Annotated in this window: 88 protein-coding genes, 1 rRNA gene and 2 pseudogenes; 62 read left to right on the forward strand and 29 right to left on the reverse strand. The window is 72.1% G+C overall.

Annotation, left to right across the window (positions count from 1 at the left end):
• From rrf to ABT232_RS27865, 9 genes are all read left to right on the forward strand, one after another.
• Positions 1 to 93, forward strand: a 5S ribosomal RNA gene (gene rrf, locus ABT232_RS27825); the annotation flags it as partial.
• Between the two features lie 63 nt (positions 94 to 156).
• Positions 157 to 801 (forward strand): HAD family hydrolase, encoded by a 645-nt coding sequence (locus ABT232_RS27830; protein ID WP_351844740.1) that lies wholly within the window; start codon positions 157 to 159, stop codon positions 799 to 801.
• A 66-nt stretch (positions 802 to 867) separates the two neighbouring features.
• Positions 868 to 2,112 (forward strand): MFS transporter, encoded by a 1,245-nt coding sequence (locus tag ABT232_RS27835; RefSeq protein ID WP_351844742.1) that lies wholly within the window; start codon positions 868 to 870, stop codon positions 2,110 to 2,112.
• Positions 2,063 to 3,235: an acetoin utilization protein AcuC gene (locus tag ABT232_RS27840; protein WP_351844744.1), complete on the forward strand. Its 1,173-nt coding sequence runs from the start codon at positions 2,063 to 2,065 to the stop codon at positions 3,233 to 3,235. The genes ABT232_RS27835 and ABT232_RS27840 overlap by 50 nt, the downstream gene beginning before the upstream one ends.
• Before the next feature lie 635 nt (positions 3,236 to 3,870).
• Positions 3,871 to 4,686 (forward strand): phosphatase, encoded by an 816-nt coding sequence (locus ABT232_RS27845; protein ID WP_351844746.1) that lies wholly within the window; start codon positions 3,871 to 3,873, stop codon positions 4,684 to 4,686.
• A gap of 129 nt (positions 4,687 to 4,815) precedes the next feature.
• Complete coding sequence (locus ABT232_RS27850) at positions 4,816 to 5,028, forward strand: helix-turn-helix domain-containing protein (protein ID WP_158101684.1); 213 nt, start codon at positions 4,816 to 4,818, stop codon at positions 5,026 to 5,028.
• A gap of 154 nt (positions 5,029 to 5,182) precedes the next feature.
• The gene (locus tag ABT232_RS27855; protein WP_003948845.1) at positions 5,183 to 5,281 is read left to right on the forward strand and encodes a 30S ribosomal protein bS22; all 99 of its coding nucleotides are present in this window, start codon (positions 5,183 to 5,185) and stop codon (positions 5,279 to 5,281) included.
• Between the two features lie 237 nt (positions 5,282 to 5,518).
• Positions 5,519 to 6,595, forward strand: a complete 1,077-nt coding sequence (locus ABT232_RS27860) for an NAD-dependent epimerase/dehydratase family protein (RefSeq protein WP_351844748.1) — start codon at positions 5,519 to 5,521, stop codon at positions 6,593 to 6,595.
• A 14-nt stretch (positions 6,596 to 6,609) separates the two neighbouring features.
• Positions 6,610 to 7,671: a lysophospholipid acyltransferase family protein gene (locus tag ABT232_RS27865; protein ID WP_351844750.1), complete on the forward strand. Its 1,062-nt coding sequence runs from the start codon at positions 6,610 to 6,612 to the stop codon at positions 7,669 to 7,671.
• Between the two features lie 54 nt (positions 7,672 to 7,725).
• Here ABT232_RS27865 and ABT232_RS27870 read toward each other — a convergent pair whose 3' ends face one another.
• The 3 genes from ABT232_RS27870 to ABT232_RS27880 form a co-directional block, all read right to left on the reverse strand.
• Positions 7,726 to 8,964 (reverse strand): DUF5667 domain-containing protein, encoded by a 1,239-nt coding sequence (locus ABT232_RS27870; protein WP_351844752.1) that lies wholly within the window; start codon positions 8,962 to 8,964, stop codon positions 7,726 to 7,728.
• 240 nt (positions 8,965 to 9,204) lie between these two features.
• Positions 9,205 to 9,975, reverse strand: a complete 771-nt coding sequence (locus ABT232_RS27875) for an ECF subfamily RNA polymerase sigma factor, BldN family (protein WP_351844754.1) — start codon at positions 9,973 to 9,975, stop codon at positions 9,205 to 9,207.
• A gap of 332 nt (positions 9,976 to 10,307) precedes the next feature.
• Positions 10,308 to 11,216 (reverse strand): HAD family hydrolase, encoded by a 909-nt coding sequence (locus tag ABT232_RS27880; RefSeq protein WP_351844756.1) that lies wholly within the window; start codon positions 11,214 to 11,216, stop codon positions 10,308 to 10,310.
• Positions 11,217 to 11,321: 105 nt separating this feature from the next.
• Here ABT232_RS27880 and ABT232_RS27885 point away from each other — a divergent pair, with 105 nt between their 5' ends.
• The 5 genes from ABT232_RS27885 to ABT232_RS27905 all read left to right on the forward strand — a co-directional run bounded on the left by ABT232_RS27885 (position 11,322) and on the right by ABT232_RS27905 (position 16,919).
• On the forward strand, positions 11,322 to 11,609 hold the full coding sequence (locus ABT232_RS27885; RefSeq protein WP_351844898.1) for a glutaredoxin family protein: 288 nt from the start codon (positions 11,322 to 11,324) through the stop codon (positions 11,607 to 11,609).
• A gap of 189 nt (positions 11,610 to 11,798) precedes the next feature.
• The gene (locus tag ABT232_RS27890; protein WP_351844758.1) at positions 11,799 to 12,560 is read left to right on the forward strand and encodes a redox-sensing transcriptional repressor Rex; all 762 of its coding nucleotides are present in this window, start codon (positions 11,799 to 11,801) and stop codon (positions 12,558 to 12,560) included.
• On the forward strand, positions 12,557 to 14,263 hold the full coding sequence (locus tag ABT232_RS27895) for a glutamyl-tRNA reductase (RefSeq protein WP_351844760.1): 1,707 nt from the start codon (positions 12,557 to 12,559) through the stop codon (positions 14,261 to 14,263). Before ABT232_RS27890 ends, ABT232_RS27895 begins: the two co-directional genes overlap by 4 nt.
• Complete coding sequence (gene hemC / locus ABT232_RS27900) at positions 14,260 to 15,219, forward strand: hydroxymethylbilane synthase (protein WP_351844762.1); 960 nt, start codon at positions 14,260 to 14,262, stop codon at positions 15,217 to 15,219. The genes ABT232_RS27895 and hemC overlap by 4 nt, the downstream gene beginning before the upstream one ends.
• Complete coding sequence (locus ABT232_RS27905) at positions 15,216 to 16,919, forward strand: bifunctional uroporphyrinogen-III C-methyltransferase/uroporphyrinogen-III synthase (RefSeq protein ID WP_351844764.1); 1,704 nt, start codon at positions 15,216 to 15,218, stop codon at positions 16,917 to 16,919. The genes hemC and ABT232_RS27905 overlap by 4 nt, the downstream gene beginning before the upstream one ends.
• 11 nt (positions 16,920 to 16,930) lie before the next feature.
• Here ABT232_RS27905 and ABT232_RS27910 read toward each other — a convergent pair whose 3' ends face one another.
• Entirely contained in the window at positions 16,931 to 18,328 is a 1,398-nt protein-coding gene (locus ABT232_RS27910) for an FAD-binding oxidoreductase (protein ID WP_351844766.1), read from the reverse strand.
• 270 nt (positions 18,329 to 18,598) lie between these two features.
• Here ABT232_RS27910 and hemB point away from each other — a divergent pair, with 270 nt between their 5' ends.
• Positions 18,599 to 19,591: a porphobilinogen synthase gene (hemB, locus tag ABT232_RS27915; RefSeq protein ID WP_351844768.1), complete on the forward strand. Its 993-nt coding sequence runs from the start codon at positions 18,599 to 18,601 to the stop codon at positions 19,589 to 19,591.
• A 4-nt stretch (positions 19,592 to 19,595) separates the two neighbouring features.
• On the opposite strand, the gene ABT232_RS27920 is transcribed toward hemB, so the two are convergent.
• Positions 19,596 to 20,327 (reverse strand): DUF4232 domain-containing protein, encoded by a 732-nt coding sequence (locus ABT232_RS27920; RefSeq protein WP_351844770.1) that lies wholly within the window; start codon positions 20,325 to 20,327, stop codon positions 19,596 to 19,598.
• A 188-nt stretch (positions 20,328 to 20,515) separates the two neighbouring features.
• On the opposite strand from ABT232_RS27920, the gene ABT232_RS27925 reads away from it, so the two are divergent.
• On the forward strand, positions 20,516 to 21,922 hold the full coding sequence (locus ABT232_RS27925) for a helix-turn-helix domain-containing protein (RefSeq protein ID WP_351844772.1): 1,407 nt from the start codon (positions 20,516 to 20,518) through the stop codon (positions 21,920 to 21,922).
• Between the two features lie 98 nt (positions 21,923 to 22,020).
• Positions 22,021 to 23,262: an aminotransferase-like domain-containing protein gene (locus tag ABT232_RS27930; RefSeq protein ID WP_351844774.1), complete on the forward strand. Its 1,242-nt coding sequence runs from the start codon at positions 22,021 to 22,023 to the stop codon at positions 23,260 to 23,262.
• A 22-nt stretch (positions 23,263 to 23,284) separates the two neighbouring features.
• On the opposite strand, the gene ABT232_RS27935 is transcribed toward ABT232_RS27930, so the two are convergent.
• The gene (locus tag ABT232_RS27935) at positions 23,285 to 24,130 is read right to left on the reverse strand and encodes a DUF4253 domain-containing protein (protein WP_351844776.1); all 846 of its coding nucleotides are present in this window, start codon (positions 24,128 to 24,130) and stop codon (positions 23,285 to 23,287) included.
• Between the two features lie 282 nt (positions 24,131 to 24,412).
• Here ABT232_RS27935 and xynA point away from each other — a divergent pair, with 282 nt between their 5' ends.
• Together xynA and ABT232_RS27945 are read left to right on the forward strand one after the other, a co-directional pair.
• Entirely contained in the window at positions 24,413 to 25,372 is a 960-nt protein-coding gene (gene xynA / locus ABT232_RS27940) for an endo-1,4-beta-xylanase XynA (protein ID WP_351844778.1), read from the forward strand.
• 12 nt (positions 25,373 to 25,384) lie between these two features.
• The gene (locus tag ABT232_RS27945; protein WP_351844780.1) at positions 25,385 to 26,365 is read left to right on the forward strand and encodes a polysaccharide deacetylase family protein; all 981 of its coding nucleotides are present in this window, start codon (positions 25,385 to 25,387) and stop codon (positions 26,363 to 26,365) included.
• Positions 26,366 to 26,434: 69 nt separating this feature from the next.
• Here ABT232_RS27945 and argS read toward each other — a convergent pair whose 3' ends face one another.
• A complete protein-coding gene (argS, locus tag ABT232_RS27950; protein WP_351844782.1) occupies positions 26,435 to 28,198 on the reverse strand; it encodes an arginine--tRNA ligase in 1,764 nt (587 codons plus the stop codon).
• 143 nt (positions 28,199 to 28,341) lie between these two features.
• Between argS and lysS the strand changes: the two genes are divergently transcribed.
• Complete coding sequence (gene lysS, locus ABT232_RS27955) at positions 28,342 to 30,084, forward strand: lysine--tRNA ligase (protein ID WP_351844784.1); 1,743 nt, start codon at positions 28,342 to 28,344, stop codon at positions 30,082 to 30,084.
• Positions 30,085 to 30,154: 70 nt separating this feature from the next.
• Here the strand turns inward: lysS and ABT232_RS27960 are convergent, their stop codons facing one another.
• The 3 genes from ABT232_RS27960 to ABT232_RS27970 all read right to left on the reverse strand — a co-directional run bounded on the left by ABT232_RS27960 (position 30,155) and on the right by ABT232_RS27970 (position 33,370).
• Entirely contained in the window at positions 30,155 to 31,417 is a 1,263-nt protein-coding gene (locus ABT232_RS27960) for a DUF2637 domain-containing protein (protein WP_351844786.1), read from the reverse strand.
• Between the two features lie 104 nt (positions 31,418 to 31,521).
• Complete coding sequence (locus ABT232_RS27965; RefSeq protein ID WP_351844788.1) at positions 31,522 to 32,388, reverse strand: DUF3558 family protein; 867 nt, start codon at positions 32,386 to 32,388, stop codon at positions 31,522 to 31,524.
• Positions 32,389 to 32,506: 118 nt separating this feature from the next.
• Positions 32,507 to 33,370 (reverse strand): DUF3558 domain-containing protein, encoded by an 864-nt coding sequence (locus tag ABT232_RS27970; protein WP_351844790.1) that lies wholly within the window; start codon positions 33,368 to 33,370, stop codon positions 32,507 to 32,509.
• Between the two features lie 171 nt (positions 33,371 to 33,541).
• On the opposite strand from ABT232_RS27970, the gene ABT232_RS27975 reads away from it, so the two are divergent.
• On the forward strand, positions 33,542 to 34,735 hold the full coding sequence (locus ABT232_RS27975) for an RtcB family protein (protein ID WP_351844900.1): 1,194 nt from the start codon (positions 33,542 to 33,544) through the stop codon (positions 34,733 to 34,735).
• On the opposite strand, the gene ABT232_RS27980 is transcribed toward ABT232_RS27975, so the two are convergent.
• Together ABT232_RS27980 and ABT232_RS27985 are read right to left on the reverse strand one after the other, a co-directional pair.
• Positions 34,732 to 36,021, reverse strand: coding sequence for a GNAT family N-acetyltransferase (locus ABT232_RS27980; protein ID WP_351844792.1), 1,290 nt, complete (start codon positions 36,019 to 36,021; stop codon positions 34,732 to 34,734). The two genes, ABT232_RS27975 and ABT232_RS27980, sit on opposite strands and share 4 nt — an antisense overlap.
• 69 nt (positions 36,022 to 36,090) lie before the next feature.
• Positions 36,091 to 36,861, reverse strand: a complete 771-nt coding sequence (locus tag ABT232_RS27985; protein WP_351844794.1) for an SDR family NAD(P)-dependent oxidoreductase — start codon at positions 36,859 to 36,861, stop codon at positions 36,091 to 36,093.
• Positions 36,862 to 36,973: 112 nt separating this feature from the next.
• Here ABT232_RS27985 and ABT232_RS27990 point away from each other — a divergent pair, with 112 nt between their 5' ends.
• On the forward strand, positions 36,974 to 37,402 hold the full coding sequence (locus ABT232_RS27990) for an ester cyclase (RefSeq protein ID WP_351844796.1): 429 nt from the start codon (positions 36,974 to 36,976) through the stop codon (positions 37,400 to 37,402).
• A gap of 37 nt (positions 37,403 to 37,439) precedes the next feature.
• On the opposite strand, the gene ABT232_RS27995 is transcribed toward ABT232_RS27990, so the two are convergent.
• Both ABT232_RS27995 and ABT232_RS28000 read right to left on the reverse strand, forming a co-directional pair.
• On the reverse strand, positions 37,440 to 37,775 hold the full coding sequence (locus tag ABT232_RS27995) for a YnfA family protein (RefSeq protein ID WP_351844798.1): 336 nt from the start codon (positions 37,773 to 37,775) through the stop codon (positions 37,440 to 37,442).
• Between the two features lie 37 nt (positions 37,776 to 37,812).
• Positions 37,813 to 38,244, reverse strand: a complete 432-nt coding sequence (locus ABT232_RS28000) for a winged helix-turn-helix transcriptional regulator (RefSeq protein WP_351844800.1) — start codon at positions 38,242 to 38,244, stop codon at positions 37,813 to 37,815.
• A gap of 127 nt (positions 38,245 to 38,371) precedes the next feature.
• Between ABT232_RS28000 and ABT232_RS28005 the strand changes: the two genes are divergently transcribed.
• From ABT232_RS28005 to ABT232_RS28025, 5 genes are all read left to right on the forward strand, one after another.
• Complete coding sequence (locus tag ABT232_RS28005; protein ID WP_351844802.1) at positions 38,372 to 39,256, forward strand: NADP-dependent oxidoreductase; 885 nt, start codon at positions 38,372 to 38,374, stop codon at positions 39,254 to 39,256.
• Between the two features lie 198 nt (positions 39,257 to 39,454).
• Positions 39,455 to 40,540 carry an LLM class flavin-dependent oxidoreductase gene (locus ABT232_RS28010; RefSeq protein WP_351844804.1) on the forward strand — a complete coding sequence of 362 codons (1,086 nt, stop codon included), beginning with the start codon at positions 39,455 to 39,457 and terminating at the stop codon, positions 40,538 to 40,540.
• Positions 40,537 to 41,172 (forward strand): FMN reductase, encoded by a 636-nt coding sequence (locus ABT232_RS28015; protein WP_351844806.1) that lies wholly within the window; start codon positions 40,537 to 40,539, stop codon positions 41,170 to 41,172. Before ABT232_RS28010 ends, ABT232_RS28015 begins: the two co-directional genes overlap by 4 nt.
• Positions 41,173 to 41,246: 74 nt before the next feature.
• Complete coding sequence (locus tag ABT232_RS28020; RefSeq protein WP_351844808.1) at positions 41,247 to 42,029, forward strand: response regulator transcription factor; 783 nt, start codon at positions 41,247 to 41,249, stop codon at positions 42,027 to 42,029.
• Positions 42,030 to 43,439, forward strand: coding sequence for an ATP-binding protein (locus ABT232_RS28025; RefSeq protein ID WP_351844810.1), 1,410 nt, complete (start codon positions 42,030 to 42,032; stop codon positions 43,437 to 43,439).
• 6 nt (positions 43,440 to 43,445) lie between these two features.
• Here the strand turns inward: ABT232_RS28025 and ABT232_RS28030 are convergent, their stop codons facing one another.
• Complete coding sequence (locus tag ABT232_RS28030; RefSeq protein WP_351844812.1) at positions 43,446 to 43,865, reverse strand: arsenate reductase ArsC; 420 nt, start codon at positions 43,863 to 43,865, stop codon at positions 43,446 to 43,448.
• A 68-nt stretch (positions 43,866 to 43,933) separates the two neighbouring features.
• Here ABT232_RS28030 and ABT232_RS28035 point away from each other — a divergent pair, with 68 nt between their 5' ends.
• Together ABT232_RS28035 and ABT232_RS28040 are read left to right on the forward strand one after the other, a co-directional pair.
• Positions 43,934 to 44,248 (forward strand): ArsR/SmtB family transcription factor, encoded by a 315-nt coding sequence (locus ABT232_RS28035; RefSeq protein WP_351844814.1) that lies wholly within the window; start codon positions 43,934 to 43,936, stop codon positions 44,246 to 44,248.
• Between the two features lie 38 nt (positions 44,249 to 44,286).
• Positions 44,287 to 45,090, forward strand: coding sequence for an aquaporin (locus ABT232_RS28040; RefSeq protein WP_351844816.1), 804 nt, complete (start codon positions 44,287 to 44,289; stop codon positions 45,088 to 45,090).
• Positions 45,091 to 45,114: 24 nt separating this feature from the next.
• Here ABT232_RS28040 and ABT232_RS28045 read toward each other — a convergent pair whose 3' ends face one another.
• Entirely contained in the window at positions 45,115 to 45,498 is a 384-nt protein-coding gene (locus tag ABT232_RS28045) for an ArsR/SmtB family transcription factor (RefSeq protein WP_351844818.1), read from the reverse strand.
• Positions 45,499 to 45,624: 126 nt separating this feature from the next.
• On the opposite strand from ABT232_RS28045, the gene ABT232_RS28050 reads away from it, so the two are divergent.
• Together ABT232_RS28050 and ABT232_RS28055 are read left to right on the forward strand one after the other, a co-directional pair.
• On the forward strand, positions 45,625 to 46,992 hold the full coding sequence (locus ABT232_RS28050; protein ID WP_351844820.1) for an NAD(P)-binding domain-containing protein: 1,368 nt from the start codon (positions 45,625 to 45,627) through the stop codon (positions 46,990 to 46,992).
• Between the two features lie 27 nt (positions 46,993 to 47,019).
• On the forward strand, positions 47,020 to 47,424 hold the full coding sequence (locus ABT232_RS28055; RefSeq protein WP_351844822.1) for an ArsI/CadI family heavy metal resistance metalloenzyme: 405 nt from the start codon (positions 47,020 to 47,022) through the stop codon (positions 47,422 to 47,424).
• Between the two features lie 36 nt (positions 47,425 to 47,460).
• Here the strand turns inward: ABT232_RS28055 and ABT232_RS28060 are convergent, their stop codons facing one another.
• From ABT232_RS28060 to ABT232_RS28070, 3 genes and pseudogenes are all read right to left on the reverse strand, one after another.
• The gene (locus tag ABT232_RS28060; protein ID WP_351844823.1) at positions 47,461 to 48,117 is read right to left on the reverse strand and encodes an alkyl sulfatase C-terminal domain-containing protein; all 657 of its coding nucleotides are present in this window, start codon (positions 48,115 to 48,117) and stop codon (positions 47,461 to 47,463) included.
• Positions 48,111 to 48,176, reverse strand: a pseudogene (locus ABT232_RS28065) (hypothetical protein); the annotation flags it as partial. The gene ABT232_RS28060 and the pseudogene ABT232_RS28065, both read right to left, overlap by 7 nt.
• Positions 48,177 to 48,351: 175 nt before the next feature.
• Positions 48,352 to 48,789 carry a hypothetical protein gene (locus ABT232_RS28070; RefSeq protein WP_003974483.1) on the reverse strand — a complete coding sequence of 146 codons (438 nt, stop codon included), beginning with the start codon at positions 48,787 to 48,789 and terminating at the stop codon, positions 48,352 to 48,354.
• 452 nt (positions 48,790 to 49,241) lie between these two features.
• Here ABT232_RS28070 and hemL point away from each other — a divergent pair, with 452 nt between their 5' ends.
• From hemL to ABT232_RS28110, 8 genes are all read left to right on the forward strand, one after another.
• Positions 49,242 to 50,561, forward strand: a complete 1,320-nt coding sequence (gene hemL / locus ABT232_RS28075; protein ID WP_351844902.1) for a glutamate-1-semialdehyde 2,1-aminomutase — start codon at positions 49,242 to 49,244, stop codon at positions 50,559 to 50,561.
• Positions 50,558 to 51,232 carry a histidine phosphatase family protein gene (locus ABT232_RS28080; RefSeq protein WP_351844825.1) on the forward strand — a complete coding sequence of 225 codons (675 nt, stop codon included), beginning with the start codon at positions 50,558 to 50,560 and terminating at the stop codon, positions 51,230 to 51,232. The genes hemL and ABT232_RS28080 overlap by 4 nt, the downstream gene beginning before the upstream one ends.
• Before the next feature lie 131 nt (positions 51,233 to 51,363).
• Entirely contained in the window at positions 51,364 to 52,605 is a 1,242-nt protein-coding gene (locus tag ABT232_RS28085) for a polysaccharide deacetylase family protein (RefSeq protein WP_351844827.1), read from the forward strand.
• Between the two features lie 66 nt (positions 52,606 to 52,671).
• Positions 52,672 to 53,262: a TlpA family protein disulfide reductase gene (locus ABT232_RS28090; protein WP_351844829.1), complete on the forward strand. Its 591-nt coding sequence runs from the start codon at positions 52,672 to 52,674 to the stop codon at positions 53,260 to 53,262.
• A 46-nt stretch (positions 53,263 to 53,308) separates the two neighbouring features.
• Positions 53,309 to 54,031, forward strand: coding sequence for a cytochrome c biogenesis CcdA family protein (locus ABT232_RS28095; protein WP_351844904.1), 723 nt, complete (start codon positions 53,309 to 53,311; stop codon positions 54,029 to 54,031).
• A 3-nt stretch (positions 54,032 to 54,034) separates the two neighbouring features.
• Positions 54,035 to 55,735, forward strand: coding sequence for a cytochrome c biogenesis protein ResB (gene resB, locus ABT232_RS28100; protein ID WP_351844831.1), 1,701 nt, complete (start codon positions 54,035 to 54,037; stop codon positions 55,733 to 55,735).
• Positions 55,732 to 56,841 carry a c-type cytochrome biogenesis protein CcsB gene (ccsB, locus tag ABT232_RS28105; protein ID WP_351844833.1) on the forward strand — a complete coding sequence of 370 codons (1,110 nt, stop codon included), beginning with the start codon at positions 55,732 to 55,734 and terminating at the stop codon, positions 56,839 to 56,841. The genes resB and ccsB overlap by 4 nt, the downstream gene beginning before the upstream one ends.
• Before the next feature lie 56 nt (positions 56,842 to 56,897).
• Positions 56,898 to 57,299: an SRPBCC family protein gene (locus ABT232_RS28110; protein WP_351844835.1), complete on the forward strand. Its 402-nt coding sequence runs from the start codon at positions 56,898 to 56,900 to the stop codon at positions 57,297 to 57,299.
• A 14-nt stretch (positions 57,300 to 57,313) separates the two neighbouring features.
• Here the strand turns inward: ABT232_RS28110 and ABT232_RS28115 are convergent, their stop codons facing one another.
• Together ABT232_RS28115 and ABT232_RS28120 are read right to left on the reverse strand one after the other, a co-directional pair.
• Complete coding sequence (locus ABT232_RS28115) at positions 57,314 to 58,855, reverse strand: type 1 periplasmic-binding domain-containing protein (RefSeq protein WP_351844837.1); 1,542 nt, start codon at positions 58,853 to 58,855, stop codon at positions 57,314 to 57,316.
• Positions 58,855 to 60,954 carry a hypothetical protein gene (locus ABT232_RS28120; RefSeq protein ID WP_351844839.1) on the reverse strand — a complete coding sequence of 700 codons (2,100 nt, stop codon included), beginning with the start codon at positions 60,952 to 60,954 and terminating at the stop codon, positions 58,855 to 58,857. Before ABT232_RS28120 ends, ABT232_RS28115 begins: the two co-directional genes overlap by 1 nt.
• Before the next feature lie 195 nt (positions 60,955 to 61,149).
• On the opposite strand from ABT232_RS28120, the gene ABT232_RS28125 reads away from it, so the two are divergent.
• On the forward strand, positions 61,150 to 61,917 hold the full coding sequence (locus ABT232_RS28125) for a CDP-alcohol phosphatidyltransferase family protein (protein WP_351844841.1): 768 nt from the start codon (positions 61,150 to 61,152) through the stop codon (positions 61,915 to 61,917).
• A gap of 49 nt (positions 61,918 to 61,966) precedes the next feature.
• On the opposite strand, the gene ABT232_RS28130 is transcribed toward ABT232_RS28125, so the two are convergent.
• On the reverse strand, positions 61,967 to 62,560 hold the full coding sequence (locus tag ABT232_RS28130) for a TetR/AcrR family transcriptional regulator (RefSeq protein WP_351844843.1): 594 nt from the start codon (positions 62,558 to 62,560) through the stop codon (positions 61,967 to 61,969).
• Between the two features lie 86 nt (positions 62,561 to 62,646).
• On the opposite strand from ABT232_RS28130, the gene ABT232_RS28135 reads away from it, so the two are divergent.
• Positions 62,647 to 63,192, forward strand: coding sequence for an LppU/SCO3897 family protein (locus ABT232_RS28135; protein ID WP_351844845.1), 546 nt, complete (start codon positions 62,647 to 62,649; stop codon positions 63,190 to 63,192).
• Positions 63,189 to 65,051: a serine/threonine-protein kinase gene (locus ABT232_RS28140; protein ID WP_351844847.1), complete on the forward strand. Its 1,863-nt coding sequence runs from the start codon at positions 63,189 to 63,191 to the stop codon at positions 65,049 to 65,051. Before ABT232_RS28135 ends, ABT232_RS28140 begins: the two co-directional genes overlap by 4 nt.
• A gap of 90 nt (positions 65,052 to 65,141) precedes the next feature.
• Here the strand turns inward: ABT232_RS28140 and ABT232_RS28145 are convergent, their stop codons facing one another.
• On the reverse strand, positions 65,142 to 66,509 hold the full coding sequence (locus tag ABT232_RS28145; RefSeq protein WP_351844849.1) for a lipase family protein: 1,368 nt from the start codon (positions 66,507 to 66,509) through the stop codon (positions 65,142 to 65,144).
• Between the two features lie 195 nt (positions 66,510 to 66,704).
• Here ABT232_RS28145 and ABT232_RS28150 point away from each other — a divergent pair, with 195 nt between their 5' ends.
• Positions 66,705 to 67,316 carry a TetR/AcrR family transcriptional regulator gene (locus ABT232_RS28150; protein WP_351844851.1) on the forward strand — a complete coding sequence of 204 codons (612 nt, stop codon included), beginning with the start codon at positions 66,705 to 66,707 and terminating at the stop codon, positions 67,314 to 67,316.
• Between the two features lie 127 nt (positions 67,317 to 67,443).
• On the opposite strand, the gene ABT232_RS28155 is transcribed toward ABT232_RS28150, so the two are convergent.
• Positions 67,444 to 67,761: a PLD nuclease N-terminal domain-containing protein gene (locus ABT232_RS28155; protein ID WP_351844853.1), complete on the reverse strand. Its 318-nt coding sequence runs from the start codon at positions 67,759 to 67,761 to the stop codon at positions 67,444 to 67,446.
• Positions 67,762 to 67,850: 89 nt separating this feature from the next.
• Here ABT232_RS28155 and ABT232_RS28160 point away from each other — a divergent pair, with 89 nt between their 5' ends.
• The 14 genes from ABT232_RS28160 to ABT232_RS28230 all read left to right on the forward strand — a co-directional run bounded on the left by ABT232_RS28160 (position 67,851) and on the right by ABT232_RS28230 (position 81,376).
• Complete coding sequence (locus ABT232_RS28160) at positions 67,851 to 69,308, forward strand: menaquinone biosynthesis decarboxylase (protein ID WP_351844855.1); 1,458 nt, start codon at positions 67,851 to 67,853, stop codon at positions 69,306 to 69,308.
• Complete coding sequence (mqnP, locus tag ABT232_RS28165; protein WP_351844858.1) at positions 69,305 to 70,207, forward strand: menaquinone biosynthesis prenyltransferase MqnP; 903 nt, start codon at positions 69,305 to 69,307, stop codon at positions 70,205 to 70,207. The genes ABT232_RS28160 and mqnP overlap by 4 nt, the downstream gene beginning before the upstream one ends.
• A gap of 91 nt (positions 70,208 to 70,298) precedes the next feature.
• Positions 70,299 to 71,210 (forward strand): nucleic acid/nucleotide deaminase domain-containing protein, encoded by a 912-nt coding sequence (locus ABT232_RS28170; RefSeq protein WP_351844860.1) that lies wholly within the window; start codon positions 70,299 to 70,301, stop codon positions 71,208 to 71,210.
• Positions 71,207 to 72,877 (forward strand): hypothetical protein, encoded by a 1,671-nt coding sequence (locus ABT232_RS28175; RefSeq protein WP_351844862.1) that lies wholly within the window; start codon positions 71,207 to 71,209, stop codon positions 72,875 to 72,877. The genes ABT232_RS28170 and ABT232_RS28175 overlap by 4 nt, the downstream gene beginning before the upstream one ends.
• Before the next feature lie 150 nt (positions 72,878 to 73,027).
• Positions 73,028 to 74,593, forward strand: coding sequence for a nucleic acid/nucleotide deaminase domain-containing protein (locus ABT232_RS38490; RefSeq protein WP_450871790.1), 1,566 nt, complete (start codon positions 73,028 to 73,030; stop codon positions 74,591 to 74,593).
• A gap of 21 nt (positions 74,594 to 74,614) precedes the next feature.
• Positions 74,615 to 75,163 carry an SUKH-4 family immunity protein gene (locus ABT232_RS28190; RefSeq protein WP_351844864.1) on the forward strand — a complete coding sequence of 183 codons (549 nt, stop codon included), beginning with the start codon at positions 74,615 to 74,617 and terminating at the stop codon, positions 75,161 to 75,163.
• Between the two features lie 58 nt (positions 75,164 to 75,221).
• The gene (locus tag ABT232_RS28195; protein ID WP_351844866.1) at positions 75,222 to 75,899 is read left to right on the forward strand and encodes a UbiX family flavin prenyltransferase; all 678 of its coding nucleotides are present in this window, start codon (positions 75,222 to 75,224) and stop codon (positions 75,897 to 75,899) included.
• 54 nt (positions 75,900 to 75,953) lie between these two features.
• Positions 75,954 to 76,409 carry an Lrp/AsnC family transcriptional regulator gene (locus ABT232_RS28200; RefSeq protein ID WP_351844867.1) on the forward strand — a complete coding sequence of 152 codons (456 nt, stop codon included), beginning with the start codon at positions 75,954 to 75,956 and terminating at the stop codon, positions 76,407 to 76,409.
• Positions 76,410 to 76,458: 49 nt separating this feature from the next.
• Positions 76,459 to 77,622 carry an aminofutalosine synthase MqnE gene (mqnE, locus tag ABT232_RS28205; protein ID WP_351844869.1) on the forward strand — a complete coding sequence of 388 codons (1,164 nt, stop codon included), beginning with the start codon at positions 76,459 to 76,461 and terminating at the stop codon, positions 77,620 to 77,622.
• Between the two features lie 33 nt (positions 77,623 to 77,655).
• Entirely contained in the window at positions 77,656 to 78,297 is a 642-nt protein-coding gene (locus ABT232_RS28210; RefSeq protein WP_351844871.1) for a UdgX family uracil-DNA binding protein, read from the forward strand.
• A 16-nt stretch (positions 78,298 to 78,313) separates the two neighbouring features.
• Positions 78,314 to 78,838, forward strand: coding sequence for a GNAT family N-acetyltransferase (locus tag ABT232_RS28215; RefSeq protein ID WP_351844873.1), 525 nt, complete (start codon positions 78,314 to 78,316; stop codon positions 78,836 to 78,838).
• Positions 78,839 to 78,923: 85 nt separating this feature from the next.
• Positions 78,924 to 79,223 (forward strand): DUF4229 domain-containing protein, encoded by a 300-nt coding sequence (locus tag ABT232_RS28220; RefSeq protein WP_351844875.1) that lies wholly within the window; start codon positions 78,924 to 78,926, stop codon positions 79,221 to 79,223.
• A 159-nt stretch (positions 79,224 to 79,382) separates the two neighbouring features.
• Positions 79,383 to 80,702 carry a dicarboxylate/amino acid:cation symporter gene (locus ABT232_RS28225; RefSeq protein WP_351844877.1) on the forward strand — a complete coding sequence of 440 codons (1,320 nt, stop codon included), beginning with the start codon at positions 79,383 to 79,385 and terminating at the stop codon, positions 80,700 to 80,702.
• A 44-nt stretch (positions 80,703 to 80,746) separates the two neighbouring features.
• Entirely contained in the window at positions 80,747 to 81,376 is a 630-nt protein-coding gene (locus ABT232_RS28230; protein ID WP_351844879.1) for a TetR/AcrR family transcriptional regulator, read from the forward strand.
• Here the strand turns inward: ABT232_RS28230 and ABT232_RS28235 are convergent.
• The gene (locus ABT232_RS28235; protein WP_351844881.1) at positions 81,359 to 82,192 is read right to left on the reverse strand and encodes a MaoC family dehydratase; all 834 of its coding nucleotides are present in this window, start codon (positions 82,190 to 82,192) and stop codon (positions 81,359 to 81,361) included. The genes ABT232_RS28230 and ABT232_RS28235 overlap by 18 nt on opposite strands.
• Before the next feature lie 224 nt (positions 82,193 to 82,416).
• Between ABT232_RS28235 and ABT232_RS28240 the strand changes: the two genes are divergently transcribed.
• The 3 genes and pseudogenes from ABT232_RS28240 to ABT232_RS28250 all read left to right on the forward strand — a co-directional run bounded on the left by ABT232_RS28240 (position 82,417) and on the right by ABT232_RS28250 (position 85,136).
• Positions 82,417 to 84,372 (forward strand): AMP-dependent synthetase/ligase, encoded by a 1,956-nt coding sequence (locus ABT232_RS28240; RefSeq protein ID WP_351844883.1) that lies wholly within the window; start codon positions 82,417 to 82,419, stop codon positions 84,370 to 84,372.
• Between the two features lie 10 nt (positions 84,373 to 84,382).
• Positions 84,383 to 84,628, forward strand: a pseudogene (locus tag ABT232_RS28245) (DoxX family protein); the annotation flags it as partial.
• Entirely contained in the window at positions 84,573 to 85,136 is a 564-nt protein-coding gene (locus ABT232_RS28250; protein ID WP_351844885.1) for a DUF6817 domain-containing protein, read from the forward strand. The pseudogene ABT232_RS28245 and the gene ABT232_RS28250, both read left to right, overlap by 56 nt.
• A 72-nt stretch (positions 85,137 to 85,208) precedes the next feature.
• Here ABT232_RS28250 and ABT232_RS28255 read toward each other — a convergent pair whose 3' ends face one another.
• From ABT232_RS28255 to ABT232_RS28265, 3 genes are read right to left on the reverse strand one after another with little or no spacing between them, the layout of a single operon-like run.
• Positions 85,209 to 85,868 carry a class I SAM-dependent DNA methyltransferase gene (locus tag ABT232_RS28255; protein ID WP_351844887.1) on the reverse strand — a complete coding sequence of 220 codons (660 nt, stop codon included), beginning with the start codon at positions 85,866 to 85,868 and terminating at the stop codon, positions 85,209 to 85,211.
• Positions 85,869 to 85,920: 52 nt separating this feature from the next.
• Positions 85,921 to 86,217, reverse strand: coding sequence for an AzlD domain-containing protein (locus ABT232_RS28260; protein ID WP_450871792.1), 297 nt, complete (start codon positions 86,215 to 86,217; stop codon positions 85,921 to 85,923).
• Positions 86,218 to 86,231: 14 nt separating this feature from the next.
• On the reverse strand, positions 86,232 to 86,948 hold the full coding sequence (locus ABT232_RS28265; protein WP_351844891.1) for an AzlC family ABC transporter permease: 717 nt from the start codon (positions 86,946 to 86,948) through the stop codon (positions 86,232 to 86,234).
• Between the two features lie 69 nt (positions 86,949 to 87,017).
• Here ABT232_RS28265 and ABT232_RS28270 point away from each other — a divergent pair, with 69 nt between their 5' ends.
• On the forward strand, positions 87,018 to 87,587 hold the full coding sequence (locus tag ABT232_RS28270; protein WP_351844893.1) for a helix-turn-helix domain-containing protein: 570 nt from the start codon (positions 87,018 to 87,020) through the stop codon (positions 87,585 to 87,587).
• A gap of 122 nt (positions 87,588 to 87,709) precedes the next feature.
• Here ABT232_RS28270 and ABT232_RS28275 read toward each other — a convergent pair whose 3' ends face one another.
• Positions 87,710 to 87,913, reverse strand: coding sequence for a cold-shock protein (locus ABT232_RS28275; RefSeq protein ID WP_004984723.1), 204 nt, complete (start codon positions 87,911 to 87,913; stop codon positions 87,710 to 87,712).
• Between the two features lie 288 nt (positions 87,914 to 88,201).
• On the opposite strand from ABT232_RS28275, the gene ABT232_RS28280 reads away from it, so the two are divergent.
• A complete protein-coding gene (locus ABT232_RS28280) occupies positions 88,202 to 89,050 on the forward strand; it encodes a menaquinone biosynthetic enzyme MqnA/MqnD family protein (RefSeq protein WP_351844896.1) in 849 nt (282 codons plus the stop codon).
• Positions 89,051 to 89,157: the final 107 nt, after the last annotated feature.

Here is an 89,157-nt window from a genome sequence, read left to right on the forward strand (position 1 = left end):
ACGCCCGGTTACATTCCGAACCCGGAAGCTAAGCCTCACAGCGCCGATGGTACTGCAGGGGGGACCCTGTGGGAGAGTAGGACGCCGCCGAACAAATTTTAGGGAAAACCCCCGCATCGAAAGATGCGGGGGTTTTCTGCGTTTAGGGTCAGAAGCATGCGCTACGACCTGGTCATCTTTGACAACGACGGTGTGCTCGTCGACAGCGAGCCGATTTCCAACCGGCATCTCGCGGCCTACCTCACCGAACTCGGGCATCCCACGACGTACGAGGACTCCATTCGGGACTACATGGGGTCCGCCATGCATCGGATTCATGAGCTGATCGCAGAGCGTTCCGGGCAGCGGCTGCCCGAGGACTTCGACGACGTCTTCCACGCGCGGGTCTTCGCCGCGTTCGAGCAGGAGTTGAAGGCGGTCAACGGGGCCGGCGAGGTGCTGGAGAAGCTGGCCGCGGAAGGGGTGCCGTACTGCGTGGCCTCCTCCGGGAGCCATGAGCGGATCCGGGTGGGGCACCGGGCGACCGGGCTGGACCGGTGGTTCGACGACGAGCGGATCTTCAGCTCGCAGGATGTCGGACGGGGCAAGCCGGCGCCGGATCTCTTCCTGTACGCGGCGGAGCGGATGGGCGTGGCGCCAAAGCGGTGTGTGGTCGTCGAGGACAGTCCGCTCGGGGTGCAGGCGGCCGTGGCGGCGGGGATGGACGTGTACGGGTTCACTGCGATGACGCCGGCCGAGAAGCTCATGGGGACCACGGGACTGTTCTCCGACATGGACGAGCTGGTCGGGCTGCTCAGCTGAAGCTGAGTTGAATTCATCTTTGGCTGGATATACCCAGCGGTACGGCGGAGCCCTACGCTCGCCGCCATGACTGATGTGCTGCGGCGCGGCAGGGGCTCGTTGGCGTTCGCCTTCTTCGCTCAAGGTGTGGCGTTCGCGCTGCTCGTGACGCGAATACCGGCGATCCAGGATCGGTACGGGGTCTCGGACGCGCTGCTGCCGGCGTTCCTTGCGGCCGTGCCGGTGCTGGCCGGGGCCGGGAGTGTGGCGACCGAGTGGCTGGTGCGGCGGACAGCGCCCAGTGTGGTGCTGCGCTGGTCCCAGCCCGTCGTCCTCCTGGCGCTGCTCTGGGTCGGGGCGGGGGAGCGGATGGCCGAGCTGGCGGTCGCGCTCGGGGTGTTCGGGCTGGCCGTGGGGGCGTTGGACGCCTCGATGAACATGCTCGGGGTGAGCCTGCAACGGTCGTACGGGCGGAGCATCATGCTCGGGTTCCATGCCGTGTACAGCCTGGGCGGGATTCTGGGGGCCTCACTGGCGTGGGCGGGGGCGCACTGGGAGTTGGCGCTCGTGGTGTCGTACCTGCCGGTTGTGGTGGTGCTGGTGCCGCTGTGTCTGGTGGCGAGCCGGTGGTACGTCGACGGTGACGGTGGCGCGCAGGCCGGCGGGGCCGGCGGGGCTGGTGGGGAGAAGGGGGCAGGGGACGGCGGTGGGAGTGGTGTCGGGTTCAAGGTGCTGATGCCGCTGTGTCTCGTGATGACCTTCGCGTACATCGGGGACTCGACGGTCTCCAACTGGAGTGCGAAGTACCTGCAGGACGTGCTGGGGAGTTCGGAGCAGCTGGCGACGGTTCCGTACAACGTCTACATGATCACCACGCTGCTGGGGCGGGCCATCGGGGACCTCGGGGTGCGGCGGTTCGGGGCCGTGGCGGTCGTCCGCGGTGGGGCCCTGGTCGCGGCGGTCGGGTTCGCCGTGGTGGCGGGTGCGCCCGGGGCGTGGGTGGGGATGCTCGGGTTCACGCTGCTGGGGCTCGGGTTGTGTGTGCTGGTGCCGCAGACGTTCGCGGCGGCGGGGCGGCTGTTCCCGGGGGCGTCGGATGCGGCGGTCGCGCGGCTCAACGTCTTCAACTACGTCGGTTTCCTGATCGGTTCGCCGTTGGTGGGGGCGGTGGGAGACCTGTGGAGCTACCGGGGGGCCATGCTCGTACCGATGGTGCTGGTCCTGGTGACGCTGGGGTACGCCCGGTCGTTCGCCGCTCAACCGGACCGATACGGTGGCGGGCATGAGCGGCCGCGCACAGCTGATGTGGGACGAGGCAGTAACGGGCTATGACTTCGGGCCGGGGCATCCGATGGATCCGGTCCGGCTCGACCTGACCCGGCGATTGATCGAGGCGTTCGGGCTCGACCGCGAGGTGGCGGTCGTGTCGGCCAAGCCGGCGGGCGAGTCGACGCTGCGGCTCGTCCACCGCGATGACTACATCCAGGCGGTCAAGGCGGCGTCGGTGGATCCCCGGTCGGCCGACGGGTCGTACGGGATCGGGACCATGGACGATCCGGCGTTCGCCGGGATGCACGAGGTGTCCGCGCTGATCGCCGGGCAGTCGGTGGGGGCCGCGGAGGCCGTGTGGCGCGGTGATGCGCTGCACGCGGTGAACTTCGCGGGCGGGCTGCACCATGCGATGCCCGGCGGTGCGGCGGGGTTCTGCATCTACAACGACGCGTCGCTGGCGATCGCCCGGCTGCTGGAGCTGGGGGCGGAGCGGGTCGCGTACGTGGATGTCGACGTGCATCACGGGGACGGGGTGCAGGCGGCGTTCTGGGAGGATCCGCGGGTCCTGACGATCTCGCTGCACGAGCATCCTCGTACGTTGTTCCCGCAGACCGGGTGGCCCGAGGAGACCGGTGCCGGGGCGGGCGAGGGGGCCGCGGTGAACGTGGCGCTGCCGGCGGGGACCGGCGACGCGGGGTGGCTGCGGGCGTTCCACGCGGTGGTGCCGGAGCTGATCGCCGACTTTCGGCCGCAGGTGCTGGTGACGCAGCACGGGGCGGACACGCACTTCGAGGATCCGCTGGCGCATCTGGCGGTGTCGCTGGACGCGCAGCGGGCCGTGCAGATGGCTTGTCATTCGCTGGCGCACCAGTACGCCGACGGGCGCTGGGTGGCGCTGGGCGGGGGCGGGTACGCGGTGGTGGACGTGGTGCCGCGGTCCTGGACGCATCTGGTGGGGATCGCCGCGGGGCGGGAGATCGCGCCGGAGACGGTGATTCCGGAGAGCTGGCGGCAGCAGGTGTTCGCGCGGACCCGGCAGTTGGGGCCCGCGCGGATGACTGATGGGCGGTGGCCGGTGTCCTACGGGGAGTGGGAGGCGGGGTACGACCCTGCGGATCGGCTGGATCAGGCGGTGCTGGCGGTTCGGCGGGCGGTGTTTCCGCTGCGGGGATTGTTGGCGTAGGGGGTTGTCGCCGCGGGGGGTGGGGCGGCGGCTCTTGGCTTGGCTGGGTTCTTGCTCGGTGGGGCTGATGTGTCGCCCAGGGTTGTGGCTGGGCGGGGGTGGGTCGGGTGGCCCGGGGCTGGCGGGGTGCCGCCGCGCCCACCCGTGCCGCCCTTGGCGGCACGTATGCCCGCGGGTCGGGTGAGGCACGGGCGGAGGGTGTGGCCGTTGCGGTTGGGCCTGTGTGCCGGCCGGGGCTGGAGCTGGGCGGGGGTGGGGCGGGTGGCCCGGGGCGGACGGGGTGTGGCCGTGACGGTCGGTTGATGCCGCGCCCACCCCCACCCGTGCCGCCCTTGGCGGCACGTATGCCCGCGGGTCGGGTGAGGCACGGGCGGAGGGTGTGGCCGTGGCGGATGGGCCTGCGTGCCGGCCGGGGATGGGGCGCGTGGTCCCGTGCTGGTGAGGTGCCGTCGCGCCTACCCGTGGGTCGGGCCGTCCGGGGTCGGTGAGGTGCCGTAGCGCCCATCCGTGCTGTCCCGTGCGGCAAGCGCTCACCGGGTCGAGGCCGTCCCAGGTGGCCCCGCTCTGTTAGGCCAAGTGCGGGGTGTTGGTTGGATTTCGCGGTGGGGGGTGGGTTTGTTCGGGAGCATCGGTGCATGGTGAGCGGTGCGGTTTTGCGGGAGCATCTTCTGGCTGTGGGGTTGGCCGGGAGGGTGGGCACCGGGCGGGAGGAGAGTCTGCGGAGCTACCGGTTGTTCGCCGCTCGGGATCCGCGGGTGCTGATCGGCGTTGATCCGGTAGGTGCCTGGCAGCTGCCGGATTTGGTCGGGTTGATGGCCGAAAGGTGCGGGGTTTCGGGGGATTTGCGCTGCGTTTCCGGGCCGGATCTGATTGATCCGGAGCTGACCGTCGCCGCCCTGGACGCCTTCGCGGAGCGGGTCGGTGCCGCCGCGCGGCGGCGGGCGCCGGTGCTGCTGGGGACCGGGCACCCGCACCGGCTGCTCGGGTTCTACGCCGCCTTGGCGGACGCCCTGTCGGCGGCGGGATGTGCTGTCCTCACCTTTGCGAAGGGTCGCTGTGTCGACATAACGACCCGGTTCGGACTACGTACGCACAACCTCGACTACGTACGAGGCGTCGCGCTGGTGCGGGAACCCGGCGCACCCGGCCGCGGTTGTGCGACCGGCGTGCACACCCACTCCCCGCTCCCGGTTCGTACCGTTCTGGGGGCCGCCGCGGAGGCCGGAGGGCCGCTTCCGGAGCTGGTGATCGGGGACCACGGATGGGTCTGCGGAGCAGGTCAGCTGGGGTTCGAGGCCATTGGGCTGGCTGACACCGACGACCCCGCGCTCTTCGTGGGGGAGGCCGAGGGGTCCGTGTCCGTCGTCGTTCCGGTTGATGACGCTGTGCGGTCTGATTACTACCGGCCGCTTACCCGCTACGTACTCAATCGAGCGTGTCTGTCCCAGTAACGAGCCGATGGGTGCACCTCTTCCCCACTTGCATCACCCGCCCCTACATTGGGGAGTGAGCACGCAGCGACGAAGAGTCACCGGAAGGGGAAGCCGGTGGCCGTCGAGTGCGGAAGGTTCAGGTGTGTCATGGCTGCAGCTGGCGAGAGGCCTCTGAGCGAGGTTCAGTTCCTTACCGTGGCGGAAGTCGCCTCGGTGATGCGAGTGTCGAAGATGACCGTGTACCGCTTGGTGCACAGCGGTCATCTGCCCGCGATCCGGGTCGGAAGGTCCTTCCGGGTTCCGGAGAACGCGGTTCACGAGTACCTCCGCGACAGCTACGTGGGGGTGGAAACCGCCTGACGACGGTCCGGGGAGATCGGCACAGGGCACTTTCGATCACCCCGGATCACCCCGATTACGACCTCAGCGCTCGGGCGGGTAGGCTAGCCCCTCGTAGGTCGTGTGGGCCCATGGCGCCCAAACACCGAGTGATGAGAAGTGAGCGAGGGTAGTCGTGGGCTCTGTTATCAAGAAGCGGCGCAAGCGGATGGCCAAGAAGAAGCACCGCAAGCTGCTCAAGCGCACGCGCGTTCAGCGTCGTAACAAGAAGTAAGGCGACGCGCCGCAACGCCGCGCAGGCGTGATGGTGGCCCCCCATCGGATTCCGGTGGGGGGCCACACGCATGTCCACCACCCGTTTTCCGTCATGGCGCGCCTCAGGTGGTCATCACAGGGCGACACCGAACCGCTAAGTTGGCCCGCAGACGGGAACCCGGCAGGGTACGGGCAGGGACTCAGGAAGACAGACGCAGGTACGGCAGGGACGGCAGTACGAAGGAAGGCGCTGATCTTGGGCAAGGTCGTGCTCGTGACCGGAGTGGCCCGCCGGCTCGGCGGCCGGTTCGTGCGGCGTATCCAGCGGGACCCGGAGGTGGACCGGGTCATCGCGGTGGACGCGGTGCCGCCCGAGCACCATCTGGGCGGGGCCGACTTCGTCCAGGCGGACATCCGGCAGCCCACGATCGCCCGGGTGCTCGCCGAGACGGCCGCGGACACGGTCGTCCACATGGATGTCACCGCGACCGCGCTGGGCAGCGGCAGCCGGACCCTGGTCAAGGAGACCAACGTCATCGGCACCATGCAGCTGCTCGGTGCCTGCCAGAAGTCGCCGACGGTGAAGCGGCTGGTGGTTAAGTCCAGTACGAACGTGTACGGGTCCGCGCCGCGTGATCCGGCCGTGTTCACCGAGACGACCCCGCCGAAGTCGCTGCCGAGCGGCGGCTTCGCGAAGGACATCGTCGAGGTCGAGGGGTACGTGCGCGGGTTCGCCCGGCGACGGCCGGACGTCGCCGTGTGCGTGCTGCGGTTCGCCAACATCCTGGGGCCGAGCGCCGACTCGCCGCTCGCCTCGTACTTCGCGCTGCCGGTGCTGCCGACGGTGTTCGGCTACGACCCGCGGCTGCAGTTCGCCCACGAGGACGATGTGATCGAGGTGCTGCGGCTCGCCTCGCACGAGCCGGCCCGGGGCACCCTCAACAGCGGGACCTTCAACATCGCCGGCGACGGTGTCGTCCTGCTCTCCCAGTGCTCGCGGCGGCTCGGGCGGCCGACCGTGCCGCTGCTGCTGCCGGCGGTCACCTGGGCCGGGTCCCTGGTGCGGACGCTGGGCATGACGGACTTCTCGCCGGAGCAGATCCGGCTGCTCACCCATGGGCGGGTGGTGGACACCACCCAGATGCGCGAGACGCTGGGCTTCAGGCCGCGGTACACCACGGCGGAGACGTTCTGGGACTTCGTTCGCGGCCATGGGCCCGGGCTGCTGCCGCCGCAGGCCCTGGCGGGGGCCGTGGACCGGCTCGCCGCCACGCTGCCCGCCCCGGCCGGCAGCCCCTCTCCGAGCCACCTCCCGACGCAGAGCGCCAACTGAGGAGCGCAGCAACGATGGCGGACGCCAAGGTCATTCCGTTCGACGACGACCGGTCCCGCGGGGGCGCCGCGCAGCGGCAGCCGCGGCGCCGGAGCGCGGGGAGCCGGCGCGGCGGCGGGGAGCCGGCGCGTGTGCACGAGGTCGGTGAGGTGCAGCCGCTGCCCACCCGGGCGGCGGAGCGGGAGGACGAGGCGGTGCCGCCCGAGGAGCGGGCACCGCGGTCCGGGGACGACGCCGGGGGCCTGGAGCGGCGTATCGCGGGCGGTCTCGCCTTCCTGCGGCGCCGGCTCACCGGGGACTACGAGGTCGACGACTTCGGGTACGACGAGGAGCTGACCGACCAGGTCCTGATGTCGCTGCTGCGGCCGGTGTACGAGAAGTACTTCCGGGTCGAGGTGAAGGGCGTGGAGAACATCCCGGCGGAGGGCGGGGCGCTGATCGTCGCCAACCACTCCGGGACGCTGCCGCTGGACGGGCTGATGATGCAGGTCGCCGTGCACGACCACCATCCGGCCGGGCGGCATCTGCGGCTGCTCGCCGCGGACCTGGTGTTCGTGCTTCCGGTGGTGAACGAGCTGGCCCGGAAGCTGGGGCACACGCTCGCCTGCGCCGAGGACGCCGAGCGGCTGCTGACGCAGGGCGAGCTGGTCGGGGTGATGCCGGAGGGCTTCAAGGGCATCGGGAAGCCCTTCAGCGAGCGCTACAAGCTCCAGCGGTTCGGCCGGGGCGGCTTCGTCTCCACGGCGCTGCGGCAGGGCGCTCCGATCATTCCCTGCTCGATCGTCGGGGCGGAGGAGATCTACCCGATGATCGGCAACGCGAAGACCCTGGCGCGGCTGCTGGGCTTCCCGTACTTCCCGATCACGCCGACCTTCCCGTGGCTGGGGCCGCTGGGTGCGGTGCCGCTGCCGACGAAGTGGACGATCCAGTTCGGGGAGCCGATCCCGACGGACGGGTATCCGCCGGAGGCGGCGGAGGACCCGATGCTGATGTTCAACCTGACGGACCAGGTGCGGGAGCAGATCCAGCACACGCTGTACAAGCTGCTGGTGCAGCGGCGGTCGGTGTTCTTCTAGGCAGCACGACGCCGGGGCGCCCCTCTCAGAGGGGCGCCCCGGCGTCGTAGGGCCTTACTCCGCGTCGTCCGCCTCGATGCCCAGGCCGGGCAGGAGGCCGGGGAGCAGGGGCGGGAGCGTGACGTCGGGCTCGGGGGTCGGCGTCCTGCTCTGGGACGGGGAGGCGCTGCCGGTGTCCTCCGGCGGGTCGAGGAGGCCGCCGGTGTTGCCGCCGAGCAGGCCGTCGCTGTCGCTGCCGGAGTCGGCGGACTGGCTGGGGCCGCCGTCGGCGCCGGGGCGGCCGCCGGGGTCGGAGCTGCCGTTGCCGCTGCCGGTGCTGGGGGCCGAGGAGCGGCCGGTGCCGGAGGTGCCGGTGGACTGCTCGGCGCCGGGGCCCCGCGGGGTGCCGTCCGGGCTGCCGCCCTTGGCGGGGGGCTGGGGCAGCAGGGACTGCAGCGGGGCGACCTCTTGGTCTATGGCGTCGAAGACCGACGACACCTGTCGGCTGACGTCTCCGAGCTGGAGCGGCAGCCGGTCGCGCAGCGCGCCCCAGGCCTCGCGGTGCGAGCGGGAGAAGGCGGACAGGGCCTGGATGGGGCCCAGGGAGTCCGGATCACGCTCGTAGGCCGCGCTGAGCAGCCGGTGGCCTTCGGAGGCGTCGTGCTGCATGCCGGACAGCGCGCGGCGGATCTCGCCCAGGGATTCGTGGTCGAGGTGGCCGCCGCGGTCGCGTTCCATCAGTCGCCGGGCTTCGCTCAGGCGGGTGGAGGCCTGGTCGAGGTACATCTCGCCGCGCTCGTCGTCCCCGTCGGCGAGGTTCAGTTTGAAGTCCTCGATGCCGCGTTTGAGGCCGTAGAGCGAGTCACCGGGCAGCGAGTCCGAGCTGGCGGCGGCGACTCCGCCGAAGGCGCCCGCGGCCACCCCGACGCTGAGGCCGCCGGCGGTGAGGCCCTTGGCCAGCCGGGAGCGGGGCCGGAACTTGCCCAGCGGGGTCGCCCGGTGTGCGCCCCGGGCCCGATGGGAGCGTTGCTCGGGTACCGAAGGATCCGCCGCCCCGCCGCCCTCCTGCAGCATCGCCTCCATCGCGGCCACCAACTGGGCGCGCTGGACGACCTTGACCTCGGGGTCCAGCACCGGTCTGGGCAGTTCGCCGAGACCGGTCGCGAGGGCCAGCAGACGGCTCTGTTCGGTCGGTTCCGCGGCTGCCGGGGCGGATGCCTCGGACTGCTCGGCCGCCGTGTCCCGGTCGGACTGCTCCTCCAGAGCCTGGGCGAAGGCGTTCGCCCGCCGGTGCGCCGATACGTTCGCGATCACTGGCGGCACCTCCTCTCGTCATGACGGTCGACTCCCCAGGGGGTCCTGAGGGTTGCACGCCCCGACGAGGTCCACGCGATCGAGCGATCGGAGACGGCCGGGGAGTGACCACAGGGAGCCTGCATCCCGCACAACGAGCGGCGCGGCACTTGGGTTACGGACGGCGGATGATCGGACCGTGGAGTCAACGGACTTTCACCGACGGTGAGTTGGGATGGGCGGAGCGTGCTCGGGGGTTCTTCAGCGCGCGTCGTCCGGGAGCAGCCGGGCGAGGGTGCGTACGGCGCGGTACTGGAGGGTTTTGATGGCGCCCTCGTTCTTGCCCATGACCCGGGCGGTCTCGGCGACCGAGAGGCCCTGGAGGAAGCGGAGCGTGACGCACTCCTGCTGCTGGGGGTTGAGCCGTCGGACGGCATCGAGGAGGGCGGCGTTGGAGAGAGATTCGAGGACGGAGTCCTCAGGGGAGCGCTCGACCTCGTTGGCGTCGAGCATTTCGCCGGTGGTCACTTCGAGTCGGAAACGGCTCGATTTGAAGTGGTCGGCGACCAGGTTGCGGGCGATGGTGACGAGCCAGGCGCCGAAGTCGCGGCCCTGCCAGGTGAAGGTGCCGATGCGGCGCAGGGCACGCAGAAAGGTCTCGCTGGTCAGGTCCTCGGCGGTCGCCTTGCCTCCCACCCGGTAGTAGATGTACCGGTAGACGGTGTCGCTGTACTGGTCGTAGAGGCGGCCGAACGCTTCGGCCTCGCCGGCCTGGGCGCGCTCCACGAGGTCCATCATCCGGGCGCTGTCGCTGTCGGCGGCCGGGCGGCGCGCGGTGGCGGCGCCGGTGTTACGTCCTCGTCTGCCGACCGCGGCGCCGCCGTCGGCCAGTGCGTAGCACGGGCCGACGGGCGCGGCGGTGGCGAAGACGGGGACGGCGTACGCGGTGGGGACGAAGTCGCGCAACAGTTCTTGGACCGTTGCGCGCAGCGTAGCCAGGCCCGAGGCGTCAACCCCGACGTGTGGGTACACGAGACTCCCAGAGGCAGAGCTTCCATCACGTGCAGTGCGGGACCTTTCACCCGTCGTAGCGACGGAGGGGTACCGGATTGCGTCTGAGGAGAATAACGCTTCGTGCAGGCGCTGCTACACCGAGTTGCTCAAATCATCGATTACGTCGCTTCTGTAACCGATTGACGCCCGATCGGGTGCCGCAGAGTGACAGCTTCTTGATCGGAAAGCTTCGGATTCGGGGTGGATCGGAGGCGAGTTGTGGCCGGGTGCGGGCAGGCGCGACTGGCCGGCGGTCCGGCTGGGTACGAGTGGTGATTTGGCCGCCGCGCGGGGCGTGTCGCGGTGGGGCCTCAGCGGCGGCGGCGGTGCATGGCGATCGCCGCGGCCGTGCCGCCGGCCACCGCGCCGACGCCCGCGGCGGCCGGGATGCCGACCTTGGCGGCCTTGCGGCCGGTGCGGTAGTCGCGCAGCCGCCAGTCCATGTCGCGGGCGTGCCTGCGCAGCTTGCTGTCGGGATTGATCGCGTAGGGATGACCGACGAGCGAGAGCATCGGGATGTCGTTGTGCGAGTCGCTGTAGGCGGCGCAGCGGTTCAGGTCCAGGCCCTCGCCGGCGGCCAGTGCGCGCACCGCCTCCGCCTTCGCCGGGCCGTGCAGCGGCTCGCCGACCAGCTTGCCGGTGTAGACGCCGTCGACCGACTCGGCGACCGTGCCGAGCGCGCCGGTCAGGCCGAGGCGGCGGGCGATCACCGTGGCGATCTCCACCGGGGCCGCGGTGACCAGCCAGACCTTCTGACCGGCGTCCAAGTGGGCCTGGGCGAGTGCCCGGGTGCCCGGCCAGATCCGCTCGGCCATGTACTCGTCGTAGATCTCCTCGCCGATCGAGCGCAGCTCGGCGACGCGGTGGCCCTTGACGATGGAGAGCGCCGAGTCGCGGGCGTCCTGCATGTGCTCGGGGTCCTCGACGCCGGCCAGCCGGAACCAGGCCTGCTGCCAGGCGAACCGGGCCAGGTCGCGGGTCTCGAAGAACTTCCGCTTGTACAGGCCCCGGCCGAAGTGGAACAGGGCGGCGCCCTGCATCACGGTGTTGTCCAGGTCGAAGAAGGCGGCGGCCTTGTCGTCGCCCGGCACCGGGAACAGCGGCTCCTCGCCGGAGACCTCGGCTGTCTTGCGAGCGGCCTCGGCCGAGGCCTCGCCTGCCAACACGCTCCGCGCCGTGGCGGAGCGCCTACGGGGGGTGAGCCATCCGAGAGCGGCCATGGCGTGAGCATAGCCAGTCTGTTCGGTGGTTCCGTCGGTGTGAGGTTCGAACGCTGTGAACTCTCGGCGACCGAGCCGTTAAACAAGGGCCTCCGCCGCGCGAGAATGGCCGGTATGACTCCCCTCTTCCGGCGCAGGGCCGCACCCGCTCCCCAGGACCGTCTCGTCACCCTGATCCGCAAGCCCGGCTGCCATCTGTGTGATGACGCACAGGTCGTGATCGAGAAGGTGTGTGCGGAACTGGGGGTGCCGTGGGAGCAGAAGGACATCACTCACGACGCTGACCTGCACGATCGGTACTGGGAGCAGATCCCGGTGGTACTGGTCGACGGGGAGCAGCACACGTTCTGGCGGGTGAACGAGGAGCGGCTCCGCAAGGCGCTGACGGCTTAGGATCGATGGCGGTTCTGGCTTCGGGGGCGTGGATCGTGAGGAGAGGAATCGGTCGTGACCCCCGTCACGTTGGCCGGGCAAATCGGACACCATCTTTGTGCACGCGTTCACAAAGACATAGCCTGCTTTCGACGGGGCGGTCCGGGGACGTACGACCGCCTGCAGCCCCGCTCTACCCGCAGGAGCACCGTGGCAACTGGCCGAACTCACCGACCGGCGACCCGTAGCCGAGGGATTCCCGAGGCCACCGTCGCCCGGCTTCCGCTGTACCTCCGCGCCCTGACCGCTCTCTCCGAGCGCTCGGTGCCGACCGTCTCCTCCGAGGAGCTGGCGGCCGCGGCCGGGGTCAACTCCGCGAAGCTGCGCAAGGACTTCTCGTACCTGGGCTCCTACGGGACGCGTGGCGTGGGCTACGACGTCGAGTATCTCGTGTACCAGATCTCCCGCGAACTCGGCCTGACCCAGGACTGGCCGGTTGTGATCGTCGGTATCGGCAACCTCGGCGCCGCGCTCGCCAACTACGGCGGCTTCGCCTCCCGTGGCTTCCGGGTCGCCGCGCTGATCGACGCCGACCCCGGCATGGCCGGCAAGCCCGTCGCGGGCATCCCGGTGCAGCACACCGACGAGCTGGAGAAGATCATCCAGGACAATGGCGTGTCCATCGGTGTGATCGCCACCCCCGCCGGTGCCGCCCAGCAGGTCTGCGACCGGCTCGTGGCCGCCGGGGTCACCTCCATCCTGAACTTCGCGCCGACCGTGCTGTCCGTCCCGGACGGCGTCGACGTGCGCAAGGTCGACCTCTCCATCGAGCTCCAGATCCTCGCCTTCCACGAGCAGCGCAAGGCCGGTGAGGAGGCCGCGGGCGAGGCCGCCGTGCCCGCCGCCGCGAGCCGCAAGGAGTCCGCCGAGCAGGGACCTGACGGGGACATGCCCGCCGTGATGCCGGCATGAGTCTCCTCGTGGTCGGACTGAGCCACCGCAGCGCTCCGGTCAGCGTGCTGGAGCGGGCGGCGCTGGGCGCGGACGCGCAGATCAAGCTGGCGCAGGACACCGTCGCCGCCGAACCGGCCGCCGAGGCCGCCGTGCTGGCCACCTGCAACCGCATCGAGCTCTACGCCGACGTGGACAAGTTCCACGCCGGTGTCGCCGAGCTGTCCACGCTGCTCGCCCAGCACAGCGGGGTCGGGCTCGACGAGCTCACTCCTTATCTCTATGTGCACTACGAGGACCGGGCCGTCCACCACCTGTTCTCGGTGGCCTGCGGCTTGGACTCCATGGTCGTCGGCGAGGGCCAGATCCTCGGCCAGATCAAGGACTCCCTGGCCCGCGCCCAGGAGCTGCACACCGCCGGCCGGCTGATCAACGACCTGTTCCAGCAGGCCCTGCGGGTCGGCAAGCGCGCCCACTCCGAGACCGGTATCGACCGCGCCGGGCAGTCCCTGGTCACCTTCGGCCTGGAGCAGCTCGCCGTCGCCACGCCGGTCGACACCTGGGCGCGCGGCAGGAAGGCGCTGGTGATCGGCGCCGGATCGATGTCCTCGCTGGCCGCCGCGACGCTCGCGCGGGTCGGGGTCTCGGAGATCGTCGTCGCCAACCGCACCCAGGAGCGCGCCGAGCGCCTGGCCCAGATCCTCAACGAGTCCGCCGACTCGGACGTGTCGGCCCGCGCGGTACCGATGGACGCGGTGCCGGCCGAGCTGACACGTGCCGACATCGCCGTCTCCTGCACCGGCGCGACCGGGCTGGTGCTCGCCGCCGACGTGGTCGCCGCCGCGGTCGAGGGCCGCACCGGCGCCCCCGCCGGACTCGACGAGCGGCGCCGGGACCTCTCCGCCACGGACCAGGCGGACGGTGTGCACACGCCGCTGCCGCCCACCAGCGTCGGCACCGAGGACGGATGTCCGCTGGAGCTGTCCGCGCCCGGGTTCTCCGTGATGGGCGAGTCCGCCGTGGCCGGCATGGACGCCGCGACCCTGGAGCAGCACGCCGCCTGGGTCGCCGGTGCCCCCGCCGACCGCCGGACCGTGCGCCGCAGCCCCGACGCCGAGACCGAGCTGATCACCGCGCTCGCCGCGACCGCCGCCACCGTCGGCCGGGTGCCCGAGCACCGCAAGCCCGAGCCGGTCGCCGAGGCCGCCCGGCCCGAGCCGGTGCTCTTCCTGCTCGACCTCGCCATGCCGCGCGACATCGACGCGGCCGCGCACCGGCTGGCCGGGGTCCGGCTGGTCGACATCGAGTCGCTGGCCGAGGCTTCCGCCGACGCCCCGATGGCCGCCGACGTCGACCAGGTCCGCCGGATCGTCTCCGACGAGGTGGCGGCCTTCGGCGCGGCGCTGCGGGCCGCGCACATCACGCCGACCGTCGTCGCGCTGCGCACCATGGCCGCCGACGTCGTCGCCGGGGAGATCGCCCGGCTGGACGGGCGGCTGCCCGGACTGGACGACAAGCAGCGCAGCGAGATCCGGCAGACCGTGCACCGTGTCGTCGACAAGCTGCTGCACGCGCCGACCGTAAGGGTCAAGCAGCTCGCGGCCGAGCCCGGCGGCGCCGGGTACGCGGACGCGCTGCGCACCCTGTTCGACCTCGACCCCGAGACGGTGGCCTCCGTCTCCCGGGCCGAGGACAGCACCGAGAAGAACCGAGGGCCACGATGAGTGAGAAGGCGCTGAGGCTCGGGACCAGGCGGAGCAAGCTCGCCATGGCCCAGTCCGGCCAGGTGGCGGAGGCCGTGAGCCGGGTGACCGGACGGCCCGTCGAACTGGTCGAGATCACCACCTACGGCGATGTCTCCCGCGAGTCGCTGGCGCAGATCGGCGGCACGGGAGTGTTCGTGACCGCGCTGCGGGACGCGCTGCTGCGGGGCGAGGTGGACTTCGCGGTGCACTCGCTCAAGGACCTGCCGACCGCGCAGCCCGAGGAGCTGGTCATCGCCGCCGTACCGGTGCGCGAGGACCCGCGTGACGTGATCGTCGCCAAGGACGCGCTGAAGTTCACCGACCTGCCGCGCGGTGCGCGCATCGGTACGGGTTCGCCGCGCCGCATGGCGCAGCTGAACGCGTACGCGCGCGCCCACGGACTCGACATCGAGTGCGTGGCGATCCGCGGCAACGTCGACACCCGGATCGGTTTCGTCCGCAGCGGTGAGCTGGATGCCGTGGTGCTGGCCGCCGCCGGACTGAACCGGATCGGCCGCAGCGACGAAGTGACCGACTTCCTGTCGGTCGACACGGTTCTGCCCGCCCCCGGCCAGGGGGCACTGGCGATCGAGTGCACCGCGGACAACGCGGACCTGATCGCCGCGCTCGCGGAGCTCGACGACCCGTTCACCCGGGCCGCCGTGACCGCCGAGCGGTCCCTGCTCGCCGCCCTGGAGGCCGGCTGCTCCGCCCCCGTGGGCGCGCTGGCCGACCTTCTGGCCGACGGGCAGATTGTCAAGGAAATGCGCCTGCGGGGGGTCGTCGGCACCACCGACGGCAGCTCGCTGGTGCAGCTGTCCACCACCGGTCCCGTGCCCGAGTCGCACGACCAGGCAGTGGCACTCGGCCGTGACCTCGCGGCCCGGATGCTCGCCCAGGGCGCGGCCGGTCTGATGGGGGAGCGAGCACAGTGAGCCCCACCACCCTTCCCGCCGGTCCGGAACACGGGCACGTCACCTTCCTGGGTGCCGGACCCGGAGATCCGGGACTTCTGACACTGCGCGCCGTGGAGGCGCTGGCGAGCGCGGACGTCCTCGTCGCCGAGCACGAGGTGCTCGACGTCGTACGCGTCCACGCCAGGCCGGGCGTCGCCGTGGTGAACACGGAGACGGATCCTTCCGCGGACCGGCTTCCGAGCACAGGCACGCCCCAGCTGACGGTTGTTGACGGCACGTCAACACCCGTTCAGGTCCCCGCCGAACGGGATGCCGCACATCTTGTCATGGAGGCCGCGCGGGGCGGCAGGCGGGTCGTGCGAGCGGTGTCCGGCGACCCCGGACTCGACGCGAACGCCGCCGAGGAGATGCTCGCCTGCGCCGCCGCCGGGGTGCCCTTCGAGGTGGTGCCCGGTGTCGCCGCCGCGGTCGGCGTGCCCGCGTACGCCGGTGTGCCGCTGCGCGACGCGCAGGGCGCGGACGTGCGCTTCGTGGACGCCCGCACCGCTTCCGACCGGTGCTGGACGGAGGTGGGCGCCTCCGACGGCACGGTCGTGGTGTCGACGACGCTCGACTCGGTGGCCGTGGCCGCCGGTGAGCTGGTCGCCGCCGGCCGCAAGCCGGACACCCCGCTCACCGTCACCGTCGCCGGTACGACGACCCGGCAGCGGACCTGGAGCGCGACCCTGGGCACCATCGCCCAGACGCTGAAGCAGGCCAAGGTGCTGCCCTCGCCCGAGGGCGGGCGGCCGGTGATAGCCGTGGTCGGTGAGCGTTCCGCCGCCCGGCGCGACCAGCTGTCGTGGTTCGAGTCCAAGCCGCTGTTCGGCTGGAAGGTGCTCGTGCCGCGGACGAAGGAGCAGGCGGCGTCGCTCTCCGACCAGCTGCGGTCCTACGGGGCCGTGCCGCACGAGGTGCCGACCATCGCGGTCGAGCCGCCGCGCACGCCCCAGCAGATGGAGCGCGCGGTGAAGGGTCTCGTCACCGGCCGGTACGAGTGGATCGCCTTCACCAGCGTGAACGCCGTCAAGGCCGTGCGGGAGAAGTTCGAGGAGTACGGGCTCGACGCACGCGCCTTCGCCGGGATCAAGGTCGCGGCCGTCGGCGAGCAGACCGCCAAGGCGCTCATCGCCTTCGGTGTGAAGCCGGACCTGGTGCCGAGCGGTGAGCAGTCGGCCGCCGGGCTCCTGGAGGACTGGCCGCCGTACGACCCGGTGTTCGATCCGATCGACCGGGTGTTCCTGCCGCGCGCCGACATCGCCACCGAGACGCTCGTCGCCGGGCTCATCGAGCTGGGCTGGGAGGTCGACGACGTCACGGCCTACCGGACCGTGCGCGCCTCGCCGCCGCCGGCCGAGACCCGTGAGGCGATCAAGGGCGGCGGGTTCGACGCGGTGCTGTTCACCTCGTCGTCCACCGTGCGGAACCTCGTCGGCATCGCCGGCAAGCCGCACAACGTGACCGTGATCGCCTGTATCGGTCCCGCCACGGCGAAGACCGCCGAGGAGCACGGGCTGCGGGTCGACGTGATGGCGCCGGAGCCGTCCGTGCACAAGCTGGCCGAGGCGCTGGCCGACTTCGGCATGAAGCGGCGGGCCGCGGCGGTCGAGGCCGGCGACCCGGTGACCCGGCCGAGCGAGCGGCGGCCGGGAGCCCGGCGGAGGCGTTCGACGACGTAGGCCGCCCGCCGCTACGGCCGCGTGAGTGCTCCCACCACGTGGCCGAAGCGGAGCAGACCGTGGGGGTCGTACGCCGCCTTCGCCCGGCGGAGGCGGTCGTACACCTCCGGGGTCCAGGCGCGGGCGCGGTCCGTCTCGTCGCCCGGCGTGCCGTGGATGTTCACCATGGTGCGGCCGGTGCCGTACGGGGCCATCGCCGAGTACAGCGCCCTGGTGGCCTTTTCGACGGCCTCGGCGACCGGCGGGGCGGGCAGGACGCCGACCGAGTCCAGGAAGTACCCCGCGTCGCGGGCGCAGACCGCGTCCTCGACCGGGGCCGGGCGGGCCAGCGCGCCGCCCAGGTGGCGCAGCTCCACCATCAGCAGGGGGTAGTCGCGGCCCGCCGTGGGCCCGGCGTGTTCCAGGAGGACGCGCAGGGCGTCGGGCGGCAGGTCGCGCAGCAGCAGGCAGCACTCGCGGGCGGGCAGCGGGTCCTGCGGCTCCAGGTGGATGCGGTCCAGGGCCGTGTGGTCCATCTCCTCCACCGTGTCGACCGACACCGGCGCGGCGCCGCGCAGCGGGGCGATCAGCGCCTCGCCCTCGGCCGGATCCCCCGGCCAGGCGAGCGCGACCCGCGCCCAGAAGCCGCCGCGCAGCGGCTCGGGGATCTGCGGGATGGGCGGCAGCCGCAGGATGGTGAACGCGCTGCACATCTCGTCCGGCACGGTCCGCGTCCAGTCCGCCCAGGCGTGCAGCAGCGGCTCGGCGTACTCGCCGGGGCAGTACACACCGCCGCCGAGCAGCCGGGGCAGCGGCAGCAGCTCCGAGACCAGGGACGTCACGACACCGACGTTGCCCTTGCCGCCGCGCAGCGCCCGGAACAGCTCCGGTTCGTGCGTGGCGTCGGTGTCGTGCAGCCGTCCGTCCGCAGTGGCCACGCGGAAGGAGCGGACGAGGTCGGAGCTGTAGCCGTAGGCCCGTCCCAGCACCGGCAGTCCGCCGCCGACGGTGTAGCCGACCACGCCGGCGTCCGTGGCGGTGCCGCTGAGCCCGGCGAGCCCGTACGGGGCTCCCGCCGCCATCACATGGCTCCACTTGGCGCCCGCCTCGATCTCCGCGGTGCCCTCGGCGGCGTCGACGTGTACGCCGGTCATCCGGGTTGTGCTGATCAGCAGCCCGTGCTCGACGGGGAAGTTGGCGCCGTGGCCGGTGGCCTGCACGGCGGCCGGGGTGCCGGTGGCCGACGCCCACCGCAGCGCGGTCACGACGTCGTCCGCGCCGGCCGCCCCGACGACCACGTCCGGGGTGCGCAGGGCGGCGAGGTTGAAGCCGGTGACCTCCTCGGCGTAGCCGTCGTCGCCGGGGCGCAGCACCGGGCCGCGGATCTCCGACAGGGCGAACAGGTCGGGGGTGTGGTGGGTGGTGGTCATCGCGTCCTCCGTGGCGGGCGTACGGAGGGACGGCGGCGGTCGGGGGCCGTCGGGTCCTGGTGCGTCCTCTGTGCCGGTGCCGGTGCCGGTGCCTTGTTCCTTGTCCGTCTCTTGTCTTCGTCTCGTCAGCTGTCCCTTGTCTCCTGTCTCTTTCAGCATGGCCCCGGCGATCGTGGCGCGCATGCGGGCCTGCGGGCGCGGGCCGGCCCCGCTGTCGCGCCGACGTCGCGTCGGCAAAGGTGCTGCCGGGGCGGGCGTAGCGTAGGCGGCATGACGAAGTACGGATCCTTTCCCGGGACGCGTCCGCGTCGGCTGCGTACGAGCCCCGTCATGCGGCGCATGGTCGCCGAGACCCGGCTGCACCCGGCCGACTTCATCCTTCCCGCGTTCGTGCGGGAGGGTGTGAGCGAGCCGGTGCCGATCACCGCCATGCCCGGCGTCGTCCAGCACACGCGGGACAGCCTCAAGAAGGCCGCCGCCGAGGCGGTGGAGGCAGGGATCTCCGGGATCATGCTGTTCGGCGTGCCGGAGGACGCGAAGAAGGACGCGGTCGGGACGGCCGGCACCGATCCCGACGGGATCCTCCAGGTCGCCCTGCGCGACGTGCGCGCCGAGGTCGGTGACGACCTGCTCGTCATGTCCGACCTGTGCCTCGACGAGACCACCGATCACGGGCACTGCGGGGTGCTCGACGAGCACGGCCGCGTCGACAACGACGCCACCCTGGAGCGGTACGCCGAGATGGCGCAGGTGCAGGCCGACGCGGGCGCCCATGTCGTCGGCCCCAGCGGGATGATGGACGGGCAGATCGGCGTCATCCGCGACGCCCTGGACCAGATCGGGCGGGAGGACGTCGCCATCCTCGCGTACACCGTGAAGTACGCCTCCGCCTTCTACGGCCCCTTCCGGGAGGCCGTCGGATCCTCGCTGCGGGGCGACCGCAAGACCTACCAGCAGGACCCGGCCAATGTGCGCGAGTCGCTGCGCGAGCTGGCGCTGGACCTGGAGGAGGGGGCGGACATGGTGATGGTGAAGCCCGCCGGTCCCTACCTCGACATCCTCGCCCGGGTCGCCGACGCCGTGGACGTGCCGGTCGCCGCCTACCAGATCTCCGGCGAGTACTCGATGATCGAGGCCGCCGCCGAGAAGGGCTGGATCGACCGGGACCGGGCCATCCTGGAGGCGCTGACCGGCATCAAGCGGGCCGGGGCGACCAACATCCTCACCTACTGGGCCACCGAGGTGGCCCGGAAGCTGGACTGAGCCCTCAGTTCAGGGCGTCCTCCATCGAGGACTGCCAGTACGTCACCGACAGCGAACTGTCGTAGTACAGACCGTCGGACGGCAGCGGCGGGGTCGCGGAGGCCCCGCCGCTGCTGTTCGGCGTCCCGCCCTGGAACGCCACGGTCAGCTTGCGGCCGGTCATGCCGCCGTCGCCGCTGCCGTCCGCCGCGGCGAGCAGGACGCCCGCGTAGCCGGACTCGCCGGGGGCCAGGGTCGGCACCGCCTGCGGCTTGGTGTCCTCGTCGGCCTGCGGCACCCACTGCATCTCGTCGAAGCGGAGCACCGGGTGGTACATCAGGCTGCACGGCTTCGAGCCGGTGTTGGTGACCGTGAGCAGCATGTGGTTCAGGGGGCGGGGGACGGGCTGCGCGGTGACCTTGGTGTTGGCGCCGTTGCAGAAGGTGGTCACCGGTTCGCTCTCGTCGGCGTCGGCGTCGGCGTCGGCGTCGGTGTTCGGAGCGTCGGTGCCGGTGCCGGTGCCGGTGTCGGTGTTCGGAGCGTCGGTGTCGGCGCCGTTGTCGTCGGTGGCGGGCGGGGTGGCGGAGGCGTCGGTGCCTTCTCCGGAGGCCGTCGGGGTGGCGGCTGCCGGGGTTGCGGCCGGCGCCGAGGCACCCTCGTCCCGCGTGCCCGTGCCGTCCTCGCAGGCGGTCAGAGCGAGGGCGGCGAGGGCGACGCCGGTGGCGGCGAACAGGCGGGTACGGCGGAACGTGCGCATGGCTGAATCCTTCGGTCACAGATGAGTCGGAGCCGATCGCTCGACCGGGTGCCGGGAGCGGCGTGCTTGGATGACCGAAGCGTGCGCGGTGATCCGTCCCGGCTGCCAGACCCGGCGGACGATCAGGGACGCTGGAACGCCCGCACCGGCATTGACCTGGGGGAACAGTCATTCCCTGGAACGGCGGAATGGGACGCGTGGGGGGCGGAGGAAAGGTGGCGGAGGACTTCGCGGCGCTGCTGGGCGCGTTGAAGGAGCGCTCCGGGCTCAGTTACGGGGCGCTCGCCAAGCGGCTCCACATGAGTACGTCGACACTGCACCGGTACTGCAACGGGGACGCCGTACCGGCCGACTACGCGCCCGTGGAGCGGCTGGCGCGGCTGTGCAGGGCGACGCCGGAGGAACTGGTCGAACTGCACCGGCGGTGGGTGCTGGCGGACGCGGCGCGGGGGCGCAGGGGCTCGGCCGCCGAGGTGCCGGCGGAGGCTTCTCCGGCTCCGGCTCCGGCTCCGGAGGCGGTGGAGGCTTCTCCCGCTCGGGCTCCGGCGCCGGTGGTGCCGCCGGTGCCATTGGTGCAGCCGGAATCCGTGGTGCAGCCGGAATCCGTGGTGCAGCCGGTGCCGGAGGCAGCGCCGGTTCGGCCGTCCCGTTGCCGTCGTACCGCTTTCGTCGCCGGTGCCGCCGGGTCCGCCGTGGCCGTGCTCGGTGCGGTCGTGCTCGCCGTGAGCCTGGCCGGCGGTGGGCCCGGCGACGGGCCGCGCGATCCGGTCGGGGCGGCCTCGCCGGACGGCGGGCAGCGGGTGTCCGGGCAGCCGTCCACGGTCCGCTCGCCGTCCGTCTCGGCCTCTCCCGGCGACGGCGACGGCGACGGGAAGCGGCGCGGCCCCTCGGCCTCGGCGGGCACGGCCTCCGCGTCCGCGTCCGCCGGTGCCGGTGCCGGTGCTGGTGCTGGTGCCGCGCCCGCACCGGAGGGCGAGGCGTCGGACGCGGTCCCGTTCACCGTCACCACCCGCCCGTACGCCTGGGAAGGCCCCTGCTCCCAGCACTATCTGATCGACCGTCCGCCCGCCGAGGTGCCCCCGCCGCCGGTGGAGCAGGAGGCGCCCGCGTGGGTGGCGTCGGTGAAGGCGGTGTCGTCGGGGGAGCAGTATGTGACGCTCACCGTGCAGGGCACCGGTGAGGAGACGGTGGTCCTCGACAGCCTGAAGGTGCGGGTGGTGGGCCGGCGGGCGCCGCTGGCCTGGAACGACTACGTGATGGGCGTCGGCTGCGGTGGCGATGTGCCGACGCGGCCGTTCACCGTCGCGCTGGACGCGGCCCGGCCGGAGGTCCGGGCGGCGGCGGGCGGGCGGGACTTCCCGCTCAAGGTGAGCGAGTCCGACCCGGAGGTCCTCCGGATCACGGCCGACGCCTCGGCGTACGACGTGAGCTGGTATCTGGAGCTGGTCTGGTCCAGCGGTTCGCGCAGCGGCACGCTGCTCATCGGCGACGGCGACGAACCGTTCCGTACCAGCGGCAGCAACGGCCGGCCGCGCTACGACTTCCCGCTGGGCAGCTCCGGTTGGGGCGAGGCGGCGGTGGAAAGCGGCGGGTAGGCGTCCGTATCGCGAAAACACAGGTGTAAACGGCAGCTATTTCTCTAGGGTGCCGCCAGGAGCCGAATCGCCGCCCCGCCGCACCCAAGGAGCCGCACGTGACCCTCGCCGCCGAACCCGCGCCCTCCGCTCACGCCCTCGCGCTCGTCCCGCCGCTCGCGCCCGTCCCGCCGCTCGCGGCGCGGGTGAGCGCGATCGGAGGGTCGCCCGTCCGGGACATCCTCGCCGTCACCGCCCGCCCCGAGGTGATCAACTTCGCGGGCGGGCTGCCGGCGCCGGAGCTGTTCGACGCGGAGGGGATCGCGGCGGCCTACCGGGACGTCCTCGCCGAGACGCCCGCACAGGCGCTCCAGTACTCCACGACCGAGGGCGAGCCGGGGCTGCGGGCCGCGCTCGCCGCGCGGACGACCGTGCGGGGGCTGCCCACCGACGCCGACGACCTGCTGGTCACCACCGGGTCGCAGCAGGCGCTGTCGCTGCTCGCCACCGCGCTCCTGGAACCGGGCGACACCGTCCTGGTCGAGGACCCCTGCTACCTGGCGGCCCTCCAGGCCTTCGGCTTCGCGGGCGCGCGGATCCTGCCCGTGCCGGGCGACGCGGACGGCATGGACCCGCGGGCGCTGGAGGAGCTGGTGGTGCGGGAGCGGCCCAAGATGCTGTACACCGTGCCGACCTTCCAGAACCCGACCGGCCGCACCCTGCCCGCCGCCCGCCGGGCCGCGGTCGCCGCGGTCGCCGCCCGCCGGGGCCTGTGGATCGTCGAGGACGACCCGTACGGCGAACTGCGCTTCGAGGGCGAGCGGGTGCCGTGGATCGCCGCCCACGACGACGCCCGCGACCGGACCGTGCTGCTCGGCTCCTTCTCCAAGGTCATGGCTCCCGGACTGCGGCTCGGCTGGCTGCGGGCGCCCGCGGCGCTGCGGCGGGCCTGCGCGGTCGCCAAGCAGGCCGCCGATCTGCACACGCCGACCGTCAACCAGCTCGCCGCGGCCCGCTACCTGGCCGACCGCGACCTGGACGCTCATGTGGCGCGGGTGGCCCGGGCCTACGGCGAGCGCCGCGACGCCATGCTCGCGGGCCTTCCGGACGCCCTGCCCGAGGGCTCGGTCTGGAACCGGCCGGAGGGCGGCATGTTTCTCTGGGTCCGGCTGCCGGAGTCGTACGACACCACCGCCCTGCTGCCGAAGGTCGTCGAGCACGACGTGGCCTACGTCCCCGGCGCCCCCTTCCACGCCGGCAACCCCGACCGCGCGACCCTGCGGCTCTGCTTCGTGACCCAGACACCGGAGGAGATCACGGAGGGGCTGCGGAGGCTGGCGCGGGGGCTCGGGGCGGCCTGAGCGCGGGTGGCCTGAGCGCGGTTCAGTCCCACCAGAAGAACCAGGTGCGGGCGCCGATCAGCCCTTCGGCGTAGGCGCCCACACTGAGGGAGTCTGCGAGGTTGTCCGGGCAGAAGGCGAAATGCTCGGCGGCCAGGGCCTCGGCGTCCGCCCGGGTGACGGGCGGGGCGGCGACGGACACGACGAGGGTGTCGAAGCCGAGCGCGACGACGCGTATGCCGAAGCGGTCCTCCCAGGAGCGCAGGACCGCGCACAGGCGGGCCACGTCGTTCTCGTGGTTGAGCGGACCCGACCAGCCGACGGCGGCGGGGACGTCGGCCGAACGGCGGGCCCGGACGAGCGCCAGATGTGGCGTGTCGGCCAAGGCCCGCGAGCCGTCGGACAGCGCGTCGGCGAGCTGGGCGGCGCAGGTGCCGGGGTCGACGGTGAGCTGGCCGGCGGGGGCGAGGCCCGGCCATTCCGGGCCGAACGGCGCCAGGAACCCACGCGGTTCGGCGTCCGGCTCCTCGCGCTCCTCGTCCTCGCCGTACCCCTCCTCCTCACGCTCCCAGTACTCCGCGAGCACGTCCTCCGCGTCGTGGTCGCCGGGGTACGACATGTCGGCCGGCGCCAACTGCCACTTCTCGAGGCCGCCCTGACGGTCGCCCAGGTCGACGAGGACCGGCAGCAGTCCGACGCGGGCCGCCGGTCCGCCCAGCGCGGCCCAGTGCCCGGGCGCCGCGGGCGTCTCGGCGTGCCACAGCAGCGGCTCGTGCCACGGCCCGTCGTCCGTCGCGTCGACCAGCCTGCCGGGCGGCAGTTGAAGCCCCAGGGACCGCCCGCTCGGGTCGGTGGCCAGCCGGGGCAGTGGGTTCGGAAGCGTCGCCATGCCGGTGACTCTAGGGGCGGGCACTGACAATGCTTCGAAACTTTCGCCGAGTCGACTCGGGCTGTCACCACGGCTGCGCGACGCCAATTGATTGAATTTGTTGTGATGAACAAGTCAAGCCCGCTGAACTGCCATGACGCCTCTCCAAGTTGATCCAATAGGCTCCGAATCTTTCGAAGCGCGTGCCGAAACTATTGACGGCCCTGTTGTGCGGTCCAACACTGGCGCCGCGCAGCACCCGCAACCCACCCCCGCACGGCCTACACGAGAGGCGGCACGTACATGGACGCGCTTGTCCGTCCGATCAGGAGAGTCTGCGCCGTGGCGCTGGCTGTCGTGATCGCGATGATCCTGCCGGGCACCGCCAGTGCCGACACGGTCATCACCACGAATCAGACCGGCACCGACAACGGCTACTACTACTCGTTCTGGACCGACGCCCCCGGCACGGTCTCCATGAACCTCAGCTCCGGCGGCAACTACAGCACCAGCTGGCAGAACACCGGGAACTTCGTCGCGGGCAAGGGCTGGGCCACCGGTGGCCGGCGGGCGGTGCAGTACTCGGGCACCTTCAACCCGTCCGGCAACGCCTATCTGACGCTCTACGGCTGGTCGACCAACCCGCTCGTGGAGTACTACATCGTCGACAACTGGGGCACCTACCGGCCCACCGGAACCTTCAAGGGAACGGTCACCAGCGACGGCGGCACCTACGACATCTACGAGACGACCCGCTACAACGCGCCCTCGATCGAGGGCACCAAGACCTTCAAGCAGTTCTGGAGCGTCCGGCAGTCGAAGCGGACCGGCGGGACCATCACCACCGGCAACCACTTCGACGCCTGGGCGAGCAAGGGCATGAACCTCGGCACCATGAACTACATGATCATGGCCACCGAGGGCTACCAGAGCAGCGGCAGCTCCAACATCACCGTCGGCGGCACCGGTTCCGGCGGAGGCGGCGGCGGTGGCGGCACGGGCTGCACCGCCACCCTGTCGGCCGGGGAGAAGTGGAGCGACCGGTACAACCTGAACGTGTCGGTGAGCGGCGCGAGCAACTGGACCGTGACGATGAACGTGCCGTCCCCGGCCAAGGTGCTGTCCACCTGGAACATCAGCGCCAGCTACCCCAGCGCCCAGACACTCGTCGCCAAGCCCAACGGCAGCGGCAACAACTGGGGCGCCACCATCCAGGCCAACGGCAACTGGACCTGGCCGTCCGTCTCCTGCACCACGGGCTGAGAGGAGCTCCGGATGAGGAACAGGATCGCCGCCGGGCTGACCGCCGTCGCCCTGGCCGCCGCCGGTGGACTCACCGTCGGCTCCGGGCCCGCGCAGGCCGCGCCGGCCGCCGCCTGCGCCGGCTATGTCGGGCTCACCTTCGACGACGGGCCGTCCGGCAACACCTCCGCCCTGCTCACCGCGCTCAAGCAGAACGGCCTGCGGGCCACCATGTTCAACCAGGGTCAGTACGCCGCCGCCAACCCGTCCCTGGTGAAGGCGCAGGTCGACGCCGGGATGTGGGTGGCCAACCACAGCTACACCCACCCGCATCTGACGCAGCTGAGCCAGGCGCAGATCGACTCCGAGATCGCCCGCACCCAGCAGGCGATCGCGAACGCGGGCGGCGGCACGCCCAAGCTGTTCCGGCCGCCGTACGGCGAGACCAACGCGACGGTGAAGGCCGTCGAGGCCAAGTACGGGCTGACCGAGGTGCTGTGGGACGTCGACTCGCAGGACTGGAACAACGCCTCCACCGACGCGATCGTGCAGGCGGCGGGCCGGCTCACCAACGGGCAGGTCATCCTGATGCACGACTGGCCCGCCAACACGCTCGCCGCGATCCCGCGCATCGCCCAGTCGCTCGCGAGCCGCGGACTGTGCGCCGGGATGATCTCACCGCAGACCGGCAGGGCCGTCGCTCCCGACGGCTCCGGCGGCGGTGGCGGCGGCGGTGGCGGTGGCGGTACCGGGTGTACGGCCACGCTGTCCGCCGGGCAGCAGTGGAGTGACCGGTACAACCTCAATGTGACGGTGAGCGGCGCGAGCAACTGGACCGTGACGGTGAACGTGCCGTCCCCGGCGAAGGTGCTGTCCACCTGGAACGTCAGCGCGAGCTATCCGAGCGGTCAGACCCTGGTCGCCAAGCCCAACGGCAGCGGCAACACCTGGGGCATGACGATCCAGCACAACGGCAACTGGAACTGGCCGTCCGTCTCCTGCGCCACGGGCTGAGCGGCGGCCCGGAAAGCACCGGGCGGCGCGGCGACCTCGGGTCACCGCGCCGCCCGGATCACTTCCCGGTCAGAGACGCTCGGGCGTCCGGATGCCCAGCAGGGCCATGCCCTGGTGGAGGGTGCGGGCGGTGAGGTCGCACAGGAACAGGCGGTTCTCCACCTGCTCCGGCGTCTCGGCCTTCAGCACCGGGCACTTGTCGTAGAACGAGGTGTACAGGGACGCCAGCTGGTACAGGTACCCGGCCAGCTTGTGCGGGGCGTACTCCGCCGCCGCCTCCTCCACGATCTCCGCGAACGAGTCCAGGTGCAGGCCCAGCGCGCGCTCCGCCGCGTGCAGTTCCAGCTCCGGGTGGGCGGCGGGGCGGACCTCACCGGCCTTGCGGAGGATGGACTGGATACGGGCGTACGCGTACTGGAGGTAGACCGAGGTGTCGCCGTTGAGCGAGACCATCTGGTCCAGGTCGAACTTGTAGTCGCGGTTCGCCGACGTCGACAGGTCCGCGTACTTCACCGCGCCGATGCCCACCTGGGTGCCCCGCTCGGCGATCTCCTCCTCGGAGAGGTCCTGCGCCTTCTCCCGGACCACGGCGGAGGCGCGGTCGACCGCCTCGTCGAGGAGGTCCACCAGCTTCACCGTCTCGCCCTCACGGGTCTTGAACGGCTTGCCGTCCTTGCCGAGGACCGTGCCGAAGGCCAGCTGGAACGCCTTGACGTCGTCGTTCAGCCAGCCGGCCCGGCGGGCGGTCTCGAAGACCATCTTGAAGTGCAGGGACTGGCGGGCGTCGACGACGTAGACGAGGGAGTTCGCCTTGAGGTTGAAGACGCGGTCGCGGATCGCCGACAGGTCGGTCGCCGCGTAGCCGTAGCCGCCGTCCGACTTCTGCACGATCAGCGGGACCTGGTTGCCGTCCGGGCCCTTGATGTCCTCGAAGAACACGCACAGCGCGCCCTCGGAGCGGACGGCGACGCCCGACTCCTCCAGCATCCGGCAGGTCTCCGCGAGCATGTCGTTGTAGCCGGACTCGCCGACGATGTCGGGGTCGCGGACCTCCATGTCCAGCTTCTCGAAGACGGAGAAGAAGTAGATCTTCGACTCGTCGACGAACTTCTGCCAGATGGCGAGCGTGTGCGCGTCGCCGGCCTGGAGGTCGACCACCCGCCGCCGGGCACGCGTCTTGAACTCCTCGTCGGAGTCGAACAGCTTGCGCGCGGCCTTGTAGAGGCGGTCGAGGTTCGACATCGCCTCCTCGCCGGAGACCTCGCCGGCCTCGTGGTCCAGCTCGTGCGGGTGCTCGTCCAGGTACTGGATGAGCATGCCGAACTGGGTGCCCCAGTCGCCGATGTGGTGGCGGCGCACCACGTTCTCGCCGGTGAACTCCAGCAGCTGCACCACCGAGTCGCCGATCACCGCGGACCGCAGGTGACCGACGTGCATCTCCTTCGCCACGTTCGGCTGGGCGTAGTCGACGACGGTGGTGCCGGGGTTCTCCGCCCGCGGCACACCGAGGCGGCCCGTCTCGTCCGCGTACCGCGCGGCCAGGTTCTCGGTGATCGCCCTGTCCGCGATCCTGACGTTCAGGAAGCCGGGGCCGGAGACCTCGACGTCCGCGATCACCTCACCGGTGGCGATCCTGGAGACGACCTGCGTCGCCAGCTCCCGCGGGTTGGCCTTCGCCTTCTTGGCCAGCGCCAGGATGCCGTTGGCCTGGAAGTCGGCCCGGTCGCTTCGTCGCAGCAGCGGGTCCGCGCCGGCGGCCTCCGGCAGGGTGGCCGTGAGGGCGGACGCGAGGTGCTGCTGGACGGAGTCGCTGAGGGACGTGACCGAGGCCATAGGTAGGGGTGCCGTTCTCCTCGTCGGGATGGATAGACACGGCCAGTATCCCATGGGGGGTAAAGCCGTTTTCCCGGGCGCGACACGGTCTGGGAGAATGGATCCACCATCAGGCCATCAGTGAACCTTCAGTAAAAGAGGACGTGCCGATCGTGGCTCAGAGCACCGAGACCACCGACTGGGTCTCCCGTTTCGCGGATGAGGTCATCGAGGAGTCGGAGCGTCGGGCCCCGGGCAAACCGGTCGTCGTCGCGTCCGGGCTCTCCCCGTCCGGCCCCATCCACCTCGGGAACCTGCGCGAGGTCATGACCCCGCACCTCGTCGCCGACGAGATCCGGCGCCGCGGCCACCAGGTCCGGCACCTGATCTCCTGGGACGACTACGACCGGTACCGCAAGGTGCCCGCCGGGATCGCCGGCGTCGACGAGTCGTGGGCGGAGCACATCGGCAAGCCGCTGACCTCGGTGCCGGCGCCCAAGGGCTCGCCGTACCCGAACTGGGCCGAGCACTTCAAGGCGGCCATGGTCGAGGCGCTGGGCGAGCTGGGCGTCGAGTTCGACGGGATCAGCCAGACCGAGCAGTACACCTCGGGCGTCTACCGCGAGCAGATCCTGCACGCCATGAAGCACCGCGGTGACATCGACGCGGTCCTCGCGCAGTACCGGACCAAGCCGAAGGCCGGGAAGAAGCAGTCGCAGAAGCCGGTCGACGAGGCCGAGCTGGAGGCCGCCGAGGGCTCCGGCGCCGCGTCCGAGGACGACGGCAGCTCCGGCTCCGCCGGGTACTTCCCGTACAAGCCGTTCTGCGGCAACTGCGAGAAGGACCTCACCACCGTCACCTCCTACGACGACACCACCACCGAGCTGACGTACGCCTGCACCGCCTGCGGCTTCTCCGAGACCGTGCGGCTGAGCGAGTTCAACCGCGGCAAGCTGGTCTGGAAGGTCGACTGGCCGATGCGCTGGGCGTACGAGGGCGTGATTTTCGAGCCCAGCGGTGTCGACCACTCGTCCCCGGGTTCGTCCTTCCAGGTCGGCGGGCAGATCGTCGGCATCTTCGGCGGCAAGCAGCCGATCGGCCCGATGTACGCGTTCGTCGGCATCTCCGGCATGGCGAAGATGTCCTCGTCCAAGGGCGGGGTGCCCACGCCGTCCGACGCGCTGAAGATCATGGAGCCGCAGCTGCTGCGCTGGCTGTACGCCCGCCGCCGGCCCAACCAGTCCTTCAAGATCGCCTTCGACCAGGAGATCCAGCGGCTCTACGACGAGTGGGACAAGCTCGACGCCAAGGTCGCCGACGGCACCGTGCTGCCCGCGGACGCCGCCGCGCACTCCCGCGCGGTGCGCACCGCCGCCGGTGAGCTGCCGAGGACACCGCGGCCGATGCCGTACCGGACGCTCGCGTCCGTCGCCGACATCACCGCCGGTCACGAGGACCAGGCGCTGCGCATCCTCAGCGAGCTGGACCCCGAGCAGCCGCTCGGCTCGCTCGACGAGGTGCGGCCCCGGCTCGACAAGGCCGAGGCGTGGATCAACACGCAGGTGCCCGCCGACCAGCGGACCATCGTGCGCGACGAGCCCGACCTCGACCTGCTGAAGTCCCTCGACGAGCAGGCGCAGGGCTCACTGCGGCTGCTGCTCGACGGGCTGGCCGACCACTGGTCGCTGGACGGCCTGACCCACCTCGTCTACGGCGTGCCGAAGGTGCAGGCCGGGTTCTCCGCCGACGCCACGCCGAAGGAGCTGCCGCCGGAGATCAAGACCGCCCAGCGGACGTTCTTCGCGCTGCTCTACCACCTGCTGGTGGGCCGGGACACCGGTCCGCGGCTGCCCACGCTGCTGCTGGCGGTCGGCCAGGAGCGGGTGCGGCGCCTGCTCGGCGAGTAACCGGCACGCGACGACGCAAGGGGCCCCCGGCGAGTTCGCCGAGGGCCCCTTGCGCGTCCGCGGACATCCGCTAGGCGATGTGGTCCTCTTCCAGCTCCGTGTTGTAACGCTGCTGGAAGCGGTCCGACAGGGCCTTGAGGGCGCTGGTGGTCAGATTGACGCCGTAGGTCGTCTGGATGTTCTCCCCGAGCACGGCCGGCGTCGGGAAGCTGCCGTCGATGGACTGGCGGAACACCTTGTAGTACGCCTCCTCGTCCGGCTCCGGCACGCCGCCGCCCTCGCCCAGCTCACGGGTCCGGTTCGGGCCGACCGGGATCGGGAAGCTGCCGGTGTCCTCCGCAGAGGGCTGCGGCTCCGGCTCCTCCTGGTACTGCTCCTCGTACTCCTCGGCCTGCCGCTGCTCCGCGTACCACTGGGCGTAGGCGGCGTCCGGGTCGTAGTTGGGGTCGTAGCCGCCGTGGTACTCCACCGTGTGCGGGTCGCGGGCCTGGAGCCAGGGGTTCTGCTCGGCCTCGGCCTCGGCGTCCTGGGGCCTGGCCGGTGCCGGTACCGGGGCCGGAGCCCTGCGCTCGGCGGCGGCGGAGGCGGTCGCGGTGGCCGCGGTGAGCTGGGGCTGCTGCGGGGCCGGCGGGATCAGCGCCGGCTCGATGCCGGCCGCCGCCAGGCCCGCCGGAGCGGTCTCGGCGAGCGGGACGCCGTAGCGCGCCAGGCGCAGCGGCATCAGGGACTCCACCGGGGCCTTGCGGCGCCAGGCGCGCCCGTACCGGGAGCGCAGGCGGGCCTGGTAGACGAGGCGCTCCTGCTCCAGCTTGATGACCTGGTCGTAGGAGCGCAGCTCCCACAGCTTCATCCGCCGCCACAGCAGGAACGTGGGCACGGGGGAGAGCAGCCAGCGGGTGAGGCGGACACCCTCCATGTGCTTGTCCGCCGTGATGTCGGCGATCCGGCCGATGGCGTGCCGGGCGGCCTCGACCGCGACGACGAACAGCACCGGGATCACCGCGTGCATGCCCGTGCCCAGCGGGTCCGGCCAGGCGGCGGCGCCGTTGAAGGCGATGGTGGCCGCGGTCAGCAGCCAGGCCGTCTGCCGCAGCAGCGGGAAGGGGATGCGGATCCAGGTGAGCAGCAGGTCCAGGGCGAGCAGGACGCAGATGCCCGCGTCGATGCCGATCGGGAACACATAACTGAAGTCCCCGAAGCCCTTCTTGAGGGCGAGTTCGCGCACGGCGGCGTACGAACCCGCGAAGCCGATGCCCGCGATGATCACGGCACCGGCCACGACCACGCCGATGAGAACGCGGTGCATCCGTGTCAGCTGTATGGGCGCGGCCACCCGTACTCCCCTCCGTGCGTGTTGTTGCGCGCAACAGAGTGGCACACGTGTACGGGGGACGGGTGGCCGGTCCGGTCAGGACTGCGCTTCCGTGACCCGGAGGGTCAGCTCTTCCTCGCCGGGGTCTTCGAGGAAGTGGCCGCCTTCGAGGGCGACTTGGAGGACGTCTTGGAGGGGGCCTTCGACGCCGAGGCGCCCGAGCTCGGGGACTCGGCCTCGTTCGCCTTCGTCACCGCCGCCACCACTTCCTTGGCGGCCTTCTTCGCCAGCTTCATCAGGTCGTCGGCGTCCGGCGTCTTCTCACCGGCCAGGCCGGCGCCGTTGTAGTCGAGGGTGACGACCACGTTCTCGACGCGCGCGACGATCGTCTGCTGCTTGAAGGCGCCTTCCTTCTTCTTCAGGTCGTAGCGCACCGCCGTCGCCTGGTCGCCGGTGCCGGTGAGCGGCTCCGACTTGGTGTTCTTCGCGCCCTCGACCGAGCGGGCGTCCGTGACCTGCTCCTCGTAGTGCTCCTGCGCCAGCTCGTCGGCCGCGCCGCGGGTCACGTCGGACTCGAAGCGGAGCAGGGAGACGTTGAGCCAGCGGAACTGCGAGCCGTCCACGCCGTTGTTGTCGAGGCTGTTCCAGGCGCAGTTGCTCCGCGACGACGTGTCGTCCGAGTTGCCTTCCTTGCCCGACTTCGTGCCCTTCGGGACCAGGTCGCCCAGGGTGTCCTTCGACAGGGTGTCGCACGGCTCCGGCAGCGTGCTGTACGCCGCCGCCCGCACCGTCGGCGACGGGCTCGCCGACGCGCTCGGGCTCTGCGAGGCCTTCGCGTCGTCGTCGGAGCCGGAGTCCGAGGAGCAGCCGGCGGCGAGCAGGATCGCGGGGACGGCGGCGGCGGAGACGAGGACACGGCTTACGCGCCCGGTCCGCCCGGCTCGCTCATCACGCTGGTCACGCTGTTCGGCTCGCTGTGCTCGTCGCTGCATGGTTCCTTCACTCACGCTCGTGTTCCTGCGGTCGGGTCGGGTCCGAGGGGCCACGGTACGCGGTGCGCAAGACGTGCGGCTCCGCTTCGGCGGATGTGCCCGCGGCCGGCCGGTGCCGTCAACCGGCCAGCGAATCGGCCAGTTGGGCCGCCAGTTTCCGGGCCCTGTCCTGCATTTCCTTGCTGTCGGGCACCGCGCCGGCGATGGCCGCCTGCTCCTCGTACTCGATGGTCACGATGACGTTGGACGTGCGGAACGCCACAGTCACCGTGCGCTGCTTGGCCGTCGAACCACCGCTGCTCAGCTCGTCGTCCACGAACGCCTCGTCGCCGAGGTCGTCGAGGACGCGGGGCTGGAGGTCGGTGGGTGTGACGCTCGGCGAGGGCGACGCGGAGGAGGCGGAGGACGGGACGGACGACGGGGTGGAAGGTGCGCCGGAACCGGTGGCCGGGCCCCCGGAGGTGCTCTTCGAGGCGTCGCCCGACGGGCTGCCGGAGACGGTGTCCGCGGAAGCCGTCGAGGTCTCGGACGCCGCCGGCTCCGGGAGGTCGGCGTCCAGCTGCGCGGCCGCGAAGAGCTGCTGCGCCTGGGTGGCGTCGCTGACGGCGGAGTCGTACGACACCACCCGCTCCAGGTCGACGTACAGATGGTCGGTGGCCGTCGCCGACGACACCTTCCAGCGGCAGCCGACCTTGCGGTCGTTGTCGAAGGTGGGCGTGGCCTCGCCCGCGTAGGCCTTCTCCTGCTGGTCCGCGTCGGTGAGCTGGCGGATGCCGGGCAGCAGGGCGTCGAGGGTCTCCTCGCCGACCGCTCCGCACGGTTCGGGCAGCGACCGGTAGCGGCCGGGCTCGGCGGCCACCGTCGCGGTGTCGCCGCCGTCCGGGTTGGCGTCGTCCGTGGTGCCGCCGTCGCCGCCGGTGCAGCCGGCCAGCAGGGCCGCGAGGAGCGCCGCGACGCCCGGTACGTACGCCTTCCGCTGCACGGTCAGGCTCCTCTCGACGGTGGTAATTCGGTTGCCGGGCCGGTGAGTGCCCTGGACACAATGTGTATCGCACGCGCAGCCGTGGACGCCGGTCCGTCGCCCCTTTTGCCGACCTTGGCACCGGTTTTTTCGCTTTGCTAATTCTGTTGTGACCTACGGGGGATGAGCTCTATGTCGTACGTGGAGATGCCGGGCGCCAAGGTGCCGATCCGGATGTGGACCGACCCGGCGACGGTCGAGGAGGGCGCTCTCCAGCAGCTCCGCAACGTGGCCACCCTGCCGTGGATCAAGGGCCTGGCGGTCATGCCGGACGTCCACTACGGCAAGGGCGCGACCGTCGGTTCCGTCATCGCCATGCAGGGCGCGGTGTGCCCGGCGGCGGTGGGGGTGGACATCGGGTGCGGGATGTCGGCGGTGAAGACGTCGCTGACCGAGAACGACCTGCCCGGTGACCTGTCCCGGCTCCGCTCGAAGATCGAGCAGGCGATTCCGGTGGGACGCGGGATGCATGACGACCCGGTCGACCCGGGACGGCTGCACGGCTTCGGGACGGCGGGCTGGGACGACTTCTGGGGACGGTTCGACGGGGTGGCCGACGCCGTCAAATTCCGTCATGACCGTGCCGCGAAGCAAATGGGAACGCTCGGGTCGGGCAATCACTTCTGCGAAGTCTGCGTCGACACGTCCGGTTCGGTGTGGCTGATGCTGCACTCCGGTTCCCGCAACATCGGCAAGGAACTCGCCGAGCACCACATCGGCATCGCCCAGAAGCTTCCGCACAACCAGGGTCTGGTCGACCGCGACCTCGCCGTCATCATCGCCCAGACCCCGCAGATGGCGGCCTACCGCAACGACCTGTTCTGGGCGCAGGAGTACGCGAAGTACAACCGCACGATCATGATGGCGCTCCTGAAGGACGTGGTCCGCCGGGAGTTCAAGAAGGCGAAGCCGACCTTCGAGCCGGAGATCAGCTGCCACCACAACTACGTGGCGGAGGAGCGGTACGAGGGCATGGACCTGCTGGTGACCCGCAAGGGCGCGATCCGGGCCGGCTCCGGCGAGTACGGGATCATCCCGGGCTCCATGGGCACCGGCTCGTACATCGTGAAGGGCCTCGGCAACGACAAGTCCTTCAACTCCGCGTCCCACGGCGCCGGCCGGCGCATGAGCCGCAACGCGGCCAAGCGCCGGTTCACCACGAAGGACCTGGAGGAGCAGACGCGGGGAGTGGAGTGCCGCAAGGACTCCGGCGTCGTCGACGAGATCCCGGGCGCCTACAAGCCGATCGAGCAGGTCATCGACCAGCAGCGGGACCTCGTCGCGGTCGTCGCGAAGCTCAAGCAGGTCGTCTGCGTGAAGGGCTAGCCGACGCCGTCCTCTCCGGCCGGGGTCAGCCGCTTCTCCAGCAGGGTGACCGCGTACGGGCTGCCCGGGCCGTCGGTCTTGGCCCGCTGTTCGCCGGCGACCCTGTAGCCCGCCGACTCGTAGTACGCGCGCAGACGAGGGTTGGTGGACAGGCAGTCCAGGCGGCTGTAGGGGCGGGACGCGGCTCTGATGCGGGACTCGGCGTGGGCGAGGAGTTCGCGGCCGGTGCCTGGCGGGGCGGTGTGGGGGACCGTCATCAGGCGGTGGACGTATCCGGCGTCCGGGGGACGGGGGCCCCAGGCCGCCGGGTCGGTCCACCACAGCTCGTAGGCGCCGGCCAGGTGGCCGCCGGAGTGCGCCAGCCAGACCTCGCCCTCGCGGGCCCGGGTGCGGAAGTGGGTCTCGTCCTTGCCGCCGGGCTTCCACTGGTCGATGCCCCGGGCCAGTTGCCGGAGCGCCGCCGTGTCGTACAGGCGGACCAGGACGGGGGCGTCCTCGTCCGTCGCCCGCCGGTAGGTGAGGGGCGGCGGGTCGGCCGGGGCGGCTTCGAGGAGATGTGCGCGCAGGGTCGCCGCGAGTGCGGTCGCGTCCGCCTTCAGGGCCTGCTCCACATAGCCCTCGACCGAGCCGTAGCGGGCCTTCAGGGCGGTCAGGAACAGGCGCATCACCGCGGCCGGGGCGTGGCCGAAGCCGGGCCAGCCCGGGGTGCGGCCGTCGTTGCGGGCCGTCCACTCCGCGCGCAGGGCGGTGGTCGCGAGCTCCGTGAGGCTGAAGTCCTCGACGACCGTGGGCTCGTCGGCCCCGAGCAGGCTGAGGATCAGTGCCGCCAGTTCGCCGGTGCGGTCCTTGCCCGAGGCGCAGTGGAAGACCAGCGGCGTGGCGGAACGGGCCGCGTCGGCGACGAGTTCCAGGGCCCGGCGGATCTCCTTGACGCCGTCCTCGGCGACTTCCATGAAGCGTTCGGCGAGGTAGGGGCCCGGATCGATGTCAGGGCCCAACGCCGCCTGGTTGTAAGGGCGGTGCTCGATGCTGAGGTTGTGGTAGGCGACGGACGGGTGCTCCGGGATCCGGCCGCGGGCGTCGATCTCCCAGGGATGGCGCAGGTCGATCACCGTGGCGATGCCCAGGGACAGGAACCGGTCCCAGTCCGGGGTGCCCGGTGCGAGCTTGCCGAGGGAGTCCGAGCGGTAGAGGATTCCCGGCCGCACGCGGCGGCCGTCCGTCGTCGGATAGCCGCCCAGGTCACGGAAGTTGTGCAGACCGGCGAAGGGTATGTGTCTGTCCACGCCCGCGAGCCTACGGGCCGGCGGGTTCGCGAACCGGGTGCTCGCGGGGCTACCGCGACGGGGCGTGCGTCACGGGGTCTCGCGGTGCAGCTTGGTGTTGGAGGCCTGGGCGCGCGGGCGGACCACCAGCAGGTCGATGTTGACGTGGCTGGGGCGGGTGACCGCCCAGGTGATGGTGTCGGCGACGTCGTCGGCGGTCAGCGGGTCCGGCACGCCCTCGTACACCTTGGCCGCGCGGTCGGTGTCGCCGCCGAACCGGGTCAGCGCGAACTCGTCGGTCTTCACCAGGCCGGGCGCGACCTCGACGACCCGCACCGGGCGGCCGACGATCTCCAGGCGCAGGGTCTCGGCGAGGACATGGGCGCCGTGCTTGGCGGCGACGTAGCCCGCGCCGCCCTCGTAGGTGCCGTGGCCGGCGGTCGAGGAGACGACGACCACCGTGCCGTCGCCGCTCGCCTCCAGCTTGGGCAGCAGGGCCTGGGTCAGGTTGAGCGTGCCGATGACGTTCGTCTCGTACATCTGCCGCCAGTCGGCGGGGTCACCGGTGGCGACCGGGTCGAGGCCGAGGGCGCCGCCCGCGTTGTTGACCAGGACGCCGATCGTCTGGAACGCGGTGGCGAACTCGTCGACGGCCGCGCGGTCGGTGACGTCCAGCTGGTACGCGGCGGCGGAGTGGCCGGCCGCGTCGATCTCCTCGGCGAGCGCCTCGATGCGGTCCTTGCGGCGGGCGGTCAGGACGACGCGGTAGCCGGCCGCGGCCAGCTGCCGGGCGGTGGCGGCACCGATTCCGCTGCTCGCCCCGGTGACGACGGCGATACGGGACGCGGCGGCGGGGGTCATACGGCTGCTCCTCTGACGGGGGCTGGCTGACGGTGCGGTGCTTCCCGCCAGGATAGGCGGGGCCCCCGGTGGGAGAATGGGATGGGTGATCCTCCCCGATCGGAGGTTGGTCATGGGAGAGGCACGCGAGGTCATGGACCGGCTGACCGCGGCGGTCACCGAGTCCCCGGACATCGAGGCCGTCGCCGACCTGTACGCGCAGGACGCGGTCGCGGTCACTCCCGACGGGGAGTTCCAGGGGCGCGACGACATCGTCGGCTGGTGGCGCCAGATGACGGAGGCCGCCCCGGACGCCTCCTACGAGCCGGTGCACTCCTACGAGGTCGGTGACACCGCGATCGACGAGGGCTGGTTCACCGGCCGCAACACCGGGCCGGTGCAGCTGCCGTCCGGTGAGTCGCTGCCCGCGACGAACAAGGAGTTCCGGATCCACGGGGCCGACTTCGCCACCGTCCGCGACGGGCGGATCGTGAGCTACCGGGTCTACTTCGACGAGCTGGAATTCCTGGACCAGTTGGGGCTGCTGCCGCCGGAGGGCTGAGGGGAGAGCCGACGAGGGCGCCGGGTGCCGCGTGGGCTCAGCCGCCGCGCGGCGCCCACATGATCACCGCCATGCCGGCCAGGCAGACCAGCGCCCCGGTGATGTCCCAGCGGTCGGGCCGGTAGCCGTCCGCGACCACGCCCCACAGGATCGAGCCGGCGACGAAGATGCCGCCGTACGCGGCGAGGATCCGGCCGAAGTGGGCGTCGGGCTGGAAGGTGGCGACGAAGCCGTAGGCGCCGAGGGCGAGCACGCCGCCGGTCACCCACAGCCAGCCGCGGTGCTCCCGCAGGCCTTGCCAGACCAGCCAGGCTCCGCCGATCTCGAAGAGGGCGGCGACGACGAAGAGGGCGGCGGAGCGGAGCAGGAGCATGCGGGTCAGCCTCGCACGCGTGCTTTTGTGTCTCCGGCTAGGTCCGTGTCTCCGGCTGCTTCCGCGGCTGCGTCTCTTCCGCGTCGTAGCTCCGCCGCGCCCGGTGGACCTCGTCGAAGTGGGTCTCCGCCCAGTCCTTCACCGCGGTGAGCAGCAGGCTGAGGCTGCTGCCGAGCGGGGTCAGTTCGTAGTCGACGCGGACCGGGACCGACGGGGTGACGGTGCGGGTGAGGATGCCGTCCCGCTCCAGGGAGCGCAGGGTCTGGGTGAGCATCTTGGGGCTGACGCCGGCGATCTTGCGGCTGAGGTCGCTGTAGCGCATGGGCCCGGCGGCGAGGGCGGAGACGACCAGGCTGACCCACTTGTCGCTGATCCGGTCGAGCAGCTGGTTGGTCGGGCAGGCCCGGATGAACGCGTCGTACTCGACGCGGGCCCGCTCGCGCCGCTGGGCCGCGGTCATGGTCGCCATGGCTCACCTCCGGGGTATGTACGCACTTCCAGGTAACTACTTACCGATGGATAGTAACTCTTCCTAGGGTTGCGGGCAGCCGGGCGGACGTCCCGGCTTCCGGTGAATCCCTAGGGAGTTGATCCATATGCGTGCTGTGGTCGTGGAGCGGTTCGGCGGCCCCGAGGTGGTCGAGGTCGTGGAGTCCGGGGTGCCGGAGCCGGGTGCGCGGCAGGTGCGGATCAAGGTGGCGGCGGCCGCGCTGAACCCGGTGGACGCCGGGGTGCGGTCGGGGGTGTTCGGGGGCGCGGGCAAGCGGCTCGGGCTCGGCTGGGACGTGGCGGGGACGGTGGACGCGGTGGGTGTCGCCAGTGCCTGGAGCGTCGGGGACGAGGTCGTCGCGCTGGACTACGGCATGGTGAAGCCGCTCGGCACGCACGCCGAGTACGTGGTCGTCGACACCGACGCGGTGGCGCTGGCGCCGGCCGGGGTGGACCCGGCGCACGCGGCGACGCTGCCGCTGAACGGACTCACCGCGGCCCAGGCGCTGGACCTGCTGGCACTGGAGTCCGGGCAGTCGCTGCTGGTGACGGGCGCGGCCGGGGCGGTCGGCGGGTTCGCGGCGCAGCTCGCCGCGCGGCAGGGGCTGAAGGTGACGGGGCTGGCCCGCGAGGAGGACGAGGAACTGGTTCGTTCGCTGGGCGCGGCGTTCGTCTCCGGCGAGGTGCCGGGCGGGTTCGACGCGGTGCTGGACGCGGCGGTGCTGGGCGGGCCGGCGCTGGAGTGGGTGCGGGACGGCGGGGCGTACGCCGGAGTCATTCCGCAGGCGCAGCCCGCCTCGGTGCGTGGGGTGCGGACGGACGCCGTGGAGGTGAGCGCGGACGGGGCGCGGCTGGCGGAGCTGGTGCGGCTGGTGGAGGAGGGGGTGCTGACACTGCGGGTGGCGCAGACGTACGCGCTTGAGGACGCGGTGAAGGCGCACGCCCGGCTGGCGGAGGGCGGGGTGCGGGGGCGGCTGGTGTTCGTCGTCTAGGCGGCTGCCCCTGGGCCGCGCCCATCTGGCTGATCGCGCGGTTCCGCGCTCTTTCCCGGTCTCGGTCTCTCCCGGTCTCGGTCTCTCCCGGTCTCTCGTGGTCTCGGTCTCTCCCGGTCTCGGTCTCGGGAATACGTGGCTCGCCGGTGCCGTTCGGACGTATAGTTGAACGGTCAACCACTTGGAGGGTGAGCGACCATGCAGTTCGGGATCTTCACTGTCGGCGACGTCACGCCGGACCCCATCACGGGCCGTACGCCGACCGAGCGTGAGCGGATCAAGGCCATGGTCGCCATCGCGCTGAAGGCCGAGGAAGCCGGGCTCGACGTCTTCGCGACCGGCGAGCACCACAACCCGCCGTTCGTGCCGTCGTCGCCGACCACCATGCTCGGCTACATCGCGGCCCGCACGGAGCGGCTGATCCTCTCCACCTCGACCACCCTGATCACCACCAACGACCCGGTGAAGATCGCCGAGGACTTCGCGATGCTCCAGCACCTGGCCGACGGCCGGGTGGACCTGATGATGGGCCGCGGCAACACCGGCCCGGTCTACCCCTGGTTCGGCCAGGACATCCGGCAGGGCATCAACCTCGCCATCGAGAACTACGCCCTGCTGCACCGCCTGTGGCGCGAGGACGTCGTGAACTGGGAGGGGAAGTTCCGCAGCGCCCTCCAGGGCTTCACCGCCACGCCCCGCCCGCTGGACGGCGTCCCGCCGTTCGTCTGGCACGGCTCGATCCGCTCCCCGGAGATCGCCGAGCAGGCCGCGTACTACGGCGACGGCTTCTTCCACAACAACATCTTCTGGCCCGCCGACCACACCAAGCGGATGGTCGAGCTGTACCGGAGCCGGTACGCCCACTACGGCCACGGCACCGCCGAGCAGGCCATCGTCGGCCTGGGCGGGCAGGTGTTCATGCGGCGGAACTCGCAGGACGCGGTGCGCGAGTTCCGCCCGTACTTCGACAACGCGCCGGTCTACGGGCACGGTCCGTCCCTGGAGGACTTCACCGACCAGACCCCGCTGACCGTCGGCACTCCGGAGCAGGTCGTCGAGAAGACCCTGGCCTTCCGCGAGTACGCCGGTGACTACCAGCGCCAGCTGTTCCTGGTGGACCACGCCGGGCTGCCGCTGAAGACCGTGCTGGAGCAGATCGACATGCTCGGCGAGGAGGTCGTGCCGGTGCTGCGCAAGGAGTTCGCGAAGAACCGCCCGGCGGACGTGCCCGAGGCGCCGACCCACCAGTCCCTGCTCGCCGCCAAGGAGGTGGCCACCGTATGACCCGTACGACACCCGGCACGAACCTCGTCGTCGTCTCGGCCGGGCTCAGCGTGCCCTCGTCCACCCGGCTGCTCGCCGACCGGCTGGCGGCGGCCACCGCCGAGCGGACCGCGGCGCGGGTGGAGGTCGTGGAGCTGCGCGAACTCGCCGTGGAGATCGCCCACAACTTCACCAACGGCTTCCCCGGGAAGCAGCTCAGGGCCGCGCTGGACGCGGTGACGGCGGCGGACGCGCTGATCGTCGTCACGCCGGTGTTCTCCGCCTCGTACAGCGGACTGTTCAAGTCCTTCTTCGACGTGCTCGAAAGGGACGCGCTGACCGGGAAGCCGGTGCTGATCGCCGCGACCGGCGGCACCGCACGGCACTCGCTGGTGCTCGACCACGCCCTGCGGCCGCTCTTCGCCCATCTGCGGGCCGTCGTCGTCCCGACCGGGGTCTACGCCGCCTCCGAGGACTGGGGCGAGGAAGGGCTGCCGGAGCGGATCGAGCGGGCGGCGGGAGAGCTGGCGCGGTTGCTGGGAGCGGTCGGGTCCGCCGACGGGGCGAAGGCGCCCGCGCCGCGGACCGGCTCGGACGAGTTCCGGGTGGTCCCGTTCGAGGAGCAGCTCGCGGCGCTCCGGCAGCGCGGGTGAGATCCCAGTAAGAAGCGGGGCCGTGCGTCCCTCGTCCGGTCGTGGCGCCGTACGGCTTTGCCACACTGGGACGCGTGGCCCCGACTGTTCTGCTCGCCGAAGACGACCGCGCGATCCGGCACGCCCTGGAACGGGCCCTGACCCTGGAGGGCTACCGGGTCACCGCGGTCGCCGACGGTGTCGAGGCGCTCGCGCAGGCCCACCGCACCCCGCCCGATGTGCTGGTCCTCGACGTGATGATGCCCGGCATCGACGGGCTCCAGGTGTGCCGGGTGCTGCGCGCCGAGGGGGACAGCACGCCGATCCTGATGCTGACGGCGCTGGTGGAGACCGCGGACCGGATCGCGGGCCTGGACGCCGGCGCCGACGACTACGTGGTGAAGCCCTTCGACGTCGAGGAGGTCTTCGCCCGGCTGCGGGCGCTGCTGCGGCGCACCGCGCCGCGGAACGGTGCCGACGCGCCCGAGCCGGGCCCCGCCACCGCGCCGCCGGAAGGCCGGGCGGCGAGAGGCCGCACGGCAGAGGGCCGCACGGCCGAGGGCCGCACCATCGAGGGCCGCACCATCGGGGCGGCCGGGCTGCGCATGGACCCGCAGGCGCGGCGGGCCTGGCGGGACGAGCGGGAGCTGGAGCTCACCCGCACCGAGTTCGAGCTGCTGGAACTGCTGGTCCGCAACGCCGGGATCGTCCTCGACCACTCCACGATCTACGACCGCATCTGGGGCTACGACTTCGGCCCCGGCTCCAAGAACCTCGCCGTCTACGTCGGCTACCTGCGCCGCAAACTCGACCAGCCCGGCGCCCCGCAGCTGATCCACACGGTGCGCGGGGTGGGTTACGTGCTGCGGGAGAACTGAGTGGGCTGGCGACCGCGGCTGGTGTCGCTGCGCACCACGTTCGCGGTGTCCTTCGCGACGGTCACGGCCGCCGTCACGGTCCTGGTCGGCATCCTCTCCTACAGTGCCGCCGCCCGGCTGGTCCGCGTCGACCAGCAGTCCGTGTTCGACGAGGTCGTGCAGGACCTGCGGGGCGAGGTGCGGCAGGACCGGATGAGCCCGGCCGACTTCTCCTCCTCCGCGCCCGGCCACGACCTGGTACGGCCGGCCCGTACCGACGTGCAGGTCCTCGGCCCCGACGGAGGCGTCGTCGACCGCGGCAACCCCGGCCTCCCGGTGACCGGCTCCGACCGCGAGATCGCCGCCGCGCGCACCGCCGGAGAACTCGTCGTGCACAAGGACGTCGACGTCGGCGACGACATCTACCGCGTCGCCACCGTCGCGCTCGGCGGCGGCCGGGGCGCGGTGCAGGTGGCGCAGGAGTTCAGCGACACCGAGGACCTGCTGCGCGCCCTCCAGCAGCGCACCCTGCTGCTGATGGCGGCGGTGGTGACCGGCGCCGGACTGTTCGGCTGGTGGCTGGCCCGGCGCATCACCCGGCGCCTGGTCATCCTCACCGACGCCGCCGAGGCCGTCGCCCGCACCCGGCGCCTCGGCATCGAGGTGCCCGTCACCGGCCACGACGAGGTGGGCCGCCTCGGCCGCGCCTTCGACCGGATGCTCGGCCGGCTCGCCCAGTCCGAGGAGGACCAGCGCCGCCTGGTCCAGGACGCGGGCCACGAACTGCGCACGCCGCTCACCTCGCTGCGCACGAACATCTCCCTGCTGCGCCGCATCGACGAACTGCCGCCCGCCAGCCGCGCGGAACTGGTCGCCGACCTGGGCGAGGAGGCGCGCGAACTGACCGACCTGGTGAACGAGCTGGTGGACCTCGCGGCCGGCCAGTCCGACAGCGAGCCGCCGCAGCGCGTCGACCTCGCCGACCTCGCCGAGGACGTCGCCGGCCTCGCCCGCCGCCGCACCGGCCGCGAGATCACCCTCCAGGTCAGCGGCGACACCACCACGGAAGGACGGCCCGGCATGCTCACCCGGGCCATCTCCAACCTGGTGGAGAACGCGGCGAAGTTCGACCGGGCCGACGGCGCGCTCATCGAACTCGTCGTCACCGGCCCGGCGGCCCCTCCCGGCCCGCTGCGCGTCGAGGTCCGCGACCGCGGCCCCGGCATCGCCGACACCGACCTGGTCCGCGTCTTCGACCGCTTCTACCGCGCCCCCGACGCCCGCTCCCTGCCCGGCTCCGGCCTCGGCCTCTCCATCGTCCGCGAGGTCGCCCAGGCCCACGGCGGCGCCCCGTTCGCCTGCCCACGGGACGGCGGAGGGGTCGTGATCGGGTTCACGGTGGGGGGTGGCGGGGAGCCTGGGCGCCCCTGACCCGGGTCAGGCCTTTCGCTGCGCGTCGATCTCCGCGATCAGCGCCTCGATCCGCTTCTCGATCTCGTCGCGGATCGGGCGGACGGCCTCGATGCCCTGGCCCGCCGGGTCCTCCAGGGCCCAGTCGAGGTACCGCTTGCCGGGGAAGACCGGGCAGGCGTCGCCGCAGCCCATGGTGATGACGTAGTCGGACGCCTGGACGGCCTCGGTCGTGAGGACCTTGGGCCTCTGGCCGGCGATGTCGATGCCCGCCTCCTTCATCGCCTCGACCGCGGCCGGGTTGACCTGGTCGGCGGGCACGGAGCCGGCGGAGCGGACCTCGATCCGGTCGCCCGCGAGGTGGGAGAGGAATCCGGCGGCCATCTGTGAACGCCCGGCGTTGTGGACGCAGACGAACAGCACGGAGGCGAGCGGGCGGGAGGACATCGGTTCTTCCTTCGTCAGCGGATCGGCCGGGCTCGTATCAGCCAGGAATGATGTGAAAGTATCAGCCCATGCTGACGTCAGTCGACACTGATCTGTTGCGGGTGCTCGCGGACCCGCTCCGCCTCCGGATCGTCACCCTGCTCGCGCGCGAGACGCTCTGCACGACGCATCTGATCGAGGAGACCGGGGCCCGGCAGACCAACCTCTCCAACCATCTGAGGGTGCTGCGCGAGGCGGGGGTCGTGGAGACGGAGCCGTGCGGCCGGTTCACCTACTACCGGCTCAAGCCCGACGTCATCGACTCGCTCGCCGGACGGTTCGCCGAACTCGCCCAGAGCGCCCGCACCACCGCCGAGCACCGAGTGAAGCGTTCCTGTCCCTGATCACCCGCCCTGACGGCGACCCGCACCGAGGAGTTCCGTTGACCGCCACCGAGGCCGCCCAGCACGGCGGAGGGGAATCCCCCGCTGCCCCCGGCGCCCGCGTCGCCCCCGCCGTCGAGCCGCGGCCCGCTCCGGGCGCGACTCCGCCCCGGCGCCCTCCGCTGCTCGCCAAGGCGGCCGCCGAACTGGTCGGCACGGCGGCACTCGTCGCCGTCGTCGTCGGCTCCGGCATCCAGGCCACGCGGCTGACCGAGGACGTCGGTCTGCAGCTGCTGGCCAACTCCATGGCCACGGTCTTCGGCCTCGGCGTTCTCATCACCCTGCTCGGCCCGGTCTCCGGCGCGCACTTCAACCCCGCCGTCACCCTGGCCGAGTGGTGGACGGCCCGGCGCGGCGGCGCCGGCGTCACGCTGCGCGAGGCGGCGGTGTACCTCCCCGCTCAGACCGCCGGCGCGATCGCGGGCGCGGTCCTGGCCGACGCGATGTTCGCCGAGCCGCTGGTGAAGTGGTCCACCCACGACCGCTCGGCCGGTCATCTGCTGCTGGGCGAGGTCGTCGCGACCGCCGGACTGATCCTGCTGATCTTCGGCCTGGCCCGCACCGACCGGCTGCGGTTCGCGCCCGTGGCCGTGGCCTCGTACATCGGCGCCGCCTACTGGTTCACGTCGTCCACCTCCTTCGCCAACCCGGCGGTGACCATCGGCCGCGCCTTCACCGACACCTTCGCGGGCATCGCGCCCGCATCGGTCCCGGTCTTCATCGGCATGCAGCTCATCGGCGCCGTGGCCGGACTGGCGCTGGTGGCCCTGGTCTTCATGACCGGCCGGGAGACCGCCGAGTGACGTGCCCCGCGGGTGCGGCCGGCCTCAGGCCCTGACCGGCGTGACCGGCGCGACGGTCAGCAGCTTGCCCATCGCGGCCAGCACGGACGGCTCGACCCGGTAGTACACCCAGGTGCCGCGCCGCTCGGAGGTGAGCAGGCCGGCCTCCTTGAGCTTCTTCAGGTGGTGGGAGACGGTCGGCTGGGAGACGCCCACGTCGGAGATGTCGCACACGCACGCCTCGCCGCCCTCGTGCGAGGCCACCGCGGAGAACAGCCGCAGCCGCACCGGGTCTCCCAGCGCCTTGAACATCCGCGCGGCCGTCTCGGCCTCGTCCGCGGTGAACGGGCGCTCGGTGAGCGGCGGGCAGCAGGGCGCGACGGCGCCGGAGTCGGGCTCGATCAGCGGCAGCACCTTCGTGTTCGACATGCATCTATGTTGACACATGTCGAACCAGAACCTTTGTTTTGATGAGTGTCTATGTTGACGCTTGTCGATGCAGGTGCCATGCTGGCCGTACAAGCCATCGACGAATGTCGAAGCAAAGGGGAGATCGTGAACGCGCCCGCCACCCGCCCGCTGCCCGTCGTCGTCATCGGCGCGGGCCCCGTCGGCCTCGCCGCCGCCGCCCACCTCGTCGAGCGCGGCCTGGAACCGCTGGTCCTGGAGACCGGCCCCTCCGCCGGCACCGCCGTGCGCGGCTGGGCGCACGTCCGCCTGTTCTCCCCGTGGGCCGAGGTCACCGATCCGGCGGCCGAGAAGCTGCTCGCCCCCACCGGATGGGTCCGCCCGGACGGCGCGGCCTACCCCACCGGCGGCGACTGGGCCGAGCGGTACCTCCAGCCGCTCGCCGACGTCCTCGGCGACAAGGTCCGCTACGGCGTCACGGTGACCGGCGTGGCCCGCGCCGGCCGCGACCGCATCGTCGACGCCGACCGCGAGGAGCAGCCCTTCACCGTGCTCGTCGAGCGGGCCGACGGCCAGGAGGAGCGGATCGCCGCGCGGGCCGTCGTCGACGCCTCCGGCACCTGGTCCCTGCCCAGCCCGCTGGGCGCCGACGGCCTGCCCGCCCTGGGCGAGCGGGCGGCGGCCGACCGCGTCTCCTACCGCGTCCCCGACCTGCGCGACCCGGCGGTCCGCGCCCGGTACGCCGGCCGGCGCACCGCGGTCGTCGGCTCCGGAGCCTCCGCCTTCACCGCGCTGGCCGGCCTCGCCGACCTCGCCCGGGAGGAGCCCGGCACCCACACGGCATGGGTCCTGCGGCGCGGTATCGGCGCCGACACCTTCGGCGGCGGCGCCGCCGACCAGCTCCCCGCCCGCGGCGCCCTGGGCCTGCGGGCCAAGGCGGCCGTCGAGGACGGCCACGCGAGCGCGGTGACCGGCTTCCGCGCTCAGGCTGTGGAACGTGACGGCGACCGGCTCGTCCTGGTCGCCGAGGACGGCCGCCGCCTGGACCCGGTCGACGAGGTCATCGTGCTGACCGGCCTGCGCCCCGACCTGTCGTTCCTCTCCGAGATCCGCCTCGGCCTCGACGAACGCCTCCAGGCGCCGACCGCGCTCGCCCCGCTGATCGACCCGAACGTCCACTCCTGCGGCACCGTCTACCCGCACGGCGTGAACGAGCTCTCCCACCCGGAGCAGGACGTCTACCTGGTCGGCATGAAGTCCTACGGCCGGGCGCCCACGTTCCTGGCGATGACCGGCTACGAGCAGGTCCGCTCCGTCGCCGCCGCGCTCGCCGGCGACCGCGACGCCGCCGAGCGCGTCGAGCTGGTGCTCCCGGAAACCGGCGTGTGCGGCGGCGCCGGTCTCTACGACGCCCCCGAAACCGCCGAGGCCGGCGAAGGCGGAGGCTGCTGCGGCGCCCCGGCCACCCTCCGGATCGGCGTCGGCGCCCCGGCCGCCACCTCCGGCGGCTGCTGAACCCCCGGTCAGACAAGGAGACATGCCATGTCCCGCGTACAACTCGCCCTGCGCGTCCCCGACCTCGACGCCTCCGTCGCCTTCTACAGCAAGCTGTTCGGCACCGGACCCGCCAAACTCCGCGACGGCTATGCCAACTTCGCCATCGCCGAACCCCCGCTCAAGCTCGTCCTCATCGAAGGCGCCGGCGAGGAAGCCACCCGGCTGGACCACCTCGGCGTCGAGGTCGGATCCACCGAGTCCGTCCACGCCGCCACCGCCCGTCTGAGCGAGGCGGGCCTGACCACCACCGAGGAGGCCGACACCACCTGCTGCTACGCCCTCCAGGACAAGGTCTGGGTCCATGGCCCCGGCCGGGAGCCCTGGGAGGTGTACGTCGTCAAGGCCGACGCCGACACCCTCACCAAGCCCGCGGCGAGCGCCTGTTGCTGAACGGGTCCGCCCCGCGGGTGCGTCCCGCAGGGCGGCTCACGGCGTGACGACGGGGAAGGCCTTGTCGGGTTCGGTGACGTACGAGAAGAGGCGCGCCGGCAGGGACGGGCCGCCGTCGACCGTCACACCGTCGAGCCCCCGGCCGGAGAGGACGCCGAGCGACCGGGGCCTGGTGAGGGTCAGGGCCAGACCGGCGGGCGTCCTGGGCGGTGCGCCGTCGGCCGGGACACCGCGGTGGGTGAGGACGCCGTCGCGCGGGGAGAGCCGGTGGCGGCGCCCCTCGTCGGTGACGACGAGGCCGATGACGAGGTCCTCGTGCCAGGCGCGGGGGCCGTCGACGCGTACGGCGACGGAGTCGAGCGGCATGCTCGCGGTGAGGGCCGCCGCCGTCTCGGGGGCGGCGGGGTCCAGGACGGCGGGGTTCTCGCCGTGGCGCGGTTCCATGGCGGCGGTGAGGCGGAAGTCGCGCCAGGGCCCGTTCTCGGCGCCGTGGCCGAGCCGGTCGTGGACGCAGGCCAGGGTCTCCTCGGCGGCCGCGTCGTCCGGGTCGGCGAAGACGACGCGGTTCGGCGGGGTGGCCGCGCAGCGCGGGCCGCCGACGTCGCTGTACTCCCGAGCCTTGGCCAGGCCCCTTCCGGTCCGCAGATCACGTCGACGCAGCGCTTGGCCTGCTCGACCGGCGGGTGCTCCCACAGATGGGCGGCCTTGCCGTCGAACCAGTCCGGGCAGCGCCGGCGGACGGCCTTGACCATGTCCGGCTCCGACCGACGAAGACGGCTCCCCTCCCGGCACCGGCCGCCGGAGCGCGCACGTCGAGGCGGTGTGCGGGCCGGCCCCGCCCGCCGGCCCGCCCGCCCGCCGGCTCCTCGTGGGCACGAAGAAGGGCGAGGCCCGAAGACCTCGCCCGCCGTCACCGGACCTTCCGGCTCAGGGCCACACCAGGCAGTACGGCTGATGCCCCGCCTCGTGCAGCCGGTGCGAGAAGTCCTGCCACTCGTGCAGCAGCTGGTACACGTTGAACGCGTCGCGCGGGCCGCCCCGGTCCGGGACCGTGGACCAGATGAAGGCCGCCGCGCCGACCGCTTCCTCGCCGATGCCGCGGAGGGGGTCGACGACCGTCATGGGGAGTTTCACGACCGCGTAGTCGGGGTGCAGGACGACCAGTTCCAGGGGCGGGACCTTGTGCAGCGGGACGCCTTCGATGCCGGTGAGGACCATCGCGGCCATGGTCTCCGGCTTGATCTTGGTGAACATGCCGTTCATGCCGAGCTCGTCGCCGCCGAGTTCCTCGGGGCGCATCGAGATCGGGACACGGGCCGCCGTCGCGCCGTCCGGCGCGCCGAAGTACTTGTACGTCACCCCCACCCGACCACCATTCCCGCTCCCCGCCCCGAGGCGGTCGATCCGTCCGTCCATACGTCGGTCGAGCCGCTCCGGTTCACCCGGCATGTCCCGTGCCTGACGTGCTTGCGCAGTGTCCTCCGCTTCGCGTCGGTGCCTTCCCCGCCGGGCACGTCGAGGACCCAGGTCGTCAGTCCCCTCGCCCAGTCCGCCACCGCGATGCATATCTCCACCCGACTGCTTTTCTAGGACGCGTGGCCCCCGCCGCGCAACCCGATCATCGTGTCAGTGACCTCCCCCACGGCCACGCGACGAAACGTGCGTGGAAACACCTGTCCGCGGGATCCGTGCGGCCTTCTGACCAAGCCATGCCCAGTTTCGCAGATGGGTGGGGGCCCACGCTCGGTTCTCCGGCCGCCTACCCTGAGGAGGTCACCCAGCAGCCGGAGTCCGAGAAGTCGGAGAAGTCGCAGGTCATGAGCGAACTGCCCTATTCATACGAAGCGCCTGTCTCGCAGGCACTGTTCGACCGTGCGGCGGCCGTCACGCCCGGCGGCGTGAACTCGCCGGTCCGCGCCTTCCGCGCCGTGGGCGGGACGCCCCGGTTCATGGCGTCCGGTCGGGGACCGTACCTGACGGACGCCGACGGGCGGGAGTACGTGGATCTCGTGTGCTCCTGGGGGCCCATGATCCTCGGGCACTCGCACCCCGAGGTCATCGCCGCCGTGCAGGAGGCCGTCGCCCGCGGTACCTCCTTCGGCACGCCCGGTGAGGGCGAGGTGGCGCTCGCCGAGGAGATCGTCGACCGGGTGGCTCCGGTGGAGCAGGTGCGGCTGGTCTCCAGCGGCACCGAGGCGACCATGTCCGCGATCCGCCTCGCCCGCGGGTTCACCGGACGGTCGAAGGTGATCAAGTTCGCCGGCTGCTACCACGGGCACGTCGACGCGCTGCTCGCCTCCGCCGGCTCGGGCCTCGCCACCTTCGCGCTGCCCGACACGCCCGGTGTCACCGGCGCCCAGGCCGGCGACACCATCGTGCTGCCGTACAACGATCTCGACGCCGTGCGGGCCGCTTTCCAGGCGCACCCCGGTGAGATCGCCTGTGTGATCACCGAGGCCTCGCCCGGCAACATGGGCGTGGTGCCGCCGCTGCCCGGCTTCAACCAGGGGCTGAAGGACGCCTGCGCCGAGAACGGCGCGCTGTACATCTCCGACGAGGTGATGACCGGCTTCCGCACCAGCCGCGCCGGCTGGTTCGGGGTCGACGGGGTCGTCCCGGACCTGCTGACCTTCGGCAAGGTCATGGGCGGCGGCTTCCCCGCGGCCGCCTTCGGCGGGCGGGCCGATGTGATGGGGCGGCTCGCGCCCGCCGGGCCCGTCTACCAGGCCGGCACCCTCTCCGGGAACCCGGTCGCCACCGCGGCCGGGCTCGCCCAGCTGCGGCTGCTCGACGACGCGGCCTACGCCAAGGTCGACGCCGTGTCGCGGCAGATCCAGGCGCTGGTGAGCGAGGCCCTGACGAAGGAGGGCGTCGCGCACACGCTGCAGAACGCCTCCAACATGTTCTCGGTGTTCTTCACCGACCGCCCGGTGCGCGACTACGACGACGCCAAGGCGCAGGAGTCGTTCCGCTTCACCGCGTTCTTCCACGCGATGCTCGCGGGCGGCGTCTACCTGCCGCCGTCCTCCTTCGAGTCCTGGTTCGTCTCCACCGCCCACGACGAGCGGGCGGTGCAGCGGATCGCCGACGCCCTTCCGGCGGCGGCCCGGGCGGCCGCGGAGGCGACCGAGCGATGAGCGACATCACTGTGGTCCATCTGATGCGGCACGGCGAGGTCGCCAACCCGGACGGCGTGCTCTACGGCCGGCTGCCCGGCTACCACCTCTCCGAGCTGGGCCGGCAGATGGCGGACCGGGTCGCCGAGCACCTGGCCGGCCGGGACGTCACCCATGTCGGCGCCTCCCCGCTGGAGCGGGCGCAGGAGACGGCGGCGCCGATCGCCAAGGCGCACGGGCTGGACGTGGCGAGCGACGCGCGGCTCATCGAGGCGGACAACGTCTTCCAGGGCAAGACCTTCGGGGTCGGCGACGGGGCGCTCAAGCGGCCCGAGAACTGGAGGCACCTGGTCAACCCGTTCAAGCCGTCGTGGGGTGAGCCGTACATCGACCAGGTGGTGCGGATGACGGCCGCGCTGGACGCCGCCAAGGACGCCGCCCGCGGGCACGAGGCGGTGCTGGTCAGCCATCAGCTGCCGATCTGGATCGTGCGGTCCTACGTCGAGCGGCGGCGGCTGTGGCACGACCCGCGCCGCCGGCAGTGCACGCTCGCCTCGCTGACGTCCTTCACCTACGAGGGCGACCGGATCGTGTCGGTCGGCTACAGCGAGCCCGCCATCGATCTGGTGCCGGTCCATCTGCGGGCCGGGGCGAAGCCGGTGAAGGGCCAGGACAAGGCGTTCGGGGCGTAACGGACCGACCGCCGATCTTCACTGCATATCCCCGTAGTTGTTACGAAAAGCGGACGATTCGGGGGAACCTTCCCGTCCGTCGTGGCCTCTGAGTGGGTGACCACCACAGAGCACGACGGACGGGGGACGGTATGCGTCACATCAGCCGACGGGGAGCGATCGGACTCGGCGCGGGGGCGGCCGCCGCGTTCGGTGTCGCGGGGTGCGGGACCCACACCCCCTCAGAGGGCCCGGCCCGCCCCGGCGGTTCCGCCTCCGGGGACAGCAGGCCCGGCAAGCCCAGCCCGCCGCCCGTGCGTCCCATCGGCGACGGCTCCACCGCCTGGACCGGCAGGCAGCCCCACCAGCCGCCCGCGCCCGAGCCGCTGGCGCCGGGTCAGAAGCCGCCGCAGTTCGTGGTGTTCTCCTGGGACGGCGCCGGCGAGGTCGGCAACGGTCTCTTCCCGCGCTTCCTGGACCTGGCGAAGGAGCACGGCGCGCACATGACCTTCTTCCTCTCCGGGCTGTATCTGCTGCCCGAGTCGAAGAAGCGGCTCTACGACCCGCCGAACAACCTGCGCGGCGCCTCCGACATCGGCTACCTCACCGACGACCACATCAAGGAGACGCTGAAGAACGTCCGCCGCGCCTGGCTGGACGGGCACGAGATCGGCACCCACTTCAACGGTCACTTCTGTGCGGGCTCCGGCTCGGTCGGCAACTGGACGCCGCAGCAGTGGCGCAGCGAGATCGAGCAGGCGAAGTCCTTCGTGAAGGAGTGGCGGACCAACACCGGGTGGACCGATCTGCCGCCGCTGCCCTTCGACTACGACAAGGAGCTGGTCGGCGGCCGTACGCCGTGTCTGCTCGGCCAGGAGCGGCTGCTGCCGACGGCGCGGGAGCTGGGCTGGCGCTATGACGCCTCGTCGCCGGGCGGGCGTCAGGTGTGGCCGGGGAGGAAACAGGGCATATGGGACCTTCCGCTCCAGCAGATACCTTTCCCCGGACGCTCGTTCGAGGTCCTGTCGATGGACTACAACATCCTCGCCAACCAGTCCGTGAACTCCACCAACGCGCCCGCCTACCGCCACCCGGCCTGGCGGGAGCAGGCGACGCAGGCCTACATCCAGGGATTCAAGCGCGCATACGAGACAAATCGTGCACCCTTCTTCGTCGGCAACCACTTCGAGCAGTGGAACGGCGGCATCTACATGGACGCCGTCGAGGAGGCCCTGAAGCACATCGCACGGGAGAAGGAGAAGGGCGAGGACGTACGGCTGGTCTCGTTCCGGCAGTTCACCGACTGGCTGGACGTCCAGCGGCCCGAGGTGCTGGACAAGCTGCGCACCCTGGAGGTGGGGCAGGCGCCGGCCGCGGGCTGGAGGCGGTTCTGAAATGGGGGTTTGCTCCGGTAAGGGGGGTGCCCGAGATCCCTGGAACGGGCATGCGAAACTTTTCACATGAGTGCCGCCAGCCGTACCACCCTGCTCGCCGCCGGTGCCGTCGTCACCGCGCTGGCGCTGTCCGCGTGCACGTCCGGGGGAACCTCGGGCGGCGGCGGCGACACCAATCTCGTCACCGGCAAGGAAGGCATCGCCACCGCCGCCCGGGGTGAGCGCGCCGAGGCGCCCGAGCTGTCCGGCAAGACCATCGAGGGCGAGCCGCTCAGCACCGCCGACTACCGCGGCAAGGTGCTGGTGGTGAACTTCTGGGGATCGTGGTGCGGTCCCTGCCGGCTGGAGGCCAAGCACTTCCAGAAGGTCTACGGCGACATCAAGGACGAGGGCGTCGAGTTCGTCGGCGTCAACACCCGCGACACGAGCACCACCCCCGCGCTCGCCTTCGAGAAGGAGCAGGGGATCACCTACCCGAGCCTGTACGACCCCACCGGCAAGCTGATGCTCCGCTTCGGCAAGGGCACCCTCAACCCGCAGCTGGTCCCCTCCACCCTGGTCATCGACCGGGACGGCAGGATCGCGGCCCGTGCCCTGTCCGCGCTGAGCGAGGAGAACCTGCGCGGCATGATCGAGCCGGTCCTCGCGGAGAAGTGACGTGAGTGCCACTCTCGCCGCCGCGACGGGCTACAACGGCACGGTGATGCACGGCGCGCTGCTGCTCGCGCTGCCGATCGCCGTGCTCGGCGGGCTCGTCTCCTTCTTCTCGCCGTGCGTACTGCCGCTCGTGCCCGGCTATCTGTCCTATGTCACCGGGGTCAGCGGCACCGACCTGGCCGAGGCCCGGCGCGGGCGGATGGTCGCCGGCGCCTCCCTCTTCGTCCTCGGCTTCACCGCCGTCTTCGTCTCCGGCGGGGCGCTGTTCGGCTACTTCGGCTTCACGCTGCGGGAGCACCAGGACGTGCTGTCCAAGGTGCTCGGTGTGCTCATGGTCCTCATGGGTGTCTTCTTCATGGGCCTGATGCCCTGGCTCACCCAGCGCGAGTTCCGCTTCCACAAGCGGCCCACCACCGGCCTGCTCGGCGCGCCGTTCCTCGGCGCCCTCTTCGGCATCGGCTGGACGCCCTGCATCGGCCCGACCCTCGCCTCCGTGCAGGCCCTCTCCTTCGAGCAGGCGAGCGCCGGCCGCGGCGCCCTGCTGACCGTGGCCTACTGCCTGGGCCTCGGCGTCCCCTTCGTGCTCGCCGCCGTCGCCTTCCGCAAGGCCCTCGGCGCCTTCGGCTGGGTCAAGCGCCACTATGTCTGGGTGATGCGCATCGGCGGCACGATGATGATCGTGACCGGTGTGCTGCTGCTGACCGGAGCCTGGGACCGCTTCGTGCAGGAGATGCAGACCTGGTCCAACGGCTTCACTGTGGGGATCTGACTCATGAGCAAGACGACAACCAGCGCCCCCGAGGGCCAGGACAAGGACCAGGACCTCGGAGCGGCCGGCTCCCAGCTGTCCACCGCTCCGCGCGAGGAGGCCCCGAACCTGCCCGCGCTCGGCGTGCTCGGCTGGGTCCGCTGGTTCTGGCGGCAGCTGACCTCGATGCGGGTCGCGCTGCTGCTGCTCCTGCTGCTGTCGCTGGCGGCGATCCCCGGCTCGCTGATCCCGCAGACCGGTATCGACGCCACCAAGGTCGAGGACTTCCGCGAGCAGCACACCACCCTCGCGCCGCTCTACGACAAGCTCGGCCTCTTCAACGTCTACAGCTCGGTGTGGTTCTCCGCGATCTACATCCTGCTGTTCGTCTCCCTCATCGGCTGCATCGTCCCGCGCACCTGGCAGTTCGTCGGCCAGCTGCGCGGCCGGCCGCCGGCCGCGCCCAAGCGGCTGACCCGGCTGCCCGCGCACACCACCTGGCGCACCGAGGCCGCGCCCGAGGAGGTGCGGCAGGCGGCGCTCGCCCTGCTGAAGCGGCAGCGCTTCCGCGCCCATGTCACCGGTGACGCGGTCGCCGCGGAGAAGGGCTATCTGCGCGAGGTCGGCAACCTCGCCTTCCACATCGCGCTGATCGTGCTGCTGATCGCCTTCGGCTGGGGCCAGCTGTTCAAGTCGGAGGGCAACAAGCTGGTGGTGGAGGGCGACGGGTTCGCCAACACGCTCTCCCAGTACGACGACTTCAAGTCCGGCAGCCTGTTCGCCGACGACGACCTGGTGCCGTTCAGCTTCGACCTGAAGAACTTCACCGGCACCTACGAGACGAGCGGCCCCAACCGGGGCACCCCGCGCACCTACCAGGCCGAGCTGTCCTACAGCAGCGGCGCCTACGGCAAGGAGCGCAGCACGACCGTCGAGGTCAACGAGCCGCTGGAGATCGGCGACGCCAAGGTCTACCTGGTCAGCCACGGCTACGCGCCGGTGGTGACCGTCCGCGACGGCAAGGGGAACGTCGTCTACCAGGACGCCGTGCCGCTGCTGCCGCTCGACGGGAACGTGACCTCCTCCGGCGTGGTCAAGGTGATGGACGGCTACAAGGACGCCAAGGGCAAGAGCGAGCAGCTCGGCTTCAACCTGTTCTTCCTGCCGACCTACGGCGGCGGCACGATGCTGTCGCAGTTCCCGGCGCTGGTGAACCCGATGCTCGCGGTCTCCGCCTACCACGGCGACCTCGGCGTGGACTCGGGCATCCCGCAGAGCGTGTACCAGCTGGACAAGACGCATCTGAAGGAGTTCGAGGACAGCAAGGGCGAGCTGCTGAAGAAGCAGCTGAAGCCCGGCGACACCCTGACCCTCCCGGACGGCGCCGGCTCGATCACCTTCGAGCGGGAGGTCCGCGAGTGGGCCGGCTTCCAGGTGGTCCAGGAGCCGGGCGGCGGCTGGGCGCTCGGCGGCGCGGTGATCGCGATCCTGGGCCTGTCCGCCTCCCTGTTCATCCAGCGGCGACGGGTGTGGGTGCGCGCGACCGAGGGCCCCGACGGCGTCACCGTGGTCGAGATGGCCGGGCTCGGCCGCAGCGAGTCCGCCAAGGTGCCCGAGGAACTGGGAGAGCTCGCCGCCACCCTCTACGAGAAGGCACCGGGCGCGCCCGATGCCGACGACCCCTCAGAAACCCCCGTACCTGCCGAAGGGTCTGACCAGAAGTGACTCTCGCCGCCGCGACGAACGAAAGTCTCGCGAATCTCAGCAATACGCTGATCTACTCCGCGATGGCCGTCTACACCCTGGCCTTCTTCGCGTACATCGCCGAATGGCTCTTCGGCAGCCGCAGCAAGGTGGGCCGCACCGCCGCCGCGCTGACCCCGGCGAAGGCGGGGTCCGAGGCGCCCGCCGTGACCGTGCGGTCGGCCGGCGGCACCGCCGTGCTGGACCGGCCGAAGGTCACCGTGCGGGCGCAGGCCGGGGCGCGGGACGTGCCCGACGGGCCCGGGGCGCACGGCGGGACCGAGAAGGGCGACCTCTACGGGCGTATCGCCGTCTCGCTCACGGTGCTCGGGTTCCTGATCGAGTTCGGTGGTGTGCTCGCACGGGCGCTCTCGGTGGAGCGGGCGCCGTGGGGCAACATGTACGAGTTCAACATCACCTTCTCCACGGTCGCCGTCGGCACCTACCTCCTGCTGCTGGCGCTGAGGAAGAACGTCCGCTGGATCGGGCTCTTCCTGATCACCACGGTCCTGCTCGACCTCGGTCTCGCCGTCACCGTCCTGTACACCGCCAGTGACCAGCTGGTCCCGGCGCTGCACTCGTACTGGCTGTACATCCACGTCTCCACGGCGATCTTCTGCGGCGCGGTCTTCTACCTGGGCGCGGTCGGCACGATCCTCTACCTGTTCCGCGACTCCTACGAGAACAAGCTGGCCTCCGGCGGCCGGCCCGGCCGGTTCGCGACCTCGGTGCTGGAGCGGCTGCCCGCCGCCGCCTCGCTGGACAAGTTCTCCTACCGCGTCAACGCGGCCGTCTTCCCGCTGTGGACGTTCACGATCGTCGCGGGCGCCATCTGGGCGGGCGACGCGTGGGGCCGCTACTGGGGCTGGGACCCCAAGGAGGTCTGGTCCTTCATCACCTGGGTCGCCTACGCCTGCTACCTGCACGCCCGCGCCACGGCCGGCTGGAAGGGCCGCAAGGCCGCCTATCTGGCGCTGCTCGCCTTCGGCTGCTGGCTGTTCAACTACTACGGCGTGAACATCTTCGTCTCCGGCAAGCACTCCTACGCCGACGTCGGCCTCGGGGCGCTCCAGGCCGTCGGCTTCTGATCGACCGCTCGGGTGCAGATCGCCGGCCCAGGGGTCAGGCTGGTGTCATGACCGGAATGACCGGAACCATAGAACAGGGCATCAGCCAGACCCACGGGAACACCCACATCCTGCACTTCCTGGTGCGGCTCCCGCGGCGCATGGAGTCGGTCTGGCCCTCGCTGGCCAGCGGCGAGGGGCTGGCGTCCTGGTGCGCCCAGGGCGCCGAGCTGGAGCCTCGGCTGGGCGGTGCGGTCGCGCTGGGTGACCTCGGGTCCGGCCAGGTCACCGCCTGGGACGTGGACCGGGTCGCCGAGTACACGGTGGAGGGCGGCGGCAGGATCCGCTTCCATCTGGAGCGGGACGGTGAGGCGGCGTGCGTGCTCCGTTTCACCCATGAGTTCGAGGGCGAGGGCGAGACGGAGCCGCGCTGGCGCGCTCGATTCGAACAGTTGATCGAGCACCTGGACCTCGCCTGAGCGGACGCCCGCCGCTACGACGGCGGCAGGCACTCCTTGCCCGGCGGCTTGCCCTCCGGCCACGCGATCTCCACGAACCGCGCCCGCCCCTCGGCCGTCAGCTCCACGATCGGCACGGCCTTGTCGTACGGGTTGCCGTGCACGTCCAGGCAGATCCAGCCGCTCGCCCCGTTCACCCGCAGCGACCCCTTCACCTGCGGCCACTGAAGGCCCACGTCCGCGAGCGGCGGGTCGGTCCGCCCGTCCGGTGTGGCCTCCCGGATGCCGTGGATGGCGAGCCGCATCGCGTCGTACGCGATGATCAGCTGGCCGTCCTCCAGCGTGATCGGTCCGATCGGCCCCACCGGCTCCCGCTTCCCGCTCGCCAGCAGCCCGTTCAGCGCCTCGGTGTCGGCCGTCGAGCCGCCGCTCTTCGGCGGATCGGCCGCGAACGCGTCCGGGTGGGCGAGGGCGGTGTAGCGCACCGACAGGTTGCGCAGCGCGCCGCGGTCGAGATCGCGGTCACCGGTGAGGTAGGAGCCCTCGTCCCCGGTCAGCACGGTGAACTCGCGGTCCTGGCAGCCGCGCCGGCCGAGCGCGTTGACGAACTGCCGCAGCTGGGTGTGGCGGCCGGCGAACAGGATGGTGTCGGTCTCCCGCGAGGTGTCGCAGACGAGATGGGTGATCTGCCGGAAGGTGTTGGCGGTGGTGCCCTCCTGGCTGCGGTCGGCGGGCGGCGTGAACGGCTGCGGCTCGTACGGCGAGCCCTCGATGAGCCGCGCGAACGACTCCTGGAGGGTGCGCGTGTACGGATCGCCCGGCTTGTCGTGGACCAGCAGCGCCCGCCCCGCCGTCACCTTGGCGAACGAGGCCAGCGCGCGGGCCTCGTCGGTGTTGGTGGGGGAGACCCGGGCCAGGCCCGGGAACGGGTCGGTGCCGTCCTGCCCGTTGGCGAGGTCGTCGGCGGTGATGGAGGAGCCGATCACCGGGATGCCGCGCCGGGTCAGCTCCCGTACGGCGTTCTTGGTGTTGTCGGTGCTCTGCCCGATCCCGGTGACGGCCCGCAGCCGCTCGGGGCCGTCGGCCATCCGCTCCAGCTGGTCGACGGTGTGCTCCCAGTGCTCGCCGGAGGCACCGGGGTTGGCGAGCGCCAGCCGGATCGCCGGGGTCTGGCCGTTGGCGGCGTGGTTGGCCTGGTACTGCGCCAGATAGGTGCCCTGGAGCTGGTGCAGGACGTGGTTGACGGTGTCGCGGTCGGTCGCGGTGAACGGCTCCAGGAGCGCGACGGTGACGTAGGAGCCCTCCTTGAGGGAACGGTTCTCCCGCTCGATGGCCCGCAGGGTGTCCCGCAGCCGCTCCTGCCCGAAGTCGTACGCCGTGGTCGCCACGCCCACGCACTCGTCGCTGCCCTCCAGCCGCACCACCCCGGGCGCGCAGGAGCGGTCCTCGCGGGTGACCGTGCGGACGGCGAGGACCAGCCCCGCCAGCAGCGCGGCGGTCAGCAGCAGGGCGAGATACCGGCGCAGCGGGATCTCCCAGACGTGTTCGCGCAGCCGGGCCCCGAATCCGCGTGCCATCACGCCTCCCCGTCGTCCTGGTCGTCGTCCTCCGGCAGCCGCAGCGGCCGTCCGGCGAGGGCGTCCTCGGGCCACTCGCGGGAGGTCCGCCACAGCAGCGCGTTGCCCGCCGGCCGCAGGTCGGACAGCTGCTCCAGCTCGAAGCGCAGCCGGTCGCACACCTTGGGGTCGGGCAGCACCAGCGGGTCGGACAGCTGCCACACCGCGTGCAGCAGCCGCCGCACCCGCAGATGCAGTGCCGTGTCCACCCCGTCCGGCACCGCGTACGCCGCGTCGGTCCGCCCCAGCGCGACCGCCGCCCGCCGGTCGCCCTGCCCGGTGAAGTCGCGGCCCTGGGCGTCGTGCGCGTGGAAGTAGGGCGCGGCGGCGACGAAGCGGAGGGTGGCGAGCCAGGTGCGGGTGTCCAGGGCGGTGAAGGCGTCCCGCAGGTGGGCGATGGCCGGCTCGGGCCGGCCGAGGGCGAGTTCGTGGTGCAGCCGGCAACCGGCCCGGGCCGGCGGGTCGTCGGCGCCGTCGGGCGCGTAGTGCCGGATCAGCCGCTCGTGCGCCTGCCGCCACCGGGCGTGGTCGGCGTCCAGGTGGTGCAGCCGCAGCAGCAGCAGCGTCCGTACGAACGGGTCCCCGACGAACTGCCCGGCGGCGAGCGGCTGTCCCTCGGCGGCGAGCCGGGTCTGCAGGGCGCGCACGTCGGCGGGGCCGAAGTCGTCGGAGAGCAGCGCGTCGGCGAGGGCGCAGGCGGAGTCGTGGTCGTGGGCGGCGGCGAGGACGGTGAGTTCGCCGAGCCGGTCGGCGGGCACGAGCCGGTCGAGGAGTTCCCGGTAGGCGGGGGCGCCGGCCTGGTCCTCGGCGAGCCGCACCTCCGCGGTCAGCAGCTCGCCCAGCGAGGTGGCGCCGGGCAGCTGCTGGGCGGCGGCCTCGGCGAGGACGGTGATGCCGAGCGGGTTGCCGCCGGTCAGCCGGTGGGTGGCGTGCGGGAGCTGCGGCGGCACGGCCAGCTCTTCACAGGCGGCGCCGACGATGTGCAGGGTGTCGTCGGGGCTGAGCGGCGGCAGCGTCACCAGCAGCGCCCGCGAGGACGGCGCCCCCGCCTCCGGCGTCCAGTCGGTGCGCCGGGCCAGCTCGGACAGCTCCCGCCGTACGGCCCTGCGCAGGAACTCGCCCTTGCCGCGCAGCCCGGCGACGAACACCACCCGGTCGGCGACGCCCTCGGCGCGGTCGCGCAGCACGGCGTCCATCAGCTCCGGTCCGGGCGCGTGCTGCGCGTTGTCGACGAGGACGAGCGGCCGTCCGAGGCGCTGCATCCGGGGCAGTACCCCGGCGTAGGCGTCGGTGAGGTCGGCGAGCAGCGCCCGCACCAGATGGCGCTCGGCGTGCTGCCGTGAGGTGCCGCCCGCCCGGAAGTGGCCGGAGAGCAGCATCAGTCCGCGCCGGGCGTGCCCGCCGGCGTTGGGGTAGTCCCGGTACCAGATGGAGGCCCGCTGGTGGCGCCGGTTGCCGAAGCCCTCGGACAGCGAGTCGAGGGTCGCCTCGATCGCGGCCGTGAGCAGCTGCCCGGTCCCGCTGACCGCCGTCACCACGTTGGCGGCGACCCGCCCGGCCCACCGCCCGGCGATCCCCGACAGCCAGGACCCGCTCTCGTTCAGCAGCAGGATCCGCTCCACCTCGCGCCGGATGCGCTCGGAGTCGGCGTCGCCCCAGCCGCCTGCGGCGACCGCGACCAGCCCCGACATCAGCCGCGGGAACTGGATGCGCCCGGCCCCGGTGACCGGCGCGGCGAGCTGTTCGGCGACGACCAGCAGCGCCTGCGCGAGCGGTGACCAGGCCTCGGCGGGCCGCCCGGAGGGCGGGGCGGCGAACTCGGTGGCGGCGCAGTCGACCAGCGCGACCGGCGTGTGCCCCTGGTAGGCGTCCCGCAGCTCCCGCAGGACCGCGCTCTTGCCGAGCCCGCGGGCACCGGTGAGCACGACGAACGGCACCTCGCGCGGGTGCTCGACGGGCACCGCGCGGTGCTGGTGCGGACGCAGCCCCACCAGCCGGGGCGCGAGCCCGGCCGGATCCGTCTCGAACAGCGCCCCACGCCCGTGCAACGGTCTGTGCACCGAACCTCCCCCGTCCGACGCGATCCCCAACTCCAGGGTAAAGAGAGGGCGTTGGTTCGGCCTAGATCCAGTGGTGTCCGTTGGGTCACGAAATCGGCGGCGGCCCCCCGGCGCGGCGCCCGTTCGAACGGTCGGTAACCTTTCCCGATCATCGCCGCGCCCGACAGCGGCAGTTGGGTCCCCGGGAGGAACGACATGGGTGCTGCTCCGGCGCTTCAGGAGCTGCGGGAGGTCTGCCAGCCGCAGGCGAAGCTCGCGAGCCGTAACGGCGAACACTGGGCGGGCCGCCTCTACATGCGCCGGATCTCGCTCCGGCTGACCCGGCAGCTGGTCCGCACCCCCGTCACCCCCGACCAGCTCACCTGGACGATGGTGGTCTGCGGCGTGGCCTCCGGTGCCGCCCTGATGATCCCCGGCCTCACCGGTGCCGTCCTCGCCGTCGTGCTGATGCAGCTGTTCCTCCTCTTCGACTGCGTGGACGGCGAGGTCGCCCGCTGGAAGGGGCAGAACAGCGCGACCGGCATCTACGTCGACCGCCTCGGCGCCTACCTCGCCGACGCGGCCCTGCTGGCGGGCGCCGGTTTCCGGGCCGCCGAGTCGGGCCTGGGCGGCTGGCTCTCCCTCGGCATCGCCACCGCCCTCGGCGTGGTCCTGCTGAAGGCCTCCACCGACCTGGTGGACGTGGCCCGGGCCCGGCGTGGCCTCACGGTCGCCGACGACGAGGCGACCCGGCCCCGCTCGCAGGGCGTGGCGACGGTACGGCGGGTGGCCGCCGCGTTCAGGATCCACCGCGTGACCAACGGCATCGAGGCGTCCCTGGTGCTGCTGGCCGCCGCCGTCGCGGACCTCGCGCTGGGCGGCGTGGAGGCGACCCGCTGGGCCCTGGCCGGTCTCGCGGTCATCACCTGGCTGATGGTCCCGGCCCACCTGCTGTCGATCCTGTCGTCGTCACGGCTGCGCTGACGCGGGCGCCGCGGACGCCGCGGGCCGGGCGGGAACGGCCCGACGGCTTCTAGGCCGCGACCGACCGCCAGATCCGGTCCGGCAGCACGCGCACCGTCTCGTCCAGGTCGACGTCGTCGAGACCGGACAGCCAGCGGCGGGCCACCGCCACCACGGGGCCCAGGACCAGGGACTCCATCAGCGGCTGGGGCAGCGGGGCCACCTCGCCGGTGTCGACGTGCGCCTGGATCCACAGCCCGAACGCCGAGACACGGGCCTCCTGGGTGTCCCGTAGCTCCTTGGCCACGGCCATGCTCTGGCGGTCGGCCCGCGAGGAGTGCAGCAGCCGGGACGCGGCCGGATGCTCCTGGACGAAGACCAGATACGTCCGCACCAGCGCCTCGATTCCGGTACGGGCGGTGCGGGTTCGCTGGAGCGCTCCCACCAGTTCGCCCAGGAGCCGGTCGAGCCAGCGCTGCGTCAGCGCGTCCAGCAGGCCGTCGAAGCTGCCGAAGTGGTGGTAGAGGCTCCCCAGGCTGACCCCGCTCGCCTTGGTGACGGCGCTCACGGTGAGGCCCTGCTCGCCGCATTCGGCGTAGACGCGCAGGGCGGTGTCGAGGAGGGCCTCGGCGGTCGCCGCACCTCGTTGCTGCTTGGGGCTCATGCGGGCAGCGTAGATCACGTGGATTTCTAGAGATATTTTCTAGAAAGATCTTCCAGTATCACTGTCCGCTGCTCCAGACTGACGGCATGTCACAGACAACGCAGCAGCCCGGTGCGGGGGCTCGTGGGTTCCTTGCGGTGGTCGCGGTCGCGGGGGCCGTGCTCCTGGCCACCGGCTGCACGAACCAGACCGGCGACGACAGCTCGTCGTCGGACACCTATGCCGGCTCCTCGCCCTACGCCTCGGCCACCGAGGACGCCTACACGCAGGACCCGTACACGGAGGATCCGTACACCGAGGACCCGTACACGGAGGATCCGTACACCGAGGACCCGTACGCCGAGGCGACCGAGTCCGAGGCGCCCGATCCCTACACCTCCGGGACCTGCCTCAACGGCCAACTCCCCGACTCCACCACCGCGCAGAGCGTCAGCGGTGTCGACGAGGTGGACTGCTCGGCGTCCGACGCGCACTACAAGGTGATCGAGTCGATCCCCTTCACCTCCGACATGAACGAGTGCAACGACAACCCGCGGACCGAGTACGCCTTCTCCTCCCGCTACACCGTCAACGGCGCCACCGTCAACGAGTACGTGTACTGCCTGGTCGGCCTCGGGGCGTACGCCCGATGAGCCGAGGTCCCGGGGTCGAGCCGCTGGAGGACGAGGATCCCCGGCGGATCGGCCCGGTCCCGCTGCTCGGGCGGCTCGGGGCCGGCGGCATGGGACGCGTCTACCTCGGCGTGCACGAGGGCCGGTACGCCGCGGTCAAGCAGTTACGGCCCTCCGTGGTCGGTGAGGACAAGGACTTCGTCCGCCGCTTCGGACATGAACTGGACAACCTCGCCCGGCTGCCCGCCACCGCCACCGCGCCGCTGCTCGCCGGCGACCGCGAGGCCCGGCCGCCGTGGTTCGCGACCGCCTACGTACCGGGCCTGACCCTGTACGAGGCCCTGGTCCGCTACGGCGGCCCGCTGCCCGCGCGGGCGCTGTGGACGCTGCTGCGGGAGGCGGCCTCGGCGCTGGCGGCGGTGCACGCGCTCGACATGGTGCACCGGGACCTCAAGCCGTCCAACGTCATGCTGACCCGCGACGGGCTCACCCTCATCGACTTCGGTGTCGCCCGCGCCGCCGAGCAGAGCCAGCTGACCCGCACCGGCATGGTGGTGGGCACGCCCGCCTACATGTCGCCCGAGCAGGCCTCCGGGGCGCGGCTGGTGACCGGTGCCGTCGACGTCTTCGCACTCGGCTCGGTGCTCGCCTTCGCCGCCTGCGGGCGTCCGCCCTTCGGCGACGACTCCGGGCACGGCGTGCTCTACCGGATCGTGCACGAACAGCCCGATCTCGCGCCGCTGCGGGAACTGGACACCGGCCTCGCCGAGGCCGTCGCGGCCTGCCTGGACAAGGACCCCGAAGGCCGGCCCACCGCGGTGGAACTCCTCGAACTCGCCGAGGATCACGGCCCGTTCGAGACGCCGCTGTGGCCGGAGCCGGTCGCCGGGGAGCTGTCCGAGCGGGCCGAGTTCGCGGCGACCGTGCCGGACCCGGAGGACCTGCCCTCGCTCACGGCGCCGACGCTCGGCGAACCCGGGCCGCGGCCCCCGTCGCAGTCCCCGCCGGAGTCCTCGCCGCCGTCCCCGCCGCAACGGCGCGAGCGGCGGCGTACCCGTGTCGTCCTGGCCGTCGTCCCGGTCGTCGTCGTGGCCACCACCACGACCCTCGCCCTCCAGTACCTCCCGCACGACTCCGGTCCGCGGGACCGGGCGCGGGCCACGCCGACGGCCGCCGTCTCCTCGCCGGCCGCGCCCACGCCCACCGGGCCGGCGGCGCGGGACCGGCCGTCGGAGGCGGAGAGCCCCGGCGAGCGGCGGTCCGCCTCGCCGGGGAAGGGCGAGGCGGACAAGGCCGGCACCGGGGACGGGGGCGGTGGTGCCGTGGGCGGCGGGCCGGTCCCGGCGGACGGGCCGGCGGGCTCGGCCGGAGGTGGTTCGGGAAGTTCCGGCGGCTCGTCGGGCACCGGAGGCTCCGGGAGCGGATCCGGCGGTTCCGGCAGTGCCTCCGGCGGAGCCACCGGCACCTTTGGCGGTTCAGGAGGCTCCGGTGGCTCGACCGGGACGAGTCCCACCGCCGCCCCGTCCCCCGCCTCCAGCCGCTACCGCAACGGCGACGACGGCAGCTGCCTCAGCCAGGTCTACGGCGCCGCGAGCACCGGCGGCTGCTCCGGCTCCGGCACCTCCTGGACCGTGCGCACCGCGTCCGGCGGCTTCCGGCTGGTCAACCAGCGGAGCGGGGCCTGCCTGGCCGCGAACACGCTCGGCCAGGCCGTCTTCGTGAACTCCTGCGACGGCTCGGGCTCGCAGCTGTGGCGGTCGGGCTCGGGCGGCTCGCTGGTGAACGCCGCCAACGGCGGTTGCCTCGACCTGGGCATGAACAGCGGGGTGGTGACGGCGGCCTGCGCCGGGCAGGCCTCGCAGCGCTGGTCCGCCGTCTGAGCGGCCCGGCCCGCCCGGCGGCCGGGTGCTCGTCCCGGTTGTCGGGGCAGGCCGGGCAACCGGTTGTCAGGCAGGCTGGGCAACCGGTTGTCAGGGCAGGCTGGGCAGGGACCCGCAGTCGGAGCCGGCGGGCCTGCCGGAGAGACGGTCGGTCAGCCAGTCGACGGCGTCCCCCTGGTCGACCAGGAGCGGCGCCAGATGGTTGGTGAGCAGTCCGTCGCCGAGGTTCGGCAGCCGGACCGGCTCGTAGGTCACCTGGGCGCCCAGCGCGCACCAGTCGACGGCGAGTCGGCGGGACTGGGCGTGCGGGACGATGTCGTCGCGGACGCCGGTGGCCAGGCGCACCGGGCTCGCCGGCCGCAGCTTGCCGATGCGCTGGTCGTCGAGGGTGGCCGCCAGCAGCGGCTCGCTGTCCACCAGCTCGCCGAGGGACCGGCCGTCGGTGGTCCACGAGGCGCTCTCGCGGAAGCCGTAACCGAAGATGGCGTCGCCGACGCACATGGTGGACAGGTCGTTCAGGGCGGCCTTCCCGCGGGCGTTGAGGTGCCGGTCGGCGATGTCCCGCAGTTCGGGAGTGGTCTGCAGGAAGCCGTTGACGGACCAGCCGAGGGCGCCGGCCAGCGCGCTGCCGTCGATGCCGTCGATGACCGCGGCGAGGTCGGCGGGCGGGGCGCCGGAGTAGGTGCCGGACAGGGTGATGTCGGGTGCGTAGGCGGGCTGGAGCTCGGCGGCGGACGCGCTCGCCCCGCCGCCCTGGCTGTAGCCGTACAGGCCCACGGGTGAGGCGTCGGTGACGGAGGCCGCGGGCAGGTTGCGGGCCGCGCGGACGGCGTCGAGCAGCGCGTGTCCGCCGTCGACGCGGTTGACGTAGGTGTGGACGCGGTCGGTGGCGCCGAGCCCGGCGTAGTCGGTGACGACGACCGCGACGCCGGTGGCGAGCAGCCGGTGGACGGCCAGGTCCTCGTACCCGACGGACACGGACTGCCCGTTGAGCCTGATCGGCTTCTCCAGGCCGAGGGAGGCCGCGCACTGGTCGCCCTGTCCCATGGTGCCGGGGGCCAGTGCGACCAGGGGCCGCGGTCCCGGGCCTCTCCAGTCGGCGGCCGGCTCGATGTAGGCGCCGGTGACCGCGACGGGTCCGCCGCCGGCGTCCGTGGACTTGTACATCAGCCGGGTGGCGGTGCCGGGCAGCTGGCGTCCGCCGAGGCCGGGCAGGCTGAGCGCCAGCGGCAGCGGCTCGGTCCGCACGAGGGCGCCGTCGGCGGCCGGAAGGGATGCCGGGGGTTGGTAGAAGGCCGGTATCGGCACACCCCGGGAGACCACGGGGCCGGTGTCGGCGGCCGTCGCGGGCAGTGCCTGCCAGCTCAGGCAGGCGAGTGCGGCGAGGGTGACGGCGAGCAGGCGCCGGCCGGTCGAGCGGGCTGCGGGGCGGTCCGGAGGGTCGATGGCGCGGATCATGCGGCTCACTCCCTGCTTCGTAGCTTCGTAGCTGCGTCGGATGGCGAACTGCGGCCCGGGCCAACGGGGTTACTCGCGAGTCAGCTACTGGAGAGTAAGAGCGGCTGTCACTCAGTGACAAGACGTCTGCATGTGTCGGTTCCGTGCGCCTGACTATGCTTCGGCTGACCGACGGCACAGGGGTGGTGGGCAGCGGTGACCGACGGGGCGACGCCGTCACTGAACGAACGACGACGCGCGGCCCTGCGTCTGGAGATCGCCCGCGCGGCCGTCCGCCTCTTCGCCGAGCACGGGGTCGGCGGCACCACGGGCGACCAGATCGCCCAGGCCGTGGGCATCTCGGCGCGCACCGTGTGGCGCCACTTCCCCACCAAGGAAGGCTGTGTACGCCCCCTGCTCACCGCGGGCCTCGACGCCGCGACGGAACTGCTGCGCCGCTGGCCCGAGGACCGGCGGCTGCCGGACCACCTGACCGACGCCTGCCGGCGGGGCGCCCTGCCGGCCGTCGACCCGGCCGTCCTGGACCTGATCCGGATGACCGTCCGCGAACCGGCGCTGCGCGCGGTCTGGCTCCAGGCGCACGACGACGCGCTGCCCGTCATCGGCCGGCTGCTCGCCGACCGCTTCGGCCTGAGCCCCGACGATCTGCGCCTCAAGGTGTACGCCACGACGGTGAACGGCGCGCTGCGCACCGCGGCGGAGCACTTCGCCGCCCGCTGCGACGAGGGCGGCGAGGCGACCGCCGAGGCGCTGGCCGCCTGCCTCCACACGGCCCTGCGCGCGGCGACGGAAGGCCTGCCCGGCTAGAACGCGCCGCGCGTGCGGGCCGGCGCCGGCAACCGGGTCCCGGCGCAGGCGCCGCAGAGGGCCTGCCCGGCCAGATCCGCTGCGCCTGCGGGCCGGCGCCGCGCCCGGGTCCGGCCGCGGCTCCGCGTCAGGGCTCGTCCCGCTTCTTCCGCTCGTCCTCGTCCGGGTCCTTGTCCAGGGACTTCAGGAACTCGGGGTTGTCGTCCGGGGCCACCCACTGCCGCGAGCGGTTCGCCCGCACCCCCGACCAGCCCTCGGCCGCCGGGCTGCGCCGCTTGCCCGCGATCAGCCAGGAGACCGACCCGACCAGCGGGAACAGCAGCACCAGGATCGCCCACAGCGGCTTCGGCATGTGCCGGATGTCCCGCTCGTCCGTGCTGATGCAGTCGATGAACGCGTACACGCTCAGCGCCAGTGGAACGACGAACATCAGAACCCGGAGCATCGGTGCACCCCCAGTGGAACGGTGATCGGGAATCGCGCGTGCGGCCCCCGTGACGGGGCCAGGGTAGCCCCTCGGGGATACTGGACCCCATGGCTTACGACGATCTTCGCTCCCTGCTCAGGGCACTGGAGCGCGAGGGAGACCTGAAGCGCATCAAGGTCGAGGTCGACCCCCACCTGGAGGTCGGGGAGATCGTCGACCGGGTGAACAAGGCCGGCGGTCCCGCGCTCCTCTTCGAGAACGTCAAGGGGTCGTCGATGCCCCTCGCCATGAACGTCTTCGGAACCGACCGCCGGCTGCTGAAGGCGCTCGGACTGAAGTCGTACGGCGACATCAGCGACAAGATCGGCGGGCTGCTGAAGCCCGAGCTGCCGCACGGGTTCGTCGGCGTGCGGGAGGCCTTCGGCAAGCTCGGCGCGATGACCCACGTACCGCCGAAGAAGGTCAAGTCCGACGGCGCCCCGGTGCACGAGGTCGTCCTGCACGGCGACGAGGTGGACCTCGACGCGCTGCCCGCGCTGTTCACCTGGCCCAAGGACGGCGGCTCCTTCTTCAACCTGGGGCTCACCCACACCAAGGACCCGGAGACCGGGATCCGCAACCTCGGGCTGTACCGCCTCCAGCGCCACGACAAGCGCACCATCGGCATGCACTGGCAGATCCACAAGGACAGCCGCAACCACTACCAGGTCGCGGCGCGCCGCGGGGAGCGGCTGCCGGTCGCGATCGCCTTCGGCTGCCCGCCCGCGGTGACGTACGCCTCCACCGCCCCGCTCCCCGGCGACATCGACGAGTACCTGTTCGCCGGGTTCGTCGCGGGCAAGCGGATCGAGATGGTCGACTGCAAGACCGTCCCGCTCCAGGTGCCGGCGCAGGCCGAGGTGGTGCTGGAGGGCTGGCTGGAGCCCGGCGAGACGCTCCCCGAGGGGCCCTTCGGCGACCACACCGGCTTCTACACGCCGCAGGAGCCGTTCCCCGCGCTCACCATCGACTGCGTGACGATGCGCAAGCGGCCGCTGCTCCAGTCCATCGTCGTCGGCCGCCCGCCGACCGAGGACGGCCCGCTGGGCCGCGCCACCGAGCGGTTCTTCCTCCCGCTGCTGAAGATCATCGTCCCGGACATCGTGGACTACCACCTGCCCGAGGCGGGCGGCTTCCACAACTGCGCCATCGTCTCGATCGACAAGAAGTACCCCAAGCACGCGCAGAAGGTGATGCACGCCGTCTGGGGCGCGCACATGATGTCCCTGACCAAGCTGATCGTGGTCGTCGACTCCGACTGCGACGTCCACGACCTGCACGAGGTCGCCTGGCGGGCGCTCGGCAACACCGACTACGCCCGCGACCTCACGGTCGTCGAAGGCCCCGTCGACCACCTCGACCACGCCTCCTACCAGCAGTTCTGGGGCGGCAAGGCGGGCATCGACGCCACGAGGAAGTGGCCCGAGGAGGGCTACACCCGCGACGGCGGCTGGCCGGACATGGTGGAGTCCGACCCGCGCACGGCGGCGATGGTGGACCGCCGGTGGAAGGAGTACGGGCTGTGAGCAGCGCCTCCGCCGCGATCCCCGGGCCGGGCCGCACCAAGGCCTTCCTGCGCCTGGTGATGATCGAGCACTCGATCTTCGCCCTGCCCTTCGCCTACATCGCCGCCCTCACCGCGATGTTCGAGCTGGACGGCAACATCCACTGGGGCCGGCTGCTCCTGGTCACCGTCTGCATGGTCGGTCTGCGCACCTTCGCGATGGCGGTCAACCGGATCATCGACCGCGAGATCGACGCCCGCAACCCGCGCACCGCCCACCGCGAACTGGTCACCGGCGCGATGTCCGTGCGGCACGCCTGGACCGGCGCGCTGATCGCGGTGGCGGTCTTCCTGGGCTCGGCGGCCCTGCTCAACCCGCTGTGCCTGGCGCTCGCCCCGGTGGCCGTGGTGCCGATGGTGGTCTACCCCTACGGCAAGCGGTTCACGAACTTCCCGCAGGCCATCCTCGGCCTCGCGCAGGCGATGGGCCCGATCGGCGGCTGGCTGGCGATCACCGGCGAGTGGTCCTGGGACGCGGTCGTCCTCGGTCTCGCCGTCGGCATCTGGATCGGCGGCTTCGACCTGATCTACGCCTGCCAGGACGTCGAGACCGACCGCGAGATCGGCGTCCGCTCGGTCCCGGCCCGGTTCGGCATCCCCGCCGCCATCTGGGGCGCCCGCGCCTGCCACGCCGTGACGACGGCCCTGTTCGTCTGGTACGCGCTGGCCACGGACGCGGGCGTGTTCTTCTGGCTGGGCCTGCTGATCGTCGCCGGCGCGTTCGTCTACGAGCACAGCATCGTCCGCCCCCACGACCTGACCCGTCTGAACCGGGCGTTCTTCTCGGTCAACGGCTTCATCGGCATCGCCCTGTTCGCCTGCGCGCTGCTGGATCTCGTGGTGCGGGGTCTGACGGTCTGAGCCGGGCCTCGGGTGTCGTCGGGACCGGCCCGGAGGCTAGGGTCGGTCCCGTTCCATGGCCCGTCTGCGACCCGTCTGTGAGAGGGATCCGATGCCGCCCGAGACCACCCCGCCGTCAGATCCGTCGGACCCGTCGGGCCCGTCGGATCCGTCCGTCCGGCACTTCGGCCCGCAGGGCATGCGGCGCTTCGACCTGCCGGCCGCCTATGCCGGCGGGATCCCCGACGCGGCACGGGAACTGCTCACCCGCACCGGGGTGCCGCTGCACGTCGGCCCGTACTTCACCGCCGCCCGCGAGACCGACGCGCCGACGCTCGGCCTGTTCGCCGGCCACCACGGCGTGACGGTGCCCGGCGCGGCGGCCGAACAGGTGCGGCTCGGGACCGACCGCCTCGGCCAGGTCTGCGTCCGCTCCGACGGGACGGTACGGGCCCTGTTCCTCGGCCAGTTCGGCATGGACGACCTGTACGTCGGCTCCGGCGTGGACGCCTTCGTCCGGTCGCTCGCCGCGCTCGACCGGCGGATGCCCGTCATCGCCGCCGCCGAGAGCCTGCCGGTCGCCGCCGCTGCCTTCCGGGAACTCAACGCCGAACTGCGCTCCCTCGACCCGGCCGCGTTCGAGAACCGGGAGAGCTGGTGGCCGCGCGTCCTGGACGATGTGCGCCACACCCTGAACTTCCCGTTCTCCGCCGCCTTCGAGTACGTCGACGGCGACGGGGAGAAGCAGATCGTCACCGATGCCACCGGGCCCGGCCGGCCGCACCCGGAGGAGCTGATCTGGGACCGGCTCGCGGGACAGGGCGTCGAGCCCGAGCAGGTGCGGCGGGTGTACACCGAACTCCAGCCGTGCATGATGCCCGGCCACTACTGCGCCGTCTGGCTCCAGCGCCTCTTCCCGCACGCGCGGTTCAGCCACAGCTTCGACTACGGCGACACCGCGGACTCCCGCGAGGAAGGCATGAAGGAGCTGATCACGCACGCCGCCCAGCAGGGCTCGCGGTGACCGCGCCGGTGCCCCGCGAGCAGCGCTGGGCGCGGCCCGCGGGCGGACGCGAACCCGCCGCGGCGGCCCTGCTCGGCTGGCTCGCCGACCCGCACGCGCCCCGGCTGTGCGTCGTCACGGGTTCGGCGGGCTGCGGCAAGTCGACGCTGCTCGCCTGGCTCGTCGGGCACGGCACCCGGCCGGGCACGGGGACGGAGCGCCGGGTGCACGGTTTCGTGCCGGCGGCCGGGCTCGGCGTCCGGGCGATGGCGTGGATGCTGGCCGATCAGCTGGGGGTGGCGGCGCGGACACCGGGTGAGCTGGCGAGGGCGCTGGCGGCGGACGGCCGCCGGACGCTGGTCGTGCTGCCCGAGCTGCACGCCGCGGCCGACCTCGCGGCGACCGCCGCCTTCGTCGACCTGCTCACCGGAGTACGGCGGCTGCGGCTGCTCATAGAGGTCCGCACCGGCGAACCGGCCCTGCCGGCCGCCGCCGACCGAGCCGCCGTCCTCGACCTGGACGACCCCCGCTGGACGGACGAGTCCCGGCGCGCGTCCTGGGCCGAGGAGCACGCGGCGTCCGACGAGGAACCTCGGGAGGATGCGCGTTCCGCGCCGGAGCGGGCCGGCTCCGAGGAGCCGCTGCCGGACCTGGACGACCCGGTCGCCGTTCTCGGTGCCGAGCCGTACCGGGTGACGACGGCGTACGAGACGGCCGCCGACGCGCACGGGGGGCTGCGGGAGGCGTGGTTGCGTGCCGGGCAGGCGCTGGTCGCCGGTCAGCCGCCCGCCGGGCGGGCCCTGGCGCTGCGGGCCGCGCTCGGTGACGGCGCGGACCCGCGGCTGGCGCCCGCCCTGGACCGGGCCGCGGCGGACGCCCCGTGGCGGTTGGTGTGGTCCCGGGTGCGCGGTGACGTCCGGCCGCCGTGGCCGGGCCCGGCGCTCGCCCTGACCCTCACCGGCGGGCGTCTGCTGAGCTGCGACCACCAGGGCACGGTCCGTCTCCTCGACCCGGGGACGGCCGCCGCCCAGGGCCGCCTGTCCGCCCCGTACCCGGGGGTGACGTCCGTGGCCGGGCTGCCCGACGGGGCCGTCCTCGTCCTGGACGCCCACGGCCGGGTGCACGTCGACCGCGACCTGGTGCCCCGCCCGACCGGTCTGGAGGCGCTGCTCGCCGAGGACGCCGGGCCCGCTCAGGAGGAGGCGGCGAAGGCGCTGCGCGCCGCCTGCGAGGTGACGGCGCTGGCCACGAGCCCGAGCGGACTGACCGCGGTCGGCGGCGGCGACGGCACCGTGCACCTGCCGGCGGTGAGCCGTTCGGCCCGCCTGCACGAGGGCCCGGTCACCGCCCTGACGCTGTGCGAACTGCCGCCGGACGACGTGCCGTTGCTCTACAGCGGCGGCGCCGACGGCCAGGTGCGTGCCTGGGGGCCGGGCGGCGATCCGCTGGCGGAGCCGGTGGTGCGACGCCGGCAGGCGGTCACGGCGCTGAGCGCGCGCGAGGTCACGGGGACGGGCCCGGTGCTGGCGGTGGCCTGGTCGGACGGCCGGGTGGACCATCACGTCCTCGACACCGGCGTACTGCGGTCGTTCCGGCCGGGGCAGCCGGTCACGGCGGTGGCGGTGACCCCGGACGGCGGGATGATCGTCGGCACGAGGGAGACCCTGGTGGCCCTGCGCCCCGTCTGACGCCCCGTCCGGCGCGCCGCGTCGTTCTTCACAGAAGTGTCGCAACTCCCGGGGGCTCCCTTGCGTCCCTCCCGGCGACGGTCGTTAGGGTCTTCGCGCGCGCTGAAAGTCCCGTGGCGGAGCGGGACTTCGACGGGAGGAGTGCGGGGGATGGGTTACACGATCCCGGGGTGGCTGGACGAGATCCTGGACTTCATCGGGATCAACTTCCCGAACGTCGACGAGGACGACTACCGCGAGATGGCCACCTCGATGCGGGACTTCGCCGAGAAGTTCGAGGGCCACGGCGGCGACGCGCACAAGGCGTTCGGCAGGATCCTCTCCTCCTCCGAGGGATGGGCCGTCGACGCCATGGAGAAGCACTGGGGCCATGTGAAGGCCGAGCACCTCGACAAGGTCCCGGAGATCGCGCGGCTGTTCGCGGACGCCTGTGACGTGGTCGCCGACATCATCTTCGGGATGAAGCGCAAGGCCGAGGTGGAACTGGCCGTGATGGCCGGGTCGGTGGGCATCTCGCTGGGCCTGTCCGTGGTGACCGGCGGCCTGTCCGCGCTGATCGGCGCGGCCGAGATCGCCGCGATGCGGCAGCTGGTCAAGCGGATCGTCGACGAGGCCGTGGACCGGATCGTGGAGGAGCTGACGACCCGGGTCACCGAGCCGGTCACCGCGAAGCTGGAGAAGCTCGCCGAGGACGCCGTCCTGGACCTGGTGGAGGGTGCCTTCCAGCTGCCGCCGGGGGAGGGCGGCGGGAAGAAGGGCCCGGGGATGCAGCTGGCCTCGGCCGGCGGGGGCGGCGGCCCGGACGGGGGCGTCGGCGAGAAGAAACTGCACATCGACCACCTCGAGTTCGAGGACGGGGCCGGGAAGGTCGCGGCGCACGGCGGCGAGCTGAGCCTCGCGATCGCCACCCCGTTCGGCAAGGCGAAGAGCTCCTTCGGCAAGACGAAGGGCAAGGACCCGTTCACGGCCACCTTCGACGGCGTGCTGGAAGGCGCGCTCAACGGCGCCGAGAAGGCCGTCAAGAAGATCACCAAGCATGTCACCGAGACCGTTCCGGACAAGGTCAAGGCGACCTCCAAGACCCACAAGGGCAACGACACCCAGATCGGCGAGGAGGCCAAGCAGGTCCGCACGTACCTGCTCAACGCCGACGGTTCGGTGGACCGGTTGCACGCCGACGGCAGCACCAACGCCCTCGACGACCACGACCGCACCCGGCTCAACGGGGTCATCGACACCAACGACAAGATCCACATCCCGACCACCGACGCGCAGAAGGCCGTCTTCTACGCCGACGCCGAGCACGACGGGCGGGTCAAGTCGGAGAAGGTCGACCCGAAGGGGTACGACCTGGCGGACGCCACCGTCGCGGCGCGCAGGGCCCGCGGCGACGAGAAGGGCACCAACTACGCCGCGGGCCGCTACATCGACGCCGAAGGGCGCGAGTCGATCCTGGTCGGCTACAGCAACAAGGCGGGGCACTCCGAGCGGATGATCGGCCGGCCGCTCCTGCACGGCGGCGTCGAGGGAAATCTCAAAGAGATATTCACGGAACGCGAGCCATGCGTAAAGAATCCACAATGCGCACGGTGGCTGGACTATTTCTTCCCGGATGATCTCAAGGTGACACACGCGGCGGACTATTACGACGACAAAGGGAAAACGACGAACAAGGAGCACAACACGTACCGGGCCGGCCTCAAAGGCATCCTGTAGGATGTCGCCGTGAATTCTTCGGTGAACTCTGCGGAAATGATCCGGGCCTACGGCCTCGAGAATGTCGTCTACTTCCCGCGGCACGAGGCGGGCCCGTCCGCCGACGCACGGGCCCTCACCCTGCTCAGCGCCGTCGGGCTGCCGCACTCGGTGTCCTTCTCGTCGCGGATGGACCCGGAGGACCCCTACGACACGAGTTTCGACCCGGTCGCGCTCGGCGGCTTCTTCGGCCGTCATGGGATTCCGTGCCCGGAGGAATGCCGGTCCTGGTGGAAGCTGGGCACGCTGTTCACATCGGTCGTGGCGCTCGACCCGGAGTCCGGAAAGGTGTACGGATTCCCGGAGGGCTCCTGGAAGCCGGTCCCGCTGCACCGGGACGTGGAATCCCTGATGTTCGGCCTCATCGAATTCCGCCGGATCGAGGACGCGCACGACGCCGAGGAGGAGGAGCCGGAGGAACTCGCGGAGCGGTTCCGGGAGACCCTGCGGGAATTCGACCCGACTCCGTTCGAGGACGAGGAATCGCAGTGGAACGTGATCCTGGAGGAACTCGAGAACGGAATCTGGTGAGTCAGGCGCCCCCGCCCCCGGCCTGAACAACGCCCCGCGCGCCGGTAGGCTCGGGGCTGTGAACGCAGGAGAAACGCAGCGCGCGCCTTGGATCGTGGGGGTGTCCGGAGCATCCGGGACGCCATACGCGGCTGCTGTGCTGCGGGCGCTGCTGGCGGCCGGGGAGAGCGTCGATCTGGTGGTCAGCCGGGCCTCGCGGCTCACCCTGATCGACGAGACGGGCATCTCCTTCCGGGACGCGCACTGGCGCGACGACCTGCGGGAATGGCTGGCGCGCGGAGCGGACGGGAAGCCGGACGCCTTCACCGTCGACCTCGACGCGGTGCGGTACTGGAACGCCGGGGACCTGGCCGCCGGGCCGTCCTCGGGCTCGTACCCGGCCAAGGGCATGCTGATCGTGCCGGCGTCCACGGCCTGCGTCGCGGGGGTCGCGCTCGGACTGTCGAAGGACCTGCTGCAACGCTCGGCGAGCGTCGTGCTCAAGGAGCGCCGGCCCCTGGTGGTGGCCGTCCGCGAGGCTCCGCTCAACGGGCAGACCCTGCGTCATCTCGTCGCCCTGGACGACGCCGGAGCGACCGTCGTACCCGCCTCGCCCGCCTTCTACGCCGGCGCGACCCACATCCAGGACCTGGTCGACTTCGTCGCCGGACGGGTCCTCGACGCGGCCGGCGTCCCCCACACGCTCTATCGCCGCTGGGAGGGGGAGCTCGGCGGCGGCTCCCGCACCTCTGACTGATCCCCCCACATCGCTCAGTTCTTCAGATCACTTCAGTGGAAGGCTTCGAATCGCATGGACGCGGTGGACAGGCAGCTCATCCAGGCCCTGAGGGAGAACGGCCGGGCCTCCTACGCGGAGCTGGGACGCCTCGTCGGTCTGTCGGGACCCAGTGTCACCGACCGCATCAACCGGCTGGAGGCGGCCGGTGTCATCACCGGCTACCGCGCCACCGTGAACGCCGCCTCGCTCGGCCTCGGTGTCACCGCGCTGATCGGCATCTCGCTCTCGGACGCCGCCGACCACGAGGACGTGGCACGCCGGCTGAAGGACCTGCCGGAGATCGAGGACTGCTGGTTCATCGCCGGTGACGACTCGTTCATGCTCAAGGTGCGGGCGACGGACGTGGACGGGCTGGAGAAGATCATCCGCCGGCTCAGCGGCACCAAGGGCGTCTCCCGGACGCGTACCACCATCGTGCTCTCCACCAAGTGGGAGAACCGGGTGGGTGAACTGCCCGAAGAGGCGTAGCCCGCGGGGAGTACGGTTTTTCGACAGCTGTCGTAGAAAGGCGAAACGCATGGACGTCGGGCTCAAGCGCGAGCTGGAGGAGAAGGTCCGCTCCGGTGAGCGGCTGTCCCGCGAGGACGGCATCGCGCTGTACGAGTCGGACGACCTGGCCTGGCTCGGCGGACTCGCGCACGAGGTGCGGACGCGGAAGAACGGCGACGTCGTCCACTTCAACGTCAACCGCCACCTCAACATGACCAATGTGTGTACGGCCTCCTGCGCGTACTGCTCCTTCCAGCGCAAGCCGGGCGAGAAGGACGCGTACACCATGCGCATCGAGGAGGCCGTCAAGCTGGCCAAGGCGATGGAGTCGGACAACCTCACCGAGCTGCACATCGTCAACGGCCTGCACCCCAACCTGCCGTGGCGCTACTACCCGCGGTCCCTGCGCGAGCTGAAGGCGGCCCTGCCGGACGTCTCGCTCAAGGCCTTCACCGCCACCGAGATCCACCACTTCGAGACCATCTCCGGGCTCAGCGCCTCGGAGATCCTCGACGAGCTGATCGACGCCGGCCTGGAGTCCCTGACCGGCGGCGGCGCCGAGATCTTCGACTGGGAGGTCCGGCAGCACATCGTCGACCACCGCACCCACTGGGAGGACTGGTCCCGGATCCACCGGCTGGCGCACGAGAAGGGGCTCAAGACGCCCTGCACCATGCTCTACGGCCACATCGAGGAGCCGCGCCACCGCGTCGACCACGTGCTGCGGCTGCGTGAGCTCCAGGACGAGACCGGCGGCTTCCAGGTCTTCATCCCGCTGCGCTACCAGCACGACTTCGTCGACGTGAAGGACGGCAAGGTCCGCAACCGCCTCCAGGCGCGGACCACCATGGCGACCCCGGCCGAGGCGCTGAAGACCTTCGCGGTCTCCCGGCTGCTCTTCGACAACGTGCCGCACGTCAAGGTCTTCTGGGTGATGCACGGCGTGCAGACCGCCCAGCTGGCGCTTCAGCACGGCGCCGACGACATGGACGGCTCGGTGGTCGAGTACAAGATCACGCACGACGCCGACAACTACGGCACGCCGAACAAGCTGACCCGCGACGACCTGCTGGACCTCATCCGGGACGCCGGCTTCCGGCCGGTGGAGCGCAACACCCGCTACGAGATCATCCGGGAGTTCGACGGCCCGGACGCGGGGCGCCGCGAGTCGCCGCAGCCGATGCGGATCTGAGACGGGCGGCGTCCTCGTGGGTACCCGGCTGTCGTGAGTGCTTCCGAGGACGCCTACACCGCCGAGCCCTTCGTGCCGGACGGCGCCGGTCTGGACGCGCTGCGCCGGGCCGCCGCCGGCTGCCGGGGCTGTCCGCTGCACCGCGACGCCACACAGACCGTGTTCGGCGCCGGGAGCGCGGACGCCCGCGTGATGCTGGTCGGTGAGCAGCCCGGCGACCAGGAGGACCGTCAGGGCCGGCCCTTCGTCGGTCCCGCCGGGAAGCTGCTGGACCGGGCGCTCGCCGAGGCCGGCATCGACCCCGCCGAGGCCTATGTCACCAACGCGGTCAAGCACTTCAAGTTCACCCGGTCCGAGCCGCGCAAGCGCCGGATCCACAAGTCGCCCACCCTGCGGGAGACGACGGCGTGCGGCCCCTGGCTGGCTGCCGAGCTGGCGCTGGTGGAGCCGGAGCTGATCGTGGTGCTGGGCGCGACCGCGGGCAAGGCGCTGCTGGGCAGCTCGTTCCGGGTGACCGAGACGCGCGGGACGGTGCTGGAGCGCGAGATCCACGGGCGCCCCGAGCGGCTGGTCGCCACCGTGCACCCCTCGTCGGTCCTGCGGGCGGACGACCGCGAGGCCGCCTTCGCGGGGCTCGTCCACGATCTGAGAGCGGCGGCAGCCCTCCTGGCGTAATGGCTACGATGAGCCGGTGGCCCTTACTTTCACTTTCGACCCGGCCGTCACCCCGGATCTGCGCGACGGCATCCTCGAGCTGTGGGCGGACGTCTCCAACGCGGGCGGGGCGGTCGGCTTCGTACCGCCGGTGACGACGGAGGTGATCCGTCCCGAACTGCTGAAGCACTTCGCGGCGATGGCGGACGGGCGGGCCCGGTTGCTGGTCGGGCACGACGAGGACGGGCGGGTCGCCGCCACCGCGTTCCTCACCTTCAACACGCACCGGCTGATGACCCACTGGCTGTGGCTGTACACGGTGATGGTCCACCCGCGCCACCAGGGCAAGGGCTACGGCCGTGACCTGCTGGCGGCCGCCGCCGACGCGGCCCGGAGCTGCGAGGGCATCGAGGCCGTCCGCCTCACCTGCCGCGGCGGCCTCGGCCTGGAGCGGTTCTACGGCTCCTGCGGCTACAAGGAGGTCGGCCGCGTCCCCGGCGCGATCCGGGTGGCGCCGGGCGACGACCGCGACGACGTGATCATGCTGCTGCCGCTGGGCTGAGGCGCGGACGCACCCGCCTGCAAGATCGGGTGCCCGGCGTGCTTGACTGGACGGTGCCCTTTTGGAATCGGAAGAGTGGATTGAGATGCTCCGCTACACGCTGATGCGCCTCGGGATCTTCGTGGCTTGCTTCGTGGTCGTCTGGGGCCTCGTCTACTCCGGCCTCGTCCCGCGCGGACTCGGCGACTCCAACGGCATGTGGGTGCTGCTGCTCGCGCTGGTGGTCTCCGCGCCGATCAGCTTCGTGGTGCTGCGCGGCGAGCGGGACCGGGCCTCCGAGCGGATCGTGCGCAAGGTGGACCAGGTCAAGGCCAGCTACGACGCCAACCGCCGCCAGGAGGACCAGGCCGACGACACCGCCCGTGCGCAGGGCCAGACGTCCTGAGACCCGGGCGGGCCGTAAGGCTCCTCACATCGCTTCCGCGCCTCGTCGTCCGCATCGACCGGACCACGAGGCGCTTTGCGTTGTGCGGGTCGTTTCGCCGTCCAGCCTCTCAAAGGCAGGCTTTGAGGTTCCCAAAGTTCAAGTGTTAACGTCGTCGGCATGTCCCAGCCTGCGTCCCCCACAAACGTCAAGGTGCCCTTCTGGGCCCAGATACTCGCCGGTCTCGTCCTCGGTGTCGCGCTCGGCTGGATAGCCCGCAGCCAGGACCTGTCCTGGCTGGTCACCACCCTGGAGAAGATCGGCGACATCTTCGTCGGCCTGCTCAAGCTCGCCGTCGCCCCGCTCGTCTTCTTCGCGATCCTGGTCTCGATCACCAATCTGCGGAAGGTCAACAACGCCGCCCGGCTGGCCGGCCGGACCCTGCTCTGGTTCATGATCACGTCGCTGATCGCGGTGGCCATCGGCCTCGCCATCGGCCTGGTCACCAACCCCGGCGCCGGCACCGGCCTGACCCCCAAGGACGGTGAGCTGCCCGAGAAGACCGGTTCCTGGATCGACTTCCTGACCGGCATCGTCCCCACCGACGTGATCACGCCGTTCACCGAGCTGAACGTGCTCCAGATCGTCTTCATGGCCGCCGTCGCCGGTGTCGCCGCCCTCCAGCTCGGCGACAGGGCCCAGCCCATCCTCAGCCTCAGCGAGTCCGTCCTCGAACTCCTCCAGAAGGCCCTGTGGTGGGTCATCCGGCTGGCCCCGCTCGGCACCGTCGGCCTCATCGGCTACGCCATCGCCACCTACGGCTGGGACCTGATCGGCAAGTACGCCACCTTCACCGCCGACATCTACGTCGGCTGCGCGCTGGTCCTCTTCGGCGTCTACCCGGCGCTGCTGGCCACCGTGGCCAAGGTCAACCCGGTCCAGTTCTTCAAGGGCGCCTGGCCCGCCATCCAGCTGGCCTTCGTCTCCCGCTCCTCGGTCGGCACCATGCCGCTGACGCAGAAGGTCACCGAGCGGCTGGGCGTGCCGAAGGAGTACGCGTCCTTCGCCGTGCCGTTCGGCGCCACCACCAAGATGGACGGCTGCGCCGCGATCTACCCGGCGATCGCCGCGATCTTCGTCGCGCAGATCTTCGACATCCAGCTGGGCGTCGGCGACTACCTGCTGATCGCGTTCGTGTCCGTGGTCGGCTCCGCCGCCACCGCCGGCCTCACCGGCGCCACCGTCATGCTCACCCTCACCCTGTCCACGCTCGGCCTGCCGATGGAGGGCGTCGGTCTGCTGCTGGCCATCGACCCGATCCTGGACATGATGCGCACCGCCACCAACGTGGCCGGTCAGGCGCTGGTCCCGGTGATCGTCTCGGCCCGTGAGGGCCTGCTCGACCGCGCGGCCTACGACTCGGTGGGCGGCGGTTCGCCGGTCGACGAGCCGGAGCCGGCCGTGGCCGACGAGCGGCCGACGGCGCGGGCCGCGGTCTGACCGACTGTCGGTGACGCGGCGGAACGGACCGTACGCTAGTCCGCATGGGCGCTGTGAAGAGCAAGCGGATGCCGCGTGCGGTCCGTGAGCAGCAGATGCTGGACGCCGCCGTGCACATCTTCGGACAGCGCGGGTACATGGCGGCCTCGATGGACGACATCGCGGAACTCGCGGGTGTGTCCAAGCCGTTGGTGTACCTCTATCTGCACTCCAAGGACGACCTGTTCAGCGCCTGCATCCAGCGTGAGGCGCGGGCGCTGATCGCGGCCGTCCGCTCCGGTATCGACCCGTCCCTGGCGGCGGACCGCCAACTCTGGGACGGTCTGCTGGCGTTCTTCACCCACACCGCCCGGCACCCCGACGGCTGGGCGGTGCTGCACGTCCAGGCCCGCACCCACGGCGACGCGTTCGCCGCCGAGGTCACCGCGATGCGCGCGGAGGCGGTGGCCTTCGTGACCCAGCTGATCACCGACGCGGCCCACCAGGAGCACCGGGAGCGGGAGGTCGCCGGGCTCGCCGAGGCGCTGGTTGGCGCCGCGGAATCGCTCGCCGCCTGGGCCAACGCCACTCCCGGTGTCACCGCCCGGCAGGCCGCGACGACCCTGATGAACTTCGCTTGGGCCGGGCTCGGCGACCTCAACGAGGGGCGGGCCTGGCTACCGCCGGAGGGATGACCCGAGCCGGTCCACGGTGCCGGTGAGGTGTGTCCCGGCCGCTCCGCGCAGTTCGAACCGCCCGTTGCCGGCCGCGTACTCCACCGTCCCCGGCAGCGCCACCGGGGTGCGGAACCGCGCCCGGACCCGTACCGCGTCCGGTGTGCCGTGCGCGGCCAGGCAGCGGGCGACGGTCCACATGCCGTGCGCGATCGGCCGCCGGAAGCCGAACAGCCGGGCGGTGAGCGGGTGGAGGTGGATGGGGTTGCGGTCGCCGGAGGCGGCGGCGTAGCGGCGGCCGAGGTCGGCGGGGAGCCGCCAGCCGGCGAGCGCGGGCAAGGGGGTGTCCGCGGGCGCGGCGGCGGCCGGTGTGCCGGTGAACGTGGTGCGGTGCCGGGCGAGATAGGTGCTGCGCGACTCCCACACGACGTCCTGGCCGGCCCGCAGTTCGGTCAGCACGGCCGCCTCCGTGCCGCGCCGGTGCGGCGCCAGCCCCTCGATCCGCACGGTGAGCCCGTACTCCCCGGTGGCCGGGAGCGTGGTGTACCGGGTGAGGTCGAAGGAGGTGTGGACCAGGCCGAGCAGCGGCAGCGGGAAGTCGCGTCCGCTCATCAGCCGCATGGCCAGAGGGAAGCCGAGCAGGTGCGGATAGGTGGGGGGCAGGGCGTCCGCGCCGGTCGGGAAGGAGCAGAGCCGTTCGTAGGCGGCCAGCCGGGCCAGGTCGACGCGGACCCGGGGGAGGGTGAGCGGGGTGCGGGGGTGTGCGGCGTCGGCGCGGGGGCGCTTGAAGGGGGACAGCAGGGCGCCCCGGGCGAGGGAACCGGTGAGTGTGGCCATGTCGGGGGGCTCCCTGGGACGGGTCCACTGTGCTTACTCTTGAGTAAGGTTACCGCAGGTAAGGCGTTGCGGTGCCGGGACGTACGACATGTGTGCGCCCTGCACAGGCCCGGCCCCGGACCATCTCCGAAACGCCTCAGAACCCGCACAGGCCCCTCACGCGGGCGCCGTAGGATCCCCGTCCTACCGGCGGTAACTCCACGAGCCGCCCGGAGGAGCCGCGTATGCCCATCTCGTACTCGTCCCAGCCACCGACGCCCGCCTCGCCCGAAGCGGGCCTCGACTACGACCCGGACGGCGGCCCCGTCCTCGTCGAACCGGAGATCCGGCGGCTGGACGGTCAGGTGCGCGAGGTGGCCGTACCACCGCTGGTGCGCTCCGTCTCGCACGGCTCGCTCGCCGACCTGCCGTTCGAGAACGCCGCCGCGGTGCCCGGACAGGCCGTCCTCAGCCGCCGCACCCGGGACGGCGGCTGGGCCGACGTCACCGCGGCCGCCTTCGCCGCCGAGGTCCTCGCCACCGCCAAGGGCCTGATCGCCGAGGGCCTGGTGCCGGGCGACCGGATCGCGGTCATGGCGCGCACCTCGTACGAGTGGACCCTCCTCGACTTCGCCGCCTGGGCCGCCGGACTGGTCACCGTGCCCGTCTACCCGACCTCCTCCGTCTTCCAGACCCGCTGGATCCTCCAGGACTCCGGCGCCGTCGCCCTGGTGACCGAGACCGCCGGGCAGGCCGCCGCCCTCGGACCCGAACTGGGCCACCTGCCCGATCTGCGGCACCTGTGGGTCATCGAGAAGGGGCACGTGGACGGGCTGGCCCAGCGCGGCGCGCAGGTGCCCGACCCGGAGGTGGAGGTACGGCGGGCCATGCTCGGCCCCGACACCCTCGCCACCCTCGTCTACACCTCCGGCACCACCGGCCGCCCCAAGGGCTGCGCCCTCACCCACGGCAACTTCCTCGCCGAGGTCGACAACGCGATCGAACTCCTCTACCCCGTCTTCAAGCAACGGACCGACGAGGAGCCGTCCACACTGCTCTTCCTGCCGCTGTCGCACGTCTTCGGCCGGATGGTCGCGGTGGCCTGCGTCCGGGCCCGGGTCCGGCTCGGCCACGCGCCCAGCCTCAAGGCGGAGGACCTGCTGGCCGACCTCGCCGCGTTCCGCCCGACCTTCCTGCTGGCCATCCCGTACATGCTGGAGAAGGTCTTCAACAACGCCCGCGCCACCGCCGAACGCGGCGGCAAGGCGGCCGCGTTCGACCGCGCCGCCAGGACCGCCCGCCGCCACGGCGAGGCCGTCGAGGCCCGCCGCCACGGCACCGGCCCCGGCCCCGGCGCCTCCCTGAAGGCGGCCCGCGCGCTCTACGACCCGCTGGTCTACCGCAAGATCCGCAACGCGCTCGGCGGCCGGCTCCGCTACCTCATCTGCGGCGGCTCCCCGCTCGGCCGCGACCTCGCCGCCTTCTACGCGGGCGCGGGCATCGAGGTGTACGAGGGGTACGGGCTGACCGAGACCACCGGCGCCGCCACCGTCACCCCGCCGCTCAGACCCCGGCTCGGCACCGTCGGCTGGCCGCTGCCCGGATCCCGGGTGCGGATCGCCGCCGACGGCGAGGTGCTGCTCTCCGGCGGACAGGTGTTCCGCGGCTACTGGGACCCGCACGCCGGCGGAGTGGTCGCCGCGACCCAGGACGGCTGGTTCCCCACCGGCGACCTCGGCCACCTCGACGACGACGGCTACCTGGTCATCACCGGCCGCAAGAAGGAGATCCTGATCACCGCCGGGGGCAAGAACGTGGCCCCCGCGCCGCTGGAGAACCGGCTGCGCGGACACCCGCTGATCTCCCACTGCCTCCTCGTCGGCGACCGCCGGCCCTACGTCGCCGCCCTCCTCACCCTGGACGCCGAGGGCGTCACGCACTGGCGCCGGATGAACGGCCGGCACCCGGTGCCGCCGGAGCTGCTGGTCGACGACGCGGACCTGCGCGCGGTGCTGCAACGGGCCGTCGACGAGGCCAACCGGCTGGTGTCCCGGCCGGAGTCCATCCGCCGGTTCACCGTCCTGCCCGTCGACTTCACCGAACAGGCCGGTCATCTCACCCCGTCGATGAAGCTGCGGCGGGCGGCGATCCTGCGGGACTTCTCCGCTGAGGTGGAGGCCCTGTACAGCTCCCCCGAGTGACGGCCGTCACATCGACCCGCTCGCCGACCACGGCGTACCGCGCGCCTGGTGGCCGCGGCCGGCCGCCGCCGAGGCGGCGGGCGCCGTCGGTCTGCTCGCCGGACTGTTCCTGCCGGTGGTGGGGTCACTGGCGGCGACCGGCCTGGTCCTGTACTTCACCGGAGCGGCCGTCACGGTCGTCCGGGCCCGCTGGTTCGGCCATGTGCCGTTCCCCCCGCGGGATCACGCGGATCGACGTGATCGCGGAGGTCCGTGACGGTGAGCACGAGCACCAGTGCCCGCCGCCCGCCCGCCGCCATCGCGAGCCCCACCCGGCCGTCGAGCAGCGCCGGACCCGTGAACCGGGCCCGGCCCATGGCCGCCATCCCGCCTTCGGCGACCGGTCGGGCGCCGACGACGGTGACCGGCTCCGGCGTCGGCACCACCCACCGGTCGGGGCACCGCTGCCGCTGGACCGGCGGAGCGAACTCGCCGCCGTGATCGGCACCGACGCGGAGGCCATCGTCCACGCCTACGCCTGCCTCGACCGAGCGGCCTGCCACCCGGTGCTCGCCGACCCCGGCTCACCGCTGCGGGACCGCTTCACCGGCGCCGCCCGCACCCCCGGCCTCCGCACCCGCCGCGACCTCGCCGAGCCGACCGCCGCCGACGAACTCGACCTCGCCGGCCACGACCCGGAGTTCCGCGACCGATGGGGCGCCGACCTGCCGGCCCTCTTCACCCGCTTCCGCCCGCCGCTCGGCGGCGCCGCGTGGGCGGAGTGAGGGGCCGTGCCCGGGGACGCCCAGGTCGGGTCGGCGGAACGCTGACGGGCCCGCACCGGGACGCTCACCGCCTCACGGCCTGACGGCCATCAGGAACGCCTGCGGAGTCGACTCCCCCTTGCTCTCGTCGGTCTCCCGCACGACCCGGGTGCCGACCGCGAACCCGGCCTGCGTCAGCAGCTCCGCCATCCGCTCCGGGCGCCGCCGCTCGAAGTCCAGGGCCACCGGGTGGCCGAAGGGCCGGTCGATGCGGCGGGGCGCGTCGCCCGCCTGGAAGGCGAGCAGCAGCCGGCCGCCGGGCGCGAGGACGCGGGCGAACTCGGCGAAGAGGGCGGGGAGCCGGTGCGCCGGGGTGTGGATGGAGGAGTACCAGGAGACGATCCCGGCGAGGTGCCCGTCGGGCAGGCCGAGATCCAGCATGGAGCCCTGCTCGAAGCGCAGCCCCGGGTTCTCGCGGCGGGCGATGGCGAGCATCGACGCCGACAGGTCGAGACCGAACACCGGCAGCCCCAGCGAGGCGAGGTGCGCGGTGATCCGCCCCGGCCCGCAGCCCAGGTCCGCCACCTGCCCGGCGTCCCCGACGAGTTCGGCGTACACGCCCAGCAGCGCCCGCTCCAGCGGCCGGCCGGCGAGGTCGTCGGGGTAGTGGTCGGCGTAGTCCTCGGCGATGGCGTCGTAGAAGGTGCGGGTGGAGGTGAGGAAGCCGGTGTCGGTCAGGGGTGTGTCGGTCATGGGCGGGCACGGTAGCCGCCGCCACCGACAGCCGGCCGTCCCTCCGGCGGTTTCACGCCACGCCCGCCGCCCGCAGCAGCGCGGTCGTCCCCGCCGCTCCCAGGACCACCACCACGAACGGCGCCCGCCGCCAGGCGAGGACGACGGCGACCAGGACCCCGGCCGGCCGTGCCCACCCGGCGAAGCCGCCGGTCTCGGTGAGCGCGCCCGTGGCCAGCAGGGCGACGAGCAGCACCACCGCCCCGGCGGACAGCAGCTCCTGGACCCGCGCCGGCACCTCGACGCGCCCGTGCAGCACCGGCCCGGCCAGCCGGAAGGCGTACGTCCCGACGGCGAGCGCCAGGATCATCGCGACCGTCGCGTTCACGCCGCCGCCTCCTTCCGGCCACCGCGGTACAGGACGAGCCCGGCGAGGGCCAGCAGCACCGGCACGCCCGCCGGGACGAACGGCGTGACCGCCAGGGCGAGGCAGGCGCCGAGCAGCGCCGAGCGGCGGGTGCGGGCGTCGTCGCGCAGCGCGGGCAGGACGAGGGCGGCGAGGACGGCGGGGAAGGCCGCGTCCAGTCCGTAGTCGGCGGTGTCGCCGAGCGCGCCGCCGGCCAGGGCGCCGGCCAGGACGGCGACGTTCCACACGGCGAACAGCCCGAGCCCGGAGACCCAGAACGCCCGGCGCCGCCGCTCGGGGTCGGGCTGGGCGAGGGCGAAGGCGACCGTCTCGTCGGTGACCAGATGGGCGCCGAGGAGCCGGGCGAACCGGCCGCGTCCGATGACGTCGGCGACGGCCAGGCTGAACGCGGCCGTCCGGGTGTTGAGCAGCAGACCGGTGGCCGCGGCGGCGAGCGGACCGCTGCCGGCGAGCAGTACGCCGATCGCGCTGAACTGGGCCGAACCCGCGTACACCACCAGGGACATCACCACCGGCACCCAGACGGGCAGCCCGCCGGCGACGGAGACCGCGCCGAACGAGACACCGACGATCCCGCTGGCCACCCAGACCAGCGAGGCGTCGCGGACGAGACCGGGGAGGGTGGCGGGCGACGGGGTGGAGGACGTGGCGGATGTTCGGAATGGCGAACGCATGTTCTCTACAATGAACAGAGGCCATGTCGTTCGTCAAGGCGAACGATCGTACTTCTGGAGCGAACGCCCGTGTCCGAGAACCCCACCCCGCCCCGCCTCCCGCTGGACTGGATCGCGGCCTCGCTGCGCCGCGAACGCACCCGCGCCGGGCTGTCGCTGTCCGAACTGGCCAAGCGGGCCGGGATCGCCAAGTCCACGCTCTCCCAGCTGGAGGCGGCGGGCGGGAACCCGAGCGTGGAGACCCTCTGGGCGCTCGGCGTCGCGCTGGGCGTGCCGTTCAGCGCGCTGGTCGAGCCGCCGGCGCCGGCCGTGCGGGTGATCCGCGCGGGGGAGGGGCCCGAGGTCGCCTCGGAGCGGGCGGACTTCGTGGCGAGCCTGCTCTCGGCGAGCCCGCCCGGCGCCCGCCGGGACATCTACCGGCTGCGCGCGGAGCCGGGTGCGGCGCGTGAATCGGAGCCGCATATCCCGGGCACGGTGGAGCACTTGATCGTCAGCACCGGACGGCTGAAGGCGGGACCGCGCGGAGAGGGCGTGGAACTGGGACCCGGGGACTATCTGACGTATCGCGGAGATGTTCCGCACGCCTACGAGGCGCTGCTGCCGGGCGCCACCTTCGTGCTGATCATGCAGCACGTATGAGAATTCGTTCCGCGTTCACCGAAAGGGCCCCGGAATGGGGCCGGGTGAAAGGGCAGGAGCCCCGTCGCCGGATGGCGCGGGGCTCCTTGGGTACTGCACTCGATCCGGATCGGAGGATCAGATCAGACCGGGGTGACGTTCTCAGCCTGCGGGCCCTTCGGGCCCTGCGTGACGTCGAAAGACACCTGCTGGTTCTCCTCAAGCGAACGGAAGCCGGTCGCGTTGATCGCGGAGTAGTGGACGAAGACGTCGGGGCCGCCGCCTTCCTGGGCGATGAAGCCAAAGCCCTTTTCGGCGTTGAACCACTTAACGGTTCCGGTAGCCATAAGCCCTCCTTGGGCTCAAAGGGTTGCCCTGCTCCAGAACCAGCAAGTGTGAAGACGAGTTCTGCACAACTGCATCCGCCTGAAAACGACGAGAGCCCGCGGTCACATGCTCCGCAGGCTCTGTACTGCAAGGGAAACCAAACTGCAACTTGCGGCGAGCCTAGCATGTGGGCACCCGAAAGCAATAGAGGCCAAGATCACGTCACCCGGATGTTTGAAGATCGCTTCGACGGTGTGACGGCGGGGGCCGAGGACTGAACCCTACGCCCCAGGGTCTAGCCTCGCGATGTGGACATTTCTCGCACCCGGCCGCGCGTCGGCCACATCCAGTTCCTGAACTGCCTGCCCCTGTACTGGGGGCTCGCGAGAACGGGCACGCTCCTCGACTTCGAGCTGACGAAGGACACCCCGGAGAAGCTCAGCGAGCAGTTGGTGCGCGGAGACCTCGACATCGGCCCCGTCACCCTCGTCGAGTTCCTGAGGAACGCGGACGACCTGGTGGCCTTCCCCGACATCGCCGTCGGCTGCGACGGGCCGGTCATGTCCTGCGTGATCGTCTCGCAGGTCCCGCTGGACCGCCTCGACGGCGCCCGGGTCGCCCTCGGTTCGACCTCGCGCACCTCCGTCCGGCTGGCCCAGCTGCTGCTGGCGGAACGGTTCGGCGTCCAGCCCGACTACTACACCTGCCCGCCCGACCTCAGCGTGATGATGCAGGAGGCGGACGCCGCCGTCCTGATCGGCGACGCGGCGCTGCGCGCCAACCTGCACGACGGCCCGCGCTACGGCCTCGCCGTGCACGACCTCGGCGCACTGTGGAAGGAGTGGACGGGACTGCCGTTCGTCTTCGCGGTCTGGGCGGCGCGCCGGGACTACCTGGAGCGGGAGCCGGTCATCACCCGCAAGGTGCACGAGGCCTTCCTCGCCTCCCGCAACCTCTCCCTGGAGGAGGTCGGCAAGGTCGCCGAGCAGGCGGCCCGCTGGGAGGCGTTCGACGAGCGGGTGCTGGAGAAGTACTTCACCACCCTCGACTTCCGCTTCGGCGGGCCGCAGCTCGCGGCCGTCGCCGAGTTCGCCCGCCGGGTCGGCCCCACGACGGGCTTCGCGGCGGACGTGAAGGTGGAGCTGCTCCAGCCGTAGGGGGCGTCTCGTCGATCATGCCGGGCTCCCGGCGCCTGGCACCGCGCCTCGCCGCGTTGTCGTCGGTTGCCATGGCTCCGCCATGCCGCCCTCCTCCGCCTTGCGAT

It is taken from the genome of Streptomyces sp. NPDC001532, assembly GCF_040298625.1.
Taxonomy (GTDB): Bacteria; Actinomycetota; Actinomycetes; order Streptomycetales; family Streptomycetaceae; genus Streptomyces.

What these genes read in the sequence shown, in the direction of transcription:
- ABT232_RS28095 (WP_351844904.1), top strand. Translation starts at nt 53,309, where the DNA reads ATGCACGGCGCGCTGCTGCTCGCGCTGCCGATCGCCGTGCTCGGCGGG.
- ABT232_RS27895 (WP_351844760.1), top strand. Translation starts at nt 12,557, where the DNA reads ATGAGTCTCCTCGTGGTCGGACTGAGCCACCGCAGCGCTCCGGTCAGC.
- xynA (WP_351844778.1), top strand. Translation starts at nt 24,413, where the DNA reads ATGGACGCGCTTGTCCGTCCGATCAGGAGAGTCTGCGCCGTGGCGCTG.
- ABT232_RS28030 (WP_351844812.1), bottom strand. Translation starts at nt 43,865, where the DNA reads ATGTCCTCCCGCCCGCTCGCCTCCGTGCTGTTCGTCTGCGTCCACAAC.
- ABT232_RS28240 (WP_351844883.1), top strand. Translation starts at nt 82,417, where the DNA reads ATGCCCATCTCGTACTCGTCCCAGCCACCGACGCCCGCCTCGCCCGAA.
- ABT232_RS28250 (WP_351844885.1), top strand. Translation starts at nt 84,573, where the DNA reads ATGTGCCGTTCCCCCCGCGGGATCACGCGGATCGACGTGATCGCGGAG.
- ABT232_RS28045 (WP_351844818.1), bottom strand. Translation starts at nt 45,498, where the DNA reads ATGTCGAACACGAAGGTGCTGCCGCTGATCGAGCCCGACTCCGGCGCC.
- ABT232_RS28015 (WP_351844806.1), top strand. Translation starts at nt 40,537, where the DNA reads ATGACCCGTACGACACCCGGCACGAACCTCGTCGTCGTCTCGGCCGGG.
- ABT232_RS28155 (WP_351844853.1), bottom strand. Translation starts at nt 67,761, where the DNA reads ATGCTCCGGGTTCTGATGTTCGTCGTTCCACTGGCGCTGAGCGTGTAC.
- ABT232_RS27865 (WP_351844750.1), top strand. Translation starts at nt 6,610, where the DNA reads ATGGCGGACGCCAAGGTCATTCCGTTCGACGACGACCGGTCCCGCGGG.
- ABT232_RS28125 (WP_351844841.1), top strand. Translation starts at nt 61,150, where the DNA reads ATGGGTGCTGCTCCGGCGCTTCAGGAGCTGCGGGAGGTCTGCCAGCCG.
- ABT232_RS28230 (WP_351844879.1), top strand. Translation starts at nt 80,747, where the DNA reads ATGGGCGCTGTGAAGAGCAAGCGGATGCCGCGTGCGGTCCGTGAGCAG.
- ABT232_RS27965 (WP_351844788.1), bottom strand. Translation starts at nt 32,388, where the DNA reads ATGCAGCGACGAGCACAGCGAGCCGAACAGCGTGACCAGCGTGATGAG.
- ABT232_RS28260 (WP_450871792.1), bottom strand. Translation starts at nt 86,217, where the DNA reads ATGATCCTGGCGCTCGCCGTCGGGACGTACGCCTTCCGGCTGGCCGGG.
- ABT232_RS27985 (WP_351844794.1), bottom strand. Translation starts at nt 36,861, where the DNA reads ATGACCCCCGCCGCCGCGTCCCGTATCGCCGTCGTCACCGGGGCGAGC.
- ABT232_RS28005 (WP_351844802.1), top strand. Translation starts at nt 38,372, where the DNA reads ATGCGTGCTGTGGTCGTGGAGCGGTTCGGCGGCCCCGAGGTGGTCGAG.
- ABT232_RS27910 (WP_351844766.1), bottom strand. Translation starts at nt 18,328, where the DNA reads ATGACCACCACCCACCACACCCCCGACCTGTTCGCCCTGTCGGAGATC.
- ABT232_RS27840 (WP_351844744.1), top strand. Translation starts at nt 2,063, where the DNA reads ATGAGCGGCCGCGCACAGCTGATGTGGGACGAGGCAGTAACGGGCTAT.
- ABT232_RS27990 (WP_351844796.1), top strand. Translation starts at nt 36,974, where the DNA reads ATGGGAGAGGCACGCGAGGTCATGGACCGGCTGACCGCGGCGGTCACC.
- ABT232_RS28090 (WP_351844829.1), top strand. Translation starts at nt 52,672, where the DNA reads ATGAGTGCCGCCAGCCGTACCACCCTGCTCGCCGCCGGTGCCGTCGTC.
- ABT232_RS28170 (WP_351844860.1), top strand. Translation starts at nt 70,299, where the DNA reads ATGCCGCCCGAGACCACCCCGCCGTCAGATCCGTCGGACCCGTCGGGC.
- ABT232_RS28255 (WP_351844887.1), bottom strand. Translation starts at nt 85,868, where the DNA reads ATGACCGACACACCCCTGACCGACACCGGCTTCCTCACCTCCACCCGC.
- ABT232_RS28220 (WP_351844875.1), top strand. Translation starts at nt 78,924, where the DNA reads ATGCTCCGCTACACGCTGATGCGCCTCGGGATCTTCGTGGCTTGCTTC.
- hemB (WP_351844768.1), top strand. Translation starts at nt 18,599, where the DNA reads ATGACGAAGTACGGATCCTTTCCCGGGACGCGTCCGCGTCGGCTGCGT.
- ABT232_RS38490 (WP_450871790.1), top strand. Translation starts at nt 73,028, where the DNA reads ATGGGTTACACGATCCCGGGGTGGCTGGACGAGATCCTGGACTTCATC.
- ABT232_RS27880 (WP_351844756.1), bottom strand. Translation starts at nt 11,216, where the DNA reads ATGGCCGCTCTCGGATGGCTCACCCCCCGTAGGCGCTCCGCCACGGCG.
- ABT232_RS28160 (WP_351844855.1), top strand. Translation starts at nt 67,851, where the DNA reads ATGGCTTACGACGATCTTCGCTCCCTGCTCAGGGCACTGGAGCGCGAG.
- ABT232_RS27975 (WP_351844900.1), top strand. Translation starts at nt 33,542, where the DNA reads ATGTCGTACGTGGAGATGCCGGGCGCCAAGGTGCCGATCCGGATGTGG.
- ABT232_RS27845 (WP_351844746.1), top strand. Translation starts at nt 3,871, where the DNA reads ATGGTGAGCGGTGCGGTTTTGCGGGAGCATCTTCTGGCTGTGGGGTTG.
- ABT232_RS28055 (WP_351844822.1), top strand. Translation starts at nt 47,020, where the DNA reads ATGTCCCGCGTACAACTCGCCCTGCGCGTCCCCGACCTCGACGCCTCC.
- resB (WP_351844831.1), top strand. Translation starts at nt 54,035, where the DNA reads ATGAGCAAGACGACAACCAGCGCCCCCGAGGGCCAGGACAAGGACCAG.
- hemL (WP_351844902.1), top strand. Translation starts at nt 49,242, where the DNA reads ATGAGCGAACTGCCCTATTCATACGAAGCGCCTGTCTCGCAGGCACTG.
- ABT232_RS27850 (WP_158101684.1), top strand. Translation starts at nt 4,816, where the DNA reads ATGGCTGCAGCTGGCGAGAGGCCTCTGAGCGAGGTTCAGTTCCTTACC.
- ABT232_RS27835 (WP_351844742.1), top strand. Translation starts at nt 868, where the DNA reads ATGACTGATGTGCTGCGGCGCGGCAGGGGCTCGTTGGCGTTCGCCTTC.
- ABT232_RS28225 (WP_351844877.1), top strand. Translation starts at nt 79,383, where the DNA reads ATGTCCCAGCCTGCGTCCCCCACAAACGTCAAGGTGCCCTTCTGGGCC.
- ABT232_RS28265 (WP_351844891.1), bottom strand. Translation starts at nt 86,948, where the DNA reads ATGCGTTCGCCATTCCGAACATCCGCCACGTCCTCCACCCCGTCGCCC.
- ABT232_RS28140 (WP_351844847.1), top strand. Translation starts at nt 63,189, where the DNA reads ATGAGCCGAGGTCCCGGGGTCGAGCCGCTGGAGGACGAGGATCCCCGG.
- ABT232_RS28085 (WP_351844827.1), top strand. Translation starts at nt 51,364, where the DNA reads ATGCGTCACATCAGCCGACGGGGAGCGATCGGACTCGGCGCGGGGGCG.
- ABT232_RS28135 (WP_351844845.1), top strand. Translation starts at nt 62,647, where the DNA reads ATGTCACAGACAACGCAGCAGCCCGGTGCGGGGGCTCGTGGGTTCCTT.
- ABT232_RS27885 (WP_351844898.1), top strand. Translation starts at nt 11,322, where the DNA reads ATGGCCGGTATGACTCCCCTCTTCCGGCGCAGGGCCGCACCCGCTCCC.
- ABT232_RS27995 (WP_351844798.1), bottom strand. Translation starts at nt 37,775, where the DNA reads ATGCTCCTGCTCCGCTCCGCCGCCCTCTTCGTCGTCGCCGCCCTCTTC.
- ABT232_RS28145 (WP_351844849.1), bottom strand. Translation starts at nt 66,509, where the DNA reads ATGATCCGCGCCATCGACCCTCCGGACCGCCCCGCAGCCCGCTCGACC.
- ABT232_RS28110 (WP_351844835.1), top strand. Translation starts at nt 56,898, where the DNA reads ATGACCGGAACCATAGAACAGGGCATCAGCCAGACCCACGGGAACACC.
- ABT232_RS27830 (WP_351844740.1), top strand. Translation starts at nt 157, where the DNA reads ATGCGCTACGACCTGGTCATCTTTGACAACGACGGTGTGCTCGTCGAC.
- ABT232_RS28080 (WP_351844825.1), top strand. Translation starts at nt 50,558, where the DNA reads ATGAGCGACATCACTGTGGTCCATCTGATGCGGCACGGCGAGGTCGCC.
- argS (WP_351844782.1), bottom strand. Translation starts at nt 28,198, where the DNA reads ATGGCCTCGGTCACGTCCCTCAGCGACTCCGTCCAGCAGCACCTCGCG.
- mqnE (WP_351844869.1), top strand. Translation starts at nt 76,459, where the DNA reads ATGGACGTCGGGCTCAAGCGCGAGCTGGAGGAGAAGGTCCGCTCCGGT.
- ABT232_RS28275 (WP_004984723.1), bottom strand. Translation starts at nt 87,913, where the DNA reads ATGGCTACCGGAACCGTTAAGTGGTTCAACGCCGAAAAGGGCTTTGGC.
- ABT232_RS28000 (WP_351844800.1), bottom strand. Translation starts at nt 38,244, where the DNA reads ATGGCGACCATGACCGCGGCCCAGCGGCGCGAGCGGGCCCGCGTCGAG.
- ABT232_RS27920 (WP_351844770.1), bottom strand. Translation starts at nt 20,327, where the DNA reads ATGCGCACGTTCCGCCGTACCCGCCTGTTCGCCGCCACCGGCGTCGCC.
- ABT232_RS27945 (WP_351844780.1), top strand. Translation starts at nt 25,385, where the DNA reads ATGAGGAACAGGATCGCCGCCGGGCTGACCGCCGTCGCCCTGGCCGCC.
- ABT232_RS28130 (WP_351844843.1), bottom strand. Translation starts at nt 62,560, where the DNA reads ATGAGCCCCAAGCAGCAACGAGGTGCGGCGACCGCCGAGGCCCTCCTC.
- ABT232_RS27935 (WP_351844776.1), bottom strand. Translation starts at nt 24,130, where the DNA reads ATGGCGACGCTTCCGAACCCACTGCCCCGGCTGGCCACCGACCCGAGC.
- hemC (WP_351844762.1), top strand. Translation starts at nt 14,260, where the DNA reads ATGAGTGAGAAGGCGCTGAGGCTCGGGACCAGGCGGAGCAAGCTCGCC.
- ABT232_RS28115 (WP_351844837.1), bottom strand. Translation starts at nt 58,855, where the DNA reads ATGGCACGCGGATTCGGGGCCCGGCTGCGCGAACACGTCTGGGAGATC.
- ABT232_RS27925 (WP_351844772.1), top strand. Translation starts at nt 20,516, where the DNA reads ATGGGACGCGTGGGGGGCGGAGGAAAGGTGGCGGAGGACTTCGCGGCG.
- ABT232_RS28010 (WP_351844804.1), top strand. Translation starts at nt 39,455, where the DNA reads ATGCAGTTCGGGATCTTCACTGTCGGCGACGTCACGCCGGACCCCATC.
- ABT232_RS28035 (WP_351844814.1), top strand. Translation starts at nt 43,934, where the DNA reads ATGCTGACGTCAGTCGACACTGATCTGTTGCGGGTGCTCGCGGACCCG.
- ABT232_RS28235 (WP_351844881.1), bottom strand. Translation starts at nt 82,192, where the DNA reads ATGGCCACACTCACCGGTTCCCTCGCCCGGGGCGCCCTGCTGTCCCCC.
- ABT232_RS28200 (WP_351844867.1), top strand. Translation starts at nt 75,954, where the DNA reads ATGGACGCGGTGGACAGGCAGCTCATCCAGGCCCTGAGGGAGAACGGC.